The organism is Acidovorax sp. BoFeN1 (genome assembly GCF_003345135.1).
GTDB classification, from domain to species: Bacteria; Pseudomonadota; Gammaproteobacteria; order Burkholderiales; family Burkholderiaceae_C; genus Acidovorax; species Acidovorax defluvii.
This window is the reverse complement of record NZ_QOZT01000003.1, coordinates 1-99,877: the sequence shown is the minus strand read 5'-3', so window position 1 is coordinate 99,877 and position 99,877 is coordinate 1. Positions and strand designations below refer to the sequence as shown.

The 99,877-nt window shown below is 63.8% G+C and carries 90 protein-coding genes and 2 pseudogenes; 56 read left to right on the top strand and 36 right to left on the bottom strand.

Going from position 1 to position 99,877, the window contains the following annotated elements; all coding sequences use genetic code 11:
• Window positions 1-615: PAS domain-containing protein (locus DTW89_RS01400; RefSeq protein ID WP_114654607.1), on the bottom strand; the 615-nt coding region annotated here is incomplete at its 3' end.
• Window positions 616-872: 257 nt separating this feature from the next.
• On the opposite strand from DTW89_RS01400, the gene DTW89_RS01395 reads away from it, so the two are divergent.
• From DTW89_RS01395 to DTW89_RS01350, 10 genes are all read left to right on the top strand, one after another.
• Window positions 873-4,052, top strand: a complete 3,180-nt coding sequence (locus tag DTW89_RS01395; protein WP_114654606.1) for a bifunctional diguanylate cyclase/phosphodiesterase — start codon at window positions 873-875, stop codon at window positions 4,050-4,052.
• Window positions 4,053-4,369: 317 nt separating this feature from the next.
• Window positions 4,370-7,894: a chromosome segregation protein SMC gene (smc, locus tag DTW89_RS01390; RefSeq protein ID WP_114654605.1), complete on the top strand. Its 3,525-nt coding sequence runs from the start codon at window positions 4,370-4,372 to the stop codon at window positions 7,892-7,894.
• A gap of 148 nt (window positions 7,895-8,042) precedes the next feature.
• On the top strand, window positions 8,043-9,158 hold the full coding sequence (locus DTW89_RS01385) for a cell division protein FtsZ (RefSeq protein ID WP_024815180.1): 1,116 nt from the start codon (window positions 8,043-8,045) through the stop codon (window positions 9,156-9,158).
• Window positions 9,159-9,172: 14 nt separating this feature from the next.
• On the top strand, window positions 9,173-11,332 hold the full coding sequence (gene ligA, locus DTW89_RS01380; protein WP_114654604.1) for an NAD-dependent DNA ligase LigA: 2,160 nt from the start codon (window positions 9,173-9,175) through the stop codon (window positions 11,330-11,332).
• Complete coding sequence (locus tag DTW89_RS01375) at window positions 11,332-12,264, top strand: patatin-like phospholipase family protein (protein WP_111867367.1); 933 nt, start codon at window positions 11,332-11,334, stop codon at window positions 12,262-12,264. Before ligA ends, DTW89_RS01375 begins: the two co-directional genes overlap by 1 nt.
• A gap of 66 nt (window positions 12,265-12,330) precedes the next feature.
• A complete protein-coding gene (locus DTW89_RS01370) occupies window positions 12,331-14,673 on the top strand; it encodes a penicillin-binding protein 1A (RefSeq protein WP_114654603.1) in 2,343 nt (780 codons plus the stop codon).
• A gap of 265 nt (window positions 14,674-14,938) precedes the next feature.
• Window positions 14,939-15,493 (top strand): sigma-70 family RNA polymerase sigma factor, encoded by a 555-nt coding sequence (locus DTW89_RS01365; protein ID WP_114654602.1) that lies wholly within the window; start codon window positions 14,939-14,941, stop codon window positions 15,491-15,493.
• Window positions 15,494-15,507: 14 nt separating this feature from the next.
• Window positions 15,508-15,966: an anti-sigma factor family protein gene (locus tag DTW89_RS01360; protein WP_114654601.1), complete on the top strand. Its 459-nt coding sequence runs from the start codon at window positions 15,508-15,510 to the stop codon at window positions 15,964-15,966.
• A complete protein-coding gene (locus DTW89_RS01355; protein WP_066693823.1) occupies window positions 15,963-16,436 on the top strand; it encodes a Spy/CpxP family protein refolding chaperone in 474 nt (157 codons plus the stop codon). The genes DTW89_RS01360 and DTW89_RS01355 overlap by 4 nt, the downstream gene beginning before the upstream one ends.
• Before the next feature lie 139 nt (window positions 16,437-16,575).
• Window positions 16,576-17,058: a hypothetical protein gene (locus DTW89_RS01350; RefSeq protein WP_114654600.1), complete on the top strand. Its 483-nt coding sequence runs from the start codon at window positions 16,576-16,578 to the stop codon at window positions 17,056-17,058.
• Between the two features lie 59 nt (window positions 17,059-17,117).
• On the opposite strand, the gene DTW89_RS01345 is transcribed toward DTW89_RS01350, so the two are convergent.
• Window positions 17,118-17,669 carry an NUDIX hydrolase gene (locus DTW89_RS01345; protein WP_024815172.1) on the bottom strand — a complete coding sequence of 184 codons (552 nt, stop codon included), beginning with the start codon at window positions 17,667-17,669 and terminating at the stop codon, window positions 17,118-17,120.
• A 108-nt stretch (window positions 17,670-17,777) separates the two neighbouring features.
• The gene (locus DTW89_RS01340; protein ID WP_114654599.1) at window positions 17,778-18,473 is read right to left on the bottom strand and encodes a fumarylacetoacetate hydrolase family protein; all 696 of its coding nucleotides are present in this window, start codon (window positions 18,471-18,473) and stop codon (window positions 17,778-17,780) included.
• A 261-nt stretch (window positions 18,474-18,734) separates the two neighbouring features.
• Between DTW89_RS01340 and DTW89_RS01335 the strand changes: the two genes are divergently transcribed.
• The 4 genes from DTW89_RS01335 to pgeF are packed head-to-tail and all read left to right on the top strand — an operon-like array spanning window position 18,735 to window position 20,765.
• Window positions 18,735-19,109 (top strand): MarR family winged helix-turn-helix transcriptional regulator, encoded by a 375-nt coding sequence (locus tag DTW89_RS01335; protein WP_236636990.1) that lies wholly within the window; start codon window positions 18,735-18,737, stop codon window positions 19,107-19,109.
• Window positions 19,093-19,227 carry a hypothetical protein gene (locus DTW89_RS19870; RefSeq protein WP_269089826.1) on the top strand — a complete coding sequence of 45 codons (135 nt, stop codon included), beginning with the start codon at window positions 19,093-19,095 and terminating at the stop codon, window positions 19,225-19,227. The genes DTW89_RS01335 and DTW89_RS19870 overlap by 17 nt, the downstream gene beginning before the upstream one ends.
• A complete protein-coding gene (maiA, locus tag DTW89_RS01330) occupies window positions 19,224-19,892 on the top strand; it encodes a maleylacetoacetate isomerase (RefSeq protein ID WP_114654598.1) in 669 nt (222 codons plus the stop codon). Before DTW89_RS19870 ends, maiA begins: the two co-directional genes overlap by 4 nt.
• Window positions 19,893-19,910: 18 nt before the next feature.
• Window positions 19,911-20,765: a peptidoglycan editing factor PgeF gene (gene pgeF / locus DTW89_RS01325; RefSeq protein WP_114654597.1), complete on the top strand. Its 855-nt coding sequence runs from the start codon at window positions 19,911-19,913 to the stop codon at window positions 20,763-20,765.
• Here pgeF and DTW89_RS01320 read toward each other — a convergent pair.
• Complete coding sequence (locus DTW89_RS01320; protein ID WP_111867408.1) at window positions 20,685-21,068, bottom strand: hypothetical protein; 384 nt, start codon at window positions 21,066-21,068, stop codon at window positions 20,685-20,687. The genes pgeF and DTW89_RS01320 overlap by 81 nt on opposite strands.
• Window positions 21,069-21,179: 111 nt before the next feature.
• Here DTW89_RS01320 and DTW89_RS01315 point away from each other — a divergent pair, with 111 nt between their 5' ends.
• From DTW89_RS01315 to DTW89_RS01290, 6 genes and pseudogenes are all read left to right on the top strand, one after another.
• Window positions 21,180-22,880 carry a PHA/PHB synthase family protein gene (locus DTW89_RS01315; RefSeq protein ID WP_114654596.1) on the top strand — a complete coding sequence of 567 codons (1,701 nt, stop codon included), beginning with the start codon at window positions 21,180-21,182 and terminating at the stop codon, window positions 22,878-22,880.
• Between the two features lie 93 nt (window positions 22,881-22,973).
• Window positions 22,974-24,152, top strand: coding sequence for an acetyl-CoA C-acetyltransferase (locus tag DTW89_RS01310; RefSeq protein ID WP_024815165.1), 1,179 nt, complete (start codon window positions 22,974-22,976; stop codon window positions 24,150-24,152).
• 139 nt (window positions 24,153-24,291) lie between these two features.
• Complete coding sequence (locus DTW89_RS01305; protein ID WP_149917161.1) at window positions 24,292-25,740, top strand: methyl-accepting chemotaxis protein; 1,449 nt, start codon at window positions 24,292-24,294, stop codon at window positions 25,738-25,740.
• A gap of 38 nt (window positions 25,741-25,778) precedes the next feature.
• A pseudogene (locus DTW89_RS20025) lies at window positions 25,779-26,560 on the top strand (EAL domain-containing protein).
• 211 nt (window positions 26,561-26,771) lie between these two features.
• Window positions 26,772-27,509, top strand: coding sequence for an acetoacetyl-CoA reductase (phbB, locus tag DTW89_RS01295; protein WP_114654594.1), 738 nt, complete (start codon window positions 26,772-26,774; stop codon window positions 27,507-27,509).
• 269 nt (window positions 27,510-27,778) lie between these two features.
• A pseudogene (locus DTW89_RS01290) lies at window positions 27,779-28,204 on the top strand (SDR family oxidoreductase); the annotation flags it as partial.
• 377 nt (window positions 28,205-28,581) lie between these two features.
• Here the strand turns inward: DTW89_RS01290 and DTW89_RS01285 are convergent.
• From DTW89_RS01285 to dapC, 6 genes are all read right to left on the bottom strand, one after another.
• Window positions 28,582-30,651 carry an ABC-F family ATP-binding cassette domain-containing protein gene (locus DTW89_RS01285; RefSeq protein ID WP_111867385.1) on the bottom strand — a complete coding sequence of 690 codons (2,070 nt, stop codon included), beginning with the start codon at window positions 30,649-30,651 and terminating at the stop codon, window positions 28,582-28,584.
• Complete coding sequence (prmB, locus tag DTW89_RS01280; RefSeq protein ID WP_114654593.1) at window positions 30,651-31,577, bottom strand: 50S ribosomal protein L3 N(5)-glutamine methyltransferase; 927 nt, start codon at window positions 31,575-31,577, stop codon at window positions 30,651-30,653. Before prmB ends, DTW89_RS01285 begins: the two co-directional genes overlap by 1 nt.
• A complete protein-coding gene (gene dapE, locus DTW89_RS01275; protein ID WP_114654592.1) occupies window positions 31,574-32,794 on the bottom strand; it encodes a succinyl-diaminopimelate desuccinylase in 1,221 nt (406 codons plus the stop codon). The genes prmB and dapE overlap by 4 nt, the downstream gene beginning before the upstream one ends.
• Before the next feature lie 23 nt (window positions 32,795-32,817).
• Window positions 32,818-33,978, bottom strand: coding sequence for a PilT/PilU family type 4a pilus ATPase (locus DTW89_RS01270; RefSeq protein ID WP_114654591.1), 1,161 nt, complete (start codon window positions 33,976-33,978; stop codon window positions 32,818-32,820).
• Window positions 33,979-34,046: 68 nt separating this feature from the next.
• Window positions 34,047-34,871 carry a 2,3,4,5-tetrahydropyridine-2,6-dicarboxylate N-succinyltransferase gene (gene dapD, locus DTW89_RS01265; RefSeq protein ID WP_024815157.1) on the bottom strand — a complete coding sequence of 275 codons (825 nt, stop codon included), beginning with the start codon at window positions 34,869-34,871 and terminating at the stop codon, window positions 34,047-34,049.
• Window positions 34,872-34,875: 4 nt separating this feature from the next.
• Window positions 34,876-36,081, bottom strand: coding sequence for a succinyldiaminopimelate transaminase (dapC, locus tag DTW89_RS01260; protein WP_114654590.1), 1,206 nt, complete (start codon window positions 36,079-36,081; stop codon window positions 34,876-34,878).
• A 160-nt stretch (window positions 36,082-36,241) separates the two neighbouring features.
• Here dapC and DTW89_RS01255 point away from each other — a divergent pair, with 160 nt between their 5' ends.
• A complete protein-coding gene (locus tag DTW89_RS01255; protein WP_114654589.1) occupies window positions 36,242-37,729 on the top strand; it encodes a methyl-accepting chemotaxis protein in 1,488 nt (495 codons plus the stop codon).
• Window positions 37,730-37,783: 54 nt separating this feature from the next.
• Here the strand turns inward: DTW89_RS01255 and rsxB are convergent, their stop codons facing one another.
• The 3 genes from rsxB to DTW89_RS01240 all read right to left on the bottom strand — a co-directional run bounded on the left by rsxB (window position 37,784) and on the right by DTW89_RS01240 (window position 41,575).
• On the bottom strand, window positions 37,784-38,470 hold the full coding sequence (gene rsxB, locus DTW89_RS01250) for an electron transport complex subunit RsxB (protein WP_114654588.1): 687 nt from the start codon (window positions 38,468-38,470) through the stop codon (window positions 37,784-37,786).
• The gene (locus DTW89_RS01245) at window positions 38,470-40,182 is read right to left on the bottom strand and encodes a polyhydroxyalkanoate depolymerase (RefSeq protein WP_114654587.1); all 1,713 of its coding nucleotides are present in this window, start codon (window positions 40,180-40,182) and stop codon (window positions 38,470-38,472) included. The genes rsxB and DTW89_RS01245 overlap by 1 nt, the downstream gene beginning before the upstream one ends.
• Before the next feature lie 322 nt (window positions 40,183-40,504).
• Complete coding sequence (locus DTW89_RS01240; protein WP_114654586.1) at window positions 40,505-41,575, bottom strand: GTP pyrophosphokinase; 1,071 nt, start codon at window positions 41,573-41,575, stop codon at window positions 40,505-40,507.
• A gap of 207 nt (window positions 41,576-41,782) precedes the next feature.
• Between DTW89_RS01240 and DTW89_RS01235 the strand changes: the two genes are divergently transcribed.
• Entirely contained in the window at window positions 41,783-44,548 is a 2,766-nt protein-coding gene (locus DTW89_RS01235; RefSeq protein WP_114654585.1) for a bifunctional diguanylate cyclase/phosphodiesterase, read from the top strand.
• Between the two features lie 166 nt (window positions 44,549-44,714).
• Here DTW89_RS01235 and dusA read toward each other — a convergent pair whose 3' ends face one another.
• Window positions 44,715-45,704 carry a tRNA dihydrouridine(20/20a) synthase DusA gene (gene dusA / locus DTW89_RS01230; RefSeq protein ID WP_269089825.1) on the bottom strand — a complete coding sequence of 330 codons (990 nt, stop codon included), beginning with the start codon at window positions 45,702-45,704 and terminating at the stop codon, window positions 44,715-44,717.
• Between the two features lie 422 nt (window positions 45,705-46,126).
• Here dusA and DTW89_RS01225 point away from each other — a divergent pair, with 422 nt between their 5' ends.
• Window positions 46,127-46,714, top strand: coding sequence for a lysophospholipid acyltransferase family protein (locus tag DTW89_RS01225; RefSeq protein ID WP_114654583.1), 588 nt, complete (start codon window positions 46,127-46,129; stop codon window positions 46,712-46,714).
• A 92-nt stretch (window positions 46,715-46,806) separates the two neighbouring features.
• Here the strand turns inward: DTW89_RS01225 and DTW89_RS01220 are convergent, their stop codons facing one another.
• Window positions 46,807-48,663: an AMP-dependent synthetase/ligase gene (locus DTW89_RS01220; protein ID WP_114654582.1), complete on the bottom strand. Its 1,857-nt coding sequence runs from the start codon at window positions 48,661-48,663 to the stop codon at window positions 46,807-46,809.
• Window positions 48,664-48,915: 252 nt separating this feature from the next.
• On the opposite strand from DTW89_RS01220, the gene DTW89_RS01215 reads away from it, so the two are divergent.
• The gene (locus DTW89_RS01215) at window positions 48,916-50,250 is read left to right on the top strand and encodes a ferredoxin reductase family protein (RefSeq protein WP_114654581.1); all 1,335 of its coding nucleotides are present in this window, start codon (window positions 48,916-48,918) and stop codon (window positions 50,248-50,250) included.
• A gap of 56 nt (window positions 50,251-50,306) precedes the next feature.
• On the opposite strand, the gene DTW89_RS01210 is transcribed toward DTW89_RS01215, so the two are convergent.
• Window positions 50,307-50,942 carry a GntR family transcriptional regulator gene (locus DTW89_RS01210; protein ID WP_114654580.1) on the bottom strand — a complete coding sequence of 212 codons (636 nt, stop codon included), beginning with the start codon at window positions 50,940-50,942 and terminating at the stop codon, window positions 50,307-50,309.
• 128 nt (window positions 50,943-51,070) lie between these two features.
• On the opposite strand from DTW89_RS01210, the gene scpA reads away from it, so the two are divergent.
• The 8 genes from scpA to bioB all read left to right on the top strand — a co-directional run bounded on the left by scpA (window position 51,071) and on the right by bioB (window position 60,406).
• Entirely contained in the window at window positions 51,071-53,239 is a 2,169-nt protein-coding gene (scpA, locus tag DTW89_RS01205; protein WP_114654579.1) for a methylmalonyl-CoA mutase, read from the top strand.
• Complete coding sequence (gene meaB / locus DTW89_RS01200; protein WP_024815143.1) at window positions 53,236-54,264, top strand: methylmalonyl Co-A mutase-associated GTPase MeaB; 1,029 nt, start codon at window positions 53,236-53,238, stop codon at window positions 54,262-54,264. The genes scpA and meaB overlap by 4 nt, the downstream gene beginning before the upstream one ends.
• Window positions 54,265-54,301: 37 nt before the next feature.
• Window positions 54,302-55,834: an acyl-CoA carboxylase subunit beta gene (locus DTW89_RS01195; protein ID WP_024815142.1), complete on the top strand. Its 1,533-nt coding sequence runs from the start codon at window positions 54,302-54,304 to the stop codon at window positions 55,832-55,834.
• Window positions 55,835-55,842: 8 nt separating this feature from the next.
• Entirely contained in the window at window positions 55,843-56,133 is a 291-nt protein-coding gene (locus DTW89_RS19225) for a hypothetical protein (RefSeq protein WP_147277613.1), read from the top strand.
• An 8-nt stretch (window positions 56,134-56,141) separates the two neighbouring features.
• Window positions 56,142-58,196 carry an acetyl-CoA carboxylase biotin carboxylase subunit gene (locus DTW89_RS01190; RefSeq protein WP_114654578.1) on the top strand — a complete coding sequence of 685 codons (2,055 nt, stop codon included), beginning with the start codon at window positions 56,142-56,144 and terminating at the stop codon, window positions 58,194-58,196.
• 132 nt (window positions 58,197-58,328) lie between these two features.
• Entirely contained in the window at window positions 58,329-58,805 is a 477-nt protein-coding gene (locus tag DTW89_RS01185) for a VOC family protein (RefSeq protein WP_024815139.1), read from the top strand.
• Window positions 58,806-58,928: 123 nt separating this feature from the next.
• Window positions 58,929-59,123 (top strand): hypothetical protein, encoded by a 195-nt coding sequence (locus tag DTW89_RS01180; RefSeq protein WP_114654577.1) that lies wholly within the window; start codon window positions 58,929-58,931, stop codon window positions 59,121-59,123.
• 257 nt (window positions 59,124-59,380) lie between these two features.
• A complete protein-coding gene (bioB, locus tag DTW89_RS01175) occupies window positions 59,381-60,406 on the top strand; it encodes a biotin synthase BioB (RefSeq protein WP_442858081.1) in 1,026 nt (341 codons plus the stop codon).
• Window positions 60,407-60,564: 158 nt separating this feature from the next.
• On the opposite strand, the gene DTW89_RS01170 is transcribed toward bioB, so the two are convergent.
• The 9 genes from DTW89_RS01170 to DTW89_RS01130 form a co-directional block, all read right to left on the bottom strand.
• On the bottom strand, window positions 60,565-60,921 hold the full coding sequence (locus DTW89_RS01170) for a carboxymuconolactone decarboxylase family protein (RefSeq protein WP_024815137.1): 357 nt from the start codon (window positions 60,919-60,921) through the stop codon (window positions 60,565-60,567).
• Window positions 60,922-61,035: 114 nt separating this feature from the next.
• Window positions 61,036-61,227, bottom strand: coding sequence for a YgaP family membrane protein (locus DTW89_RS01165; protein ID WP_024815136.1), 192 nt, complete (start codon window positions 61,225-61,227; stop codon window positions 61,036-61,038).
• A gap of 86 nt (window positions 61,228-61,313) precedes the next feature.
• Window positions 61,314-61,694: a rhodanese-like domain-containing protein gene (locus DTW89_RS01160; RefSeq protein ID WP_114654575.1), complete on the bottom strand. Its 381-nt coding sequence runs from the start codon at window positions 61,692-61,694 to the stop codon at window positions 61,314-61,316.
• A gap of 64 nt (window positions 61,695-61,758) precedes the next feature.
• Window positions 61,759-62,058, bottom strand: a complete 300-nt coding sequence (locus DTW89_RS01155) for a rhodanese-like domain-containing protein (RefSeq protein WP_114654574.1) — start codon at window positions 62,056-62,058, stop codon at window positions 61,759-61,761.
• Between the two features lie 27 nt (window positions 62,059-62,085).
• Window positions 62,086-63,459 carry a TolC family protein gene (locus tag DTW89_RS01150; protein ID WP_236636988.1) on the bottom strand — a complete coding sequence of 458 codons (1,374 nt, stop codon included), beginning with the start codon at window positions 63,457-63,459 and terminating at the stop codon, window positions 62,086-62,088.
• Between the two features lie 14 nt (window positions 63,460-63,473).
• A complete protein-coding gene (locus tag DTW89_RS01145; RefSeq protein ID WP_114654573.1) occupies window positions 63,474-63,683 on the bottom strand; it encodes a YgaP family membrane protein in 210 nt (69 codons plus the stop codon).
• A 48-nt stretch (window positions 63,684-63,731) separates the two neighbouring features.
• The gene (locus DTW89_RS01140; RefSeq protein WP_114654572.1) at window positions 63,732-65,021 is read right to left on the bottom strand and encodes an NAD(P)/FAD-dependent oxidoreductase; all 1,290 of its coding nucleotides are present in this window, start codon (window positions 65,019-65,021) and stop codon (window positions 63,732-63,734) included.
• A 48-nt stretch (window positions 65,022-65,069) separates the two neighbouring features.
• Window positions 65,070-68,390, bottom strand: coding sequence for an efflux RND transporter permease subunit (locus DTW89_RS01135; protein WP_114654571.1), 3,321 nt, complete (start codon window positions 68,388-68,390; stop codon window positions 65,070-65,072).
• Between the two features lies 1 nt (window position 68,391).
• A complete protein-coding gene (locus DTW89_RS01130; RefSeq protein ID WP_236636987.1) occupies window positions 68,392-69,441 on the bottom strand; it encodes an efflux RND transporter periplasmic adaptor subunit in 1,050 nt (349 codons plus the stop codon).
• Between the two features lie 146 nt (window positions 69,442-69,587).
• Between DTW89_RS01130 and DTW89_RS01125 the strand changes: the two genes are divergently transcribed.
• Window positions 69,588-69,935, top strand: a complete 348-nt coding sequence (locus DTW89_RS01125; RefSeq protein WP_114654570.1) for an ArsR/SmtB family transcription factor — start codon at window positions 69,588-69,590, stop codon at window positions 69,933-69,935.
• A 125-nt stretch (window positions 69,936-70,060) separates the two neighbouring features.
• Entirely contained in the window at window positions 70,061-71,206 is a 1,146-nt protein-coding gene (locus DTW89_RS01120; RefSeq protein WP_114654569.1) for an NAD(P)/FAD-dependent oxidoreductase, read from the top strand.
• A gap of 71 nt (window positions 71,207-71,277) precedes the next feature.
• On the opposite strand, the gene DTW89_RS01115 is transcribed toward DTW89_RS01120, so the two are convergent.
• Entirely contained in the window at window positions 71,278-71,991 is a 714-nt protein-coding gene (locus DTW89_RS01115) for a Crp/Fnr family transcriptional regulator (protein WP_114654568.1), read from the bottom strand.
• A 62-nt stretch (window positions 71,992-72,053) separates the two neighbouring features.
• Between DTW89_RS01115 and DTW89_RS01110 the strand changes: the two genes are divergently transcribed.
• The 5 genes from DTW89_RS01110 (at window position 72,054) to DTW89_RS01090 (ending at window position 78,359) form a co-directional block, all read left to right on the top strand.
• Window positions 72,054-74,192: a TonB-dependent receptor family protein gene (locus DTW89_RS01110; protein ID WP_201740916.1), complete on the top strand. Its 2,139-nt coding sequence runs from the start codon at window positions 72,054-72,056 to the stop codon at window positions 74,190-74,192.
• 234 nt (window positions 74,193-74,426) lie between these two features.
• Window positions 74,427-75,479, top strand: coding sequence for an ABC transporter substrate-binding protein (locus DTW89_RS01105; RefSeq protein ID WP_236636986.1), 1,053 nt, complete (start codon window positions 74,427-74,429; stop codon window positions 75,477-75,479).
• Window positions 75,479-76,273, top strand: coding sequence for an ABC transporter permease (locus DTW89_RS01100; protein WP_114654566.1), 795 nt, complete (start codon window positions 75,479-75,481; stop codon window positions 76,271-76,273). Before DTW89_RS01105 ends, DTW89_RS01100 begins: the two co-directional genes overlap by 1 nt.
• On the top strand, window positions 76,270-77,130 hold the full coding sequence (locus DTW89_RS01095) for an ABC transporter ATP-binding protein (protein ID WP_111868247.1): 861 nt from the start codon (window positions 76,270-76,272) through the stop codon (window positions 77,128-77,130). The genes DTW89_RS01100 and DTW89_RS01095 overlap by 4 nt, the downstream gene beginning before the upstream one ends.
• Window positions 77,121-78,359, top strand: coding sequence for an NnrS family protein (locus tag DTW89_RS01090; RefSeq protein WP_330861771.1), 1,239 nt, complete (start codon window positions 77,121-77,123; stop codon window positions 78,357-78,359). The genes DTW89_RS01095 and DTW89_RS01090 overlap by 10 nt, the downstream gene beginning before the upstream one ends.
• A 268-nt stretch (window positions 78,360-78,627) precedes the next feature.
• Here the strand turns inward: DTW89_RS01090 and DTW89_RS20020 are convergent, their stop codons facing one another.
• The gene (locus DTW89_RS20020) at window positions 78,628-78,972 is read right to left on the bottom strand and encodes a YdaS family helix-turn-helix protein (RefSeq protein WP_161555616.1); all 345 of its coding nucleotides are present in this window, start codon (window positions 78,970-78,972) and stop codon (window positions 78,628-78,630) included.
• 419 nt (window positions 78,973-79,391) lie between these two features.
• On the opposite strand from DTW89_RS20020, the gene DTW89_RS01080 reads away from it, so the two are divergent.
• From DTW89_RS01080 to DTW89_RS01040, 10 genes are all read left to right on the top strand, one after another.
• The gene (locus DTW89_RS01080) at window positions 79,392-79,589 is read left to right on the top strand and encodes a hypothetical protein (RefSeq protein WP_147277612.1); all 198 of its coding nucleotides are present in this window, start codon (window positions 79,392-79,394) and stop codon (window positions 79,587-79,589) included.
• Complete coding sequence (locus tag DTW89_RS01075) at window positions 79,586-80,776, top strand: replication initiation factor domain-containing protein (RefSeq protein ID WP_114654562.1); 1,191 nt, start codon at window positions 79,586-79,588, stop codon at window positions 80,774-80,776. The genes DTW89_RS01080 and DTW89_RS01075 overlap by 4 nt, the downstream gene beginning before the upstream one ends.
• 20 nt (window positions 80,777-80,796) lie before the next feature.
• Complete coding sequence (locus DTW89_RS01070; RefSeq protein ID WP_114654561.1) at window positions 80,797-81,117, top strand: hypothetical protein; 321 nt, start codon at window positions 80,797-80,799, stop codon at window positions 81,115-81,117.
• On the top strand, window positions 81,118-81,339 hold the full coding sequence (locus DTW89_RS01065) for a hypothetical protein (RefSeq protein ID WP_114654560.1): 222 nt from the start codon (window positions 81,118-81,120) through the stop codon (window positions 81,337-81,339).
• A 73-nt stretch (window positions 81,340-81,412) separates the two neighbouring features.
• Complete coding sequence (locus DTW89_RS01060) at window positions 81,413-81,607, top strand: major capsid protein (protein ID WP_114654559.1); 195 nt, start codon at window positions 81,413-81,415, stop codon at window positions 81,605-81,607.
• A gap of 3 nt (window positions 81,608-81,610) precedes the next feature.
• Window positions 81,611-81,931: a hypothetical protein gene (locus DTW89_RS19220; RefSeq protein ID WP_147277611.1), complete on the top strand. Its 321-nt coding sequence runs from the start codon at window positions 81,611-81,613 to the stop codon at window positions 81,929-81,931.
• A gap of 43 nt (window positions 81,932-81,974) precedes the next feature.
• Complete coding sequence (locus DTW89_RS19925) at window positions 81,975-83,327, top strand: virulence factor TspB C-terminal domain-related protein (protein WP_114654558.1); 1,353 nt, start codon at window positions 81,975-81,977, stop codon at window positions 83,325-83,327.
• Entirely contained in the window at window positions 83,324-83,605 is a 282-nt protein-coding gene (locus DTW89_RS01050; RefSeq protein ID WP_114654557.1) for a DUF2523 family protein, read from the top strand. The genes DTW89_RS19925 and DTW89_RS01050 overlap by 4 nt, the downstream gene beginning before the upstream one ends.
• A gap of 43 nt (window positions 83,606-83,648) precedes the next feature.
• On the top strand, window positions 83,649-84,731 hold the full coding sequence (locus DTW89_RS01045; RefSeq protein ID WP_114654556.1) for a zonular occludens toxin domain-containing protein: 1,083 nt from the start codon (window positions 83,649-83,651) through the stop codon (window positions 84,729-84,731).
• 404 nt (window positions 84,732-85,135) lie between these two features.
• Window positions 85,136-85,933 carry an SDR family NAD(P)-dependent oxidoreductase gene (locus tag DTW89_RS01040; protein ID WP_442858080.1) on the top strand — a complete coding sequence of 266 codons (798 nt, stop codon included), beginning with the start codon at window positions 85,136-85,138 and terminating at the stop codon, window positions 85,931-85,933.
• A 75-nt stretch (window positions 85,934-86,008) separates the two neighbouring features.
• Here the strand turns inward: DTW89_RS01040 and DTW89_RS01035 are convergent, their stop codons facing one another.
• The gene (locus DTW89_RS01035; RefSeq protein WP_114654555.1) at window positions 86,009-87,415 is read right to left on the bottom strand and encodes an MATE family efflux transporter; all 1,407 of its coding nucleotides are present in this window, start codon (window positions 87,413-87,415) and stop codon (window positions 86,009-86,011) included.
• Between the two features lie 77 nt (window positions 87,416-87,492).
• Window positions 87,493-87,981, bottom strand: coding sequence for a MarR family winged helix-turn-helix transcriptional regulator (locus DTW89_RS01030; RefSeq protein WP_114654610.1), 489 nt, complete (start codon window positions 87,979-87,981; stop codon window positions 87,493-87,495).
• A 94-nt stretch (window positions 87,982-88,075) separates the two neighbouring features.
• Here DTW89_RS01030 and DTW89_RS01025 point away from each other — a divergent pair, with 94 nt between their 5' ends.
• Together DTW89_RS01025 and gloA are read left to right on the top strand one after the other, a co-directional pair.
• On the top strand, window positions 88,076-88,627 hold the full coding sequence (locus DTW89_RS01025) for a PaaI family thioesterase (RefSeq protein ID WP_114654554.1): 552 nt from the start codon (window positions 88,076-88,078) through the stop codon (window positions 88,625-88,627).
• Window positions 88,624-89,037, top strand: coding sequence for a lactoylglutathione lyase (gloA, locus tag DTW89_RS01020; RefSeq protein WP_024815113.1), 414 nt, complete (start codon window positions 88,624-88,626; stop codon window positions 89,035-89,037). The genes DTW89_RS01025 and gloA overlap by 4 nt, the downstream gene beginning before the upstream one ends.
• A gap of 262 nt (window positions 89,038-89,299) precedes the next feature.
• Here gloA and DTW89_RS01015 read toward each other — a convergent pair whose 3' ends face one another.
• Window positions 89,300-89,842: an OmpA family protein gene (locus tag DTW89_RS01015; protein ID WP_114654553.1), complete on the bottom strand. Its 543-nt coding sequence runs from the start codon at window positions 89,840-89,842 to the stop codon at window positions 89,300-89,302.
• A 57-nt stretch (window positions 89,843-89,899) separates the two neighbouring features.
• Here DTW89_RS01015 and DTW89_RS01010 point away from each other — a divergent pair, with 57 nt between their 5' ends.
• The 4 genes from DTW89_RS01010 to DTW89_RS00995 all read left to right on the top strand — a co-directional run bounded on the left by DTW89_RS01010 (window position 89,900) and on the right by DTW89_RS00995 (window position 93,283).
• Window positions 89,900-90,493, top strand: a complete 594-nt coding sequence (locus tag DTW89_RS01010) for a gamma-glutamylcyclotransferase (RefSeq protein ID WP_114654552.1) — start codon at window positions 89,900-89,902, stop codon at window positions 90,491-90,493.
• Between the two features lie 66 nt (window positions 90,494-90,559).
• Complete coding sequence (locus DTW89_RS01005; protein ID WP_201740915.1) at window positions 90,560-91,552, top strand: calcium/sodium antiporter; 993 nt, start codon at window positions 90,560-90,562, stop codon at window positions 91,550-91,552.
• Window positions 91,553-91,689: 137 nt separating this feature from the next.
• On the top strand, window positions 91,690-92,574 hold the full coding sequence (locus DTW89_RS01000) for a universal stress protein (protein ID WP_114654551.1): 885 nt from the start codon (window positions 91,690-91,692) through the stop codon (window positions 92,572-92,574).
• A 187-nt stretch (window positions 92,575-92,761) separates the two neighbouring features.
• Window positions 92,762-93,283 (top strand): superoxide dismutase family protein, encoded by a 522-nt coding sequence (locus DTW89_RS00995; RefSeq protein ID WP_114654550.1) that lies wholly within the window; start codon window positions 92,762-92,764, stop codon window positions 93,281-93,283.
• A 47-nt stretch (window positions 93,284-93,330) separates the two neighbouring features.
• On the opposite strand, the gene DTW89_RS00990 is transcribed toward DTW89_RS00995, so the two are convergent.
• The 4 genes from DTW89_RS00990 to DTW89_RS00975 form a co-directional block, all read right to left on the bottom strand.
• Window positions 93,331-93,903, bottom strand: coding sequence for a nucleotidyltransferase family protein (locus DTW89_RS00990; protein ID WP_114654549.1), 573 nt, complete (start codon window positions 93,901-93,903; stop codon window positions 93,331-93,333).
• Window positions 93,903-96,188 carry a xanthine dehydrogenase family protein molybdopterin-binding subunit gene (locus DTW89_RS00985; protein ID WP_114654608.1) on the bottom strand — a complete coding sequence of 762 codons (2,286 nt, stop codon included), beginning with the start codon at window positions 96,186-96,188 and terminating at the stop codon, window positions 93,903-93,905. The genes DTW89_RS00990 and DTW89_RS00985 overlap by 1 nt, the downstream gene beginning before the upstream one ends.
• Window positions 96,189-96,199: 11 nt before the next feature.
• A complete protein-coding gene (locus DTW89_RS00980) occupies window positions 96,200-96,658 on the bottom strand; it encodes a (2Fe-2S)-binding protein (RefSeq protein ID WP_114654548.1) in 459 nt (152 codons plus the stop codon).
• 175 nt (window positions 96,659-96,833) lie between these two features.
• A complete protein-coding gene (locus DTW89_RS00975) occupies window positions 96,834-97,406 on the bottom strand; it encodes a TetR/AcrR family transcriptional regulator (protein WP_024815104.1) in 573 nt (190 codons plus the stop codon).
• Window positions 97,407-97,511: 105 nt separating this feature from the next.
• On the opposite strand from DTW89_RS00975, the gene pdxH reads away from it, so the two are divergent.
• Window positions 97,512-98,150: a pyridoxamine 5'-phosphate oxidase gene (gene pdxH, locus DTW89_RS00970; RefSeq protein WP_114654547.1), complete on the top strand. Its 639-nt coding sequence runs from the start codon at window positions 97,512-97,514 to the stop codon at window positions 98,148-98,150.
• Between the two features lie 97 nt (window positions 98,151-98,247).
• On the opposite strand, the gene DTW89_RS00965 is transcribed toward pdxH, so the two are convergent.
• Window positions 98,248-99,204, bottom strand: a complete 957-nt coding sequence (locus tag DTW89_RS00965) for an AEC family transporter (RefSeq protein WP_024815102.1) — start codon at window positions 99,202-99,204, stop codon at window positions 98,248-98,250.
• A 126-nt stretch (window positions 99,205-99,330) separates the two neighbouring features.
• Window positions 99,331-99,877, bottom strand: a 547-nt coding sequence (locus tag DTW89_RS00960) for a chromate transporter (RefSeq protein WP_201740914.1), incomplete at its 5' end; no start/stop codon positions are given.

Here is a 99,877-nt window from a genome sequence, read left to right as displayed (position 1 = left end):
GAGCAGCAGCGTCTGCCCGTTGCGGATGACGTGCGAGCACAGGGCATCTGCATCCAGTGGGCGGGTTGCGGGGGGCGGATGGCGCTCGTTCACGTGGTACGGAAAGCTGACCGTGTCGGTCAGGTGGTCGTGCAGCGCCACAGAGAAATTGGAGGCAGGCAGCAGCGTGCCGATGGTTTGGTGGATGTGCGCAAACAGCGAAACCAGGTCTTCTGCCGCCTGCGCGGCCTCCGAGATGGAATAGATGGCCGCCTGCAGCGATTCGGTGTGCTTGCGTTCGGTGATGTCGTGTGCCACCGCCAGGCGCACCTGCTGGTCGTCTACCCAGCGTGCCGTCCAGCGGATATGGACGATCTGCCCATCCTTGCGCACATAGCGGTTCTCGAAATGCAGCTGGAGCTGGCCTTCGGTCACGCGTTCTGCCTGGCTCTGGGTGGCGGCGAGATCTTCCGGGTGCACCATGTCCAGCATGCGCCTGCCAATGACCTCTTCGGGGGCATAGCCAAAGATTCGCTCGAATGCCGGACTGACATACACGATGGAACTGTCGGCCTTGACGATGCACACGGCGTCGAGGAGCAGGTCCACGACGTTCGGGGGGGCAAGGGTCTTCATCGCAGAGAAAGAAAATTCCGGCAGACCGGATGAAAAGCAGGCATGGGGCGCTGTGGGATGCGAGTGACGGCCCCATTGTGCCTGCGCACGAATGGGCGTGGGGTTGCCATATGGGGTGTGCAGGCAATGCCTTGTGCGTTGCTTTGTGCCACTGCAGCAAGGGCGGGCCAGAAATTGCCGCTATTCTCGGGGCCGGTTTCCTTGGTTTTTTTGGCGCTCCATCACCTGGCTGTCACACTGCAACGCTTCAAATTTTGATGGTATTCACCGGTAACCCGCTCCGCCACCGGCATTGGTTGCTCGGTTTTGCCGTTGCCATTGCGGGGCTTTTGACAACATTGTGGCTGGCACAGCAGCAGGCGCGGTCGGTGGCAACGATCTCCGAGGCCCGTTTTCTGCAGGAAGCGCGGGCATTTTCGGACGCCTTGGCCCAGCGCATGGCCACACACACCGAAATCGTCAATGGCCTGCGCAGCCTGTTCATGGTCAACCCCGTGCTCAGCCGCGCCGAGTTTGAGCGTGCCGCCCGCGAACTGGATGTGCGCCAGCGCTACCCCGGGGTGCGCAACCTTGCGTTTACCCGCTATGTGACGGCCGAACAGCGCGCGGCGTTCGAGGCGCGCGTGCGGGCCGACACGTCGGTCAACCCGCAGGGGCTGCCTGACTTTGCCATTCACCCCGCGGGCGCGCGCCCCGAGTATTTTGTGGTTGAGTACCTCTGGCCTGAAGAGGGAAGTAGGGGCCTGCTGGGCCTGGACATCAGTGTCCAGCCCGCCAATCTAGAGGCCATGCACTACAGCCGCGACACCGGTAAAACCGTGGTGTCCGCGCCGTTCGAATTGCTGCAAGAAAAAGACCATCGCACGGCCTTTGTGCTGCGGGCGCCCGTATTTGGCGCGGCCCAGCCGGGCGGGACACCGCCTTTTGTGGGCGCGGTGGCCTCCACCATCCGGGTGCATGACCTGATGGGAAGCCTGCGCACGCTCGGTTATATGGATGGCATCGCCGTGTCGATCGCCGACCGTGGCGCGGTGCATGCTCCGGCCGATGGCGAGGCCGGTGCCCTGGACGGTGGTGGCGACAACGACCAAAAGGGGCTTCCCCTGCTGGCGCTGACAGGTGTGCCACTGGCCTCGGCAACGCTGCACGAGGTGGATATCCAGGTGCACGACCGCCGCTGGCGCCTGAGCTTCTTTCCCGCCAAGGACTACCTCTCGCCCTCCGAGCGGCGCCTGCCGGCGCTGGTCGCCCTGACGGGGACGCTTTTTTCAGCGCTGCTGGCGGCACTGGTGGTGTTGCTGGGGCGCCAGCGTGCGCTGGCCCTGGCGCAAGCGCAATCGTCCGACGATGCGCGCCGCCAGAGCGAAGAGCGTCTCAGCGCCGTGTTCCGGCAGGCGGCCGTGGGAATGGCGCAAATCGACACGCAGACCGGGCGGTTTGTCCGCGTCAACCAAAAATATGCGGACATCGTCGGTTACTCGGTGGCGCAGATGTGCCAGACCGATTTTCAGAGCATCAGCCACCCCGCAGACCTGCCAGAGGACCTGGCCCGCCTGGAGCGCCTGAAAGCCGGCGACATATTTGAATACCACATGGAAAAGCGCTATTTCCACCAGGATGGCCACATCCTGTGGGTGGACCTCACCGTGTCTTCGATGTGGGCACCGGGCGAGCCGCCCGACTTTCACATCGCCGTGGTGCAGGACATCACCGAACGCAAGCAGATGGAAGACAGCCTGCGCGGCAGCGAGCTGCGCCTGCGCGGCATTCTGCAGCGCCTGCCGGTGGGCGTGTGCCTGGTGCAGGCAGACGGGCTCATGAAGTTTCGCAACGACCAGTTTGTGCAGATCTGCGGCTATACCGAAGACGACATTCCCAGGGGCGAAGACTGGTGGCCCACGGTGTACCCCGACGTGCAATACCGCGAGCAAGCCCGCACTACCTGGATGGCAGCGCGCGCCAAGGCCATCGAAGGCGACGGCACCATTGCCTCGGGTGAATACACCATCCACTGCAAGGACGGCCAGCAGCGCACCGTGGAAATTGCCGGTGTCATCGTGGACGGCGGCCACCTTTTCACCCTGGTGGATCTCAGCCAGCGCAAGGCCGACGAAGAGGAAATCCGCTATCTGGCCTTCTACGACCCGCTCACCCACCTGCCCAATCGCCGCCTGCTGCGGGACCGGCTGCAGCAGGCGCTGGCCACCAGCGCCCGGCGCCAGCGCAGTGGCGCCTTGCTGCTGCTGGACCTCGACAACTTCAAGACCCTCAACGAAACCCGGGGCCACGAGCGGGGCGATGCGCTGCTGCTGCAGGTAGCCCAGCGGCTGCGCGACTGCGTGCATGAGGACGACACGGTGGCCCGCCAGGGCGGCGATGAATTTGTGGTGGTGCTGGAAGACCTGGGCGACAACCCCGAAGAGGCGGCCGCGCGCAGCGAGGAAACCGGCCAGAAGATCCTGTCGGCCTTGCGCGCGCCCTACGAGGTGGATGGCGAGGCCCACCACAGCTCGCTGAGCATGGGCATCACCGTATTCAGCGGCCTGCGCGAAACCGTGGACGAGCTGCTCCAGCGCACCGACCTGGCCCTGTACCAGGCCAAGTCGGCGGGGCGCGACACCTTGCGTTTTTACGACCCGCAGATGCAGGCCGCCGTGAGCGCGCGGGCCGCCATGGAGCTGGACATGCGCGCGGGGCTGGCCCAGAGCCAGTTCGAGCTGTATTACCAGCCGCAGATCGAGCATGGCCGCATCACCGGCGCCGAGGCGCTGCTGCGCTGGCGCCACCCAAGCAACGGCTTTATCTCGCCGGCCCAGTTCATTCCGCTGGCCGAAGAGTCGGGCCTGATCCTGCCGCTGGGTGAATGGGTGCTCAAGTCGGCCTGCCAGCGCCTGGCGCTGTGGGCGCAGCAGCCCGGCCTGGCCGCGCTGAGCCTGGCCGTCAATGTGAGCCCGCGCCAGTTTCACCAGGCCGGTTTCGTGCCCCAGGTGCTGGCGGCGCTGGCGGGCGCGGGTGCCGACGGGCACCGCCTCAAGCTCGAATTGACCGAAGGGCTGTTGCTGGAGGATGTAGAGGACACCATCGAGAAGATGGGCCAGCTGCGCGCTTACGGGCTGGGGTTTTCGCTGGACGACTTTGGCACGGGGTATTCATCGCTGGCCTACCTCAAGCGCCTGCCGCTTGACCAGCTCAAGATCGACCAGAGCTTTGTGCGCGACGTGCTTACCGACCCCAACGACGCGGCCATTGCCCGCACCGTGGTGGCGCTGGCCACCAGCCTGGGCCTGCGCGTGATCGCCGAGGGGGTGGAAACCGAGGCGCAGCGCGAGTTTCTGGCCCGCAACCATTGCCACGCCTGGCAGGGTTATCTGCTGAGCCCGCCCGTGCCCGTGGCCGAGTTTGAAGCGCTGGTGCAGCGCACCAACACTGCCCACTGATGGCGAGGAGGCCGCTGGGCCTGCGCCCGCCGCAGCCCGAGCGCAGGCAAATCAGCGCCGGGGGCTGCGCGATGCAGCATCTGTTTATCAATTTTGATAGCTGCTAGCGCTTGCTGAATAAGCGCTAGAGGCCATTTTTACCCAATATTCCACAGAGGGGCTGCGCCGGTACCCGGCAGGTGGCCCACGGGCCAGGGAGCGGCCGGTCGGCGCGGTATCATTCCGGTCCGGTTCCAGCCTGCGGGTTTTCCCCGTGGATGCGTGCGGCCCCGGTTATTCCCTGGCTACTTCCTCTTATTTGCCTTCACCTCTGACCCGTGCGTCTTACCTCGATCAAGCTTTCCGGCTTCAAGTCGTTCGCTGAGCCCACCAATTTCATGCTGCCCGGGCAACTGGTCGGCGTGGTGGGCCCGAACGGCTGCGGCAAGTCCAACATCATGGACGCCGTGCGCTGGGTGCTGGGCGAGAGCAAGGCCAGCGAGCTGCGCGGCGAGTCGATGCAGGACGTGATCTTCAGCGGCACCACCACCCGCAAGCAGGCCAGCCGCGCCAGCGTGGAGCTGGTTTTCGACAACTCCGACCACCGAGCGGGTGGCCAGTGGGGCCAGTATGGCGAGGTGGCGGTGCGCCGCGTGCTCACGCGCGACGGCACCAGCAGCTATTACCTGAACAACCAGCCCGTGCGCCGCCGCGACGTGCAGGACGTGTTTCTGGGCACGGGCCTGGGCCCACGCGCCTACGCCATCATTGGACAGGGCACCATCAGCCGCATCATTGAAAGCCGCCCCGAAGAACTGCGCCTGTTCCTCGAAGAAGCCGCCGGTGTCTCCAAATACAAAGAGCGCCGCCGCGAGACTGAAAACCGCCTGTCAGACACGCGCGAGAACCTCACCCGCGTAGAAGACATCCTGCGCGAGCTCAACGCCAACCTCGAAAAGCTCGAAAAACAGGCCGAGGTGGCCGCCAGATACAACACGCTGCAGGCCGACGCCACGCTCAAGCAGCACCAGCAGTGGTTTCTGAAGCGCGCCGACGCTGAGGAGCAGCAGGCCAAGGTGCGCCTCGATGGCCTGCAGGCCGTGAACGACCTCGAATCGCGCATGGCCGACCTGCGCGCGGTGGAATCCGACCTCGAAACCATCCGCCAGGCCCATTACGCCGCTGGCGACCAGGTCAACCAGGCCCAGGGCAAGCTCTACGAAGCCACGGCCGAGGTCGGCAAGCTCGAAGCCGAGATCCGCTACGTGGTGGAAGGCCGCCAGCGCGTGGAGCAGCGCCTGGTCACGCTGGCCGAGCAGATCACCCAGTGGCAGACCCGCAAGGAAGAGGCCGATATCGAGCTGGAAAACCTGGCCGGTGCCGGGGTGGATGCCGAAGAGCGCGCCGAGATGCTGGCCGCCCAGGTCGAAGAGCAGGCCATGCAAATGCCTGATCTGGAAGAAGCCCTGCGCCAGGCCCAAAGCCGCACGGCAGAGCAGCGCAGCAGCGTGGTGCAGGTGCAGCAACAAATTGGCGTGCTGGCCGCCGAGCAGCGCAGTTTTGACGAGCAAAGCCGCCAGCTCGATGCCCGCTTCGAGCGCCTGCGCACCGACCGCAACGCGCTGGCCGCACCCGATGAAGCCCGCCTGAACAACCTGCGCGAGCAGCTTGAAGAAGCGCAAGAAATTGCCGAAACCACCGAGGCCCGCCTGCACGAGCTGCAGGAATCGGTGCCCCAGCTCGACGACGACCGCCGCGCCCGCCAGCAGGCCGTCAACAGCGAGAGCGCGCGCCAGGCCGACCTGTCGGCCCGCATGGAGGCGCTCAAGGCGCTGCAGGAAAAGGTCAAGACCGACGGCAAGCTGCGTCCCTGGCTCGCCAAGCATGGCCTCGATGGCCTGCAAGGCCTGTGGAGCCGCATCCACATCGAGCCCGGCTGGGAAAACGCCCTGGAAGCCGCACTGCGCGAGCGCCTGGGCGCGCTCGAAGTAGGGCGCCTGGAGATGGTGCGCGGCTTCCTGGGCTCTGGCGGCAACGACGCACCGCCCGCGCGCCTGGCCTTCTACAGCGCCCCCGCTGCGGGACACCCTGAAACATCGTCACCCCACGCCCGCCTGTCGGACCTGCTGCGCCTTCAGGATGCCGGCCTGCGCGCCGTGTTGATTGACTGGTTGCAGGGCTGCTATACCGCGCCCACGCTCGATGACGCGCTCGCCCGCCGCAGCACGCTGCAGCCTGGCGAAGTGGTGTTTGTGCCCACAGGCCACGCCGTCAGCGCCCACAGCGTGAGTTTTTACGCACAAGACTCCGAACAATCCGGCCTGCTCGCTCGCGCGCAGGAGATCGAGCACCTCGAAAAAGAGCTGCGCGCCCAGGCCCTGATCGCCGACGAATCGCGCACCGCCCTGGTCCGTGCAGAGTCTGCCTACGCCGACGCCTCGCAGCGCCTGGTGGCAGCACGACGCGAAGCGACCGAAACGCAAAGCCGCGCCCATGAGCTGCAGGTGGAAACCCTGCGCCTCACCCAACTGGCCGAGCAGACCCGCGCGCGCAGCGAGCAAATCGACGCCGACCTGGCCGAGGTGGAGGCGCAGCTGGCCGACCTGCAGGAGCGCCGCGTGGCCGCTGAGGCACGCTTTGAAGAACTCGACATGCAGCTGGCCGACAGCCAGGAGCGCGAGGCCCAACTGGGCGACCGCGTGATCGAAGCCGAGCGCAAGCTCACCGCCTGCCGCGAGCAGCAGCGCACGCTGGAGCGCCAGGCGCAAGAGGCCACGTTCTCGCAGCGCAGTCTGGAGGCACGCCGGGGCGAGCTGTCTCGCTCCATCGAAACCGCCACCCAGCAGGCCACCGCACTGGCTGACGAACAACAGCGTGCTCGCGACGAGCTGGCCCGCCTGTCCGACGCTGCGGCGCAGGGCGGCCTGCAGCAGGCGCTGGAGGCGAAGATGGAGCGCGAGAAGGCCCTGGGTGCCCAGCGCAGCGAATACGACGACCTCACCGCCAAGCTGCGCGCCAGCGACGAGCGCCGCATGCAGCTCGAACGCGCGCTCGACCCGCTGCGCGCCCGCATCACCGAGTTCCAGCTCAAGGAACAGGCAGCGCGCCTGGGCCTGGAGCAATACACCACGCTGCTCACCGACGCCCAGGCCGACCTCGAAGCCGTGGCCCAGTCGATCGCCGACGGCAATGTGCGCGTGGGTGGCCTGCAGGCCGAAATCGACCGCCTGCACCGCGAGATTGCCGCCCTGGGCGCCGTCAACCTGGCCGCACTGGATGAACTCAAGCTCGCCAGCGAGCGCAAGGTGTTCCTCGATGCGCAAACCGCCGACCTGACCGAGGCCATGAACACGCTCGAAGACGCGATCCGCAAGATCGACGGCGAGACGCGCCAGCTGCTCTCGGGCACCTTCGATACCGTCAACGCGCACTTTGGCCGCATGTTCCCCGAGCTGTTCGGCGGCGGGCAGGCCAAGCTCATCATCACCGGCGATGAAATCCTCGATTCCGGCGTGCAGGTGATGGCGCAGCCGCCGGGCAAGAAGAACCAGACCATTCACCTGCTGTCGGGCGGCGAGAAGGCGCTCACGGCGATTGCGCTGGTGTTTGCCATCTTCCAGCTCAACCCCGCGCCGTTCTGCCTGCTGGACGAAGTGGACGCACCGCTGGACGACGCAAACACCGAGCGCTATGCCAAGCTGGTCTCCAGCATGAGCAAGAGCACGCAGTTTTTGTTCATCAGCCACAACAAGATCGCGATGGAAATGGCCGAGCAACTGATCGGCGTGACCATGCAGGAGCAGGGCGTCTCGCGCATCGTGGCGGTCGATATGGAGTCTGCCTTGTCGATGGCGGAACTATGAGCACCCCTGAGTCGCTTCGCGCCTTCCCCTCAAGGGGACGACGCCCTCGCTGCGGGGCGGCCCTTGTTCGGCGTCCCTGGCATGGGCCGCGCCAGTTTCAAGCGCGGCTGGGCGTGTGCAACGCAACGGATAGCCAAGAATATTTTTTATGAGCACATTGCAACTGAGTCTGGCCATCATCGGCGGCCTGGTGCTGGCCCTGATCGTGGCCTACAACACCTGGACCTCGCGCCGCAACGCGCCCAAGCGCGCCGTGCCGCAAGAGCCCGAGCGCACTGCCGAGCCCGCGCTGCGCCAGGAGCCGGCGTTCGATACCGATGTAGCCGAGCCCGTGGATGGCGGAGCCTTTCACGGCCTGGACCGCGGCCCCGAGCCCGCCAGCCACACGGTGGATGCCGACGATGCCATGGAGCTGCCCGTGCCGCCCTTGCTGCACGAGCGCCGTCTGGGGCTGGACCCGCTGATCGACATCATCGCCACGCTGCAGCCCGAGCAATCGGTGTCGGGCGACGCCGCACTGGCGGCGCTGCCGCCCACGCGCCGCGCGGGCAGCAAGCCCTTTGCCATCGAGGGTTTCAACGAGGTGACGCAGCAGTGGGAGACCCCCGCGCCCGGCCAGCGCTACCAAAGCTTTCAGGCCGGCGTGCAGTTGGCCAACCGCACGGGCGCGCTCAACGAGATCGAGTTTTCGGAGTTTGTGGTCAAGGCCCAGGCGTTTGCCGACGCCATCAATGCGGCGCCCGATTTTCCCGACATGCTGCAGGAAGTGGCCCGCGCCCGCGAACTCGATCAGTTCGCCAGCGACCACGATGCGCAACTGTCTTTCATGCTGCGCGCCCGCCATGCGGCCTGGAGCCCCGGCTACGTGCAGCAAAATGCCGCGCGCGTGGGCTTTGTGGTGGGCGCCATGCCCGGCAGGCTGGTGCTGCCCGCCAGTGCCCCGGGCCTGCCGCCCGTGTTGACGCTGGGCTACGACACGCAGGCCGCGTTGGCCGAAGACCCCGACCAGTCCGCCATCCGCGACATCACCCTGAGCCTGGATGTCGCCCAGGTGCACCGCAGCGAGCAACCCTTTGCCCGCCTGCGCGAGGTGGCCGCCGCCCTGTGCGAGGCCATGGACGGCGTGCTGTGCGACCAAAACGGCACCCCGCTGCCCGCCATGGCCATGGACCCGATTGCCGCCGACCTGGAACTGCTCTATGACCAGCTCGACCAGCGCGAACTGTCGGCTGGTTCGGTGCTGGCGCGGCGTCTCTTTAGCTGAGCCGTTGTGCGGTCATGACCGAGAATTTTGACCTGTTTTCGGCCCCGGAGCCCGTGGATAAAGCGCAGGCAGCTATCAAAATAAAAGCACTGCGCGACCAGATCAACCACTGGGCACACCAGTATTACGTGCAGGACGCGCCCACCGTGCCCGACGCCGAGTACGACCGCGCCTACCGCGAACTGCAGGCGCTGGAGGCCGCGCACCCCGGGCTCATCACCCCCGACTCGCCCACGCAGCGCGTGATTGGTGCGGTGATGGACGGCCTGGCGCCCGTGCGCCATGCGGTGCCCATGCTCAGCATCCACACCGAAACCGACACCGAGGCCAGCGGCGCGCAGGCATTTGACGCCCGCGTGCGCCGCGAGTTGGGTCTGTCGGATGCCGACCCCGCCATCGAATACGTGGCCGAGCCCAAGTTTGATGGCCTGGCCATGAGCCTGCGCTTTGAAAAAGGACGCTTGGTGCAGGCCGCCACGCGCGGTGATGGCGAGGTGGGTGAGGACGTGACGCACAACGTCCGAACCATCCGGCAAATCCCTTTGACCTTGCCAGAAGGCGTACCCCCGTTGCTCGAAGTGCGCGGCGAGGTCTACATGCGCCGCGCCGACTTCGACGCGCTCAACGAGCGCCAGCGCGAGCAGGGCGGCAAGACCTTTGTGAACCCGCGCAACGCCGCTGCGGGGGCCGTGCGCCAACTCGACTCGGGCATTACCGCCCAGCGCCCCCTGAGCTTTTTCGCCTACGGCCTGGGCGCCATCACCCCGCCTGCCGAGGGCGGGCCGGTGTTTCGCACCCATTACGAGATGCTGCAGACGCTGAAATCTTGGGGTTTTCCGGTCGCAGCCCAGGTGCAGATTGCGGTGGGTGCTTCTGAATTGGTAGCGTTTCACCAGCAGGTGGGTGCCAGCCGCGATGCGCTGCCCTACGACATTGATGGTGTGGTCTACAAGGTCAATTCGCTGCAGCTGCAGCGCGATCTGGGCTTCAAGACCCGCGAGCCGCGCTGGGCCGTGGCGCACAAATACCCTGCGCAAGAGATGGCCACGCGCATCGAGGGCATCGACGTGCAGGTGGGCCGCACCGGCAAGCTCACGCCGGTGGCGCGGCTGGCGCCGGTGTTTGTGGGCGGCGTCACCGTCACCAACGCCACGCTGCACAACCTGTTCGAGATCCGCAAGAAGGGCGTGCGCGTGGGCGACCAGGTGATCGTGCGCCGCGCGGGCGACGTGATTCCGGAGGTGGTGGGCGTGATGCCCCCCGAGGGGGCTGGACTCGCCTTGGGGCGGCCCGGCGGAATTGCCGTGCCCGGCCACCGCACCGTTTACGTGCCCAACTTCAAAATGCCCAAAACCTGCCCCGTGTGCGGCAGCGATGTGGTGCGCGAGAAGGGCGAAGCCAACCACCGCTGCACCGGCGGCCTGTTCTGCCCGGCGCAGCGCAAGGAGGCCATCCTGCACTTTGCCGCGCGCCGTGCCATGGACATCGAGGGCCTGGGCGACAAGCTGGTGGACCAGCTCGTGGATGCCAACGTGATCCGCACGCTGCCCGACCTGTATCGGCTGGGCCTCACATCCCTCATCGCGCTGGATCGCATGGCCGAAAAGTCGGCGCAAAACGTGCTGGCCGCGCTCGAAAAATCCAAGCAGACCACCTTGCCGCGTTTTCTGTTCGGCCTGGGGCTGCGCCATGTGGGCGAGGCCACGGCCAAAGACCTGGCAAGGCACTTTGGCACGCTGGACGCCATCATGGATGCGAGCGTCGAGCAGCTGCTGCAGGTGCCCGATGTGGGCCCCGTGGTGGCGCAAAGCCTGCACACGTTCTTTCAGCAACCGCACAACCGTGAGGTGGTGGAGCAGCTGCGCGCCTGTGGCGTGACCTGGCCCGAAGGCGCCCCGGCAGAGCGCGCGCCCCAGGTGCTGGCGGGCAAAACCGTGGTGCTGACCGGCACCTTGCCCACCCTGAGCCGCGACGCTGCCAAAGACATGCTCGAAGCCGCCGGTGCCAAGGTGGCCGGCTCGGTCAGCAAAAAAACCAGCTATGTGGTGGCTGGCGAAGACGCGGGCAGCAAGCTGGCCAGAGCGCAGGAACTGGGCGTGCCCGTGCTGGACGAGGCGGGCATGCTGGCCCTGCTGCAGCACGCGGGCGGAACCCCCGCCGCAGAAGGGGCCTGATGGCGTTGTCGCGGCGCGCACCCCGGCTGGGGCTGGCACTGGGCAGCGGCTCGGCGCGTGGCTGGGCGCATATCGGCGTGCTGCAGGTGCTCGACGAGGAGGGCGTGCGCCCCGACATCGTTTGCGGCTCATCGATTGGCGCGCTGGTGGGGGCCGCCTACGCGGCGGGCGAGCTGGCGCGTTTTGCCGACTGGGTGCAGGGCCTGGGCATGCGCGATGTATTCGGCTTCATGGACTTCAACCTCACGGGCGGCATGCTCAAGGGCGAAAAACTGATTGCCTTCTGGCGCCGCAATTTCGCGGACTTTGATATCGAATCGTCGCCCATGCTTTTTGGGGCTGTGGCCACCGATCTGCATTCGGGCGCAGAAGTGTGGCTGCGCCATGGCTCCATCGCCGACGCGGTGCGTGCCTCGATTGCGCTGCCGGGCCTGTTCACGCCCGTGGCGCGGGCAGACGGGAGGCTGCTGGTGGATGGCGGCATCGTCAACCCCGTGCCCACGTCGCTGGCGCGCGCCATGGGGGCGGACATCGTGATTGGTGTAGACCTGAACTCCGACATCCTGCACCGCCACATGCAGCCGCTGGCCGTGGTGCAGACGCCTGCACCAGATTCCGACGCGGTGCCCGAGCCCGAGCCACCCAAGAGCAGCGGCTGGATGCAGCGCCTCACACCCTGGCGCGCCGACGAGCCCGCAGCGGCTGATGTGCAGCGGGTGCCGTCAATGCTGGACGTGGTGATGACCAGCGTTGCCATCATGCAGATGCGCATCACCCGCAGCCGCATGGCCGGCGATCCGCCCGAGGTGGTGGTGGCGCCTGCGCTGGCCAACCTGGGGCTGCTGGATTTTCATCGCGCCAGCGAGGCCATCGAAGAAGGCCGCCGCGCCGCCAAGGCCAGCATGCCGCAACTGCGGCGCTTCATGGGTTAATGCTCCTATATTAATAGCGTGTACCGCTTGATACATAAGCGCTAGCGGCGCTTTTATACTGTTCTCATGTCGCTTTTTGAATCCCTTTCAGTGCGCTGGGTTGCGCTGCGCTCCGCGCTGGCCCGCCTGGTGCGCCGGCCCGAACGGCTGCTGTCGCTGCACAGCCTGGTGTGGCTGCTCGCCGCCTTGCCGCTGGCACTGCTGCTGTATGCGGTGGCGCTGGTTCCCTTCACCCCGGGCATTGGCGATATCCGCAAGGCCAAGACCGAGCAGCCCGCGCAGCTCATGTCGGCCGATGGCAAGCTGCTGGCCGAATACCGCTGGGCCAACCGCGAGTGGGTGGCGCTTGACCAGATTTCACCGAACGTGGTGAACGCGCTCATCGCCACCGAAGACCACCGTTTCTACAGCCACTGGGGGCTGGACTGGCGGCGCACGGCGTCGTCGGTGGTGCTCACGCTGCGCGGCGACCCGCAGGGCGGCTCGACCATCACGCAGCAGCTGGCGCGCAATCTGTTTCCCGAGGAAATCGGCCGCTCGCGCACCCTCACGCGCAAGCTCAAGGAGGCGATCACGGCGCTGAAGATCGAGGCGACGTACTCCAAGGATGAGATTCTGGAGACCTACCTCAACACCGTGCCGTTTCTCTACAACGCGTTCGGCATCGAGATGGCCGCGCGCACGTATTTCGACAAATCCGCCGACAAGCTCAATGTGCTGGAGAGCGCCACGCTGATCGGCATGCTCAAGGGCACGGCCTACTACAACCCGGTGCTTAACCCCGAGCGCGCCCTGGCGCGGCGCAACACGGTGCTGTCGCAGATGCTCAAGCGCGGCAAGCTGGAGCAAAAGCAGTTCGAAGCCCTGCAAAAGCGCCCGCTGCGCGTCAACTTCGAGCGCCAGACCGAGGTCATGGGCCCCGCGCCGCACTTCGCGATGCAGTTGCGCAAGCAGCTGATCGACTGGGCCGATGCCAATGGCTACAACCTGTATGCCGACGGGCTGGTGATTCGCTCCACCATTGATTCGCGCCTGCAAAACTATGCCAACCAGGCGGTGGCACGCCAGGGGCGCCAGCTGCAGGACGTGGCCGACAAGGCGTGGGCCCGCCGCGATGGCTGGGGCCCTGGCAACGAGCTGGTGCAGGCGCTGGTGCGCGAAAGCACCGAATACCGCGCCGCGCAGGAGAAGGGCACGCCGCCCGATGAAGCGCTGCACGCCCTGCTGGCCGATGACCGGTTCATGCAAAAGCTGCGCCTTGAAAAAACGCGCGTGCAGGCGGGTTTTCTGGCGCAGGACCCGGTTACCGGCCATGTGCTGGCGTGGGTGGGCAGCCGTGACTTTGGCATTGACCCGTACGACCATGTGGCGGCCGCGCGCCGCCAGCCAGGCTCCACGTTCAAGCCCTTTGTGTACGGGGCCGCTTTTGCCCAGGGGGCGTCGCCCACCGATGCGCTCATGGACTCGGCCGTTGAAATCCCGCTGGGGGGTGGCCGCGTGTGGCGGCCCACCGACGGCCGCGCGCCCAGCGAGGAACCCATGACACTGGCCGATGGCCTTGCTTACTCAAAAAACACCATCACCGCGCAGCTGATGCAGCAGGTGGGCCCCGCCCGCGTGGCCGAGGTGGCGCGCGCCCTGGGCGTGCGGCAGTCCCCGCTCGAAGAAGTGCCCTCGCTGGCGCTGGGCACGAGCCCTGTCACCTTGAAGGAAATGGTCACCGCCTACAGCAGCATCGTGAACCTGGGCCGCTACGTCGAGCCTGTGCTCATCACCCGCATCGAAGACAAAAACGGCAAGGTGCTGGAGACGTTTGCCCCATCCACGCCCGAGCCCGTTTTTGACGCCCGTGCCGCCCAGACCCTGCGCAACACCATGCGCGGCGGGGTCGACCGGGGCACGGCCACGGCGATCCGATCACGCTACGGCATCCAGGCCGATGTGGCAGGCAAAACCGGCACTACCCAGGACAACACCGATGGCTGGTTCATCCTGATGAGCGCCCGCGTGGTGGCGGGCGCGTGGGCGGGCTTCAACGACGGCCGCATCACGCTGCGCAGCGACTACTGGGGGCAGGGTGCACGCAGCGCATTGCCGATAGTGGGCGAGTTCGTGCAACAGGGGCTGCGCGCCAAGGTGATCAATGGCAACGAACGGTTTGTGGATGAGTTTGCGCCGATTGAGCCACCGCCACCGCAAGATGCACCGCTGGACACCATGCGCGACTGGATTCGCGGGCTGTTTGGCGGCGGTGAGCCTGCGTCTGCGCCACCAGCGCTCCCACCGGGCGCCTTGCCCCGGGTGACCACCGACGATGCGCCCGCCTTGCCCGCCAAGCCGATGCCCACGCCCAAGCCACGCGTTCCGTCCACGCCGGTCATGCCTTCACAGGAGTGGACAGGAGCGTGAGCTGCGGCGCGGTGTGCAAACACTGCGGGGCATGCAATGTCGATGCCACCCATGGAGCCCATGACCCGCACCTCGCTTTCGATGAAAGGCGGGCTCTCGTGGTCTTACCGCCCGGGCGTGACTGGCCGTTCCGAGCCCCTGGCACAGAGCGGCATTCGGGCGCCCGGGTACGTGCCAACATATGGGCGTGCGCAGCACCGGTGCCCGGAATCACATAAATACATGGAACATTCCGGCGGGCCGCGCGTTAAGCCAATGTTCAACCATGGGAATCTTCAGCCACCTCGATGACGAAGCATGCGCCGCGCACGCACAGCGGGGCGACCGCGCGGCGTTTTCCGAGCTGGTGGTGCGGTTTCAGGACCGTATCTACCGCTTTCTGGTGCGGCTTACCCGGTCGCCGGACGACGCACTGGAGCTGACGCAGGAAACGTTCCTGAATGCCTACCAGGCACTGCCGCGCTGGACACCCGACGCCCGGCTGAGCACCTGGCTGTTTCGCATTGCCCGCAACCTGGCTTTTGACTGGCTGCGGCGGGGCAAGCGTGTGGACTTTGTTCCCTGGGACGAAGACGAAGCCGCCAGCCACCCCGACCCCGCGCCGGCACCCGATGCCGTGCTGGAGACGGCGCAGCGCTACCAGGGCCTGGAAAAAGCCCTGGCGCGCCTGCCCCCCGAACACCGCGAGATCCTGCTGCTGCGGGAGATCGAAGAAATGTCCTATGACGACATTGCCGCCGTGCTCAACCTGAACACCGGCACCGTCAAGTCGCGCATTGCACGGGCGCGCGCCGGGTTGCTGGAAAAAATGCCGCACTGAATGGAGACCTTGCCATGACCTGCCCACGACACGCCGACCTGTCCGCCTATGCGGACGACATGGTGCAACCCGCCGAACGCGCCCGCTTCAGCCAGCACATGGCGGGCTGTCCGGTGTGCCAGCACCGGCTTGATGAAATTACCGCGCTGGGCCAGAGCCTGCGCGCCATGCCGTCGCCCCAACTGGGCTTTGATCTGGCTGCGCAACTGAACGATCGGCTGAACGAGCGCCAGCGTGACCGCCAGCGCGCCTCGCACCCGGCGCCCCCCTGGTCCGGCTGGCTGGGCTGGATGCCGGCAGGGCTGGCCGGCGGACTGGCACTGGCGTCGGGCATCTGGCTGGGCGGCCTGCTGCTGGGCGGCGGTGCTGCCATGGCACCGGGTGCCGGTCTGGTGCGGGTGTTTGATCCGGTGCCACCGGGCGGCCTGTGCGCCGCCGCAGAACTTTGCCGTCTTTCGAAAGGAATGCCATGAACCGTCGCAGCGTACCCGCATGGCTTTTGGCCGTGTCGCTGGCCCTGAATGCGGGCATCCTGGTGGCCGCAGCCATGCACCTGTTGCAACCGCAGCCGGGTGTGGATGCCGTGCGCACAAGCCCCGTGAACCTGCCGGATTACCTGGAACTGAGTGCCGAGCAGCGCCAGCGCTGGCAACAGCTCGAACCCGCCTTTCTGCGTGAGGTGGCCGCGAACTGGGCCGAGATCCGGCGCCACCGCGAGGCGCTGGTGCGGCACATTTTTGCCGACCCGCCGCAGCGCGCCGCCATCGACGCAGAGCAGGCCCGCATTGCCGCCTTGCAGGACGTGCAGCAGCAACGCGTGATTGCGCAGTTGCTGGCGGAGCGCGCGCTGCTTGACGAGGGGCAGCGTGCCCGCCTGATGGCCCTGCTGCTCAGCCGCTATGCCCAGGAATCCACGGAAGAGGAACTGCTGCACCGCGATTGAGCGCAGCCGGAGCGGGGCCGCTGGAGGGGTTGCATTAAAAAAGATGCAAAACAGATGGAACATTTGTGGTCGTCCTTCGTTTGAAGCAACAAGGTCCGGCAATTGCCGGCCCTTTTGTTCAACCTACCGGAGTCTTCTCATGAAATCCCCTCTGTACCTTGTGCTCGCCGCCGCCTTGACCCTGCCGTTTGCCACGCTGGCCGCCAGCCCGGCTGGCCATGACCACGATGCGGCCGCACCCCAGAAAATCGAACTCAATGCCGGCAAGAAATGGCACATCGATGCCCCGCTGCGCCAGGGCATGAGCGCCATGCACAAGGCCGTCAACCGCACGCTGCCGCTGGCCCACGCGGGCAAGGCCCAGGCAGCCGACTACGACGCCTTTGGCGCGGAAGTCTCCAAACAGGTCGCGTACATCGTGGAAAACTGCAAGCTTGATCCGAAGGCCGATGCCCAGTTGCACATCGTGATCGGCGAGATCCTGGGCGGCGTGGATGCCGCACAAGGCAAGGAAGGCGACAAGGCGCGCGCTGCCGGGGTGGTGAAGATTGCCCAGGCGCTCAACACCTACGGCCGCCATTTCGATCACTCCGGCTGGAAATCCATCCCGATGCCCCATTGATCGACCATCGAATGAGCGCCTGAGCGCCTCGTTGCCCTGGCGGGGTCCGGGGCAAGCGGCTATTCCACGTCGATGCAGTGCAGCCCGAAGCTGCCACGGCGCCGGTCCGCAAAGTAGGCTTCCAGCGTTTCTTTGACGGTGCGAAACGCCAGCTCGTCCCATGGCACCTCGGCTTCGGTGAACAGCCGCGCCTCGATGGTTTCATAGCCGGGGTTGAACTGGTCGCTGAGCAGCCGGGCGCGGTAAAACAGGTGCACCTGGCCTACGCGGCGCACGTTCAGCAGGCTGAACAGCGGGCCCATCTCGATCTGGGCGCCGGCTTCCTCGTCGGTTTCGCGGGCTGCGCCCTGGGCCGTGGTTTCATCGAGCTCCATGAACCCGGCGGGCAGCGTCCACTTGCCCCAGCGCGGCTCGATGTTGCGCTTGCACAGCAGCACCCGGCCGTCGGTGAACTCGGGCACGGTGCCCACCACGTTCAGCGGGTTTTCGTAGTGAACGGTGTGGCAGGCGGGGCACACGGCGCGCTGCTTGGTGTCGCCGTCGTCGGGCAGGCGGTAGGCAACGGCCGTGCCGCAGTCGCGGCAGTGTTTGATCGGGCTGCGAAAGGTCATGCCAAAAATATAAGTCAAATAGGCCGCTAGCGCTTATGGTTAAAGCGCAGGCAGCTATTAAAAGTGAAGTGAAGTGAGTTGAAGTGAATGCAGGCGCTGCCTGGGCGGCTACACCACGCTCAGGCGCAGCGGGGTGAGGCCGTCCACGCCGCCTTCCAGTGTGTCGCCGCGCACCACGGCGCCCACGCCTTCGGGGGTGCCGGTGTAGATCAGGTCGCCGGGGGCCAGCTCCCAGGCGGCCGACAGGTGCTCGATGGTTTCGGCAATGTTCCATATGAGCTGGGCCACGGTGCTGCGCTGGCGGTCGGCGCCATTGACCTGCAGCCAGATGGCGGCCTTGGCGATGTCACCCGCCTGATCGATGGGAGTGATGGGGCCAATGGGGGCGCTGGCGTCAAAGCCCTTGCCAATGCACCAGGGGCGGCCCTGTTTCTTCATGTCGTTTTGCAGGTCGCGGCGCGTCATGTCCAGGCCCACGGCATAGCCGTAGATGTGCTGCAGCGCATCGGCCGCCTTGATGTTTTTGCCGCCCTTGCCAATGGCCACCACCAGTTCAATCTCGTGGTGCAGGTTGGCCGTGAGGCTGGGGTAGGGCAGCAGGCCGGTTTCGCCGGCATTGACCACCACGATGGCGTCGGCCGGTTTCATGAAAAAGAACGGCGGCTCGCGGCCGGTGAAGCCCATTTCCTTGGCGTGCTCTTCGTAGTTGCGGCCCACGCAGTAGATGCGGTGCACCGGAAAACGGTCGCCAGAGCCCACAACGGGCACGCTGGTCACGGGCGCGGGAGAAAAAACATAGCTCATGTCAGTCTTTCTGCTTCAAGATGGGTCTTGGTGGTTTGCAATCCACGCGGTCACGGTGTTGCTGCGCCTTGCCGTGCAAATGCAGTCTCTGCGGCTCTGTGCTTGATAGCTTGATACTCACGTTTCTTGCAACACCTTATCAATGGTGCGGGGGCGTTGGCGCGGTGGGCTGTGGTGATACCGTCGCGCTGCGCGCCCTCGCTCTGCTGCAGTGTGCCACGGGGCCGGTGTGTCTGCTGGGGGGAGGCTACACTCGCGCCCATGGCACAGAGCTTCGATTTCTATCAGGCGCCAGGCCACCTTGTCCGGCGCGCACACCAGCGCGCCGTGGCACTTTTCATGGAAGAAACGGCCGGTTTTGACGTGACGCCGGTGCAGTTCGCCATCCTCAATGAATTGATCGACCGGCCCGGCGAAGACCAGGTCACCCTGGCGGCCCGGGTGGCATTTGATGCCGCCACATCGGGATCGGTGATTGGCCGCCTGGAGGCGCGCGGCTGGGTCCGGCGTGTGCCCGACATGCGTGACCGGCGGCGCAAGCTGTTGTGGGTCACCCCCCGCGGGCGAGGCCGCTGCACTGCAGATGCGCGGCGCGGCCCAGCGGGTCCAGGAGCGCCTCATGGCGCCGTTGTCTGACGCTGAAGCGGTGCAGCTCAAGGCCTTGCTGGCCAAGCTGGTGTTCAGCCCGGCAGCAGCTGCCGATGCCCATCTGTCCCGCCAGACCTCTATTGCGCCCCCGCTCTCCAGCCCATGAAGCTTTTCAACTACTTTCGCTCGTCGGCGTCGTTTCGCGTGCGCATCGCGCTGCAGCTCAAGGGGCTTGGCTACGACTACATCCCGGTGCACCTGGTGCGCGGCGAGCACCATGACCCGGCCTACACGGGCCGGGTAGGCGATGCGCTGGTCCCCACCTTGCTGACCGACGACGGCGTGGCGCTGTCGCAGTCCATGGCCATCATCGAATATCTCGATGAAACCCATCCCGCGCCGCCCTTGCTGCCCGCCGAGCCGCTGGCCCGGGCCCAGGTGCGGGCTTTGGCCCAGATGGTGGCGTGCGAAATGCACCCCCCCAACAACCTGCGGGTGCTGAACTATCTGGTGCAAACGCTGAAGGTGGACGAAGCCGGCAAGAACGCCTGGTACAGCCACTGGGCCCGCAGCGGGCTGGAGGCCTTCGAGCGCCAGTTGGTGCTGCTGGCGCAGCAGCGCGCAGCGCAGGGCCTGGCACCGTCCGTGTATTGCTGGGGCGCTGCCCCCACGCTGGCCGACTGCTGCCTGGTGCCGCATGTGTTCAATTGCCAGCGTTTCAATGTCCCTTTGCAAGGCCTGCCGCTGACCATGGCCGCCTTTGCTGCCTGCATGGCGCTGCCCGCATTCCAGCAGGCGCAGCCCTCGGCCTGCCCTGACTACCAGCCATGAACAAGGCATGACCAAGCCATGACCCAGCCCCCCCGCATTCCCCACGACTGGCTGCAGCCGCAATGGCCGGCGCCTGCCGGTGTGCGCGCCCTGTGCACCACGCGGGCGGGCGGTGTCAGCACCGGCCCCTGTGCCAGCCTGAACCTGGGCAGCCATGTGGGCGATGATCCGTCGGCAGTGCAGGCCAATCGGCAGCGGCTGCAGGCGGTGGTGCAGGGCGCCACCCCGGGCGCCCGGGCCGTGTTTCTGAACCAGGTGCACGGCACGGCGGTGGCCACCATCAACCCCGCCACGCCCGACGGCACCGAGGCCGATGCCTGCGTGGCCACGCAGCCGGGCGCGGTCTGCACCATCATGGTGGCCGATTGCCTGCCCGTGCTGCTGGCCCATGGCTCGGGCGCGGTGGTGGGCGCGGCCCACGCGGGCTGGCGCGGGCTGGCCGGAAAAGGCGGGGTGGGTGTTCTGGAGGCGGGTTTTGAGCGTTTTAAGGCTCTAGCCCTTTCTGATAAAGCGCTAGCAGCTATCAAAAATGAAGCAAATGGAATGCTGGCAGCGCACACGATGGCATGGCTGGGGCCCTGCATCGGCCCCACCGCCTTTGAGGTGGGCGCAGAAGTGCGCGAGGCTTTTTGCAGCCATCACCCGGCCGCCTTGGCGTGCTTTGTGCCACTGGGCCAAGGCAAGTTTCTGGCCGATCTGGCGGGGCTGGCGCGTCTGCGGCTGCGCGCGCTGGGCGTTAAGCAGATCTATGGCAACGACAGCACAGCACCCTGGTGCACCGTGGGCAATGCCTCACGGTTCTTTTCGTACCGGCGCGACCAGCTGGCTCTCGGCGGCAGCGGCCGCATGGCCGCCTGCATCTGGCGCGACTGAATCGGCTGTCTCTGCACCTGGCGTTGTTCCCGCAACCGGTGGCTGGGGCGTTTGCCCGTGCGATTGGCTGTGCGTTTGCGCCGCCAGCTTCTCGTCATAAGCGGCCTGCTCGGCCTGATCGCGTGCCCGCAGGGCCCGCTTGCGCGACGGCGTGCCCAGGATATACGCCACGATGCCCATCGGCAGCAGCCCATACAGCACAAACGTGAAGAAAGCGCCCAGCACGCTGCCGGTGCTGCTGGTGGCTTCGGCCACCGCCATCATGAGGGTGACATACAGCCAGGTGATGATTACAAGGTACATGAGCAAAGGAGCAAAAGAGCGAAAAACGCTGGTGAAAGTTGCCTTGCGGCAGCAGGTGGGCAACAATGGTGCCGAGACCCCGTGCGATCGACCAACCATTGAGGAAGCAGCATGAATTCTGAAGCACTCTGGGCTCAAGGCGCCCAGCAATTCCAGCAGATTTTCGGGGATAGCTGGACAAAGGCATTGCAGTCCTTCCAGTCCGCCGACGTGGCGGGCGGCATGCCAGGGGCCGCGCCCCTGCAGTTTTCGTCGACCAAGCTGCAGGCGCTGCAACAGCAATATCTTCACGATGCCAAGGAATTGTGGGCCCAGGGCCTGCAGGCCGCCCCCGAAATCAAAGACCGCCGTTTCACGGGCGAAGGCTGGGCTGCCAACCCGGTGGCCACTTTCTCTGCCGCCGCCTACCTGCTCAACGCCCGCACCCTGATGGGCCTGGCCGACGCGGTGGAGGCCGACGCAAAGACCCGTGCCCGCATCCGCTTTGGCGTAGAGCAATGGATGGCCGCCATGGCGCCCAGCAATTTTTTGGCCTTCAATGCCGAGGCACAGAAGAAAGCCATTGAGACCAAGGGCGAGAGCATTGCCAAAGGCATGCAGAACCTGTTGCACGACATCACCCAGGGCCATGTGTCGATGACCGATGAAAGCCTGTTCGAGGTGGGCCGCAACGTGGCCACCACCGAGGGCGCCGTGGTGTTTGAAAACGAGCTGTTCCAGCTGCTCGAATACAAGCCGCTCACCACCAAGGTGTTCGAGCGCCCGTTTTTGCTGGTGCCGCCGTGCATCAACAAGTTCTACATCCTCGATCTGCAGCCCGAAAACTCGCTGATCCGCTATGCCGTGGAACAGGGCCACCGCACCTTTGTGGTGAGCTGGCGCAATCCCGACGATTCCCTGGCCCACAAAACCTGGGACGACTACGTGGAAGACGGCGTGATGGCCGCCATCGACGTGGTGCAAAACATCACCGGCGCAGAGCAGATCAATGCCCTGGGCTTTTGCGTGGGGGGCACCATCCTGAGCAATGCACTGGCCGTGCTGGCAGCGCGCGGCGATGAGCCCGTGGCCAGTGCCACCTTTTTGACCACGCTGATCGACTTCACCGACACCGGCATCCTGGATGTGTTCATCGACGAAGGGATGGTGAAGTACCGCGAGATGCAGCTGGGCAAAGGCGGCCTCATGAAAGGGCAGGACCTGGCCTCGACCTTCAGCTTCTTGCGCCCCAATGATCTGGTGTGGAACTACGTGGTGGGCAACTACCTCAAGGGCGAAACGCCGCCCCCGTTCGACCTGCTTTACTGGAACAGCGACAGCACCAACCTGCCGGGCCCGTTTTACGCCTGGTACCTGCGCAACTTCTACCTCGAAAACAACCTCGTCAAGCCCGGCCAGCTCACCGTGTGCGGCGAGAAGATGGACCTCGCCAATCTCACGCTGCCGGTTTATATCTATGGCTCGCGCGAAGACCACATCGTGCCCATCAACGCCGCCTACGCGTCCACCCAGGTGCTACCCGGCAAAAAACGCTTTGTGATGGGCGCCTCGGGCCATATCGCCGGGGTCATCAACCCGCCCGCCAAAGGCAAGCGCAGCCACTGGATTCGCGCCGACGGCAAGCTGCCCGCCACCCTCGACCAATGGCTGGAAGGCGCCACGGAGCACTCCGGCAGCTGGTGGACCGACTGGTCCGGCTGGCTCAAGAGCCAGGCCGGCAAGCAGATTGCGGCGCCCAAGGGCTATGGCAAGGGCACCCGGTTCAAGGCCATCGAGCCGGCACCCGGGCGCTATGTCAAGCAAAAGGCATGACTTCAAAGCGCTGAAAATGGCTGCGAGAATCTGAAAGCACCCGCCGGGGCACGAACGCCCCCCCCGCACCGATCCACCTCGAAAGGACTATCCATGGAAGACATCGTCATTGTTTCAGCCGCCCGCACCGCCGTGGGCAAATTTGGTGGCGCACTGGCCAAGACCCCCGCCACCGAACTGGGCTCCATCGTGATCCGCGAGGCCATCGCGCGCGCCGGGCTCTCATCCGACCAGATCGGTGAAGTCATCATGGGCCAGGTGCTGGCGGCAGGCGTGGGTCAAAACCCCGCGCGCCAGGCCTCCATGAAGGCGGGCGTGGCCAAGGAAACGCCCGCCCTCACCATCAACGCAGTGTGTGGCTCGGGACTCAAATCGGTCATGCTGGCCGCCCAGGCCGTGGCCTGGGGCGACAGCGAGATCGTGGTGGCCGGCGGCCAGGAAAACATGAGCCTCTCGCCCCACGTGCTCAACGGCTCGCGTGATGGCCAGCGCATGGGCGACTGGAAGATGGTCGACTCGATGATCGTCGATGGCCTGTGGGATGTGTACAACCAGTACCACATGGGCATCACGGCCGAAAACGTGGCCAAGGCCTATGGCATTACCCGTGATATGCAGGACGCGCTGGCCCTGGGTAGCCAGCAAAAGGCTGCTGCCGCGCAAGACGCAGGCAAATTTGCCGACGAAATCGTGGGTGTGAGCCTGGCCCAGAAAAAGGGCGACCCCATCCTCTTCAATGCCGACGAATACCTGAACCGCAAAACCAATGCCGAAGTGCTGGCCGGTCTGCGCCCGGCTTTCGACAAGGCGGGCACCGTGACGGCAGGCAACGCCTCGGGCATCAACGACGGCGCCGCTGCCGTGGTGGTGATGACCGCCAAGAAAGCAGCAGCCCTGGGCCTCAAGCCGCTGGCGCGCATTGCCGCCTTTGGCACCAGCGGTCTCGACCCGGCCACCATGGGCATGGGCCCGGTGCCTGCTTCTCGCAAGGCCTTGCAACGCGCCGGCTGGAACGCCGCCGACGTGGACCTGTTCGAGTTGAATGAAGCTTTTGCTGCCCAGGCCTGTGCGGTCAACAAAGAACTGGGCATTGACCCTGCCAAGGTCAACGTGAACGGGGGTGCCATTGCCATTGGTCACCCCATTGGCGCGTCCGGTTGCCGCATTCTGGTGACGCTGCTGCATGAAATGCAGCGCCGCGATGCCAAGAAGGGCTTGGCTGCGCTGTGCATTGGCGGTGGCATGGGCGTGTCCCTGGCGCTGGAGCGCTGAGCACTCCTGCGCTTCCAGGCACCAGAAGAAGCCGCGGTGACACGCGGCTTTTTTTTGTCCCTATGGGATGGATGAATGCGAAGGATGGAGTTATACCAATAAGTTACAATAAAAACATATTGGTGCAGATTGCGAATTTATGTCCTCGTCATCCTTCTCCCCAGCTTCCGAAAAATCTGTATCCACCCCTGTAGACAGCGCCTTGCTGGGTGACCGCGTGATGCTGGCCGCGATTGCACTGAGTGCCATCGCGGCGGTGGTCCTGGGGCTGCGATTTGTGGATTCGGTGCTGGCTCTGGTGGCTTCGGGCGCCTTGGTTTTGATTGCGGGTGTGGCCTACGGCACGGCACGGGGCACTCTGGCTTCGCGCTTGGTGCTGGCTTTTGTGCAGGTGGGTCTGGTGGCGCTGCATATCCAGCTGGCGCAGGGCATGCTGGAGTTTCACTTTGGCGTGTTCGTCACGCTGGCCTTGCTGCTGGTGTACCTCGACTGGCGCCCCATTGTGTGGGCCGCACTGCTGTTTGCCGTGCACCATGTGCTGTTTGACCGTCTCCAGGCGGCTGGCTTCGGTGTGTATTGCATGACCAGCCCCGATTTTGGACGGGTGGTGCTGCATGCGGTATATGTGGTGATCCAGACCGTGCTGGAGGTAATTTTGGCCGTGAACATGGGACGCACCGCCCGCGAGTCGCTGGAGCTGCAGCGCCTGTCTGCTGCCCTGGTGCGGGGCGACCAGATTGCCCTGGATGTCTCTCACATGGTGATCGAAACACCGGGTGGAAGGGCGCTCAAGCAGGCGCTGGAGCGCATGCATGAAACCGTTGCAACGGTTCAGGAAGCCGCCACCAGCATGGCGCTGGCGTGCCAGGAGATTGCCATGGGCGCACAAGACCTGTCGGTGCGCACCGACGACACCGCGGGCAACCTGCAGGCAACGTCTGCCAGCATGGAGCAACTTACCGGCACCGTGCGCCAGTCTGCCAACGCTTCGGAGCAGGCCAATGCCCTGGCGGTGTCGGCTGCCGGCGTGGCACGGCACGGGGGCGAAGTGGTGGGGCGGGTGATCCACACCATGCGCGAGATCAATGAGGGCTCGGCCCGCATTGCGGATATCACGGGGGTCATCGATTCCATCGCCTTTCAGACCAACATCCTGGCGCTCAATGCCGCCGTGGAAGCCGCCCGTGCGGGCGAACAGGGGCGCGGGTTTGCTGTGGTGGCCACCGAGGTGCGCAGCCTGGCGCAGCGCTCTGCGCAGGCAGCCCGCGAGATCAAGGTGCTCATTGACAGCTCGGTGGAAAAAGCGTCGGCGGGGGGGCAACTGGCCGACGAAGCGGGCCGCACCATGTCGGAGATCGTAGGCTCGGTGCAGCAGGTCAGTGCCATGATGGGCGAGATCCATGCGGCTGCGCGCGACCAATCGGCCGGCATTGCCCAGATCAACCAGTCGGTAGGGCAGCTCGACCAAATGACGCAGCAGAACGCCGCGCTGGTGGAGGAATCTGCCGCCGCCGCAGGCACCGTGACCGAGCAGGCCCAGCGGCTGGCCAAGGTGGTTGCGGTATTTGCCCTGTCGCGGGGTGCGTGAACCCGCCATCACCGCCTCTGGCTGGATATCATGACCCCATGATTTCTACTGTTTTTGCCCAACCGTTTGAGCCCTTGGGCTGTGCTGCCTGCCGCGACAAGACCCAGCTTCCCTTTGATTTCACGATGGCGTTCCAGCCCATCATGGATTTGCATTCCGGGCGCCCATTTGCCTACGAAGCGCTGGTGCGCGGTGTGGACGGACAGTCTGCGGCCACGGTGCTGTCGTGGGTGGATGACGCCCACCGCTATCGGTTTGACCAGGCATGCCGGGTGAAAGCCATCGAATTGGCCTCGCGCCTGGGCCTGGCCGCATTGCCCCAGTGCCGCCTCAGCATCAATTTCTTGCCCAACGCGGTGTACCGTGCAGAAACCTGTATTCGCGCCACCATGGAGGCGGCCAAGGAATTCCATTTTCCGCACGACCGCATCATGTTTGAAGTGACCAGGGCTAGCAGTTGACCAACGGCGCCCACCTCAAGGCCATCTTCAATGAATACCGCCGCCAGGGGCTGATCACCGCGATTGACGATTTTGGTGCGGGTTATGCGGGGCTGAACATGCTGGTTCAGTTCCAGCCCCATGTGCTGAAGATAGACATGGAGCTGATCCGCAATATCGACCAGGATCCCGTGCGCCAGGCCATCGTGTCGGGCATTGCGCTGGTGTGCGATCGCCTGGGCATCGACATCGTGGCCGAAGGCATCGAGACGGCACAAGAATCCGAGCACCTGCTGGCGGCGGGCATCCACTACCAGCAGGGCTATCTGTTTGCCAAACCGGGCTGGGAAACCTTGCCGCTGGCCGTTGGTGGCATTTGATGCAGCCAGTGCACGCTCAAGGCCTTTCAACGACAGATGTATGACCCTGCGGCCTCCCTCTCGGAGGCCGCACGCAGGGCTGAACACACGGGTTTTGGCTGTGCCAGATGCGTCGCTGCGGAAAAACAGCAGATTCAGTGTTTTCCTTCACCACAGTGCATCAATTGTTGGGTAGAGTGGCATTGAGCACATTACAACCAGGAGAAATCACATGAGCAAAAAAGTAGCGTATGTCACGGGTGGCATGGGCGGTATCGGCACCGCGATTTGCCAGCGTCTGCACAAAGAGGGGTTCACCGTCATCGCCGGTTGCGGCCCCACACGTGATTTCACGAAATGGCTGGACGAGCAAAAGGCGCTGGGCTACTCCTTTCACGCCTCAGTGGGCAATGTGGGCGACTGGGATTCCACCGTCGAGGCCTTCACCAAGACCAAGGCGGAGCACGGTTCGATCGATGTGCTGGTCAACAACGCCGGCATCACGCGCGACCGCATGTTCCTCAAAATGACCCGCGAGGACTGGGACCAGGTGATCGAGACCAACCTCAACAGCATGTTCAACGTCACCAAGCAGGTGGTGGCCGACATGGTGGAAAAAGGCTGGGGCCGCATCATCAACATCAGCTCGGTCAACGGCGAAAAAGGCCAGGCAGGGCAAACCAACTACTCGGCCGCCAAGGCCGGCATGCACGGCTTCAGCATGGCCCTGGCGCAAGAGCTGGCCACCAAGGGCGTGACGGTGAACACCGTGAGCCCAGGCTACATCGGCACCGACATGGTCAAGGCCATTCGCCCCGATGTGCTGGAAAAGATCGTGGCCACCGTGCCCGTCAAGCGGCTGGGTGAGCCCAGCGAGATCGCCTCCATCATTGCCTGGCTGGCCTCGGAAGAGGGCGGCTACGCCACGGGAGCTGACTTCTCGGTCAATGGCGGCCTGCACATGGGCTGACGCAGCGGCCGGTGCAGACAACAAAAAACCCCGCAATGCGGGGTTTTTTGTTGAGAGGAACATGAATGAAGGGGCTGCCGCCGCCATTGTGATGGGCGGCTGCCACGCCCTCAAAGGCGGGCCGGTGCGCGCTTGCGGTCGCGTTCGTCTTCGGGCCAAGCGGACAAGATTGCGGTGGTATTCATACTGGAAAACTCCTGTGATGTACCAACAACGCGCTCACTTGGCGCTTGGTTGACCGGCAAACGCAAAAAAATGCAACCGGATGAGCGTTAGTCTCAACAAAAAACCTCAACAGCATGTTCAACGTTACCAAGCAGGTGGTGGCCGACATGGTGGAAAAGGGCTGGGGCCGCATCATCAACATCAGCTCGGTCAACGGCGAAAAAGGCCAGGCAGGGCAAACCAACTACTCGGCCGCCAAGGCCGGCATGCACGGCTTCAGCATGGCCCTGGCGCAAGAGCTGGCCACCAAGGGCGTGACGGTGAACACCGTGAGCCCAGGCTACATCGGCACCGACATGGTCAAGGCCATTCGCCCCGATGTGCTGGAAAAGATCGTGGCCACCGTGCCCGTCAAGCGGCTGGGTGAGCCCAGCGAGATCGCCTCCATCATTGCCTGGCTGGCCTCGGAAGAGGGCGGCTACGCCACGGGAGCTGACTTCTCGGTCAATGGCGGCCTGCACATGGGCTGACGCAGCGGCCGGTGCAGACAACAAAAAACCCCGCAATGCGGGGTTTTTTGTTGAGAGGAACATGAATGAAGGGGCTGCCGCCGCCATTGTGATGGGCGGCTGCCACGCCCTCAAAAGCGGGCCGGTGCGCGCTTGCGGTCGCGTTCGTCTTCGGGCCAAGCGGACAAGATTGCGGTGGTATTCATACTGGAAAACTCCTGTGATGTACCAACAACGCGCTCACTTGGCGCTTGGTTGACCGGCAAACGCAAAAAAATGCAACCGGATGAGCCTTAGCCTCAACAAAAATCGTTGCTTCAAGATTAATAGCATTCACCGCAGGTCTTTATTGGTGAAAAGCCAGAAAACTATCGCACTCGATTACAAGGTTTTACGTTTCAAGCGCTGGTGCCCACGCCCAGTTCTTCCAGCCCGGCGGAAATTTCCAGCCAGCGTTCTTCCAGCTGGGCGGTCTCGTCGTGACCGGCTTTCAGGCGTCGGCCAAGGTCTGCGATTTCGGCGGGCGGCAGTGGCTGGGTGAGCCGCTGCTCCAGGTCGGCCCGCTCTGCAACCAGGGCAGACAGGCGTTGGTCGATCTGTTCGAGCTCGCGTTTCAGGGGGCGTGTTTTTTCTGCCAGCTGCTGTCGTGCCTGGGCATCCTGCTTGCGCTGCTCTTTCGCGTCGACTGCGGGTTTGGCATCATTTTGGCCTCTAGCGCTTATCTGGTCTGCGCTAGCAGCTATTGAAACGGGAGCAATAGCCACGGGTTTGGCGGCGGCCACGGCAGGCGCCGGTGCTGCGGCCTTGAGCGCCGCGCTTTCGGCTGCGGCCTCCAGCTTGGCCAGCTCACGCTGGCGCTTGGCTTCATCGAGCAGGTAGCGCTGGTAATCATCGAGGTCGCCGTCAAACGGCCCCACGGCGCCCCGACCCACCATCCAGAACTCGTCGCACACGGCGCGCAACAGGGCGCGGTCGTGGCTGACCAGCATGACGGTGCCTTCAAACTCGTTGAGCGCCATCGACAGCGCCTCCCGCGTGGCCAGGTCCAGGTGATTGGTGGGCTCGTCCAGCAGCAGCAAGTTGGGCCGCTGCCAGACGATCATGGCCAGCACCAGGCGGGCTTTTTCGCCGCCGCTCATGCTGCCTACGCTTTGCTTGACCATGTCGCCGGTGAAGTTGAATGTGCCCAGATAGCTGCGCAGGTCTTGTTCGCGGCTCGATTCGCGGCTGTTGGGCCCCAGCTCGCGCGCCAGGCGGATCATGTGCTCCAGCGGGTTCTCATGCGGGCGCAGCACGTCCAGCTCCTGCTGGGCAAAGTAGCCGATCGACAGGCCCTTGCCTTCGGTCACGGTGCCGGCCAGCGGCGCCATGGTGCGGGCAATGGTCTTGACCAGCGTGGACTTGCCCTGGCCGTTGGCACCCAGAATGCCGATGCGCTGGCCTGCCAGCACGCTGCGGCTGACGTTTTGCAGGATGGTGGTTTCGGCACCGTCTTCGCTGCGGTAGCCAAACGATGCGTCGCTGATGGCCAGCATCGGGTTGGGCAGGTTTTGTGGCTCCTTGAATTCGAAGGTGAATTCGGCGTCGGCCAGCACGGGCGCGATCTTTTCCATGCGGTCAAGCGCCTTGACGCGGCTTTGCGCCTGCTTGGCCTTGCTGGCCTTGGCCTTGAAGCGGTCAATGAACTTCTTGAGGTGGGCGATTTTTTCCTGTTGTTTGGAAAAGCTGGCCTGCTGCAATTCGAGCTGCTGGGCGCGCAGATCTTCAAACTTGCTGTAGTTGCCGCCGTAACGCGTGATCTGCGCGTTGTCGATGTGCATGGTGACATTGGTCACGGCATCGAGGAACTCGCGGTCGTGGCTGATGACGATCATCGTGCCTTCGTAGCGCTTGAGCCAGGCTTCCAGCCAGACCAGGGCATCGAGGTCCAGGTGGTTGGTGGGCTCGTCGAGCAGCAGCAGATCGGAGGGGCACATCAGCGCGCGGGCCAGCTGCAGGCGCATGCGCCAGCCACCCGAGAAGCTGTTGACGGGCTTGTCCAGCTCGGACACCTTGAAACCCAGACCCAGGATGAGTGCCTGCGCGCGGGGTTCGGCATCGTGTGCGCCGGCATCGGCCAGGTCGGTGTAGGCGTGGGCAATGGCCATGCCGTCGTCTGCGGCCTCGGCTTTGGCCAGCTCGGCCTGCAGATCGGTCAGGCGCGTGTCGCCTGCCACCACGAAGGCGGTCGCGGGCTCGTCGGTTTCGGGCATGTTCTGCGCCACCTGCGCCATGCGCCACTGCGTGGGGATGTAGAAATCGCCGCCGTCTTCGTGCAGAGAGCCGTTGAGCAGGGCAAACAGGCTGGATTTTCCGGCACCGTTGCGGCCCACCAGGCCGGCTTTTTCACCGGGGTTGATGGTGGCGTTGACGCCATTGAGCAGCACCTTGGCGCCGCGGCGCAAGGTGACATTTTTAAGAGTGATCATCAGGAAGAGAAAAATGCAACCAGGGCTTGGCGTGTTGCCAAAAGCACCTGATCTTCGCCCGCGCTGGTATCTATCCAGTACACAGGCAGCTGCCCGAAGGCGGCTTCAAAGTGGGAACGCTCGTTGCCGATTTCGAGAACGAGCACCGCATTTTCGCTCATGCGGGCGGGAGCGTCCTGGAGCAGCTGGCGAATGAAGTCCATGCCATCGGCACCGCCCGCCAGCGCGAGGGTGGGTTCCGCCCGGTATTCGGCGGGCAATTGCGCCATGCTGGCCGCGTTCACATAGGGTGGATTGCAAAGAATCAGGTCCCACGGGCCGGGTAGCTGGGCCAGGCCATCCGACAACTGCAGCGAGATGCGGTCTTGAAGGCCATGCTGGTCCACATTGATGCGGGCCACGGCCAGTGCGTCGGGCGAGATGTCGGCGCCCGTGACTTCGACGTCAGGCCAGGCCATGGCCGCCAGAACGGCCAGGCTGCCGTTGCCGGTACACAAATCGAGCACGCGGCGCGTGTGCTCGCCCAGAAAATCATCGATGCTGCCATCGGCCAGCAACTCAGCAATGAAGCTGCGTGGCACGATGGCGCGCTCGTCCACGTAAAACGGCACGCCTTGCAGCCATGCCTCGCGGGTGAGGTAGGCGGCGGGTTTGCGGGTGCGAATGCGCTCATCAAAAAGTGTAGCTACCAGCGCAAGCTCAGCGGGCGCTACAGCCTTCTTTGCCACGGAATCGGGGCCATTGCTCAGATCGCTGTCCAGCGGCAGGCCCAGGCGCCACAGCACGAGCCAGGCGGCCTCGTCGTGGGCGTTGGTGGTGCCATGCCCGAAGGAAACGCCAGCGGCGGTGAGCAGATCGGCGCCGGACTGCACGAGCGCGGCCACGGTGCCGCCTTGCAGGGCGGGCAGGGCGGAGTTGCCGGTCATTCTGTGGCCGCCTGTGCGGTGGCCGCCTGTGTGGCCGCTGGTGTCGTGCTGGCTTGGCGGTTCAGGTTCTCGAGGGTGCGGCGGTAGATGTTTTTGAGGGGCTCGATGTCGGCCACCACCACATGCTCGTCTATCTTGTGGATGCTGGCGTTGGGCGGGCCCAGTTCAATCACCTGCGGGCAGATCTGTGCAATGAAACGGCCGTCGCTGGTGCCACCGGTGGTGGACAGCTCGGTGGTGATGCCGGTTTCGGCCAGGATGGCCTGCTGCACTGCCGTGACGAGGTCGCCCGGCGTGGTCAGAAAGGGCTGGCCGCCCAGCGTCCACTGCAGGTCGTATTCGAGGCTGTGGCGGTCCAGCAGGCTGTATATGCGCTGCTTGAGACCCTCGGCCGTGGATTCGGTGGAGAAGCGGAAATTGAAATCCATCACCACCTCGCCCGGGATCACATTGCTGGCGCCGGTGCCGCCGTGCATGTTGCTGATCTGCCAGCTGGTGGGCGGAAAGAAGGCGTTGCCCCTGTCCCACTCGGTGGCAGCCATTTCGGCCAGCGCCGGCAGGGCCTGGTGGATGGGGTTGCGCGCCAGTTGCGGGTAGGCGATGTGGCCCTGGATGCCGCGCACGGTGAGCTTGCCGCTGAGCGTGCCGCGACGGCCGTTCTTGATCATGTCGCCCGTTTGTTTGACCGATGTGGGTTCGCCCACGATGCAGTAGTCCAGCGTTTCGCCACGGGCTTTGAGTTGCTCCACCACCACTTTGGTGCCGTCAATCGAAGGGCCTTCCTCGTCGCTGGTTAGCAGGAAGGCGATGGAAATCTGCGGGTCGGGGTGAGCGGCCAAAAATTCTTCCACCGCCACGACGAACGCGGCGATGGAGGTTTTCATGTCACTGGCGCCGCGGCCAAAGAGCTTGCCGTCCTTGTGCGTGGGCGTGAAAGGGTGACTGCCCCACTGCGCCAGCGGGCCGGTGGGTACCACGTCGGTGTGCCCGGCAAATACTATTGTTTTAATAGCTGCTTGCGCTTGCTGTGTATGGGCTGTAGGCCTTTTTGACCACAAGTTGCTGACGCGAAAGCTGTCGGGCCCGCTGTCCAGGCGTTCGCAGACAAACCCCAGCGGTGCCAGGCGTGCCGCGAGCACGTCGAGGCAGCCTGCATCCTCGGGCGTGATGGAGGGAAGGGAGATGAGCTGTTCGGCCAGGTGCAGGGTGCGGGACATCAGAAAAAGAAGGGGAAACCGGGTCAGGCGGATTTGACGTCCAGCACGATTTCGGTGAAAGAAGGTTGGTCGTCGGGAGTGTCCCGCGCCTCTTTTTGGGCCTTGGCTGCGTTGGCAGCCAGTGCGAAGTCGTTTTGCAGACGCCACATCAGGTTGGTGGGCGAGTCGGCGTGGGCCAGGCCTTCCTTGCGGTCGATCTTGCCCTCGATGATGTGGTGGGCCAGAGCTTCCTCGAAGGTCTGCGAGCCTTCGGCCATGGATTTTTCCATGGCCTCCTTCACGCCCGAGAAGTCGCCCTTTTCCACCAGTTCGGAAACCAGTTTGGTGTTGAGCATGATTTCCACGGCGGGCACGCGGCCGCCTTCCACCGTGCGCACCAGGCGCTGGGACACCACCGCCTTGAGCGCCGATGCCAGGTCGCCCAGCATGGTGGGGCGCACCTCGACGGGGTAGAAGCTCAGGATACGGTTGAGCGCGTGGTAGCTGTTGTTGCCGTGCAGCGTGGCCAGGCACAGGTGGCCCGACTGTGCATAGGCAATGGCGGCCGACATGGTTTCACGGTCGCGGATTTCACTGATCAGGATCACATCGGGGGCCTGGCGCAGTGCGTTCTTGAGTGCGGTTTGCAGCGACTGCGTGTCACCGCCGATCTCGCGCTGGTTCACGATCGATTTCTTGTTCTTGAACTGGTATTCAACCGGGTCTTCGATCGTGAGGATGTGCCCTGTGAGCTGCTCGTTGCGGCTGTCGATCATCGACGCCAGCGTGGTGCTCTTGCCCGAGCCCGTGGCGCCCACCACCAGGATGAGCCCGCGCTTTTCCATGATCAATTCGCGCAGAATGGACGGCAGTCCCAGCGAGGCGAGCTCGGGGATCTGCTGCGCGATGAAGCGGATCACCACCGCATAGCTGCCGCGCTGGCGCATGGCGCTGACGCGAAATCGGCCCACACCGCTCAAGGGCACGCCCATGTTGAGCTCGCCGGTTTCTTCCAGCTCTTCAATGCGGTCCGGGGGCACCACCTCGGACAGCAGGTTGCGCGGGGCATCGGGCGGCAGGATCTGGTTGTTGATCGGCACGCATTCGCCGTTGATCTTGATCAACGCCGGCGCGTTGGCCGACAGATAGACGTCGGAGGCCTTTTTCTCTGCCATCAGGCGAAGAATTCTTTCCATCGTGCTCATGGTTTCTCCCTCTCGTTGTTCGTGTCGGTCGTGGCGTGGATTGCGCTGGCGTTGTCGATCAACCGCGCTCAGTCGCGCAGCAGATCGTTCAGGCTCGTCGTCGAGCGGGTCTTGGCATCCACCTTCTTGACGATGATGGCGGCATACATGCTGTATTTGCCGCCTTCCTTGGGCAGGCTGCCGCTGATGACGACTGAGCCCGCAGGCACGCGGCCATAGCTGATCTCGCCCGTGGCGCGGTCATAGATCGGGGTGCTTTGGCCCAGGTACACGCCCATGGAAATCACCGAGTTTTCTTCCACGATCACGCCTTCGACCACTTCGGAGCGCGCACCGATGAAGCAGTTGTCCTCGATGATGGTGGGGTTGGCCTGCAGGGGTTCGAGCACGCCGCCCAGGCCCACGCCGCCCGACAGGTGCACGTTCTTGCCCACCTGCGCGCAGCTGCCCACGGTGGCCCAGGTGTCCACCATGGTGCCTTCATCGACATAGGCGCCAATGTTCACATAGGACGGCATCAGGATGGCGCCCTTGGCGATGAAGCTGCCACGGCGGGCCACGGCCGGGGGGACCACGCGCACGCCAGTGGCGGACATTTCGTCAGCGCTGAGTCCGCCGAACTTGGTGGGCACCTTGTCGTAGAAACCCAGGTCACCCGCCTCGATGAGTTCGTTGTCTTTAAGGCGGAACGACAGCAGCACGGCCTTTTTGATCCATTGGTGCACCGTCCACTGGCCCACGGCTTCGCGCGTGGCCACGCGCAGCGTGCCGTTGTTCAGCTCGGAAATCACATGGTCGACGGCGTCAACGATTTCTTTGGGTGCGGCGGCGGGCGAGAGGCTGGCGCGGTTGTCCCAGGCGTTGTCGATAAGGGTTTGGAGTTGTTGGGTCATGGAATCAGGCAGTACGGGATTGGATGAATTGGACGATGCGCAGCGCGGCTTCCACGCATTCTTGAGTGTCGGCCACAAGGGCCATGCGCACACGCTGCGCGCCGGGATTGCTGCCCTGGGCCTCGCGGGCCAGGTAGCTTCCGGGCAGCACGGTGACATTGTATTGAGCCAGCAAGGCGCGGGCGAACTCGGTGTCGGTCATGCCCAGGGCCTCAGGGACCTTGGCCCAGAGATAAAAACCGGCGTCGGGCAAGGAGACATCCATCACCCCGGCGAGCAGGGGCGTGACCTGCGCGAATTTCTTGCGGTAGAGCATGCGGTTTTCTTCCACATGGTGCTCATCGCCCCAGGCTGCAATGCTGGCCGCCTGCACCACCGGGCTCATGGCACTGCCGTGGTAGGTGCGGTACAGCAAAAACGCCTTCATCAACGCGGCATCGCCGGCCACAAAGCCGCTGCGCAGCCCCGGCACGTTGCTGCGCTTGGACAGGCTGGTGAAGGACACCAGGTTCTTGAAATCATTGCGCCCCAGGCGGGCTGCCGCCTGCAGGCCGCCCAGCGGGGGCTCATCGCGGAAGTAGATTTCGCTGTAGCACTCGTCCGAGGCGATCACGAAGCCATGGCGATCGCTCAGTTCAAACAACTTTTGCCATTCGGACAGCGGCATCACGGCGCCCGTGGGATTGCCGGGCGAACAGACAAACAGCAGCTGCGTGCGTTGCCACACCGCATCGGGCACGGTGTCCCAGTTCACCGCGAAGTTGCGGGCCGGGTCGCTGGGGGCGTAATGGGGCGTTGCCCCGGCCAGCACGGCCGCGCCTTCGTAGATTTGATAGAACGGGTTGGGGCACACCACCACAGGATGGCCCCGGGATGGGTCGATCACGGTCTGGGCAAAGGCAAACAGTGCTTCGCGTGATCCGTTCACGGGCAATACCTGTGTAGCGGCATCCACGGCCAGGTCGTAGCGCCTGGAAAGCCAGGCCGAGAAGGCCTCGCGCAGGCGCAAATCGCCGGCCGTGGCGGGATAGCTGGCCAGACCATTCAGGTTGGCACTGATGGCATCCTTGATGAACTGGGGCGTAGGGTGGCGGGGCTCGCCCATGCCAAGGCTGACCGGGCTGAAAGCCGCCGGAGGCGTGACCCCCGCAAAAAGCTGTCGCAGCCGCTCGAAAGGGTAAGGCTGCAGGTGGGAAAGCAGGGGATTCATGGGGCTGCATTATGGGCGATGCCGATGCTGGCATCGGCTGGCCGGCGGCACTGCAAAGACGCGCGCCCGGTGTAAACCCTTGCATGCCGTGTTTGTCAATCCGGTGTAAGAGGCGGCTTCTAGCATGTTTGTAACTATTTAAAACGTGATCGGGGACAAAATGGCTGGATTCTCTTTGCTGCGACCGGGCCGGCGCCTGATGCGCTGGTTTCGCCTGCCGGGCAAGCTGGTGGCGCCGGGTTCCGTGCTGTTGGCCACGGTGGTTGCCGCCAGTCTCTCGGCGCCGTGGTGGGTATTGCTTGCGGGCGCAGCGCTCGGGTTGTATCTGATGCTGGCGCTGTATGCCAGCCTGTCGGCCGATCTGGCGGGTTTGGCGCATGCCATGCAGCGCACCACCGGAGGGGATCTGTGCGCCCGTGCGGGCGTTTATGGCCAGGACGAAGTGGGAGGGATGGCCAAGTCGCTCGACCAGATGGTGCTGACGCTGTCGTCCATGGTGGCCGACATACGCAGCAATGCCGCGCTGGTGGCCCACGCCGGGCAGACCCTGGCCCACGGTAACCGCGCGCTGGCAGACCGCACTGAGCAGCAGGCGGCCAACCTGGAAGAAACCGCTGCCAGCGTGGAGCAGCTGTCCGCGGCTGTGCAGAGCAATGCGCAAACGGCGCTGGGGGCCGACCAACGCGCCGCCCAGGTGCGGGAGGCAGCCGATGCCGGCGCCCAGGCCATGGCCAGTGCCGTGCAATCGGTGCAGGCCATCCAGCAAGGTGCGCGCCGCATGACCGAAATCATCGGCGTGATTGACAGCATTGCCTTTCAAACCAACATCCTGGCGCTGAACGCGGCAGTGGAAGCGGCCCGCGCGGGCGAACAGGGGCGTGGATTTGCCGTGGTGGCCGGAGAGGTGCGCACCCTGGCCAAGCGTTCTGCCGACGCAGCCCAGGAAATCCGGCAGCTGATCAGCGCGTCGGTGAACCAGGTGGAGGCCAGCGCTGGCCTGATCCGCACGGCCGGAGATGGGATCGCCGAGATGGCGGGCGGCATACGCAGCGTGGCCGCCAGCATGTCGGAGATTTCGGGCTCCAGTGCCGAGCAGAGCACCGGGCTGCGTGAAGTCAGCGCCGCAGTGCAACAGCTCGACCAGATCACGCAGCACAACGCCCAGATGGTGGGCTATGCCGTGCAGCAGGCCGAAGCCCTGCAAAGCCGGGCCTCCACCCTGTCACGCGCAGTGTCGGCCTTCCGATTGCAGCAGGGCACGGCTGAAGAGGCTGTGGCGCTGGTGAGCAAGGCGGCAGCGCTGCACAAAACAAGCCCGCGCGACGCTTTTCTGAGAACCATCACCGACAAGAACCAGGCGTTTCATGACCGCGACATGTATGTGTTTGCGCTCAATCCGCAAGGAACCTATCTGGCGTTTGGTGGCAACCAGGCCAAGGTGGGGACGCGCGTACAGGACATTCCGGGCATTGCCGGGGATCGGCTGGTCAGCGACATTGTTGCGCAGGGCGACCGTGCACCCGGTTGGGTGGAATACGACATCACCAACCCGGCTACCGGCGCGGTGCAGACCAAGATGTCGTTCGTGGCGCGTCTGGGTGATTTGTACGTGGGGTGTGGCGTTTACAAGAGCCTTGCAGCCCGCTGAAACGATGCGCACCTACCCACGCCGCAGGAGGGCGTGCGGTCCGCGCCGCAATCCTCAGTGCGACGGTGGGTTGCGCCGTTGCCGGGCGCGGGCCGTGGCTGCAGCAATCGCTGCCTGTCGGGAGGCGTGTGCCGTTGAGGCCTGTGAGTTAACCACCGCATGCACAGGGCTTTGCGCAGGCAGCGTGTCGGCATCGGGCTCGGGTGCTGGCGACTCGGCGCTGTGCTGCGCCAGCCGTTGCTGGTGCATGGCGTAGCGCTGGCGTGCGTTGTCGGCCTGGGTGGGGGTCCAGGCGGCCCAGCCCGTGGCGGTGCCACTGGCGTTTTCCAGCTGGATACAGTCCACCGGGCACACCGGGATGCACAGTTCGCAACCCGTGCAATGGGCTGCAATCACGGTGTGCATGAGCTTGTTGGCACCCACAATGGCGTCTGTGGGGCAGGCCTTGATGCACAGGGTGCAGCCAATGCACCAGTCCTCATCGATCACGGCCACGGTGCGGGGGGCCGGCAGCCCATGCACAGGATTCAACGGCACCACGGCGTGGCCCGTGATGGCAGCCAACCGGGCCACCCCTTCCAACCCGCCCGGAGGGCACTGGTTGATGGGGGCCAGCCCCTCGGCCACCGCTTGCGCATAGCTGGCGCAGTCGGGGTAGCCGCAGCGGGTGCACTGCGTCTGGGGCAGGGCCGCGTTGATGCGCGCTGCCAGCTCCGCCACCGTTTGCGGCAAGCCAGGCATCAGGCCTTGCGTGCTGCTGGGCGCTTGGTGCTTTTTGCTGCGGGTGCAGAAGCGCGCGCCCGCGCGGTGTCGGAGGTCTTGGCGACAGCCGCGTTGGTGGCCGTTGGGCCGGTGCTTGCGGTTTCGGTGCCTGGCGTGTTCACCCAGCGTGTTGCCACACCGGCGGGCGATGCGTTCGCGCGGATGGCGGCCTGAACTGCCTTGGGCTTTGCCACGGCAGCAGGAGTGGAAGGCGCCACCTTGGGCGTAGCAGCAGCGGCCTTGACGGTACGTTTGACGGGGCTTGCGCTTACCGTCTGTGCGGAGGCTGGTGCCGCAGCGCTGGCTGACACCGGGGCGGCAACCACGGGCGCGGGCGTGCTCGGTGCGGGGGCTGCGCTGGCAGCTACAACCGGCTCGCTGGCCACGTTGGCAACAGCCGTGGAGGCCGCAGACTTGGCGGCCAAAGCCGCATCGTGCTTCTGGATGAATGCGTGCACCCTGGGATAAACGACATCGCGCCAGCGGCGGCCACTGAAAATGCCATAGTGGCCTGCGCCCTTGGCTTCAAGGTGGTGCTGCTCTTTGCGCACGATGCCGGTGCACAGGTCGTGTGCGGCCTCGGTCTGGCCTGAGCCGGAGATGTCGTCAAGTTCACCTTCCACCGTGAACAGCGCGGTGGTGGTGATGTCCTGCGGGCGCACGCGCTCAATCTCGCCGGTGGGGGAGCGCACATCCCAGGTGCCATGCACAAGGTTGTAGTCCTGGAACACGGTCTTGATGGTTTCCAGGTAGTAATCTGCGTCCATGTCCAGCACGGCGTTGTATTCGTCGTAGAACTTGCGGTGGGCCTCGGCGCTAGCGTCGTCGCCCTTGATCAGGTCCTTGAAATAGTCGTAGTGGCTGGTGGCATGACGGTCGGGGTTCATGGCCACAAAGCCGGTGTACTGCAGGAAACCGGGGTACACGCGGCGTCCGGCACCCGGAAAGTTGTCGGGCACCCGAAAGATCACATTGTTCTCGAACCACTCGTAGCTGCGGTTCGTGGCCAGGTTGTTCACCGTGGTGGGCGATCTGCGTGCATCGATGGGGCCACCCATCATGGTCATGGTGATGGGCGTGGTCTCGCCGCGGCTGGCCATCAGCGACACCGCAGCCAGCACCGGCACGGTCGGCTGGCAGACGCTGATCACATGGCAATTGCCATAGATGCCCTGCAGGTGGCGAATGAACTCCTGCACGTAGTTGACGTAGTCGTCAAGGTGAAACTCGCCCTCGGACAGCGGCACCAGGCGGGCGCTGCGCCAGTCGGTGATGTAGACCTTGTGGTCCTTGAGCATGGTGCGCACCGTGTCGCGCAGCAAGGTGGCGTAATGGCCGGACAGCGGGGCTACGATCAGCACCACGGGCTGGGTTTTGAGCTTGGTCAGCGTGGCCGGGTCGTCCGAAAAACGCTTGAAACGGCGCAGTTCGCAAAAAGGCTTGTTGAGTTCGACGCGCTCATGAATGGCCACGCCAACACCATCGACGTCCACCGTGTGGATGTCGAAAGCTGGTTTTTCGTAACCCTTGCCCAGGCGATACAGCAGGTCGTAGCCGGCAGAAACACGTTGCGCGAGCGGGATTTGGCTGAGGAGCGAAGAGGAGTGGCTGTACAGCTTCGAGGCGGCCTGGGCAAATTCGGCAAAAGGCTCCATCAGGGAGCGTTGGGTTTCGTATATCTGGTAGAGCATGGGGTGAAACTCCGTTATGTTGCAGTGCAATATAACAGCAACTGGTTACGGATGTCTGGAGTGGAACCACCAATGTGAGGTCGCCTTGGTGACAGTTTGGTGACGAGAGTTCGGATGCGTCTTGGAACTCAAAATGCTATAGATAACATAGCTTATTGCGCAATACCATAAAGGGCTACAGATGGTTTTGGCGCTTAATTTTCATTCGCGAGGCCTGCTGGCAATGGGGCGCAGTGCCTGGAAAGTGTTCATGGTCTCTCGGCCTCCGGGAGATCGTCAACACGTTCTTGGAGCGGTCCCGTGCTTATGACCCACCCGTGGCTCAACTGTTGCCGTTTTCCTGCAGCCACGCCTCAAACGCTTCCCGTGCCACGTTGCGCAGGGCCGGGCGGAACGCGGCATTGTTATGGAGATACAGGCAATGGCGTATCACGGTGTAGGGGTTGAAACTGCCCTGGGGGTTTTGCTCCTCAAAATGCAGTTTGTAGCGCTTGACCACGCCAATGGTTTCGCGCAGCAGCGCATTGAAGCGGGCGCGTGTCATGCCGGGCGACCAGCCCTGGATGTCGTCCACAAAGCTGTCCACCTTGGAGGGCTCGAATTCAAAATCCTTGAAGAAGTGGGTGGCAATCTTGAGGAATGTGAAGGCGTTGAGCTCGCTACTCGGGGTGGACGCTTTGTCCGCCACCTGTGCGTCGGCTTCCGGCACGGTCTCTGCGGTTTCGTCGGGGGCCTGCAGCAACTCGGCCGCGGTGGCGTCCCGGATCTGGCGAAACTCGCGGTCGGCCAGTTCGAACAGTGCCGACAACACATTGATACGGCGCTTGAGCTGGCCGGGAATCGACTTTTTGTACTTGATCTTGTGGTCCAGCACGCTCCACGAATCCTGGATGATGGTGCGCACCTGCAGCTCAAAAGAATGGCCCGCGCACGCAGCATGCTCGGGCAATGCCCGCTGCGTGGCATTGAGCCTCAAGTCCAGGTGCAGACCTTTGTAGCCAAATGAGGCCTCGGTTCCCTCGACGGCGGCCACCTTGTCGGTGACTTCCATCACATCAAAATGCGTTCGCACCAGTTGGGCCACCTTTTCGAGCTCGTCTTCATACAGGCAGACCACGCGCACACCGATCAGGTCGCTGATGTAAGGGGCAATTTCATAGGGCTGGTTGGACTCTTCCAGCGCCGGCCTGTACTTGCGGGTGAATTTTTGGATGCACTCGCTCTCGTCCTTCACGCGGCCTTCCACCTTGGCTACATCCACCTGCCCAGAAGCGGAGAGCAACGCAGTGATCAGCGTGACGAAGGAGGCGCAGGCCTCCTGCAGGCGCTGCAGGTTTTGCTCGTGGAAGGCATGGAAACGGGCTTCCTCCCGTTCAAAATCAAGCGATGGCATAGGGGTTGTCTTGAAAATGCACCTGTTGGCTGGATCGTAAGGCCTGCGATGCCCCGTACTGCCTGCGTGGGTCTGCGAATACGCACAAATACCGGGGCAGGGTCTGGGAACTTGCCCATAATGGCAACAGACTGTGTCTGCGCTCACGCACTGCACGTTGTTGCAGACACCACTTCACCTACGACAACCATCCAACCCACTTGATCCATGAGCCAAGCCCGCCAGCACGAAGCGCTGACCGCCAAGGAAAACCGTTGGGGCCTGCTTGTGCTGACGGGGCCTGTGCTGACGCTTTTCTTGCTGGGACTGACGTTCATGTACTGGCAGGCTGCGCAGCGCGAAGCGGGCGCCAAAAGGCACCAGGCCTTTGCCGTCTCGGTGGACCGCATTGTCTCCAGCCTCAAAGACCGGATGGCCGCCTACGAACTGGTGCTGCGCGGTGTTAAGGGCTTTTACGACGGCTCCGGCAGCATTGAGCGCGAGGAGTTTCAGGCCTATGTGGGGGCGTTGCGCCTGCCCGAAACCCTGCCCGGGCTGCAGGGCGTGGCCTATGTGCTGAATTTGCCGGCAGACGAGTTGGACGCCCATGTGGAGCAGATGCGCAACAAAGGCTTCCTGTCTTACAACGTGCACCCGCAGGTCGCGCAATCGCACCACACCCCTATCACCCACATCGAGCCCCAGTCCAGCGACAACCTCAAGGCGCTGGGGTTCGATGCTTCCACCATTACCACCGCCCGCGAGGCGCTGGACCGCGCGCGCGACACCGGCAAACTGGCCCTGACCTCCAGGCTCAGGCTGCAGCAGGACGTGGGGCGTGATGCCGTGACCGGGCTGGTCATGTACCTGCCGCTTTATCGCAAGGATGCCGACCTCGGCTCGGTGGAGGGCCGCCAGCGTGGCATTGTGGGCTGGGTTTCGGCACCCTTTCGCATGAACGATCTGCTGCAGGGAATGGCCCGGCAACTTTATTCCGACATCGACTTGGTCGTTTATGACGGCGACCCGCAATCCGCCGAGAGCCTGCTGTATGGCGACGCAAACCTTGCTGCAGCCGCGCAAGGCGCAGCACCGGGTTTGCGCGCCACGCAGCAAATAGCGCTGGGCGGGCGCACCTGGACGCTGGTGATGCAGCCGCTCCCGACTTTCGAGCAGCGCTTCAATGACCGCGACCCCGTCCTGCTGGCTGCGATGGGCGTGGCCCTGAGCCTGATGGCCGGTCTGCTGACATGGGTGATGGCCACGGGCCGTGAGCGCGCCATGGGGTTGGCCCACCGCATGACGCGGGCGCTGCGCAGCACCCGGGACGACCTGGAAAGCACCCTCAACGCCATTCCCGACCTGTTGTTCGAGGTGGATCTGGAAGGGCGCATCCACCATTACCGCTCGGCACGTTCTGCGCTGCTGGCCGCGCCACCCGAGATGTTTCTGGGCCGGCTGATGGACGAGTTCGTGCCGCCCGAGGCCTCTGCGGGCTGGCATGCCGCGCTGCAAACCGCCCACGACACAGGCTATTCCATGGGCCACCAATACCGGCTGGAACTGGCCCAACAGACGCATTGGTTCGAGTTGTCTATCGCCCGCAAGGAAAGCACAACGCCCGGGCAGGTTCCCCGTTTCATTGCCTTGTCGCGGGACATCACCGAGCGCAAGCAGGCGGAGGCCCGCACGCACCAGCTGGCCTACTTTGACGGGTTGACCGGGCTGCCCAACCGCCGCATGCTGCTGGACCGGCTGGATCATGCCCTGGCCTCGGCGCGCAAGTCGGGGCAGGTGGGGGCGCTGCTTTTCATTGATCTGGACAATTTCAAGCAGATCAACGACGCCCGCGGCCATCCGCTGGGCGATGTGTTGCTCAAACAGGTGGCGCAGCGCCTCGCGCAGCTGCAGCGCCCCGGCGACACCGTCGCGCGCATCGGGGGGGACGAGTTTGTGATGCTGATCAACGACATTGCCACCGACATGGAATCGGGCGGGCGCAGCGCGCTGCTGGCGGCCGAGGCCGTGCGGGCGACCCTGGAGGCGCCCTACACCATCGACACCCATCTTTACAGCAGCACGGGCAGCATCGGCATCACCCTTTTCCCCAAGCGCAGCGAAGAGGTCGAAGACCTGCTGCGCGAGGCCGACACCGCCATGTACCGCGCCAAAGACCTGGGACGCAACCGCATCCGTTTTTACGAAGCCGACATGCAGGCCGACGTGCAGGAGCGCCTGGCGCTGGAACAAGACCTCAAAAAAGCCAGCGCAGAGGGCCAGCTGACTGCGTTCGTGCAGTCGCAGGTGGATGCCTCCGGCACCGTGATCGGTGGCGAGCTGCTCATGCGCTGGAACCACCCGGTGCGCGGCAACGTGCCCCCCAGCCGCTTCATTCCGGTGGCTGAATCCTCAGGTCTGATCCTGCGCATGGGCGACTGGATGATCCTGCAGGCCTGCGAGACGCTGGCCCGATTGCACGCGGCAGGGCAGGAGCTTTTGATATCCGTGAACGTGAGCGAGCGCCAGTTTCGCCAGGACGATTTTGTCGAACGCGTGCTCGGCATGCTTGCCCAGACCGGCGCCCCGGCAGCGCTGCTCATCCTGGAGGTCACCGAAAGCCTGCTGATCGAACACCTCGACGACACCATTGCCCGCATGAGCGACCTTGTGCGTCACGGTGTGCGTTTCTCGATTGACGACTTTGGCACGGGTTATTCCAGCCTGGCCTACCTCAAGCGACTGCCCCTGTACGAGTTGAAGATCGACAAGAACTTTGTGCAGGACACGCCCGACGACCCGAACGACACCGCCATCGTGCAGTCCATCATTTCGGTGGCCAGGCACCTCAAGCTTCGCGTGGTGGCCGAGGGCGTCGAAACCCGCGCCCAGGCCGATTTTCTGGCGGCCAGCCAGTGCGACTGCCTGCAGGGCTATCTGTTTTCCAGGCCCGAGCCGCTGCAAGGGTGGCTCATGCGCCAGCTGGGCGGGGGCTGAAAGGGCTGAAGGCGCGGCAAGGTTGCGCCATGCGCGGGGGGCCTCAACGTTGCGCCTGGGCGGCCCTGCGACGCTGAAAACTGTCGTTCAGGCGCGTGCAGGGCAAGTCACCCAACGGCAAAGCGCAGCGATCGGCTGGATGGCGAAGCTCAAGCGCAGACCTGCTTCAGGCCTCGCCCGGGCTGGCGTGCGCCAGGGCCATCACTTCGTGCGGCGGCAGGCCTTTGAGGCGATGGTCGCTCCACACCTGGCGCCAGCGGCGTGAGCCTGCCAGTCCATGGCGCAAGCCCAGCATGTGCCGCGCGATGCTGGCCCAGGGCGTGCCGTGTGCTGCGGCCTCGCGCGCCATGTAGTCCACCATGGCGGCTTCCACATCCTCGCGGGTGAGCGTGCTTTCAGGGGCGCCGTAATACAGGGCGTCCCAGCGCGCCAGCCACCAGGGGTTGTGATAGGCCTCGCGGCCCACCATCACGCCATCCACCTGGGACAGCTGCTGTTGCACGGCGGCATCGGTGTTCAGGCCGCCGTTGATAGCAAAGGTCAGGTGCGGAAAATCGGCCTTGAGCTGGCGCACCACGTCGTAGCGCAGCGGGGGCACTTCGCGGTTTTCCTTGGGCGACAGGCCCTTGAGCCAGGCATTGCGCGCATGCACGATGAACACCGTGCAACCCGCAGCGGCCACGGTGCCCACAAAGTCGCGCACAAAGGCGTAGCTCTCGTCCTTGTCGATGCCAATGCGGTGCTTGACCGTCACGGGCACCTGCACCACGTCCACCATGGCTTTGACGCAGTCGGCCACCAGCTGGGGCTCGTTCATGAGGCAGGCGCCAAAGGCACCGCGCTGCACCCGCTCGCTGGGGCAACCGCAGTTGAGATTGATCTCGTCATAGCCCCACTGCTCACCCAGGCGCGCGCAGTGCGCCAGATCGGCCGGCTCGCTGCCGCCCAGCTGCAGGGCCACGGGGTGCTCTTCGGCATTGAAGCGCAGATGGCGCTGCACATCGCCATGCACCAGCGCACCCGTGGTCACCATCTCGGTGTACAGCAGGGTGTGGCGGCTCAGCAGCCGGTGCAGGTAGCGGCAATGGCGATCGGTCCAGTCCATCATCGGGGCGACAGACATGCGCCAGGGGCTCAGGGTGGGTTCCACAGACAATTGAGAAGGCAGGAAAAGACGGGTGGGGGCTGCCGCTGCTGCTCAGAAGGCAAGGCGCCTTTGCACAGCGACCGACGAAAAGCGGCGATTATCCCACCAGCGCCGCCCGGACACTTGCAAGTGGTTATACGTAAAAAGTGCCTCTGGCGCTTGTCTGTAAAGCGCTGAAAGCTATCAAAAACAAAGCATTCTGGGTTTTCCGGGATAACGCCGTGCAGCACCGTGGATCGCCAGCGAATGCCACTCGATGGGCCGCCACGCCCCGGCGCGCTTGCGATTTCCGCTATCTAGTTCCGCTTCCAAGTCCTGCGCAAGAGGCGCCCGCCAAGGGAAACTTCTTGCCGCAGCACAAGAAGCGTTGCCAAATGTTTCGGTGATACTCGCTACGCCGTTTTTGTTCGTGCCCTTGCGTTTGCTTTTTCATGCACCACACCATTTTTGACACGCCGGTGGTCAACACGCTGCTGCGCGTGGTTTCGCAAGCCACCCTTCGCCTGACCGGCTGGACTATCGAAGGCAGCCTGCCAGCCCATGCCGCCAAGAGCGTGCTGATTGCCGCGCCCCACACCAGCAACTGGGATCTGCCCTATACGCTGATGCTGGCTTTCTCGCTGCACCTGCGGGTGTACTGGATGGGCAAGCAAAGTCTGTTCCAGGCGCCTTTTGGCGGGGTGATGCGCTGGCTGGGCGGGATTCCGGTGAACCGGGAGCAGTCGAGCAACCTGGTGGCCAGCTCGGCCCAGGCCATGCGTGCCGCCAAAGGGCCCATGCAATTGATCGTGCCGCCCGAGGGCACGCGCGGCAAGACGCGGCACTGGAAAACCGGCTTTTACTTCATCGCCCAAGAGGCCGGCGTGCCCATCGTGCTGGCGTTTGTGGACTATGGCCGCAAGGTGGGAGGCCTGGGCCCGGTGTTCGAGCCCACGGGCGACCTGGACGCCGACATGGCCACCATCAAGGCGTTTTATGCCCCCATCAAGGGCAAGAATGCGGATCAGTTCGAGACGTGATGCCGGTGCAGCATGTTCCTGATTTTTGCATCAAATTGGCCGCTAGCCTTTTATCCATAAGCGCAAGCAGCTATCAAATTTAAAGAGCCAGATCAGCGTGCTGCAGACTTCTGGTACATCCCCTCGATGGCCTGTGCAAAGTGCAGCATCAGGTTGTTGCGCTTGAGTTTGAGCGTGGGCGTCATGAAGGTGTTTTCTATGGTCCAGGGCTCCAGCGTCAGGTGCACGGCGCGCGGCACGGCGTAGCGGGGGAAACTGGCGGTATTCTTTTCGATGCGCGCCAGCACGGCGCGTTGTACGCTGGGGTGGTGCAGGCTGGTGGCCTCTTGCGGGTTCAGGCCCAGGTCGGCGGCCAGGCGCTGCCATTCTTCCGGCTTGATCACCGCCACGCAGGCAATAAAAGGCCGGTTTTCGCCCACTACAAACGCCTGCTCCAGCGCCGGGTCGGCCAGCACGGCCAGTTCCAGATCACCCGGAGGCACCTTTTCGCCGGTGGAGGTGACGATGATTTCCTTGATGCGGCCCCTGATGTAGATGCGCCCGTTGATGATTTCTGCCTGGTCGCCCGTGCCCAGCCAGCCGTCGGGGCTCAGGATTTTGGCGGTGTCTTCGGGACGATTCCAGTAGCCCTTCATCACGATCGGGCCACGCACCTGCAGCTCGCGGTTGTTGCCAATGCGCACCTCCACACCGGGCAGGGCACGGCCCACGCAGGCGGGGTCGTTGTCTTCTGGGGAATTGGCCGACACCACGGGTGCGGTTTCGGTCATGCCGTAGCCTTGCACCAACTGCAAGCCCAGCCCCAGGAAGCACTTGGCAATAGTGGGTGACAGCGGGGCGCCACCGCTCACGGCCACGCGCACGCGGCCGCCAAACTGCGCCAGCAGTGGCTTGGCCACCAGCGCTTGCAGCAGGGGCCAGGGCAGGGCGGCCATCCAGCCAGCGGCCTTGTTGTCGTCGGCCTGGGGCGCTGGCAGGCCCTGGGCGACACAAAAGCGCGCCCAGCCTTTGTTTTGCGCCGCTTCGTACAGCTGCATCTTCCAGGGCGTGGGCGAGAGCTTTTCGAGCAGCTTGGCGTGGACCCGTTCGTAAATGCGGGGCACCGACACCAGTACCGTGGGGCGCACCGTTTTCAGGTCTTCGGCCAGCAGCGGCACCGAGCGTGCATAGGCCACGCAGCTGCCCGCAGCAATCGGCAGGTAATAGCCACCCGTGCGTTCAAACGTGTGCGACAGCGGCAGGAACGACAGAAACACGTCGTCCACCGTGGGTGCGATGCGCTCAAGCACCGCCTTCACGTCGCTGACCACGTTGCGGTGCGTGAGCATCACGCCCTTGGGCTTGCCGGTGGTGCCCGAGGTATAGACGAGGGCGGCCAGGTCCTCGGGGCCGGGTGGCGTGGGGGCAGGCAGCTCAGCGGCGCGGGGCGCGCTGGCCAGCCATTGCGCCAGCGTGCCAACGGCCGGGCCGTCGGCAGTGGCGGAACAGGTGTGGACCTCGCCATCGTCGTCCATGATGACCACCGCGCGCAATGCCGGAAACGCCGTGCCTACGGCCCGGATGTTCTCCCAGTGCTCGGCCTGGCCCACGATGAGCATGGATGCTTCGCAGTCGGCCAGGATGTAGGCAATGCTGCCTGGGTTGTCGATGGCGTGCAGGGGCACCGGCACGCAGCCTGTGGCCAGCGTGGACTGGTCTGCACACATGGCGTTCAGGCCGTTGGGCAGCAGGATGGCCACGCGGGCGGCAGTGGGCAGCTGCGTGGCAACCATGGCTTGCGCCCATTGCGCCACACGCTGTGCGGCTTGCTTCCAGGTCAGGTGGACCCAGTCATGCGTGGCGGGATCAAATGCACGGTAGGCCTGTGCGTCGGGGGTGTGGGCAACACGGTAGGCGAGGAGCTGGGGCAGCGTTTCGACGCTGGCAAGGTCGGGTGCGAAGGAGGTCATCGAGAGGTGTGCTGAATCGAGAACATGCCGCATGGGGGCCGGTTCTGCGGGAAAACCCGGAGGATCATACCGACACATCTGCGGACACCGCGCAACCATGCATACGCGCATGACGACGGTCAATGACCGATGCTGCAACCGTGCGAGGCACGGCCCCGTTCAGCGCCGGCATTTACGTGACAGACACGTTTGTATCAATACCGCTTCACACGCAGCGCATAAAGTGCAGGGCACATTCAGGGGGGGAGCTTTATGCGCAACATCCAACGATTTTTCTGGTTCTATCTTTTCATTCTGACGGGGTTGTGGCTTGTGGCCGACCTGGCGGTCTGGTCTTCACCCGCCAATTTCTTTGCCTGGCGGGCAGTGCTGATGCAATACAGCGGGGTGCTGGGCATTGGTGTCATGAGCGCAGCCATGGTGCTGGCGGTGCGCCCGGTGGTGTTCGAGCCCTATCTCGGCGGCCTGGACAAGATGTACCGCCTGCACAAATGGCTGGGCATCTCGGGTCTGGTGATCTCCATAGCGCACTGGCTGCTGGCCCAGGGCACCAAGTGGATGGTGGGCTGGGGCTGGCTGCAGCGCCCGGTGCGCGGTCCGCGCCCGGCCTTGCTGGATGCGCCGATACAGCAGTTCTTTTCAAGCCAGCGTGGCCTGGCCGAGAGCATCGGCGAATGGGCCTTTTATGCCGCCGTGTTGCTGATGGTGCTGGCGCTGGTGAAGTCGTTTCCTTACCGGCATTTCTTCAAGACGCATCAGCTGCTGTCGGTGGCCTATCTGGCGCTGGTGTGGCACTCGGTGGTCTTGCTGAAGTTTGATTACTGGACTGGCGTGCTGGGGCCGGTGATGGGTTTGCTGATGGCGGCGGGCACGGTGGCGGCGTTGATGGTGCTTTTTCGGCGCGTGGCCGTGGGCCGGCAGGTGGTGGGCGAGGTGGTGGGTATTCGGCGCCATGAGTCGCTGAACGTGATCGAGGTGGACATCCAGTGCAAGGGCCGTTGGGCCGGGCACCATTCGGGCCAGTTCGCGTTTGTCACCCTGCATGCAGAAGAGGGCCCGCACCCTTACACCATCTCGTCGGCCTGGACGGGCGAAGGGCGCATCACCTTCATCATCAAGGCACTGGGCGACTACACCGGTACGCTGAGCGAGCGCGTGCGCATCGGCGACGTGGTCAAGCTGGAGGGCCCGTACGGACAGTTCAATTTTCAGGGCCCACAAAAGCGCCAGATTTGGGTGGGGGCTGGCATTGGCATCACGCCGTTCATTGCACGCATGAAAGCGCTGGCTGCGGCCTCGGATGGCAAGACCATCGACCTGTTTCACCCCACGGCGGTGTATGACGAGCACGCCATTGGCCTGATGACCCGCGACGCCGAGGCGGCCGGGGTGCGGCTGCATGTGCTCTGGACCCAGCGCGACGGCCTGTTGAATGCGGCACGCCTGACCGGGCAGGTGCCCGACTGGCAAGATGCAGACATCTGGTTTTGCGGGCCTGCACCGTTTGGCCAGTCGCTGAAAAAAGACCTCATCGCCATGGGCTTGCCACAGGGACGCTTCCACCAGGAGTTGTTTCAGATGCGCTGAGCAGGGCCGGCGCGGCGTTCTTCGCGCCTGCTTATGTGGTGTGCCGCGCAGGCGGTTCAGGCCGCCGCTTCGAGCCCCTGCGCAAAGTGCGCTTGCATGGCGCGGGCCGTGGCGCTGGCATCGCGCGCCACCATGGCGGCCAAAATGGCACGGTGCTCGTTCAGTGAATCCTCGATGCGCCCCTGCTTGAGCAGCGAGTTGTGGCGGTTGAGCTTCATCACCTTGCGCAGGTCAGCCACCATCTGGCTGCGCCAGCGGTTGTTGGCCAGCTCCAAAAGCAGCATGTGAAAGCGCTCGTTCACGGCAAAAAAGCGGTCGCGCTCGTCGGCTGCGGCCTCCAGCTCGGCATGCAGATCCTGCAATTCTTTCAGTTGCGCCGGGGTGGCGGTGGTGGCCACCACGCCAGCGGCATCGCTCTCCAGCAGGCTGAGCAGGTGGTACACGTCGCGCAGGTCTTTTTCGCTCATTTCGGTCACGTAGGCGCCACGGCGCACCTTCATCGTGACCAGTCCCTCGGCGGCCAGCACCTTCAGCGCCTCGCGCAGGGGGGTGCGGCTGATGCCAAACTCTTCGGCGATCTTGAGCTCGTCAATCCAGCTGCCGGGCTGCAGCTCGCGGCGGAAGATGCGTTGGCGCAATTGCTCGGCAACTTCTTCGTAAAGCGCGCGGGGAGTGAGGGTGACGGCAGACATGGCCCGGATTGTAAGCTGGCTGGAATATTTTGAATCAATAATTATGAATGATGTAAACTCGCCGCCACATCGGGACCAGCCCTTGCGCCGTTTTACGCACCCACGCCATCTTCGGAGAAGCTTTCGCCATGAGTGACAAACCCCACAACAACGCCCCCGAGTTCGCTGCCGCTTCGCTAGAGGCGTGGACCAAGGCGGCCGCCAAGTCGGCCCCCGGTGGCGATGTGAACGCCCTGAACTGGGTCACGCCCGATGGCATCACCGTCAAGCCGCTGTACACCGCCGAAGACACCGCCAGCCTGCCGTACGCCAACACGCTGCCGGGTTTCGAGCCCTACCTGCGCGGCCCCCAGGCCACCATGTACGCCGTGCGGCCCTGGACGATTCGCCAATACGCGGGTTTTTCGACGGCCGAAGAATCCAATGCTTTTTACCGCAAGGCGCTGGCCGCAGGCGGGCAGGGCGTGAGTGTGGCGTTTGACCTGGCCACGCACCGCGGCTACGACAGCGACCATCCGCGTGTGACCGGCGACGTGGGCAAAGCCGGCGTGGCCATCGACAGCGTGGAGGACATGAAGATCCTGTTCGACCAGATCCCGCTCGACAAGGTGAGCGTGTCGATGACCATGAACGGTGCCGTGCTGCCTGTGCTGGCGGGCTACGTGGTGGCGGCAGAAGAGCAGGGCGTGAGCCAGGACAAGCTCAGCGGAACCATTCAGAACGACATTCTGAAAGAGTTCATGGTGCGCAACACCTACATCTACCCGCCCAAGCCCTCGATGCGCATCATCGGCGACATCATTGGCTACACGGCCAAGAACATGCCCAAGTTCAACTCGATCTCGATCTCGGGTTACCACATGCAGGAAGCCGGGGCCAACCAAGCGCTGGAACTCGCTTTCACGCTGGCCGATGGCAAGGAGTATGTGAAGACCGCCATCGCCTCGGGCCTGGACGTGGACGACTTCGCCGGGCGCCTCTCTTTCTTCTGGGCGATCGGCATGAACTTCTACCTCGAAGTGGCCAAGATGCGCGCTGCGCGCCTGCTGTGGTGCCGCATCATGAAGGAAACCGGCGCCAAGAACCCCAAGAGCCTGATGCTGCGCACCCACTGCCAGACCAGCGGCTGGAGCCTGACCGAGCAAGACCCCTACAACAACATCGTGCGCACCACCATCGAGGCCATGGCGGCGGTGTTTGGCGGCACCCAGAGCCTGCACACCAACGCGCTCGACGAAGCCATTGCGCTGCCCACCGAATTTTCATCGCGCATCGCCCGCAACACGCAGCTCATCATTCAGGAAGAAACCCACATCACCAATGTGGTGGACCCCTGGGCCGGCAGCTACATGATGGAAAAGCTGACGCAAGACATGATGGATGCCGCCTGGAAAATCATCGAAGAAGTCGAAGCCATGGGCGGCATGACGCAGGCCGTGGACAGCGGCTGGGCCAAGCTCAAGATCGAAGCCGCCGCCGCTGAAAAGCAGGCGCGCATCGACAGCGGCAAGGACGTGATCGTGGGCGTGAACAAATACAAACTGGCCAAGGAAGACCCGGTCGACATCCTGCAGATCGATAACGTGATGGTGCGCGACGGTCAGATTGCCCGTCTGGAAAAAATCAAGGCAAATCGGGATGCAGCCAAGGTGCAGCAAGCGCTGGATGCTCTCACTTCTGCAGCGGAAGACGGCAGCGGCAACCTGCTGGAGCTGTCCATCGAGGCCATGCGCCTGCGCGCCACCGTGGGCGAGGTGAGCGATGCGCTGGAAAAGGTTTACGGGCGCCACCGCGCCGATACGCAAAAGGTGACCGGTGTGTACGCTGCTGCTTATGACTCGGCCGAAGGCTGGGACAAACTCAAAGCCGAAATCAACGAATTCGCCGAAACCCAGGGCCGCCGCCCGCGCGTGATGATTGCCAAACTGGGCCAGGACGGCCACGACCGTGGCGCCAAGGTGGTGGCCACCGCGTTTGCCGACTTAGGGTTTGACGTGGACATGGGCCCGCTGTTCCAGACCCCCGAAGAATGCGCGCGCCAGGCGATTGAAAACGACGTGCACGCCGTCGGCGTGAGCACGCTGGCCGCCGGCCACAAGACGCTGGTGCCCGCCATCATCCAGTCGCTCAAGGACCAGGGCGCCGACGACATCATTGTGTTCGTCGGCGGCGTGATCCCCGCGCAGGACTACGAGCACCTGTACGAAGCAGGCGTGAAGGGCATCTACGGCCCCGGCACCCCCATTCCCGCCAGCGCCAAGGACGTGCTGGAGCAGATTCGCAAGGCAGTGGCGTGAACCCAGGCGCGTTGCTGGAGGGCATGTTGCATGGCAATGCTGCCGTGCAGCGCCGTGCCATGTCCAAAGCCATCACGCTGCTCGAATCGACCCGCGCCGATCACCGCGCGCAGGGCGACGAACTGCTCACAGCGCTGTTGCCCCACACCGGCAAATCGTTTCGTCTGGGCATCAGCGGCGTGCCCGGCGTGGGCAAGTCCACCTTTATCGAGGCGCTGGGCCTGTATCTCATCGCTCAGGGCCACCGCGTGGCCGTGCTCACCATCGACCCATCCAGCACGGTTTCGGGTGGCTCCATCCTGGGCGACAAGACGCGCATGGAGCACCTGTCCGTGCACGAAAAAGCCTACATCCGCCCGAGCCCGAGCAGCGGCACGCTGGGCGGCGTGGCAGAGAAAACGCGCGAGGCCATGCTGGTCTGCGAAGCGGCGGGCTACGACGTGGTGATTGTCGAAACCGTGGGTGTGGGCCAGAGCGAAATTGCCGTCAATGGCATGACGGACATGTTCGTGCTGCTGCAGCTTCCCAATGCGGGTGACGACCTGCAGGCCATCAAGAAAGGTGTGATGGAGATCGCCGATCTGGTGGTCATCAACAAGGCCGACCTCGACAAGAACGCCGCCACGCGCGCCGAGGCGCAGATCACATCCAGTCTGCGCATCCTGAGCCAGCACGGCAACCCTGAAAACGCCCACCACAACGAAGCCCTGTGGCACCCCAAGGTGGTGCAGATCAGCGCATTGCTGGGGCAGGGCGTGGACAGCTTCTGGGCCGCGGTCACGCAGTTTCGGCAGTTGCAAACCGCCAACGGCCGCCTGGCCACGCGGCGCGAGAAGCAGGCGCTGGCCTGGATGTGGGAGCGAATCGACGCGGGCCTCAAGCTCGCATTTCGCCAGCACCCCCGGGTCGTACAGCTGCTCCCCCAGATGCAGGCCGATGTGGCGGCGGGGCGCATCGCGGCATCCACTGCGGCAAGAAATCTGCTGCTAGCGCACGCCCATCAAGCGCAAGCAGCTATCAAATAGATAGTAAGCAATAAACCGAATTCACCAAAGGACGACCATGCAAGACATCCTGGATCAACTGGAGAAAAAGCGTGCGCTGGCACGACTGGGCGGCGGGCAAAAGCGCATTGACGCGCAGCACGCCAAGGGCAAGCTCACGGCGCGCGAGCGCATTGAGCTGCTGCTGGACGACGGCACGTTCGAGGAATGGGACATGTTCGTCGAGCACCGCTGCACCGACTTTGGCATGGAAGCCAACAAGATCCCCGGCGATGGTGTGGTTACGGGCTACGGCATGATCAACGGCCGCTTGGTGTTTGTGTTCAGCCAGGACTTCACCGTGTTTGGCGGTGCGCTGTCTGAAACCCATGCCGAGAAAATCTGCAAGGTGATGGACCAAGCCATGAAGGTGGGCGCACCCGTCATCGGCCTCAACGACTCGGGCGGCGCGCGCATCCAGGAGGGCGTGGCCAGCCTGGGTGGCTATGCCGACGTGTTCCAGAAAAACGTGCTGGCCAGCGGCGTGATTCCGCAGATCAGCATGATCATGGGCCCGAGCGCCGGTGGCGCCGTGTATTCGCCCGCCATGACCGACTTCATCTTCATGGTCAAGGATTCGAGCTACATGTTCGTCACCGGCCCCGAAGTGGTCAAAACCGTGACGCATGAAGAGGTGACCGCCGAGGAACTGGGCGGCGCCATCACCCACACCACCAAGAGCGGCGTGGCGGACCTGGCGTTCGAAAACGACGTGGAGGCGCTGATGATGCTGCGCCGCCTGTACAACTACCTGCCGCTGAACAACCGCGAAAAAGCGCCCGTGCGCCCAAGCAACGACCCGGCCGACCGCGCCGACCTGTCGCTCGACACCCTGGTGCCCGACAACGCCAACAAGCCCTACGACATGAAGGAGCTGATCCTCAAGACGGTGGACGATGGCGACTTTTTTGAGCTGCAGCCCGAATACGCCAAGAACATCCTCATCGGCTTTGCCCGCATGGAAGGCCAGACCGTGGGCATCGTCGCCAACCAGCCGCTGGTGCTGGCGGGCTGCCTGGACATCAAGTCGAGCATCAAGGCCGCGCGTTTTGTGCGCTTTTGCGATGCGTTCAACATCCCGGTGGTCACGTTTGTGGACGTGCCCGGCTTCATGCCAGGTACTTCTCAAGAGTACGGCGGCATCATCAAGCACGGCGCCAAGCTGCTCTACGCATACGCCGAGTGCACCGTGCCCAAGATCACCGTCATCACCCGCAAGGCTTACGGCGGCGCGTACGACGTGATGAGCTCCAAGCACCTGCGCGGCGACGTGAACCTGGCCTGGCCCAACGCCGAAATCGCCGTGATGGGCGCCAAGGGCGCGGTGGAAATCATCTTCCGCGAAGACAAGAACGACCCCGTCAAGCTCGCCGCCCGCGAGGCCGAATACAAAGAGCGTTTCGCCAACCCGTTTGTGGCAGGTGCCCGTGGCTTTATCGACGACGTGATCCTGCCGCACGAGACACGCAAGCGGATCTGCCGGTCGCTGGTGATGCTGCGCGACAAGAAGTTGGAAAACCCATGGCGCAAGCACGGGAACATTCCGCTGTGAGTGCATCCATGAATCCAGTACGCGTGGACCTGCAAAAGCTCTTTGATCAGTACGCGGAAATTACTGGGCCAGCTGATCAACAGAAGTATGACGATCTGGAAAATTTCACAGACCGCCTGAAAGACATCTTGCTGGGTAATGCGTTCTTCAAAGACGCTGAATCTCTCGAACTCGCACTAAAGGAAGTGCGCTTGCACGCGGAGATCTGTGTGGCAAACGCACCCAATCAAGCGTCAGGTAACTGTTCTCGGCATGGTGCGCATACCGGGACTCGTTGTATGAAATGCGGAAAGATTTGAGGCTAAAAATGTTCACAAAAATCCTGATCGCCAATCGTGGCGAAATCGCGTGCCGAGTGATTGCAACGGCAAAGAAGATGGGCATCGCCACCGTCGCCGTCTACTCCGACGCCGACAAGGAAGCCCGCCACGTCAAGCTGGCCGATGAGGCCGTGCACATTGGCGCCGCGCCCAGCCGCGAGTCGTACCTGCTGGCCGACAAGATCATTGCCGCCTGCAAGCAGACGGGCGCACAGGCCGTGCACCCAGGCTATGGCTTCCTCTCTGAAAACGAAGCCTTTGCCAAGCGCTGCGAAGACGAAGGCATTGCCTTCATCGGCCCCAAGGCGCATTCGATTGCGGCCATGGGCGACAAGATCGCATCGAAGAAGCTGGCCAACGAGGCCAAGGTCAACACGATTCCTGGCTACAACGACGCGATTGCCGGCCCCGAGCAGGCAGTGGAAATTGCCAAGGGCATTGGCTACCCCGTGATGATCAAGGCCTCGGCCGGCGGTGGTGGCAAGGGCCTGCGCGTGGCCTACAACGACAAGGAAGCGTTTGAAGGCTTTGCCAGTTGCCAAAACGAAGCCCGCAACAGCTTTGGCGATGACCGCATCTTCATCGAAAAATTCGTGCAGGAGCCGCGCCACATCGAGATCCAGGTACTGGGCGACAGCCACGGCAACGTGATCTATCTGAACGAGCGCGAATGCTCTATCCAGCGCCGCCACCAGAAGGTGATCGAAGAGGCGCCATCGCCCTTCATCTCTGATGCCACCCGCAAGGCCATGGGCGAGCAGGCCGTGCAGCTGGCCAAGGCCGTGAAGTATCAGAGCGCTGGCACGGTGGAGTTTGTGGTCGGCAAGGACCAGGACTTTTACTTTCTGGAGATGAACACGCGCCTGCAGGTGGAACACCCGGTGACCGAATGCATCACAGGCCTGGACCTGGTGGAGCTGATGATCCGCGTGGCGGCGGGCGAGGCGCTGCCGCTTACGCAAGCCGATGTGAAGCGCGACGGCTGGGCCATCGAGTGCCGCATCAATGCCGAAGACCCTTTTCGCAACTTTTTGCCGTCCACGGGCCGGTTGGTGCGCTTTCAGCCGCCGGAGGAATCCATGTTCCAGTCGGACACCAGCAAGAAGCTGGGCGTGCGCGTGGACACGGGTGTGTACGAGGGCGGCGAGATCCCCATGTATTACGACTCGATGATCGCCAAGCTCATCGTGCACGGCACCGACCGCAACGACGCCATCACCAAGATGCGTGCCGCGCTCAACGGCTTTGTGATTCGCGGCATCAGCAGCAACATCCCGTTCCAGGCCGCGCTGCTGGCGCACCCCCGTTTTGTGACGGGCGATTTCAATACCGGTTTTATTGCCGAAAACTACAGCAAGGGTTTTGCGGCCGAAGACGTGCCGCACGACGATCCGCTGTTCCTGGTGGCGCTGGCCGCCTACATGAACCGCCGTTACCGCGCCCGCGCCTCGGGCATCAGCGGCCAGCTGGCCGGGCACGAGGTGAAGGTGGGTGAAGAGTTTGTGGTGATCGTCCTTGGCGCCGAAGGCCAGAACCAGCAGCACGAAGTCACGGTGACGGACTTCGAAATAGATGGCAAATCGCTCTCCAGCGCAGTATCGGTGGGCGGCAAAAACTATCAGATCAGTAGCACGGCCACGCTGGGGCAGATTCGCGTGCAGGGCGCTTGCAATGGCCAGGGCTTCACGGCCCAGGTCGAGCGCGGTGTGGGCAAGAACCCGCTGGCGCTGCGCATTGCGCACAACGGCACGCAGATCGACGCGCTGGTGCTGTCGCCGCTGGGCGCACGGCTGCACAAGCTGATGCCGTTCAAGGCACCACCAGACCTTTCCAGGTTTTTGCTGTCGCCCATGCCCGGCCTGCTGGTCGATGTAGCGGTGCAGCCCGGCCAGAAGGTGCAGGCGGGTGAAAAGCTGGCCGTGATCGAGGCCATGAAGATGGAAAACATCCTCTTTGCTGCGCAAGACGGCGTGGTGGGCAAGATCGTGGCGGGCAAGGGCGAATCGCTGGCGGTGGATCAGGTGATCCTGGAATTCCAGTGATCCCTGCCGAAATCCAACCCGAGGGGGCTTGCCCCCTTTTTTATGAGTGTTTTTGGCCTCTAGCGCTTATGCAGTAAGCGCGAGTAGCTATTGAAATAGAAGTAAAAACGCTTCAGCCACTGGAGAATTTCCATGACAAACAACACCGTGCAACGCCCTTTCAGGGTGCTGGGCATCCAGCAGGTGGCCATTGGCGGCACCAACAAACAGCGCATGAAAGCCCTGTGGGTGGACATGCTGGGCCTGGAACAGACCGGCACTTTCAAAAGCGAACGCGAGAACGTCGATGAAGACATCCTGGCCATGGGGCAGGGCGCCTTCAAGGTCGAGGTGGACATCATGCAGCCACTGGACATCGATAAAAAGCCTGCGGTGCACACCACGCCGCTCAACCACATCGGCCTGTGGATCGACGACCTGGCCGCCGCCGTCGAGTGGCTCACCGCGCAGGGCGTGCGCTTTGCGCCCGGTGGCATCCGCAAGGGCGCGGCGGGTTTTGACATCTGCTTTCTGCACCCCAAGAGCAACGACGAGTTCCCGATTGCGGGCGAGGGCGTGCTGATCGAGCTGGTGCAAGCGCCCCCGGATGTGATCGCCGCGCTCGGCTGAGGCGTTGGCCCTGCTGAACACGGCGCCAGGTCGCATTGTGGTGCCCACAAATCACGCGGCTGAAGCAAACCTTTCGGCACATCAATGCTGGCTCTGTGAAATCCCTTTGGACGGACAGGAAAAATGGAACGACGACACGAAACAGACCGGCGCAGCGGTCAAGACAGAAGGCAGCAAGAGCAAGGCCCGCCGACGAGTTTTGAGCAGCGCCGCACCATTGAGGCCCGCCAGCCCGAATTGACGGAGCTGGAATTGAGTGATGAAGAGTTGAAGGCGTTGGGATTCACTCCACCCACCCAACCCATCCAACCCACGTAGCACCGTTTACCCCCGTCAAAATGATGTGGTGGCACTTGTAAGGCGCGATCCGCAGCCTTTTTAACCACCATGAAAACACCGCTCCTGCGCATCGCCTTCGTGCGGTGCGGTCGGGAATTGGTCTGTTTCACCTGATATAAACCGCATCGAATGCTCGCAATGGGGCTTTTTTTTCCCCGTTACGCACTCGCTGCCCCCCACCTCAAAGGCCCTTCATGTCCTCTACCGCCACCCCATCCTCCAGCCAGCCCCTGCAAATGCATCGCCGCGTGGCGCCCTCTGCGGCCCAGGGCCCGTGGACGGTTGATGCCATTCAGGCGCTGCTCGACAAGCCCTTTCTGGACTTGCTGTTCGAGGCGCAGACCGTGCACCGCCAGCACTGGCCCGCGGGCGATATCGAGCTGGCCACGCTGCTGTCGGTCAAAACCGGCGGCTGCCCCGAAAATTGTGGCTACTGCCCGCAGTCTGCCGAGTTCGACACCGGCGTGAAGGCCGAGAAGCTGATGGAAGTGGACGAAGTGGTGCGCGCTGCGCAAGCCGCCAAAGACGCCGGCGCCACCCGCTTTTGCATGGGCGCCGCCTGGCGCGCCCCCAAGGACCGTGACATCGAAAAGGTCAGCGCCCTGATTGGCGCCGTGAAAGGCCTGGGCCTGCAGACCTGCGCCACGTTGGGCATGCTCGAATCGCACCAGGCGCAGGCGCTCAAGGATGCGGGGCTCGACTATTACAACCACAACCTCGATACCGCCCCCGAGTACTACACCGACGTGGTCAGCACCCGCGCCTACCAGGACCGATTGAACACCCTGCAGCATGTGCGCAGCGCAGGCATCAGCGTGTGCTGCGGAGGCATTGTTGGCATGGGCGAGGCGCCCGTGCACCGCGCGGGCCTGATCGCCCAGCTGGCCAACCTGCAGCCCTACCCGGAATCGGTGCCCATCAACAGCCTGGTGCGCGTGCCCGGCACCCCGCTGGCCGACAGCGAACCGGTCGATCCGCTGGACTTTGTGCGCGTGATCGCGGTGGCCCGCATCACCATGCCCAAGGCCCGCGTGCGCCTGTCGGCAGGCCGCCAGCAGTTGGGTGATGCGGTGCAGGCGCTGTGCTTCATGGCCGGGGCCAACTCGATTTTTTATGGCGATAAATTGCTGGTGACCGGCAACCCCGATGTGGAAGCCGATGTGCAACTGCTGGCCAAACTGGGCCTGAGCGGCCACCGCATTACTACCACCGAGGCAGATGACCTGCAGGCGCTGTCGCAACCTCAGGGGGCGTGCGCCTGAGCCCGGTGTACCGCATGCGCACAGAAGGGTGAGTGCGATGGATAGTTGCTATTAAAAAAATAGCTGCTTGCCCTTTATCCATAAGCGCTAGCAGCTATTTTTGTATAAATCCGCAAAAACGTGCCTTTGCCCTTTGAATAGGCAGTTTGGGCTTGAGCTCAGGCGGTGTGGGCTTCGGCCATGGTGTCCCAGGCCTTGAGGGCTTCGGCGGCGTACATCAACGATGGCCCGCCGCCCATGTAGACGCTCACGGCCAGCATCTCTTCGAGTTCGGCGCGTGTGGCGCCCAGTTTCAGCAGTGCCTTGACGTGAAAGCCGATGCACCCCGAGCAGTGCTGGCTTACGCCAATGGCCAGGGCGATCAGCTCTTTGTGCTTGGCGCTGATCGCGCCCTCGGCCATGGAGGCCTGGGCGAGTTGGGCAAACCCGCGCATGGCGTCAGGCTGGGCCTTGCGGAAGGTGGCCAGGCTTTCATTGATGTTGTGTATCAGACCTGCATGGTCAAAGGTACTCATGACTGAAATTCCATGAAATAGGGAGTCAAAACAGGCGGGTCGAAAAAATCACTTTCGGGGCCGCTGGCTGGCGCGGCCCCATCCGCCGCTCTCGCGCGGCCAGGGCTGCGTCAGTTATCGCTTCAGGGGGCAGGTGTTGATGCCCAGCAGCGTGTAGGCGGGGCAAAAGCGGAACAGGCCGGTGGCCAAAGGCACCACGCCCAGCCAGCCCCACCAGCCCACGGTGCCGGTGGCAGCCAGTGCGATCAGTACCAGTCCGGCCACGATGCGCAAGACACGATCAATGGTTCCAACGTTGATTTTCATGATTTTTCCTTTGCTTTGGGACTTTGCAGCCCTTGAGCGGACTGCTTTGCGAAAAGGCAGAGCGGCCCGCAAGCCGCTTCACCTGGTTACTCGAACGAAGGCGTCACGGGTTTGACCACAGGCTTGCCGGCGGCCACCCAGGCATCAAAACCACCGGCAATCGACTGCACCTGCAGATAGCCCATGTCCTGCATGGCACACGCGGCCAGCGCGGCGCGGCCACTGGTTTTGCAATACACAACCACCTTCAGGTCGCGCGACGTCAGTGCCGGTGTACTGCTGAGCTTGAACTCCAGCAGGCCGCGCGACGCATGGATGGCGCCGGGCAGGTGTCCTGCCTGGTATTCGTCGGCCTCGCGCACGTCGATCAGCACGTCGGCTTCGCGGATGGCCTGCTCGGCCTGGTCCACTGGGATTTCCTGGACACGGGTTTTTGCAGCGGTGACCAGGTCGTGGGCGGTTTTCATGCGGTTCCTTGTGGGGGTGTTTGGAAATGGAGGGAAGGGAAAGCGGGCAGGGTGGTGGGGCGCCTCAGCCACGGCGAATGGGTCGCTGCAGCTGCAGCGCCACGCTGCCCACCGAGCCGCCGTTGGCCACCTGCTGGTAGCCCTGCTGCCGCAACCACTGCGCCGCCATGCCCGAGCGTGCACCCGACAGGCAGCACAACACAAGGGGCGTGGCCTTGTCGGGCAAGACCTGCGCGCAATCGGTGCCCAGGCGGTCGAGCGGCAGGTTGATGGCGCCGTCCACATGGCCGGCTTCAAATTCGCCGGGCGAGCGCACATCGACCACCAGGGGCGTGGCAGGCTGTGGGAAGGTGGTGGTTTCCATGGTGTCTTTGGGGAGAGATGGGTGGGGTTACTTTGCGGCCGGGGCATCCACGGTGGCGGCGTGCAACGCGCGCTCGTCCAGCTGCCCCGTCAGGGCCAGCAGGCGCAGGCGCTCGAGCGTGAGGGATGTGCGCAGCTGCGCCATGGCCAGCTCGGCTGCGGCTGCATCGTTTTGCGCGTTGAGCAGGTCCAGCGTGGTGCGGTCGCCTACCTGGCGGCCGAGCTGGGTTGCGTCCAGGCGGGCCTGGCTGGCGCGCAGGGCGGCGTCTTGTGCCTCGGTGCGTGCCGTGCCCGCCTGCAGGCGCAGCCACGCGGCGCGTGTTTGCTGCGCCACCTGCTGGCGTGCGCGGTCGAGTTCTGCTTCGGCCTTGGCTTGCAGGTGCAGCAGCTCTTGCTGGCGCGCGCTGCGCTGGCCACCGGTGTAAAGCGGCACGGTGATCTGCACGCCCACCAGGTGTTGCTGGGCGGTGTTGCTGCCATGGCCGTAGCGGCCCGAGCCGCTCAGGTGCTCGCGGCTTGCCTGTGCGACCAGGTCCACGGTGGTGCCTGCGCCGCGGGCATATTGGGCGACATCCTGGCGCGCCACCTCGACGGCCAGGGTTTGCTGGCGCAGGCCAGGGTTGGCTGCTGCCGCCTGGTCCAGCCACTGGGGCAGGGCAGGCAGGGCGGGGGAGGCCAGCAAAGCCGGTGCCGGCGCCACCTGCAGCGCGTCGACCGACCAGCCGGTGGTGTCCGCCAGGGCGCGCTGGGCGATCTGCAAATCCACCTCGGCTGCAAGCACCTGCGCATCGATGCCACGGGCGCGCGCAGCGGCTTCGTGGGTGTCGGTGACGGGAGCATCTCCTAGTTCAAAGCGGTCTTGCGCCTCCACCAGTGCCTTGTTGACGGCCGTTTGCTGGCGCTGCAGCAGGCGCAGTGCGTCCTGCGCCAGCGCCACGGCAAAGTAGCGCTCGGCGGTTTGCAGCATGAGGGCCTGTTCGGCTGCCTGCCACTGCACATCGGCCAGATCGGCAGACAGCGTGAGCTTGCGGCCCTGCGCCGTGCGTTCGGGGCTGTAGATGGGCATGCGGGCACCAATGCTCCAGCGCGCCCCCGGGCCGTTGTCCACCGACGTGTTGAACGCCACATCTGACGAGGTGCCCATTGCGGGCGCAGAGAACGACGCCCCGGCGGTCGATGTTCTGGAGCCCATGGCACCCCCCGCCGCCGTGGCAGCCACCGTGGGGCGCCACAGCGCGCTGGCCTGATCCCGCCGCGCCTGGCCCGCCTGCAGCGCAGACTGCGCCACGGCCATGTCGGGGTCATGCTGGCGTGCAGCCTGCCAGGCCTGCAGCAGGTCGGCCGCGTGGGCGCCCGTGAGGCCCAGCGCCAGCAAAGCGGCCCACAGCGGCTTCATGCGCATGGTGTGACCTCCGCTCAATTGCCTGCCGCCGCGCCCAGCTTGCGCATGATGGTTTCCATCAAGCACCACCGGGTGAAGCCGCTTTGCAGCAGATTGACGCCCACAAAGGCGGTAAACCACAGCCAGTTGGCGTTGTGAAAGATGGGGCTGCCCGCTACGCCCAGGGCCAGCGACAGCAGGATGAAGAAGCCGCCGATGATGCGAACGAGTTGCCAAGAGGTCATTGTGAATCTCCGAAGTTGAAGGATGGAAAAAACAAAAGGGTTGCAGGTTTACTTGGGGCCGGAGGGCTCTTGCAGGCGCGCGATGCCCAGGATCTTGAGCACATATTTCTCGTAGATCGGGTCGGTATTGCCAGACTTGATCTTGCCGAGGAAATATTTCTCGAATGCGATCTTGCCCAGGTGCACCCATTTGCCCTTCTTGAACCAGTTGACGTTGCGCGGCGGAATCTGCGGCAGCGCAACAAAGGCTGCGCCGGTGTCGCCCATGTCGGCCAGGCAGATCGCATTCCAGGTGGCGGTGGCGGTGGCGGGGTGGCCTTCCAGGTCGGCCGCGATGTTGTGCACGATGGCCGACACCATGGTTTCGATCATGTAGCCGGTCTTGGGTGCGCCGGTGGGCACGGGCGTCACCTCCACGGGCGGAATGGCCACGCACACGCCCGCTGCAAAGATGTTGGGGTAGGCCTTGCTGCGCTGGTGCTCGTCGATCAGCACAAAGCCGCGCGGGTTGCACAGGTTGGGCACGGCGGCCACGGCGGCCACGCCCTTGAAAGCGGGCAGCATCATAGAGAGCTTGAATGGCAACTCGTGCTGCTTGATCAGGTTGCCCTGTTCGTCGAGCTGGTCCACCATCATCTTGCCGTCTTCCACGCGCGTGGTGCGGGCGTTGGTGATCCACTTGATGTCCTGGCCGCGCAATTCGCTCTCGAGCATGCTCTTACTGTCGCCCACGCCACCCAGGCCGAGGTGGCCGATGTAGGGCTCGCTGGTGACATAGGTGAGGGGCACCTTGTGGCGCAGCTTGCGCTTGCGCAGGTCGGCCGAAACGATAAAGGCAAACTCATACGCCGGGCCAAAGCAGCTGGCGCCGGGCATGGCGCCAATCACCATCGGCCCGGGGTTTTCAAGGTACTTCTCGTAGTCTGCCCAGAAGCCCAGGGCATGGTCCACCGTGCAGATGGAGTGCGTGTGGCCGTCGATGGGGCCTGCGCCAGGCACTTCCTCGAATGCAAGGCGCGGGCCGGTGGTGATGACCAGATAGTCGTAAGGCACGGTCTGACCGTTGGCCAGCGTGACGCTGTTACCGGTGGCGTCGATGGTCTGGACAGCGCTGGCAATGAAATCAATGCCCTTGCGCTGCAGCAGCGGGCCGATTTGCAGCACGATATCGTCGCGTTTTCGCCAGCCCACCGCGATCCAGGGATTCGAGGGCACGAACTGGAAGTAGTCCACCGCGCTGATCACGGTGACGCGATGTTGCGTGGACAGCTTGCCGCGCAACTCGTAGGCTGCGGGCATGCCGCCAATGCCTGCTCCGATAACGACGATATGGGCCATGGTTTGTCTCCTGTGGTGCCTTGTTGAAAATCAGTGCATATCAGTGAGTCAGTGCGGCGCAGCCTCTGTCGGGCCACTATTGCCGTCGGGTGAAATGGATTGCCCGGAAACGGACTGGCCGCTGGCAGGGTGCCGGTGCTGCTTGCGGTAGGCCGCGTAATACAGCGTAGGGATGACCACCAGCGTGAGCACGGTGGAGACAAAGATGCCGAAAATCAGCGAAATGGCCAGGCCATTGAAGATCGGGTCATCGAGGATGAAGAACGCACCAATCATGGCCGCCAGCCCCGTCAGCACAATGGGCTGGGCGCGGGTAATGGCCGAGTGCACGATGGCGTCTTTGAGCGGAGTGCCTTCACGCACCTGCAAATTGATGAAGTCGACCAGCAGGATGGAGTTGCGCACGATGATGCCGGCCAGCGCGATCATGCCGATCATGCTGGTGGCCGTGTACTGCGCGCCCAGCAAGGCGTGGCCTGGCATCACGCCAATGATGGTCAGCGGGATAGGCGCCATGATGATCAGCGGCGTGAGGTAGCTGCCGAACTGCGCCACCACCAGCAGGTAGATGAGGATCAGGCCCACGGCGTAGGCGGCGCCCATGTCGCGGAAGGTCTCAAAGGTGATCTGCCACTCGCCGTCCCACTTGATGGCGTAGTCGCGCAGCGCATCCGAGGGCTGGCGCACAAAATATTCCACCAGCGGGCCGCCACCCGGGGTCTCGATCTGCGCGATGGCGCTGCGCATCTGGAACATGCCGTACAGCGGGCTGTCCACCTTGCCGGCCATGTCGGCCACCACAAAGTTCACCGGCAGAAGGTCTTTGTGATAGATGGGCTGCTCGCGCACGGTGTCGCTTACCGTGACCAGCTCACTGATGGGCACCTGCTTGCCCGACGCGCCGCGCACGGTCAGCTGCAGCAGCGCGGCCAGATCGCCATGGCTTTCTTCGGGCAACTGCAGCACCACGGGGGCGGGGTATTTGCTGGCGTCGTGCAGATAGGTGGCGGCTTCGCCGGCCAAGCCAGCACGCAGCGTGCCCACAATGGCCTGCTGGGGTATGCCCAGCAGCGCGGCCTTGCGCCGGTCGATCAGCAAAAGCTTGCGCGGCGCGCTGGCAATGCTGCTGTCATCCACGTCCACCAGACCGGCGGTCTGGCTGAACACTGCACGCACGGCCTTGGCCATCTGGCGCCGACCTTCGGCTTCGGGGCCATAGATTTCGGCCACGATGGGCGACAGCACCGGCGGCCCTGGTGGCACTTCAACCACCTTCACATTGGCACCCATGCGCTGCCCGATCTGCTGCAGGGCAGGGCGCACCCGTGTGGCAATGGCGTGGCTCTGGTCCTTGCGGTGCGATTTGTCCACCAGGTTCACCTGGATGTCGCCCACATCGCCCCCGGCGCGCAGGTAGTACTGGCGCACCAATCCGTTGAAATTGATGGGTGCCGCCGTGCCTGCGTAAGCCTGGTAATCGGTGACCTCAGGCACGGTGGCCAGATAGGAGCCCAGCTCGTGCAGCACCGCAGCCGTTTGTTCTACCGGGGTGCCTGCAGGCATGTCCACCACCACCTGGAACTCGGACTTGTTGTCAAACGGCAGCATCTTGAGCAGCACCAGCCCTGTGGCGGGCAGGGCCACCGACAGCGCAATCAGTACCGCCACGCCCAGTCCCAGCAACCGGCGGTTGCGGGGGCCGCGCTGGTCGTCGAGCAAGGGCGTGAAGATGCGGGTGAAAAGGGGGGTGATGCGGGCCGCCATGCCTGAGGGTGCAGCGGGGGCGTGGCCTGCGCTGCCGCCTTGTGCAGGGTGCGCCTTCATCCACAAACGCGCCAGCCAGGGCGTGACCACGAAGGCGATGGCCAGCGACAGCAGCATGCCCATGCTGGCGTTGATGGGGATCGGGCTCATGTAGGGGCCCATCAGGCCCGACACAAACGCCATGGGCAGCAGCGCGGCAATCACCGTGAACGTGGCCAGGATGGTGGGGCCGCCCACTTCGTCCACCGCGCCCGGAATGATCTGCGCGAGTGTCTTGCCCGGAAAGAGCTGCTGGTGCCGGTGAATGTTTTCAACCACCACGATGGCATCGTCCACCAGGATGCCGATGGAGAAAATCAGCGCGAACAGCGACACCCGGTTGAGAGTGAAACCCCAGGCCCACGAGGCAAACAGCGTCACGGTGAGCGTCAGCACCACGGCCGTGCCCACAATGGCGGCCTCGCGCCGGCCCAGCGCAATGAACACCAGCGCCACCACCGAAGCCGTGGCAAACAACAGTTTCTGGATGAGCTTTTGGGCCTTGTCGTTGGCCGTGGCGCCGTAGTTGCGCGTCTCGGCCACTTCAACGCCATCCGGAATGACGGTGTTGCGCAGCTGCTCCACCCGCTGCATGACGGCGTTGGCCACGTCGATGGCGTTCTCGCCCGGCTTCTTGGTGACCAGTAAGGTGACAGCGGGGTATTCGCCGCCACCGTTGGCCTCGGCCTTGCCGTGCCACACGTAGCGGCTGGGGGGCAAGGGGCCATCGTTGACTTCGGCCACGTCTTTCAGAAACAGGGGTTTGCCGCCACGTACCCCCACCATCAGCTCGGCAACGTCGCTGGCCTGCATGAGAAACGGGCCTGCCTCTACGGCCACCGCCTGGTTGCCGCTGATGAGTTCACCCACGGGCATGCCCATGTTGGCGGACTGCAGCGCGCTGCGCAGATCCTGCACGGTGGTGCCGGTGCTGGCCATGCGCGCCGGGTCCAGGCGCACCATGACGGCCCGGCCCGGGCCGCCCACCGTTTGCACTTCGCGCGTGCCGGCCACCCGCTTGATTTCAGCTTCCATGCTGTGGGCCACGCGCTCCAGCGCAAAAGCGCCGGTGTCTGCGTTTTTGCTGAAAAGTGTGAGGGTGACGATGGGAACATCGTCAATGCCCTTGGGTTTGATGATGGGCTCCAGCACCCCCAGATCGCGCGGTAGCCAGTCGGTGTTGCTCCGCAAGGTGTCATGCAGCCGCACCAGAGCTTCGGTGCGTTCAACGCCCACCTTGAACTGCACCGTAAGAACCGCCACGCCCGGGCGCGAAACCGACATCACATGTTCGGTGCCCGCCATTTGCGAGAGCACCTGCTCGGCCGGGGTGGCCACCATCTGCTCCACATCGGTCACCGAGGCGCCCGGGAATGGAATCAGCACATTGGCCATGGTCACGTTGATCTGCGGCTCTTCCTCGCGCGGCGTCACCATCACGGCAAACACGCCCAGCAAAAACGCCACCAGCGCCAGCAACGGCGTGATCTGCGCGCTCTGGAACAAGGCCGCAATGCGGCCCGAAATGCCCAGGGCCTGCGGTGTGGGGTTGTTCATGTCGTCCATCTCAGCGCACCTTGGCGGCTGCCTGCGGATCGGTGGCTACCTTGTCACCCGGACGCAGGCCACTCAGCACCTCGACCTGTTCGCCGCTGCGACGGCCCAGCCGCACCTGGCGCAACAGGGGCCGGCCTTGCGCATCCAGCACATAGACCCCCGTCATTTCAGCACGGCGCACCACCGCACTGGCAGGAATCTGCACCCGCAGCTCGCCCGCTGCGAGGGCGGCTGCAGGCAACCACAGCCGGGCAAACATGCCAGGTGTTGCGCCCTGGAGGTCGGGGGCCAGTGCGACACGCAACTGCACTGTGTGCGTGGCGGCATCCACCGTGGGTAGCAACTGGATCTGGCCGGGCTGCACGGCAATATTCGACGTTGTCAGCCCGGGTATTTCAGCTTGCAGGTTCTGGCTGCCGACCAGTGCAGTGGCCGCCATCTGCGGGACCATGGCGGTCACGCGCAAGGCCGAGGGGTCATACAGCCGCACCAGTGGGCGCCCCGGCATCGCCATGTCGCCCAGCGCCACCGGAACCTCGCTGATGACACCAGCGTAGGGCGCTTTCAGCACATAAAAGCCCGACTGCGTGGTGGCGGCCCCTGCCTGCGCCTGCAACGCCTGCACCTGGGCCTGGCTGGCCTGCAACTGCGCTTGGGCGCGGTCAAGCGCCGCCTGGCTGATGTATTGTTTTTGAAAAAGCTGCTTTTGGCGCTCGAACTCTTTGCTGGCCACCTGCATGCTGGCGCGGGCTGCATCCACCTGCGCCACGCTGGCGGCGGCACTTTGCGAAGCCACCCGGGCATCAATACGCACCAGCTCCTGCCCGGCCTTGACCGTATCGCCCACTTTCGCGTGGAGTGCAACGATGGCGCCCTGCACCTGGGCTGACAGCGTGGTGTCACGCACGGCCTCCACTACACCATCCACGCTGGCTTGCCGGGTTGCGCCATTGGCCAGCACTTCGTGGGTTTTGAGCGGTGTGGCTTCAACAGCCCACGCAGTTTGCACAACCAACAGGCAGGTCAGCAATGCGGCAGTGGCGAGTCGAGGCATCAGCATCCGGTTCTCCATACCCATCAGTGGGTTCAGTAGCAGTTTGTTCATTATTTAACTAAATAGCTAATTAGTCAATTATTGTATGATAGCGACTGGCCTGATCTTGGGTAGCGCTGGTATCTCCAGCCCTTCAGGCCCAGGAGTGACGAATGAAAAACATGCCTCCAGAAGCGCTGGAAGAGGTTGCCGGGTACTTTCAGGTGCTGGCTGAGCCCACGCGCCTGCGCATCCTCAACATCCTGCGAGACGGAGAGCGCAACGTGGGTGATCTGGCGCAAATGTGTGGCTACACGGCAGCCAACGTGTCGCGCCACCTTTCGTTGATGACCAAGAACGGCCTCGTCAAGCGGGAAGGGCGGGGCACCAGCGTGTATTACCGCTTTGCAGACGAATCCGTGTATGCGTTGTGCGACCTGGTGTGCGACAACATTGCCCGCCAGATCGCGCGCTCGGAAGCCAGCAGGGCCAGTTTTTCAGTGTCCTCTGATTTGGAGTAGCGGCTGCCCGGGGTCGCACTGCCCGATTGCTGCAAGCTTTTTGCAAAACCGGGTCGGGCCGCTGCTGTGGCAAGGCCGGTAAAGTACCGGGGCGGAAGCGACGCACGAACCACTCTGAACGCCCCATGAGCACCACCCCCACCCCCATTCAGACCGATTTCATCATCATCGGTGCCGGAATTGCCGGCGCTTCGGTGGGCTATTGGCTCGCCCCGCATGGCAAGGTGGTCATCCTTGAGCGCGAATCCCAGCCGGGCTACCACTCCACGGGAAGGTCGGCTGCCCTTTACATGGCCAGCTACGGATCGGAGCAAGTGCGCGGCCTCACGCGCGCCAGCCTGGATTTTTTCCGTAACCCGCCCAGCGGGTTCACTGATTACCCGCTACTCAAGCCACGGGGCGCCATGATGGTCGCCACCGCCGGGCAGTTGGATGCGCTCAACGCGCACTGGAAAATGCTCAGCGCGCTCGACCCCCATGCACAGTTCATCACCGGCGAGGAAGCGTGCGCGAGGGTTCCGGTTTTGCGTGCCGACCAGGTGGCGGCGGCGGTTTACGAGCCCCATGCCTACGACATGGACGTGGACGCTATCCACTCCAGTTTTATGAAAGGCATTCGCCGCGCGGGCGGCAAGGTGCAATGCAATGCGCAAGTGACCGCGATGCAGCGACAGGACAACGCATGGGTGGTGACGGCCGGTGAACAAAGCTGGACTGCGCCCGTCGTGATCAACGCAGCCGGCGCCTGGGCCGATGTCATTGGGCAACTGGCGGGGGCCCAGCGAATCGGGTTGGTGCCTTGTCGTCGTTCGGCATTTGTGTTTCCCGCGCCGCCAGGCTGCAGCACAGAGCACTGGCCCATGGTCATTGGCGCCAGCGAAGACTGGTACCTCAAGCCGGACGCCGGGATGCTGCTGGGGTCGCCAGCCAACGCGGATCCTGTTCAGCCGCAAGATATCCAGCCAGAAGAGCTCGACATTGCCATGGGCATTGCTCGCATTGGTGAAATGACCAATCTGGAAATCCGGCGCCCCACCCGTACCTGGGCGGGGTTGCGCTCGTTCGTTGCAGACGGTGGATTGGTGGGTGGACCGGACGCGCAGGCCCCCGGGTTCTTTTGGGTGGCGGGGCAGGGTGGCTACGGCATCCAGACCTGCGCGGCCATGGGCGAGGCATGCGCGGCGCTGGTGCGGGGGCTTCCAGTGCCACAGCACATTCAGCGGCAGGGCGTGACAGAAACGGCTCTGAGTCCGCAGCGGCTATTGGCATAGCAGAAGCTCAAGGCCCCCAAGCGTGGCCTTGGACCTCGCCTCACCGAACTCGTTTCGGGCAAGCGGCCTTGCTAAAAACTGCGGACACACCCGCCGGCCAGGTTTTGCAGCGACGCGGTCTCGATCAGCGCCCAGATGCGCTTTTCGCCACGGATCCAGCAGCGCATGCGCCACTCGGAAAGCAGACGGCTCAGCGTTTCGGCGCGGATGCCGAGGTAGGCGGCCAGTTGGCGCTGGCTAAAAGGCAGTTCCACACGATTGCCCTTGTCGGCGGGCAATTGCAACAGATAAGCGGCCAGCCGCTGGGGCGCGCTGCTGGTCGTCAGCCATTCAACTTCATTGACATAGCGGTATAGGCGCCGGCTGAAATCTTCCAGCAGTCGGAGCGCCAGGGCTGGGTGCGCCTGGCAAGTGTCGCGCAGTGCGTGGCGCGCCATGCGCCACACGGTGGTGGCGCCTGCGGCGCGCGCCATCATGGGGTAGCGCCCGTGGCCCATGAACATTGCCACCTCGGCAACGCTCTGGCCGCTGGGGTAGCTGTGGAATATGCGCTCCTGTCCATTGCTGCTGAACCGAACCAGCTCCACGCTGCCTTGCACGACCAGAAGCCAGTGGTGGGCGGTGGCACCTTCATGAAACACGATGTCACCGCTGCGGTAGTGGCGCAGTTCTGCCTGTTCGACCAGCTTTTGCAAAACAGAGGGTGGCAGCCCCTGCAGCAAGGGGTGAGCGTTCAGCCAGGCACCAGGGCCGCTGGCGGCGTCGCAGTTGTTGATAAATGTCATTGGTGTGAATTTTCAATTCGCGGATCATATTGCAAATGCGAATGACTACCAATAACGTTTACATGTCCACGCCTCCTATGACTCCCCTTTCGTGTTTCTCCTTGCGCACCACTGCGGGCGTACTGCTGGTGGCGGCGCTGGTTACTCAGGCGCAGGCGCAGGAGGCGGTCAGCCTGCCATCCGTGACAGTGCAGTCCAGCCCTTCTGGCGCCGACATGCCCGCGCGCAACGGCGTGGAAAAAGAGCGCAAGCGCCTGCAACAGGTGCCGGGCGGCACCAACCTGGCCGAGCCGCAGAAGGAGGCGCGCATGGCCACCCTGCGCGATGCGCTCGATTACCAGCCCGGCATCGTGCTGCAGGACTTTTTTGGTGGAACCGACCAGCCGCGCCTGGGTATCCGTGGCTCGGGCATTCAGAGCAACCCGGTGAACCGGGGCGTGCTGCTCTTGCAAGACGGCTTGCCGCTCAACGAGGCCGACGGCTCTTTCATCATTGGCCTGATCGAGCCGCGCAACGCGGCTTACGTCAGCGCCCGGCGTGGCGCCAATGCCATCACCCCCGGTGCCACCACGCTGGGCGGAGAGGTGGATTTCGTTTCGCTCTCCGGTGCCGATGAGCGTGGCCGCGTGCGTGCCGAGACCGGCAGTTTTGGCCGCCAGGGCCTGCAGGGCGCTTTGGGCGTGGTGGGCGAGCAGCTCGATGGCCGTGTTTCCGTCAGCAGCGACCGGTATGACGGCTATCGGCATCACTCCGCGTCGCAGCGCGACACTTTTCAGGCCAACGTGGGCTTTCAGGGCGAGGGCGGCTTTCAGAACCGCACCTACCTGAACTGGACCGACCTGGCCTTCCAGATCCCGAGCGTGGTGCCCAAAGACCGCATCAGCTCTGACCCACGCGGCGTCATGGGCGACGGCAAGACGCCGCAAGACCAGTTGCTCAACGTTTACAAGCGCGACCCGCGCCGCGCTGCCACGCAGCTGCGTCTGGCCAACCGCTCCACCTGGGGCAGCGAGGCGCTGCGCCATGAAGTGGGTGTGTATTGGCAGGACACCGACGATCTGTTCAACAACCAGACCAACCACACCGTGACGCACAGCCGCACCACCGGCGCGCAGTGGCAAGCCAGCGGCCGGCCCGACGGCACTGCTGGCGCCGTGGGCTGGCGCACCGCGCTGTCGTGGGCGCAGAGCCAGATGGAGCGCGACCTGTACGCCACCAACCCGGCCAACGGCCAGCAGATGCAGCGCTTTGGCTCCTACGACCTGGACGCCAGCAACCTGCAGGCCCTTGCGTCGGCCGACTGGCGCGTAGCCCCGGGCTGGACGGTGCTGGGCAGCCTGCAGTGGAGCCAGGTCACCCGCGATGCCGCCAGTCGTACCAGCGCGGCCCAGCTCGACCAGGACTGGAACTTCGCCACGCCCAAGATCGGCGTGAACTGGGAGCTTTCGCCTGCCACGCGCCTGTGGGCCAACCTCAGCCGCAGCCACGAGGCGCCCACCTACTGGGAAATCCTTGGCGCCACCGTGGCGCCCAATAACCCGGCCGCTGCCAGCGCCGAGCTGGTGCGCCTGAACATGCAGCGCGCCACCACGCTCGAACTGGGCGGCCAGGGCCGCCTGGGCGAGGGCGCGCAGGCCCTGCAATGGACCGCGGCCGTGTACCGCAGCGTGGTGGCCGACGAACTAATCTCCACCACCGACGCCAACGGCATCAAGGTCGGCACCTACAACTACCGGGGAGGAACGCTGCACCAGGGTGTGGAGTTGGGCCTCTCGGGCAGCCAGCGCATGGGCGTGGGGGCGCTGGACTATCGTGGAAGCTGGACCTACAGCGACTTCCACTTTCGCGCGGGTGAGTACGCGGGCAAGCAGATCGCCGGCGTGCCGCGCCACCTGATCAATGCCGAATTCATGGTTCGCCTGGGTGCCTGGCGATTTGGCCCCAACCTGCGCTGGGTGCCGGTGAGTACGCCCACCGACCACGCCAACACGGCGGGTACACAGCAGGAGTCGTATGCGCTGCTGGGCCTGAAAGTCGAATGGAGCGATGGCCCTTGGGCCCTGTACCTGCAGGCCGACAACGTGACCGACCGCCGCTACGCCAGCAGCTACGTGATCCGCAACCAGGCCACGGCGGCCCAGCCGGGTTACCTGCCGGGTCTGGGGCGCAGCGTGACAGCGGGGCTGACCTACAAATTCTGACCCTCCCTGTGCCGCTTCGCTCCTTCCCCTCTGTCTGCTTCGCTTTGTTGCGCGAAGGGGGGACGCTGCCTGCGCGGCGCGGCGGCCCTTGCGCTGCGGCCACTGGCCTGGGCAGCGCTGGTTGCATGGTGCGCGCGTAATGCACGCGCCATGAAGAACTGAGGAAACCCTTTTTTGAGCCCTTGCGGCCCGTGCCGCAGTAGCAATGGCCCGCTGCGGCCGTGGAGTACGACCATGCACGATGATTTCCTGAACCCACAGACCACGCTCTCGCGCCGCCATGCGCTGGCACTGCTGGCCGCACCCCTGGCCGCCGCACCCGCGCTGGGCGTGGCCGCAGCTCTGCCGCAGATCACGCTGGCCGGGCCGCCCGCCATCGTTTCGGCGCCGCTGATCCACATGGCCGAAACGGGAGCCCTCAAGGACGCAGCGCAGCGCACGGTTTTCACCGCCTGGCGCGACCCCGACCAGCTGCGCATGATGGCCATGGGCGGCAAAGCCGATGTGCTGGCCATGCCCAGCAACGTGGCGGCCAACCTGTTCAACCGTGGGGCAGGGGTCACGCTGCTCAACATATCCACCTGGGGCGCGCTGTGGATCGTCACGCGCGACGCTCAGCGCAAGACGCTGGCAGATTTCAAGGGCGAAGAGATTGCTGTGCCCTTTCGGGGTGACATGCCCGACATCGTGCTGCAATTGCTGCTCACCAAACAGGGGCTGGACCCGCTGCGCGACTTCCGCATCCGCTATGTGCCCACGCCCATGGAGGCCATGCAGCTGCTCATCACGCGCCGCGTCTCGCACGCGCTGCTGTCCGAGCCCGCCGTCTCGCTGGCCCTGCGCAAGACGCGCTCTTTCCCCGTGGGGTTGATTGCGCCGGATCTGCACCGGGGGGCCGACCTGCAGCAGGAATGGGGCCGCCTGCTGCGGCGCGCGCCGCGCGTGCCACAAGCGGGTATTGCCGCTGTGGGTGTGGTGCGCTCACAGCCGCAGGTGCTGGATGCCGTGGCGCAGGCCTATGCGCGCTCGCTTGCCTGGTGCCGCGACAACGCCCTGGAATGCGGCCGCATGATGGCGCGCCACATCGACCTGCTCACCCCCGAGGCCGTGGCCGACACCATTGCCGTGAGCCAGATGGACGCCGTGCCTGCCGCTGCCGCACGCGCCGAACTGGAGTTTTTCTTCGGACAGCTCATGACCCGAACCCCCCAGCTATTGGGGGGCAGGCTGCCAAGTGAAGCGTTCTACCATGCCAGCGCGCAGCGACCACTGAGAGGAGGGCAGTGATGCTGCGTTTGCTCTGGCGCGTGCTCTCGGGTCTGCCCGCCTACCTGTGGAGCGGCTGGGGCGCGGCCGCCAGCCTGTTGCTGCTGCTGGCCACCTGGGAGGCCGTGGCCGCGCTGTACGACCCGCTCATCCTGCCCGACCCGCTCACGGCTTTTGCCGCGCTGTGGGCGCAGGTGGAGCAGGGCGCTGCCTGGCCCGCGCTGTGGGCTACGGCACGCCGCGCGCTCATGGGCCTGGCGCTGGCGCTCGGCGTGGGCAGCGTGCTGGGGTTGCTGGCGGGCTTGTCCGTCACCGCCTCGGTGCTGTCGCGCCCGCTGGTCACGGTGCTGCTGGGCACGCCGCCCATCGCCTGGCTGGTGCTGGCCATGCTGTGGTTTGGCATGAGCGACGGCACGCCGGTGTTCACCGTGTTCATCGCCTGCTTTCCCGTGGTGTTTGCCAGCGCGCTGCAGGGCACGCGCACGCTCGATCTGCAGCTGCGCGACATGGCGCGCGCCTACCGCCTGCCGCTGGGCATGGCGCTGCGCGAGGTGTACGGGCCGCATGTGCTGTCGTACCTGTTCCCGGCCTGGGTCACCGCGCTGGGCAGTGCCTGGAAGGTCGCGGTGATGGCCGAACTGCTCGCCAGCACCGACGGCGTGGGCGCCGCGCTGGCGGCCAGCCGCTCGCAACTGGACACCGCCACCACGCTGGGCTGGATCAGCGCCGTGGTGGGCTGCTTGCTGGTCGTCGAATATGGATTTTTGGAACCACTCAAGCGCGAAGTCGAACGCTGGCGGGAGGCGCCGCGATGAGTTTGCTGCTTCAAAATGTGCGCCACAGCTACGCGCTGACCGAGGTGCTCGGCGGCGTGGGCCTGGCGCTTTCGCCCGGCGGCGTGCTGGCGCTGGTCGGCCCCTCGGGCTGTGGCAAGACCACGCTGCTGCACCTGTGCGCGGGCCTGCTCGATGTGCAGGAGGGCCGACTGGAGAACTCCTTTGCGACCCCCGCGCTGATGTTCCAGCAACCACGCCTGCTGCCCTGGCAAACCACCGCCGACAACATCGCCTTGGGCCTGCGCGCGCAAGGCATGGCGCGTGCCGCCGCACGTGAGCGTGCCCACGCCATGGGTGCCATGCTGGGGCTCGATGCCGAGGCCATGGTGGCCTATCCGCACCAGCTCTCGGGCGGCATGCAAAGCCGCGCCGCGCTGGCGCGCGCGCTGGTGCTCGAACCCGATCTGCTGCTGATGGACGAACCCTTCGCCGCGCTCGACATCGGCCTCAAGGCACAGCTGCACCGCCTGCTGCTGCGCCACCAGCGCGAGAAGGGCACGGCGGTGCTGATGATCACGCACGACCTCATGGAGGCCGTGCGCCTGGCCGACACCGTGCTCGTCATGGCCGCCGGGCCGGGCTGCATCGTGCACCAGCACAGCCCGCAAGCCCCGGCCCTGGCGCGCACCGACGCCATGGTCTACCACGACACCGCCGAGTTGCTGCGCGTACCCGCCGTGCGCGCTGCTTTCGGGCTCGATGTGCTGCAGGACGAGGGCGCCTGCGCCACGGCGCCCGGCTCGGCCGTCAACGTGTTGCCGCTACAGGGCCATCGCCTGCAGGCCTTGCAGCCCGCGCCGGCGCAAGGTGAAAAGAAAGGAATGCGATGCGGATGACAAATACGGCGCCTTTAATCCAGGCGCCGAACTGGTGGGCGCTGGAGCACCCGCTGTGGATGTGCGCGATGCGCCCCTTTTTTGTGTTGACCATGGGCTCGGCCGTGCTGTTGGTGGCCTTGTGGAGCGCTGTGTTGGCCCTGGGTCTGCCGCCGCCCCGGGTGGCGGGCGGCGCGCTGGTGTGGCACGCACACGAACTGCTGCTGGGTTTTGGCCTGGCTGCGGTGGCAGGCTTTGTGCTCACTGCTGTGCCCGAATTCACTGCCACGGCAAGCGCCAGCCCTCGCACCGGGCGTCTTCTGGTGCTTCTTTGGCTACTGGGCCGTCTGGGGGTTTGGCTATCGGGTGCTGCGGGGTTGCCGGCTCTGGCCCTGGCCGCCCTGGCGCACCTGGGGTTGATTGGCGGCCTTCTGATACTGCTGTTGCCCGCGTTGCGCACCGTGGCTGGAAGGCGCCAGCATGCCTTCGGCTGGGCATTGGCGGCGCTGTTCCTGCTGGCAGCAGGTTTTTACGTTGATGCGCTGCGCGGCCAGTACCCCATGCGCTGGCTTTTGGCCGTGCTGGGACTGGTGATGGTTCTGATCATCGTGGCCATGAGCCGAATTTCCATGCGCATCGTTAACCGGTCCATCGATGAGGCGGGCGAGGGCGGTGCTCCCTATCTGGCGCGTCCTCCCAAACGCAACCTGGCCATTCTGTGCATCGTGCTTTTCACGCTGGCCGAGTTTTGGCACCCGGGCGGTCGCGTCAGCGGCTGGTTGGCCTGCGCCGCCGCTGCCGCGCTGTGCAACCTGATGGGCGACTGGCATGTAGGCCGCCCGCTGCTGCGGCGCTGGCCTTTCATGCTTTACGCCGTGTACGTCTGCATGGCGCTGGGTTACGCGCTCATCGGCACAGCCTTGCTCGCGGGCGGGCCAGGCGCTAGCGCGGGTCGCCACCTGCTCACCATGGGGGCACTGGGTCTTTCGATCTATGTGGTCATCAGCATTGCAGGGCGTGCGCACTGCGGCCACCCCTCGGACGAGCGCCCCTGGGTGGTGCAAGGTGCCCTGTTGATCGGTGCTGGGGCCATGCTGCGTGCGGGAACTGCCTTTGCCCCCGAAGCCGCCACGGCACTGCTGGGCACGGCCGGTATGTGCTGGGTGGGCGGCTTTGGCCTGATGGCATTGCGCATGCTGCCGGTGCTGTGGGGCCCCCGGCCCGATGGAGGGCGCAGCTGCGAGGGGTGACGTCCACACAGCTTGGGCGCCACACCCGTCTTCTGTATCGTTGCAATGAATTCACTCGGACTGCAACATCGGTGGCGAAATCGTCGCATAGGCCTGACCAAGGATACGCTGGTAGGTCAGCGCCCAAAACTACCCACAGCAACTCCGAGGTTCGTCAGGCTAATTTTGCCGCTCGCTATTTATGTTGGATCGCTTCCGGACACGCTTCGATGGAAGCGAGGTCATATTCAGGTTGTCGCCCAGATCCGCGTGATTGGCGCAATGTAAGTTAACATAATATACATCGTATCAAGTCCGCCACACTAGCGGCGGCCCCACTTGAACCGATGGCCGCGCCAGTCGCTGCCAAATACTTTCCCAGCGTTCTTAAAAGCACCTCGTGTTTTTTCGTGCCTTCGGCGGCTTCGACCGTGGCACGTGCTAGGGTTTCTATAGCGTTAAATCCAGCAATCCCAGCCATTGCGGCTTGGTCGTCGGGCATGCACTTCCGGCCACCGCTTTTCCATTCGCTCACATGGTGTGGCTTTACTCCTAGCTGTTCTGCTAGTGCTCTTTGGGACCCGCATATTTCTGCGGCCTTGTCAATTAGGGTTTTCAATGTCTCTTTAGTCATGCTGTGCGCTTCCATTTTTGGTATCGTTCTTCCCAGTTTTGGTATTTCCCAAAAACGGTTATTACTTTACACCTCATGGAGCTACCCATGCATGCCTGTCAAGCAGTTTTTACCCATTTCGCACCGCGCAACGCGGCTAATGATTGCGCTTCCCCCGTCCTTGATGTAGCGCCCGCCGTGGTAGCTCACCCGGTCGTTCTGGACGGTGGGGAGTGCACCTCGTTTGCTGGCCCTTGGCTCGGTCCTCGTAACATTTTTGGCGTTCGCGATGATGCCTATCAGTGTGGCCTGAAACCTGATTGGGCGTGCGGCGGCATGGATGCACCGCGTGACCCTCCCAGCGGTTCGCACCGCGCAACGTCTCTCGGCTCTGTCGTCTATGCCGATGGCTTCATCTGCCGCTACTGGGATTGATGGCCATGAATTCCACTTTTTCCCGCAACCACGCCGCATGGCTGTCTGTGGCCGACTTTTTGACCCGGCAAAACATTGAATTGGTTCTGGCTGCGCATGCGTCGGCGCACGAAAAGCGCAGCGCGGGCGCCGACGAAGGCGCGGGCCTTTCAACCCTCCCCGATGGTAATCACGGGGAGATCACTGAGGCCGATCAAGCATGACCCGTCCTTCATCCCTTGTCCTTGATGGAAACGAAGTCAAGCTGAGGCTCCAGGCCGAACGCAACGCAACCGGATCGGCGGTGCATGTCGATTGGCTCCGGTTCACCATGAACCTGCGCCACGCGCCTACACCCAGCATTGATGACCTTTTTCCGCAAAAAAGCGCCTTTGCCGATGACCAACGCAACCGCGCCAAGCTCTACAAAATCCTGTGCGAACTGCCTGATTCGGATTTCGCTGCCAGCGCCCAGGCCAAAACCTTAGCGGAACAGGTTTGTGACTCCCTCGGCGTTGGTTTCACCGTCTATCCGGAACTGCGCAAGGGTCACGACTTTTACCGCTTCCGCTGGTCGATCGTGCGTAACGATGCGGAGGTTGGTTGGGTCGGCTTCTTGAGTTCTGGCGACTCTCCGCGTCAAGCGGCCCAGTCAAAAACCATCCATTGCAACCTGTACGGCGCTGCCTGCACTTTCGCCCGTCCTGGCTGGGCAAAAAGCGTCGCAAACCTCATTGATCAATCGTGCGCAACCATCACCCGCTGTGATCTTGCTTTGGACTTCTTCCAAGGCTTCACCGGTGGCATGGAACGCGTCAAAACCGACTATGAAGCCGGGTCGATGAACGTCAATGGCCGCCAGCCTAAATGCAACCTCCTGGGCGACTGGTGCAATCACAAAAGCCGTTCCTTCTACTTCGGCTCGAAAGAGGCCGGCAAGCAAACTAACGTTTATGAAAAGGGTCATCAGCTTTTCGGAGAAAAAGACCCCACGCAATGGCTCCGCGTCGAACTTCGTTACGGTAACAAGCTCCGTGTTTTGCCCTCGGACATTCTTCGTCGCCCTGCTGATTTCTTCGCTGGCGCGTCCGACTGGCATGCCCTCATGCTCCTGGAAGCTGACGCTGTTGCAGAGCCTGAAAAGGTCACTGTGACCACCAAAAGGGCTCTGGAAACCATCCGGGCTGAAGTCGTCCGCAACGTCCGTTGGTTGCGCGAAACCGCTGCGCCATCCGTTGCCGCTGCCTTCCAGTTCCTCGGCTCTGAGTTCCTCGAAATTGTCTCTCACCAGAAAGTTCCAGGACGCCTGCAACGATTCTCTATCGAAGAAATTCGAGACGCTTACAAAGCCGCTTTCTCTCACGTTTCATCCGGCATCAGCACTGGCCCTGCTGCTTACGCCTTTACCTAATCGGCCACGAAAGACCATCCATGAAAATGCAAAACAAGGCCGTTCTCCACGGCATCAAGACCAGCAAAGGCGACTATGAAGGCCGTCCCTTCGATTCGACTACTTTCCATCTGAGTGTGGACATTGCCGCCAGCCAATCCGGCGAAAGCATCGGCGTCGTGACCCGCCCGTTCAAGTTTGGCGATTCGACCGAGTTCCAAAAATGGGCGCACCTCAAAAACGCATGGCCACTCGGCGGCGTGATGTGCGACTGTGAATTTGATGTGGTTGCAGGTGCTGACAACTCTGTGAAGCTGACCCTGCTTGGCATCAAACCTTCGGCCACCGGCAAGGGTGCCTAAATGCGGCTGCTCGTCCAGTCCAAAGCCTCGGGCCGGTTCCTCTGCCCTGCTCTTTCTGATGGTCAACCCTGCTGGGTTGCATCCCTCAAAGAAGCTGGCGGCGGCGTGGTGTTCGACCTTGAAACCGTCGATCAACTCATCGCGGACTGGTGCGAGCTCGACGACCTGCCCCAGGTCATCGACCTGGATCGTCTCGGTACTGAGGCCGACTACCTTCCGTGATTTCAGCCGGGAGGCTCCAGCCTCTCGGGTGCAATCCCGCGCCATTCAACCCGTTCAAATTGGAGTAAACACCATGAACCAGACCCTTCGTTTCGCTTCCGTTCCTGCTCTGCTGCTGGCTGCTGTTGGCTCTGCCAATGCCGCTGTCCCCACTGAAATCACCACTGCTATCAGCTCGATGCAGGATGATGGCGTCACCGTTGCAACTGCATTTGTGGTGGCTGCCATCGCCGTGGCTGCAATCAAGTTCCTGCGTTCGGCAAAGTAAGCCATGAGCTTTCAGGTCGGCTCTACCTGCTACGGCTCCGCGGTCGATGCCCTGGCGGCGTCTGCATCTGCCCAAGTCGGCGGCGTTGTCGTGCATGGTGGATCGGCCTATGTGGTCGGCGTCGATGCGGTCGCATCTTCGTCGATCACTTATCGGCTCTCGCCAGTTGGCGGCGGTACTGCAATTCAATCGGTCGTGCAACTCACGCCACAACCCTGCGGCCTGTTGGAATGGCAGGATGGTCTGTCTCTCGGCTGGGGTGTTGCAACCGCGTGGATTGTCACTGCTGCTGTCATGCATCTGAGAAAGGCGGCGCTCCAATGACCCCTGAATTCTTCATCATGTTTGTTGCACTCGCGGGGATAGCATGGATCGTTTCTCAAAACTGGTAGCCCTTGCTGTTCTTGCTACCGCTGGCACTGTGCATGCTGGCTATGCCCAGCTCGCACCGCCTGCTGGCTTCGGCGGTTCTCCCGCTGGTTGGACCTTTGCGCCAAGTGCCAATGATGCGACGTTCGGTCGCGTAATACATCAGCCCAACGGGTTGAAGGTGCCCGTTCCTGGCACTATCACGACCATGTCGGCATCCTATCGACTGGCTGCAAACGCTCCTCGAATCGCTGCCGCCGCCATATTCGCAAATCCTTACGTTCGGCTTGGGGTTGGCATCGCCTCATGGCTTTCCACAGGCAAAGTCGTGTGGGATGCTGCTGAGGGGATTTGGCGACAAAAAGCAGACCCGTTTGACCTTAATGGCCTTGAGTGGTCTAACCGTTACGATCAGTGGTTTTCAACTACAACTGCTGCCTGCCAGTCCTACGCCGTTGAACATACCGCCCGGAATAGTCAAGGCGGGGTAGCAACTTACGCTTTTCTGTCGGCAGACCCATCAGGCCTTTGCCGCGTTGAATACAGCGTCTCAGGTCAGCCTGGTTCAAACATCTTTGAGTACAATCTTCAGAGCCGTGATAAACAGGGCAAAGGTTGCCCGTCCGGCTGGACTCAATCCCCGGCAGGTTGCCTATCCCCGGCGCTGACTCAACCTCAATTGGTCGAGCTTCTGAACCCAGCCAACAGCCCCGGCTGGCCGATGCCTGACCTCGTGCCCCTTGAGCTCCCTCCCGGCACACCCCTGCCTGTTGAGCCGCCAGTCATAAACCCTGCGCCCGGTCCCAATCCCCAGCCGCGCCCGCTGTTCATACCTACGGGAAACCCTGTACCCAATCCAAATTACGACCCACAGCAGCCGCCAGGCCCTGCGAACCAGCCTTACTTCCAGCCCGGTGTGCGTGTCGTTCCCAGCCCGTCAGCTAACGAGCCTTGGCGCGTTGATCTTCAACCGGTAAATCGTCCAGTTTCCGGCCCGGAACCAATGACCCAACCCGATTCCGAAACGCCTCCAGACGCTGACAAACCCAGTCAAGAACAGTTAGATTTTTGCGTTAAAAACCCTGACGTTCTCGCATGTCAAAAGCTTGATGAACCCGAAGCTCAAGAACTTCCTGAATCAGAAAAGGACATTTCAATAAGTCCTGATGGCGGCTGGGGTGCCGACAACGCGGCCTGCCCTGCGCCCAAGCTTATAACGGTTCAAGGTCGCGCCATACCTATTCCTTTTGATCTCTTTTGTACCTGGGCCAGCGGCATGCGTCCCATCATTATTGCTATGGCGTGGCTGTCTGCGGCCTTCATACTCCTTGGCGCGAGGAACGAATCATGACCGGGTTGGGAACCTTCCTTGCTGCCCTTGCTGGCCCTCTCGTCAAGCGGGCCATGATTGCTCTTGGCTTTGGCGTTGTGAGTTATGCGGCCATGACAGCCGCTCTCAATTCTGCGCTTAGTGCTGCCAAAGCTGCCTGGGGCGGTCTGTCCGGATTCCCGGAAGCCCTGGCCCTTATCTCCATGGCGGGTATCAACACCTATTGCAGCATTATTGCGGGTGCCCTTATTGCTCGGGTCGCTCTCCAGAGCCTCAAAAAGCTTGAGCTGGTCAAATAATCGAATGTGACAACGTAATATTACATAATGTAAAGCTGTCATAATGATTAGTCTATTCACCGGGATGCCTGGCGCGGGAAAAACCGCTGCAATGATTGACCTCGTTCGCGAACTTTCTAAAGATCGCCCGGTTTTTGTTCACTATGACCCTGCCGAACGGCTGAGGCCAGAACAAAAGCTTCTGCATGAAACCCTCAAGATTCCGCATACTCCAGTGAATGCCGCTACATGGCATCAGCAAGTGCCAGACGGCGGTATTTTGATTATCGACGAGGCCCAAGGCTGCTGGCGTCCTCGTGGTCCTTCGGCCAAGGTTCCCGAAGCAATCGCAGCATTGGAAACCCATCGGCATGCCGGGGTGGATATTTTCATCACCACCCAGGCTCCCAGGCTCATTGATGCCAACGTGCGCGGCTTGGTGGGTCGGCATGTCCATATTCGTGATACTGGATGGCTCGGCCGTTGGTGGTATGAATGGCCGGAAACTAATGAGGGTCTGACCTGGAAAACCTGTCCAGTTAAGAAAAAATATAAGCTGCCAAAGGAGGTATTCGATCTTTACGGTTCTGCGAACGTCCACACAACACCAGTGCGCATGACGCCAAAAATGCTGTTTGTTGTCGCCTTTTTGCTTGTTCTGTTGGCGGTGCTTATATTTATGGTCGTTCGCTCCATCAATAAGCACACCTCACCGGCAGAGAAAGAGCCTGTTCCTGCTGTTGCACCTGCTCCAGCGTCAATGCGTGCTGACCTCCGCGCCCAGGCTCAAACCTCGCCACCTGATGAACGGGTGGATTTTTCTCCGCGTCTTTCGGATCGCCCTTGGACAGCACCGGCTTACGACGAATTGCGCAAAGTCGTTCGTTTGCCTGTCATCACTGGCGCTATCTGTCTCAATGATTCGTGCGAGTGCTTCAATGGAAAGGAACGTCTCATGGATGTGTCAACCGACCAATGCCGATATTGGATGCGGTATAAGCCGTTCAATCCCTATGTTCAACCCGATTCGAGCGGCGATAGGGTCGCGGCGAATACGTCGCCTTCATCGGGTCAAAATTCGCCTGCTCCTTCCGGCTCCTCAAGCGGAGGCCTTTCAATCGGCGGCGTTTTGACATCCCCACTTTGAAACGCACCACGATAAAAAGTAGGATTGCTCCGGCGAGAAAAAGCCACGCGGTTTTGGTCATCCCCCTAGCTTACAACGCATCACTGAAAAACAATGGGGACCCAGGCCCGAAGCCTCGTGCGTAGGGTTTGGGGCGGGGGTATGGGGCTGCAGGGCACCATGGCAAACCTTTGTTCAACCTGTACCCCATGAAAAAGGCCCCTAGTTCGGGGCCTTTTTTGATAGTATTCGAGTATCTAAGTGCGGCATTCGATTTAACTTTAATATACATCGTATCTAATCAAGGCTAGACGCACACGCATAGCACGCAGCTTCCCAATTGGCCTGTCGGACACACTCCTGCATCTGCACACCGCTGCTTGTTCCATAGCTTTTCCGACCCGCTACCATCCATGTCCATGTCCATGACCCTTTCGCCCCCCGCACCTTCGAGTTCGTCCATCCATTTCGGCCACCAAGGTCGGGTTTGCATCGTCACCGGCGGCGCGCAAGGGATTGGCGAGGCCTGTGTTCGCCGCTTTGCTGCCGATGGCGCCAGGCCGGTGATTGTGGATGTGGACGATGCGCGTGGCCAGGCGCTGGCACTGGAACTGGATGCGCTTTACATACGTTGTGACGTGGGCGACAAGGCGCAGGTGGATGCGCTGGTGGCCCAGACACTCGCAACGCTGGGGCGCATCGACGTGTTGGTGAACAACGCCGGCATCTTCCGCGCGGCCGACTTTCTGGACGTGACCGAGGCCGACTTTGACGCTGTGCTGCGCGTCAACCTCAAGGGCTCATTCCTGGTCGGCCAGGCCGTGGCGCGGGCCATGGTCGCTTCGGGCGGTGGGTCTATCGTCAACATGAGTTCGGTCAACGGTGTGCTGGCCATTCCCAATATCTCCAGCTACAACGTGAGCAAAGGCGGCGTGAACCAGCTCACGCGCGTGATGGCCTTGGCGCTGGCAGACAAGAACATCCGCGTGAACGCCGTGGCACCTGGCACCATCGCTACCGAACTGGCTGCCAAGGCCGTGCTGACCAGTGATGACGCCCGTAAGAAAATCATGAGCCGCACCCCCATGAAGCGGCTCGGCGAGCCGTCGGAGATTGCCGATGTGGTGGCCTGGCTGGCCAGCGATGCCGCCAGCTATGTGACCGGCGAGATCGTGACGGTAGATGGCGGGCGCATGACGCTGAACTACACCGTTCCAGTTTGATTCAACAGGAACTACTGAATTGATAGCTGCTAACGCTTGATGGATAAGCGCTAGCGGCCATTTTTACCATATTTTCTAAGCCTGAGGCATGCGCCGCAGCAAGCCCGCCATACTGCGCGGCCAACCCACCGGGCCGAACCAGGCACCACCCGCGATCGCCCAGGCGTTGACCACGCCGTACAGCACCAGCGCCACGCACTGCGCGGCAAACACCGCCGCCAAGCCACCGCCCCAGCGCAGCGCCAGCCAGCCTCCCGTTACCGCGACGGTGAGGCGCACGATGTTGCCAATCACCGGCCAGCGCAAGCGCCCTGCCCCTTGCGAGGCAAAGTACAGCACCAGGCCCAGGCCAAAAAAGCCGTACCCCGGCCCGACGGTGCGCAGATACCGCGCGCCCGCCTCCAGCATGGCGGGGTCGCTGTTGAACAGAGACAGCCACGCGCCCGGAAACGCAGCTGCCCACAACCCGATCGCTTCGGCCATCACAAACGCCATGGCCGCGCCGATCCAGGTGGCGCGCAGCGCTCGTTCGCGCTGGCCTGCACCAATACAGGTGCCCACCATGGCCACCAGCGGTGCGCCCAGGCCGAACACCAGTGGCACCAGCAGATATTCAAGCCGAGACGCAGTTCCATAGCCCGCGATGGCCGCCGTGCCAAAGCCGCCCACCAACGCGGTGGTGACGCCAATCGACAGATTGGTGGCGACGGTAGAGACGGTGCCCACCAGCCCGACCCGCAGGATGTCCTTGAACAAGATCCAACGAAACCGGATGTGCTTGAACGAGGGCTGGAGCAAGCTGCGCGGGGACCACAGATATGCCGCCAGCACCACACTGCCGATCAGGTAATACGACATCAGCGCGATCGCACCCCCGGCAATGCCCAGGCCGGGCATGGGGCCCCAGCCAAAGATGAAAAGCGGCGACAGCGGCACCAGCACTACCGCACCTAGCACCGTGACATACGCGGGCACCGCCATGTTGCCCGTGCCCCGGATCACGGCCGACAGCGTGTTGAACAGCCACACCAGAAAAGCGCCCGCAAACACCCAGTTGGAATAGACCAGTGCCGCATCCAGCGCGCCTCCGATGCCGCCCATGCGGGTGTAAAGCCAGCGCCCTCCTCCCACAATGCCCACCGTAAAGACCAGCGAGAACACCGCCGCAATGGCCAGCGCATGCAGCACCAGCGCATCGGCATCGTCCCGCCGCCGCGCGCCCAAAGCGCGGGCAATGGCCGACGCGATGCCGCCGCCCATGGCACCGGCCGAGGTCATCTGCATCAGCATGACCACCGGAAAGACGAGCGCCATGCCCGCCAGCGCATCGGTGCCCAGCTTGCCGACAAAGTAGGTCTCGATAAGCCCAACGCCCGCCTGCGCCAGCATCACCAGCACATTGGGCGCAGCCAGTCGCAGCAGCGTGGGCGCAATGGGCGCCTCCAGCAGCATGCGGGTGCGCGGGTTCAGGGTGTCGGTCATGTCGTCACTGCTGCTGCAGCACCGGGTTTGCGCGGCCCCACGATGCGCACGGTAAACAGTTGCAGCACACCGGGGACTCATTCGTCATGGCCAGCCTCGTGCATGGGCAGCGCCGCCAGCAGATCCATGGATTCATCCACGAGTGCATGCAGCGCCATCACGCGTTCGGCGCCCAGCGTTTCGTTCAGCGCCAGTTGGGCTGCCTTCCAGTGGCGCTGCGCTTCGGCGCGTTTGTCGCGGCCGGTGTCGGTGATGTGCGCCAGGCGGCTACGCGCATCGGCGCCCGCCTCCAGCGTGACCCAACCGGCATCTACCAGAGGGCGCAGGTTTCGGGTGAGCGTGGAGGCATCCATCTTCATGGCCACCGCCAAGTCGCCTGGGCGGATTGGCCCCAGCTTGAGCACATGCGACAGCAACGAATACTGCGTGGTCTTGAGCCCGCACTGCGCCATTTCGGCGTCGTAGTGGGTTGCCACGCGGCGCATCAGCTGGCGCAGCTTGAAGTTGGTACAGCCTTGCGGCAGAGCCTGGGCCGCTTGGGAAGCGGGCGCTGCGGAAGAGTCCATGGGGGTTGTGTCGGCTTGCATGAATTTAATTGTATCTGCAATAATTGCATATGCAATATTTACATTCAAACTCCACCACCGACCCCGACACCCCATGACCCAACACAACCACCTTGAACACTGGCTTGCGCAAGAACGCGAGATCCTGGAGCGGCTGGAAGTCGGCCCCGGCCCGGGCGTGGCGCAGCGTGAACAGATTTCCCACCTGAACGGGCTGGAACAGATGCAGGCCATGCTGCGCGGCGAGCTGCCCTACGCCGCCATCGCCAAGACGCTGGATTTTCTGATTGTGGAAGTGGGAGAAGGCACGGCCATCTTCCAGGGCACTCCGCGCGCCGAGCACCTCAACCCCATGGGCACCGTGCACGGCGGCTGGTTTGCCACCCTGCTCGACTCGGCGCTGGGCTGCGCCGTGCACACGCGCATGGAGCCCGGGCGCGGCTACACCACGGCCGAACTGGGCATCAACCTGGTCAAGGCCATCACGCCCAAGGTGCAACGCGTGCGCGCTGAAGGCCGCGTGATCCACAGCGGGCGCCAGTTGGCCACGGCCGAGGCGCGCCTGGTGGGCCCGGACGGCACGCTGTATGCCCACGCCACCACCACCTGCCTGGTTTTTGACTTGCCTGCACAATCGAGGGCATGAAATTCCTCCACACGATGCTGCGCGTTGGCAACCTTCAACGCTCGATTGATTTCTATACCCAGGTGCTGGGCATGCAACTGCTGCGCCAGTCTGAAAACCCCGAGTACAAATACTCGCTGGCGTTTCTGGGATTTGATGGCGGCAACCCCGGTCAGGCCGAAATTGAGTTGACCTACAACTGGGGCACCGAGAGCTACGACCACGGCAACGCCTATGGCCACATTGCGCTGGGCGTTCCAGACGCCTACGCAGCATGCGAAAAAATCAAGGCCGCTGGCGGCAATGTGACGCGTGAAGCAGGCCCCGTCAAAGGCGGCAGCACCGTCATCGCGTTTGTCACCGACCCCGATGGCTACAAGATTGAGTTGATCCAGCGCACAGAGGGCGCGGGCGGTACGGGTTTGCGTTGAATCGTGCGTTCAAGCGGTTGACGGGCAGCAGACCCGATTTGCTATTAATATAGTAGCTATTGGCGCTTTATTGATAAGGGCTAGAGGCATTTTTTATACGGATAATTGGTGCTTCTGACGCCACCGCTTGCTGGTGGGCACCCCATCTCCAGCGTGGGAAATCCGCAGTACACCCGCAAAAAAGCCCGGCAACGCCGGGCTTTTGCATGGGGGCAGGCAGGGGTGGCATCCACGGCTCCCCTGCCCCCACTTGGGCTTGGGCTTACATGCCGCCCAGGACCACTTCCACACGGCGGGCTTCGGCGTTGCTGCCGGTGGCGGTGGTTTCTTCGGGCTTCTTCAGCTCAATCTTGTCTTCGGCCACGCCCAGGCCCTTGAGCGCGTCGCGCACGGCAAGGGCGCGTTGCTTGGCCAACTCGGCGTTCAGAGCGGCGTCGCCCGTGGCGTCATGAAAACCAGACACCACGGCCATTTTTCCTTCGGCCACACCCTTGACGACATCGGCCAGAGCTTCGTTGGCGCCTGCAGCCAGATCGGCCTTGCCGCTGGCAAAGTAGAACTTCACCACGCCGTTTTCCACGCGCACGCTGGCGCCGTCGGCTGCCATTGCATCAGCGTCTGCGGCCGCCGCTGCTGGCGCGGTGCCTGCAACAGCCGTTTCCGCAGGCTGGGATTGGGCCGATCCGCCCAACTGCTTGACCACCACGGTGCCCACCACCACAGAGATCAACAGCGCAATCAGCGCAATCAGGAAACCGAGGGCAAAACGCTGCTGGCTGTCGTCGTCAGAACTGTTGAATGACATGGGAAAACTCCGTAAATAATGACCTGTTGGACCAACCGACAATTGTAAAGTGTTGCCATGACGATGCTCTCCGCGCCCACCCGTGACCCGGCACCCATGCTGGAGCGTGCCTTGCAGCAATGGGGCGGCCGCAGCGATCTGTGGGTGTTTGGCTATGCCTCGCTGATCTGGCGGCCCGACTTCGACTTTGCCGAGCGCAGAAGCGCGCGGGTGCACGGCTGGCATCGGGCGCTCAAGATGTGGAGCCGCATCAACCGGGGCACGCCCGAATGCCCTGGCCTGGTGTTTGGCATGCTCTCGGGCGGTAGTTGCCGGGGGATGGTGTTTCGGGTGGAGCGCGCCCATGCGCACGATGTCATGGTCAACCTCTGGCAGCGAGAAATGCCTCTGGCGGTCTACGACCCGCGCTGGCTCACCTGCCACACCATGCAAGGCCCGGTGCAGGCGCTGGCCTTTACCTTGTCGCGCCAAAGCCCCAGCCATACGGGGGAATTGCACGAGGACGAATACCGGCGCATTTTTCTGCAGGCCAGCGGGCGCTATGGCACCACACGCGACTACGCGCAGGCCACCTTTGACGAGTTGCGCCGCCAGGGCATTCACGACCGGGCGCTGGCGCGGTTGCTTGCGTTGTCCTTCCCCAAAAGCTGAGCCACTTGCCATATGCCGATGGCGCGTGGTGCATGGTCTCGCGGACGGCCCGTACCGCCTCCCATAATGGAACGCATGCACCTGGTTGCCATCACCTCTTTTATCGCCGGACTCATTGTTGTCATCGTGGGGGCGGAGCTCATCGTTCGTGGCGGATCGCGGGTGGGGGCCTTGTTGGGGGTGTCGCCAATGATTCTTGGGCTGACGGTGGTGGCGCTTGGCACCAGCACACCCGAGCTGGCCGTGGGTTTGACGGCGGCGGCGGAAGGCAATGGAGGGCTTGCGGTGGGCAACATTGCCGGCACCAACATCGTCAACATCCTGCTGATTCTGGGTTTGAGTGCATGGATCCTGCCGCTCAAGGTACAGCTGCTCAGTCTGAAACTGGATTTGCCCGTGATGGTGGGCTCGGCCCTGGCGCTGCTGTGGATGGCGTGGGACGGCCTGCTCAGCCGCCAAGAGGGCGCCTGGATGGTGGGCGCATCCGTGCTCTACACCATCGCCATGGTTCGCCTGAGCCGGCGAGAAAGCCTGCCCATGCAGCAAGAGTTTTCGCGCGAGTACAGCGCCAAAAATATCCTGCCCCGAGTTGCCACGCTGCAGGGCACGGTAAGTGTGCTGATGCTCGCTGCCGGTATCGTGGTAGCGGTGGTGGGGGCTGAGCTCCTGGTATCGGGCGCAGTAGACATTGCCAAATCACTGGGTGTTTCGGATGCCGTGGTGGGCCTCACCATCGTGGCCATTGGCACCTCGGCGCCCGAGCTGGCCACCACCATCATGGGAACGCTGAAAAACGAGCGGGACATTGCCATTGGCAACCTCATCGGCAGCAGCACCTATAACATCCTGTTCATTCTTGGAGCCACCTGTCTGGCGAGTCCCGCCGGAGTGCCGGTAGACGCATCGCTGCGCTACATTGACCTTCCGCTGGCTGCATTGGTGGCGCTGGTGTGTGTGCCGGTGTTCGCGACCGACCGCCTCATTTCACGCAGGGAGGGTGCCTTCTTTGTGGCCGCCTATGCGGTTTATCTGGGCACCCTGGTTTTCTTGCGCGCATGAATAACCCATGATCAGCCCATCAGCAGAAAAGAAACCTGCGCCTCGGGCGCTGCAGGCTCCTTTGCGGTGCCGGGCTGTACCTGCCCGTCCAAGAGAATGAAACGCCCCAGCCCTCGTTTGCCCGTTGGAGAATCACCATGGCCACCTTGAACCGGCTTGTCGCCGCCACCGATCTTTCTGCCCCCGCGCGCCACGCGGTCGAGCGTGCCGCCAGCGTGTCACAGGCAACCGGGGCGCAGCTCGATCTGGTGCACGTTGCCACGCCCGCGCCCATAGAAAGGCTGCGGCGCCTGGCCGGGCAGATTCCGTCGGATCTGGAAAAACGCATGCTGGATGCCCCGCACAACGCCATGCAAGAGCTGGCCAAGGCAGTGGCGCGGCGCCATGGCGTTACGGCGCAGGTGCATGTGGCCAGTGGCTCGTTGCTTGCTGAGTTGCGCCAGCACACCGAAACGACCAACGCCGACCTGGTGGTGCTGGGCGCGCGGGGCGCCAGTTTCATGCGGCACATGCTGCTGGGCTCCACGGCCGACCGCATGGTGAGCCGGGCTACGCGCCCCATGCTGGTGGTCAAGCAGGCGCCCCACGAGCCCTACAAGACGGTGCTGGTGCCCGTGGATTTTTCAGAGCGATCCCTGCGCTCCATCCGCCTGGCACAGGCGGTTGCGCCGGGGGCGGCGCTCATCTTGCTGCATGCCTTTGATGTGCCTTTTGAGGGAATGATGGAATACGCCGGTGTGCAGACTGAGCAAATCCAGCAGTACCGCGCCAACGCGCGCCAGGAAGCCGTGCAGAACATGGAGGCGCTGTGCCTGCAGGCAGGGCTCAACCCGGCATTCACGCCCACACTGGTCGTGCACGGTGACCCGTCGCTCGTGCTGGTTCAGCAAGAGCAAGAGCTCGACTGCGACCTGATCGTCATGGGCAAGCAAGGGGAAAGCTCCGTGGAAGACATGCTTTTGGGCAGCGTCACGCGCTATGCCCTGGCCCAGTCGCAGTGCGACGTGCTGATTTCGGTGTGAACGCCGCGCACAGCCACCGCACGACATTCGGCTGACTGCGCACTGTGGCTGAGAGCAGTTGTGGTTATGGGTTGCCGGATGGAGAATGTGCCCCAGACACCAAGGCGCCCACCGGCAGCGCCTGGGGCAAGCCCCCCTCCCTGTGAATGCCGGTGGTTTCCCTCAACCCACTTCAGGAGTCTTCGCCATGTCCTTTCACACCGTTTTCGTGTCGGCCGCCGTGGTGGCCTCGCTGGCCGGCTGCGCCGGGTATTCGTCAGGCCCCAGCGCCACGGCCAAACTGGAGCCCACGCGCGGCAACACCGCAGCGGGCACGGTGACCTTTGTGCAGTGGGGCGAGGTGGTGAAGGTGTCGGGCTCCATCAGTGGCCTCAAACCGGGCACCGAGCATGGTTTTCATGTGCATGAAAAAGGCGATTGCTCCAGCGGCGACGGCCTGAGTGCCGGCGGCCACTTCAACCCGGGTGGCAAGCCGCATGGTCACCATGGCATGGGCGAGCACCACACGGGCGACCTGCCCAGCCTCAAGGCCGACGCCAGTGGCGTGGCTGCAATCCACTTTGAATCGCGCACGATCCGCGTGGGCGGCAGCGCCAACGACATCGTGGGCAAGGGCCTGATCGTGCACCGCGACCCCGACGACTACAAGACCCAACCCACCGGCAACGCAGGCCCGCGCCTGGCCTGCGCCGTCATCACGGCCAAGTAACGGGCGGCGACGGGTTGCAACGTTTTGCGTTAGCCACGTCACCCACGTTACCCGCGCGCCGCCAGCCTCTGCGCGGCGCGCTCCAGGTCCTGCACGGTGTCCACATCGGTCACCGTGCCTGCATCGTCCACCTCCACCCACCGCACCCTGCCCTGCTGCGCCTGCTGGCGCACCACGCTGGCGGCGCCCTGCTCGCCGCTCAGGGCCAGTAGCCCTGGTTGGCATTCGGCTGCAAACCCCACGGGGTGGCCGCGCTCGCCTTGGTACAAAGGCACGGCCACGGCACAGTCCGCCAGGGCGGCAGCGATGGAGCGCAGGGTTTCGGGCAACACCAGCGGCAGGTCGCCCGGCAGCACCAGCCAGCCAGGCGCGCCCGCCGTGGCGCGCACCGCCGCCGCTATCGAATCGCCCATGCCCGGGTGCCCTGCATCCTCCAGATGCCAGGGCAAGCCACTGGCGCGCACGGCGGCCAGCGTGTGCTCCAGCACTGTTTTGTCGCCCAAGGCGGCGCGCAGCTTGTGCACCATGCCGCCCGATGCCGCAAAGCGCTCACCCCGGCCTGAGGCCAGCACCAGCACAACGGGCTGTGCGGACGCTTGGGCGCGGTCTTTTGTTGCCATCACGCCAGCTTGAACGGCAGCTCGCGCGGCGTTTTGCCCGTGATCTGGGCAATGGCGTTGGCAAACGCAGGTGCCAGTGGCGGCAGCCCTGGCTCGCCCATGCCCTTGGGTGGGTCGGCGCTGGGCACGATGTGCACGGTCACCTGGGGCATGTCGGTAATGCGTGGCACGGCAAAGTCGCCAAAGTTGCTTTGCTCCACCACGCCGTCTTTGAGCGTGATGGCCGCCCCCGGCAGGCACATCGACAAGCCCATCAGTGCCGAGCCCTCCACCTGGGCCTCCACGCTTTTCGGGTTGATGGCCAGGTTGCAGTGCACGCCCGCCGTCACGCGGTGCAGCTTGGGCATGCCGTCTTTTACCGATGCCTCGACCACATAGGCCACCACCGATTCAAACGACTCATGCACCGCCACGCCCCAGGCGCGGCCGGGTGCCAGCTCCTTTTTGCCGTAGCCCGACTGCGCCACGGCCAGCTGCAGCGCGGCCTTGTGGCGCGGGTGCTTGTCGCCCATCAGGGCCATGCGGTAGGCCACGGGGTCTTGCTGGGTGGCGCGGGCCACCTCGTCGATGAGGGTTTCCATGACGTAGGCCGTGTGCGTGGACCCCACGCTGCGCCACCACAACACGGGCACGTTGACCTCGGGGTGGTGCACCGAGAGTTTCATGGGCACGTCATAGGGCTCTTTCATGCCCTCGATGGCCGTGGCGTCGATGCCGTTCTTGACCATGAAAGCCTCGAACGGCGAGCCTTTGATGATGGACTGGCCCACGATGGTATGGTCCCACGCCAGGATGCGGCCCTTTGCGTCAAACCCGATCTCGGCGCGGTGTACATGCATGGGGCGGTAGTAGCCGCCCTTGATGTCGTCCTCGCGGCTCCAGAGCGTGCGCACCAGCGCGCTGATGCCCGCCGTGCGCACGGCCTTGGCCACGCCGCAGGCCTCGACCACGTAGTCGCTGCTGGGGATGGCGCGGCGGCCAAAACCGCCACCGGCCATCTGCGTGTGCACTTTGATGTTCTGCGGCGGCAGGCCCAGTGTTTTGGCGGCGGCCATCGCATCCAGGCCCGGCATCTGCGTGCCCATCCACAGCTCCGCCTTGTCGCCATCGAGCTGGATGGTGCAGTTGAGCGGCTCCATGGGCGCATGCGCCAGGTACGGAAAAAAGAATTCGGCGCTGATCTTGTGGGAAGCGCCCGCCAGTGGCGCCATGTCGGCATGCATGGCCACCAGGCCCGGCTTGGTGGCCAGTTCGCGGTACTGGGCCAGCAGCGCCGTGCTGTCGGGCTTGCCCACGGCGCTGGTGTCCCATTCCACCTTGAGCGCATCGCGCCCCAGTTTGGCGGGCCAGTAGCCGTCGGCTACCACCGCCACGCCCTCCCCGCCCCGGTCGGTGGGCACGCGCAGCACGGCTTTCACGCCCTTGATGGCTTTGGCGGCGCTGTCGTCCAGCGACTTCACCTTGCCGCCAAACACCGGCGGGCGTGCCACTACGGCCGTCAGCATGCCGGGCAGGCGCACGTCAATGCCGTAATCCTGTTGGCCGCTCGATTTGGCCTGGGCATCCAGCCGCCCGGTGGGCTTGCCGATCAGGCGGAACTGCTTGGGGTCCTTCAGGGCAACCTTTTCGGGGACGGCCTGCTTCATGGCGGCTTCGGCCAGCGCGCCGTAGCCCAGCTTTTTTCCGCCGGGGCCCACCACAAAACCATTGCTGGTGCGCAGTGCCGAGGCAGCCACGCCCCACTGCGCCGCAGCGGCCGCCACCAGCATGGCGCGGGTGCGCGCGCCCAGTTCGCGGTATTGGGTGTACGAGTTCTTGATGGAGTTGGAGCCGCCCGTGAGGTGCATGCCCATCAGCGGGTCGGCATAGGCCGCGCTGGCATCGCCGTGCACGCTGCGTACCTTGCTCCAGTCGGCGTCCAGCTCTTCGGCCAGGATCATGGGCAGGCCGGTCTGCACGCCCTGGCCAAATTCCAGCCGGTTGATGGTGACAGTGACGGTGCCGTCGGCGTCAATGCGCACAAAGGCCGAGGGCTGCTCAAACGGTTTGAGGCCTGCGGGCGCCGTGGCCGACCCCGCGCGCTGCGCAGCGGCCACCAGCGGAAACGCGCCCAGCGCAAAGCCCGAAGCCGCCGATACCTTGAGGAAGGTGCGGCGCGCCACGCCTTCCATTGGATCATCAACTCCTGAATTGATAGCTGCTTGCGCTTTACCCATAAGCGCTTGAAGGTGTTTTGGCATAAAACGGTGTGCCTGGCCCTGCAGGGCGTCGGTGTCGAAGTGCATGGTGATCTCCTTCAAGCCAGAGTTTTGGCCGCGTCATGAATGGCGGCACGAATGCGCACATAGGTGCCGCAGCGGCACACGTTGCCCGCCATGGCAGCGTCAATGTCGGCGTCGCTGGGCTTTTTTGTGCCCTTCAGCAAGGCGGTGGCGCTCATGATCTGGCCGCTTTGGCAGTAGCCGCATTGCGCTACGTCGTGCTTGACCCAGGCGGCCTGCACGGCCCGGCCCACCTTGTCCTGGCCCACGGCCTCGATGGTGGTGATTTTTTGCCCGGCCGCTGCCGAAATGGGCGTGGTGCACGAGCGCACGGGCACGCCATCCAGAAGCACCGTGCACGCCCCGCACAAGGCCTGGCCGCAGCCAAACTTGGTGCCGCTCATGCCCAGCGTGTCGCGCAGGGCCCAGAGGATGGGGGTGGATTCATCGGCATCCACAGCCGTTTCTTTGCCATTGATGTGGAGGGTGGGCATCGTGGGTTCTCCGTGAGAAAGGGATTGTTGTATGGCGGATAGGCAAACAGATGGGTGCAGCGTCAGCAACGCCATCGGTCACGAAAGGGTTGAAGTGAGATGGGCGACATTTTTTAAAAGAATATAAATTCGGTTAACAAATGTATTTGTGGCAGATAAGCGCACCGTTGTCTTCTCAGGCCTTCAAAGCATCCCAGCACAGCCCAAAAGCCATTTGGTGCACGGCCTCTTCGTCGGGCAGCACCTTGGTGCGGATCAGGTTGCCCGTCTCGCGCACCGAGCCCACCAGGCTGGCCGTGAGCAGCGGTATCGGCACGGCCTTCAAAATCTCCTGCTGCTGGCCCTCTTCCATCAAGGCAAAAAACCCCGCCATCAGACGGGTCGAGAATTCGCGGTTGCCCTCGGTAAACCAGGGCGAGTTGTAGTACTGCTCCTGGAAAACCACCTCGGCATACTGGTCCAGCCGGTGCCGTAGCAGGTTGCCCCAGGCACGGCGCACCCGCGCCCGGTAAGGCAGGCCGGGCACCACGCCCTCCATGATGCGGGCGGCAGTCACCGTCTTGGCGTCCTGATAGAGCTGGCTGATGAGCTCGTCCTTGGATGGGTAATACACATACAGCGTGCTGGTGGCAATGCCCGCAGCGCGGGCAATGTCGGCCATGGTCAGGCCGCTCAGGCCCGTCTGGGCCACCAGCTCGAAGGTGGCCTGGGCGATGGCGCGCTGCTTTTCGTCGTCTTTGGGTTTCATTGCCGCGCCAATATAAGCGAATATTAATTCGACCACAACAGGGGCGACCCGGGATATCAAAAAGCGGTAGCCGGCTCAGGAGTCGCGGCGTGCACAATCGTGCCCATGACCTCCTCCATCGCCGACCTTCGCAAGAGCTACGAGCGCGCCGAACTCAACGAAGACGCCTCGCACGCAGCCCCCCTGCAGCAGTTTGACCAGTGGCTGAAAGAAGCCATTGCCTCGGAAGTGCCCGAGCCCAACGCCATGACCGTGGCCACCGTGGGCAGCGACCTGCGCCCCAGCACGCGCGTGGTGCTGATCAAGGGATTTGACGAGCGCGGCATCGTCTGGTTTACCAACTACGACAGCCGCAAGGGCCGCCAGATTGCCGGCAACCCCTATGTGGCACTGCAGTTCCACTGGGTAGAGCTGGAACGCGTGGTGCGCATCGAGGGCATTGTGGAAAAGGTCAGTGACGAAGAAAGCGACGAATACTTTGCCAGCCGCCCGCTCGATTCGCGCATCGGCGCTTGGGCCAGCCCGCAAAGCCAGGTGATCTCGGGCCGCGGCGTACTGGTGGCCAATGCCGCCAAGTTTGGCGCGCAGTTCATGCTGATGCCGCCGCGCCCGCCGCACTGGGGCGGCTACCGCCTCAAGCCCGATCAGTGGGAGTTCTGGCAGGGCCGCAAGAGCCGCTTGCACGACCGCCTGCGCTATCGCCAGGAAGGCGACGCCTGGGTGCGCGAGCGCTTGGCGCCATGAGCGCCTGGCACCGGCCCCGAACCCCGGCGCCGCACCCCGGCGCCGCATTGCGCGCCGGGCTGGCCCGGCGGCCGACGGCCGCCAGCGCCATGCGCCCTTACAAACCTGCCACGGCCAGAATCACCGCCGGCACCGTGACCAGCGCCAGCGCCGTGGAAACCGCAATGCTGGCGGTGACTTCTTCTTGTGCCACCTCGTAGCGCTGGGTAAACAAAAACACATTGGCGCCCACCGGCAGCGCCGCCGCCACAATCATCACGGCCAGCGGCATGCCCGACAGCCCGAGCGACCACCCCAGCGCGGCCAGCACGAGGGGGTGCACCACACATTTGACCAGCGCGATGCGCAGCGCCGCCCCAAACTGGTGGCCCACCTTGGTGAAGGCCAGCGTCACCCCCACCAGCAGCAGGGCAATGGGCCCCAGCGCCTGGCCCAGCAACTGCAGCGGCTTGCCCACCACTTCGGGCAGCACCAGCCCGGTTTGCGCAAACAACAGGCCCGCAATGATGGGAAGCGGCACCGGGTGCACGATGCCGTTGCGCACGGCCTGCAACACGGTGCGCCACATGGGCTGCTGCGTGCCGCCGCCGTCGCCGTCTTTGGCCGCGTGTTCGCGCGCGGCGGCCAGCTCAAAAACTACTGTGGCGCCGGTCAGCAAGATAAGGGCGTGCACCGAGATCAGCGTGAACAGCGTGACCAGCCCGGCCTCGCCAAACGCCAGGCCCACCAGCGGCACGCCGATCATGATGGTGTTGCTGAAGGTGTTGGCCAGGCCGCGCGCGGCCGCCAGGGTGCTAAAGCCCTGCACCCCCAGCGTGGCGGCAAAAATCAGCCCGGCGGCAGCGAAATAGATGGCCACGGGGCCAAAGTCGAGGTCTTGCACATGCACCGTGCTCATGGTGCGAAACAGCAGCGCGGGCGTGAGTACCATGAACACCAGGTTGGACAGGTCCTTGACCGACGTGGCGCGAATCCAGCCGCGCCGCCCCGCAAAAAAACCCAGCGCAATGAACAAAATGACCGGAATCAGGGACGCAAAGACGGGAGAGTTCACGGTGTGGCGGGCGCGGTGCGCTGAAAACGACGGGATCAGCCCGGCACCTTGCATGTGCCGTAACTACTGTTTTGATAGCTGGTAGCGCTTATCCATTAAGCGCTAGAGGCCATTTTGACTCAAAACTCACAACCATGCGGCCAACGCGGCGCCGCCCACACCGCAGGCCAGCACCACCGCCCAGGGCGGCGCACGCCAGAACACCAGCGCCACAAAGGCGGTCAGCGCCAGGCCAAAATCGGCGCCACCGTGGATGGCGCTGGTCCACACCGGGTTGTAAAGTGCCGCCAGCAGCAGCCCCACCACCGCCGCATTCACGCCCGCCAGCGCCGCCTGGGCGTGCGGGTTGCGCCGCAGTGGCTCCCAAAACGGCAAGGCACCGGCCACCAGCAAAAATGACGGCACAAAAATCGCCACCAGGCACACCACCGCCCCCAGCCAGCCGCCCGGCCAGACCTGCATGGACGCGCCCAGAAACGCCGCAAACGTGAACAGCGGCCCCGGCACCGCCTGCGTGGCGCCATAGCCCGCCAAAAACGCATCGGCCGACACCCAGCCCGGCCCCACCACCTCGGCCTGCAGCAGCGGCAGCACCACATGGCCGCCGCCAAACACCAGTGCGCCCACGCGGTAAAACGCATCCACCATGGCCAGCAGCGAGCCGGGCCACAGG

Excerpts from the sequence above, each read along its gene's own strand:
- DTW89_RS01395 (WP_114654606.1), top strand. The coding sequence starts at position 873 with ATGGTATTCACCGGTAACCCGCTCCGCCACCGGCATTGGTTGCTCGGT.
- DTW89_RS01385 (WP_024815180.1), top strand. The coding sequence starts at position 8,043 with ATGAGCACATTGCAACTGAGTCTGGCCATCATCGGCGGCCTGGTGCTG.
- ligA (WP_114654604.1), top strand. The coding sequence starts at position 9,173 with ATGACCGAGAATTTTGACCTGTTTTCGGCCCCGGAGCCCGTGGATAAA.
- DTW89_RS01375 (WP_111867367.1), top strand. The coding sequence starts at position 11,332 with ATGGCGTTGTCGCGGCGCGCACCCCGGCTGGGGCTGGCACTGGGCAGC.
- DTW89_RS01370 (WP_114654603.1), top strand. The coding sequence starts at position 12,331 with ATGTCGCTTTTTGAATCCCTTTCAGTGCGCTGGGTTGCGCTGCGCTCC.
- DTW89_RS01365 (WP_114654602.1), top strand. The coding sequence starts at position 14,939 with ATGGGAATCTTCAGCCACCTCGATGACGAAGCATGCGCCGCGCACGCA.
- DTW89_RS01360 (WP_114654601.1), top strand. The coding sequence starts at position 15,508 with ATGACCTGCCCACGACACGCCGACCTGTCCGCCTATGCGGACGACATG.
- DTW89_RS01355 (WP_066693823.1), top strand. The coding sequence starts at position 15,963 with ATGAACCGTCGCAGCGTACCCGCATGGCTTTTGGCCGTGTCGCTGGCC.
- DTW89_RS01350 (WP_114654600.1), top strand. The coding sequence starts at position 16,576 with ATGAAATCCCCTCTGTACCTTGTGCTCGCCGCCGCCTTGACCCTGCCG.
- DTW89_RS01345 (WP_024815172.1), bottom strand. The coding sequence starts at position 17,669 with ATGACCTTTCGCAGCCCGATCAAACACTGCCGCGACTGCGGCACGGCC.
- DTW89_RS01340 (WP_114654599.1), bottom strand. The coding sequence starts at position 18,473 with ATGAGCTATGTTTTTTCTCCCGCGCCCGTGACCAGCGTGCCCGTTGTG.
- DTW89_RS01335 (WP_236636990.1), top strand. The coding sequence starts at position 18,735 with ATGGCACAGAGCTTCGATTTCTATCAGGCGCCAGGCCACCTTGTCCGG.
- DTW89_RS19870 (WP_269089826.1), top strand. The coding sequence starts at position 19,093 with ATGGCGCCGTTGTCTGACGCTGAAGCGGTGCAGCTCAAGGCCTTGCTG.
- maiA (WP_114654598.1), top strand. The coding sequence starts at position 19,224 with ATGAAGCTTTTCAACTACTTTCGCTCGTCGGCGTCGTTTCGCGTGCGC.
- pgeF (WP_114654597.1), top strand. The coding sequence starts at position 19,911 with ATGACCCAGCCCCCCCGCATTCCCCACGACTGGCTGCAGCCGCAATGG.
- DTW89_RS01320 (WP_111867408.1), bottom strand. The coding sequence starts at position 21,068 with ATGTACCTTGTAATCATCACCTGGCTGTATGTCACCCTCATGATGGCG.
- DTW89_RS01315 (WP_114654596.1), top strand. The coding sequence starts at position 21,180 with ATGAATTCTGAAGCACTCTGGGCTCAAGGCGCCCAGCAATTCCAGCAG.
- DTW89_RS01310 (WP_024815165.1), top strand. The coding sequence starts at position 22,974 with ATGGAAGACATCGTCATTGTTTCAGCCGCCCGCACCGCCGTGGGCAAA.
- DTW89_RS01305 (WP_149917161.1), top strand. The coding sequence starts at position 24,292 with ATGTCCTCGTCATCCTTCTCCCCAGCTTCCGAAAAATCTGTATCCACC.
- phbB (WP_114654594.1), top strand. The coding sequence starts at position 26,772 with ATGAGCAAAAAAGTAGCGTATGTCACGGGTGGCATGGGCGGTATCGGC.
- DTW89_RS01285 (WP_111867385.1), bottom strand. The coding sequence starts at position 30,651 with ATGATCACTCTTAAAAATGTCACCTTGCGCCGCGGCGCCAAGGTGCTG.
- prmB (WP_114654593.1), bottom strand. The coding sequence starts at position 31,577 with ATGACCGGCAACTCCGCCCTGCCCGCCCTGCAAGGCGGCACCGTGGCC.
- dapE (WP_114654592.1), bottom strand. The coding sequence starts at position 32,794 with ATGTCCCGCACCCTGCACCTGGCCGAACAGCTCATCTCCCTTCCCTCC.
- DTW89_RS01270 (WP_114654591.1), bottom strand. The coding sequence starts at position 33,978 with ATGAGCACGATGGAAAGAATTCTTCGCCTGATGGCAGAGAAAAAGGCC.
- dapD (WP_024815157.1), bottom strand. The coding sequence starts at position 34,871 with ATGACCCAACAACTCCAAACCCTTATCGACAACGCCTGGGACAACCGC.
- dapC (WP_114654590.1), bottom strand. The coding sequence starts at position 36,081 with ATGAATCCCCTGCTTTCCCACCTGCAGCCTTACCCTTTCGAGCGGCTG.
- DTW89_RS01255 (WP_114654589.1), top strand. The coding sequence starts at position 36,242 with ATGGCTGGATTCTCTTTGCTGCGACCGGGCCGGCGCCTGATGCGCTGG.
- rsxB (WP_114654588.1), bottom strand. The coding sequence starts at position 38,470 with ATGCCTGGCTTGCCGCAAACGGTGGCGGAGCTGGCAGCGCGCATCAAC.
- DTW89_RS01245 (WP_114654587.1), bottom strand. The coding sequence starts at position 40,182 with ATGCTCTACCAGATATACGAAACCCAACGCTCCCTGATGGAGCCTTTT.
- DTW89_RS01240 (WP_114654586.1), bottom strand. The coding sequence starts at position 41,575 with ATGCCATCGCTTGATTTTGAACGGGAGGAAGCCCGTTTCCATGCCTTC.
- DTW89_RS01235 (WP_114654585.1), top strand. The coding sequence starts at position 41,783 with ATGAGCCAAGCCCGCCAGCACGAAGCGCTGACCGCCAAGGAAAACCGT.
- DTW89_RS01225 (WP_114654583.1), top strand. The coding sequence starts at position 46,127 with ATGCACCACACCATTTTTGACACGCCGGTGGTCAACACGCTGCTGCGC.
- DTW89_RS01220 (WP_114654582.1), bottom strand. The coding sequence starts at position 48,663 with ATGACCTCCTTCGCACCCGACCTTGCCAGCGTCGAAACGCTGCCCCAG.
- DTW89_RS01215 (WP_114654581.1), top strand. The coding sequence starts at position 48,916 with ATGCGCAACATCCAACGATTTTTCTGGTTCTATCTTTTCATTCTGACG.
- DTW89_RS01210 (WP_114654580.1), bottom strand. The coding sequence starts at position 50,942 with ATGTCTGCCGTCACCCTCACTCCCCGCGCGCTTTACGAAGAAGTTGCC.
- scpA (WP_114654579.1), top strand. The coding sequence starts at position 51,071 with ATGAGTGACAAACCCCACAACAACGCCCCCGAGTTCGCTGCCGCTTCG.
- DTW89_RS01195 (WP_024815142.1), top strand. The coding sequence starts at position 54,302 with ATGCAAGACATCCTGGATCAACTGGAGAAAAAGCGTGCGCTGGCACGA.
- DTW89_RS19225 (WP_147277613.1), top strand. The coding sequence starts at position 55,843 with ATGAATCCAGTACGCGTGGACCTGCAAAAGCTCTTTGATCAGTACGCG.
- DTW89_RS01190 (WP_114654578.1), top strand. The coding sequence starts at position 56,142 with ATGTTCACAAAAATCCTGATCGCCAATCGTGGCGAAATCGCGTGCCGA.
- DTW89_RS01185 (WP_024815139.1), top strand. The coding sequence starts at position 58,329 with ATGACAAACAACACCGTGCAACGCCCTTTCAGGGTGCTGGGCATCCAG.
- DTW89_RS01180 (WP_114654577.1), top strand. The coding sequence starts at position 58,929 with ATGGAACGACGACACGAAACAGACCGGCGCAGCGGTCAAGACAGAAGG.
- bioB (WP_442858081.1), top strand. The coding sequence starts at position 59,381 with ATGCATCGCCGCGTGGCGCCCTCTGCGGCCCAGGGCCCGTGGACGGTT.
- DTW89_RS01170 (WP_024815137.1), bottom strand. The coding sequence starts at position 60,921 with ATGAGTACCTTTGACCATGCAGGTCTGATACACAACATCAATGAAAGC.
- DTW89_RS01165 (WP_024815136.1), bottom strand. The coding sequence starts at position 61,227 with ATGAAAATCAACGTTGGAACCATTGATCGTGTCTTGCGCATCGTGGCC.
- DTW89_RS01160 (WP_114654575.1), bottom strand. The coding sequence starts at position 61,694 with ATGAAAACCGCCCACGACCTGGTCACCGCTGCAAAAACCCGTGTCCAG.
- DTW89_RS01155 (WP_114654574.1), bottom strand. The coding sequence starts at position 62,058 with ATGGAAACCACCACCTTCCCACAGCCTGCCACGCCCCTGGTGGTCGAT.
- DTW89_RS01150 (WP_236636988.1), bottom strand. The coding sequence starts at position 63,459 with ATGCGCATGAAGCCGCTGTGGGCCGCTTTGCTGGCGCTGGGCCTCACG.
- DTW89_RS01145 (WP_114654573.1), bottom strand. The coding sequence starts at position 63,683 with ATGACCTCTTGGCAACTCGTTCGCATCATCGGCGGCTTCTTCATCCTG.
- DTW89_RS01140 (WP_114654572.1), bottom strand. The coding sequence starts at position 65,021 with ATGGCCCATATCGTCGTTATCGGAGCAGGCATTGGCGGCATGCCCGCA.
- DTW89_RS01135 (WP_114654571.1), bottom strand. The coding sequence starts at position 68,390 with ATGGACGACATGAACAACCCCACACCGCAGGCCCTGGGCATTTCGGGC.
- DTW89_RS01130 (WP_236636987.1), bottom strand. The coding sequence starts at position 69,441 with ATGCTGATGCCTCGACTCGCCACTGCCGCATTGCTGACCTGCCTGTTG.
- DTW89_RS01125 (WP_114654570.1), top strand. The coding sequence starts at position 69,588 with ATGAAAAACATGCCTCCAGAAGCGCTGGAAGAGGTTGCCGGGTACTTT.
- DTW89_RS01120 (WP_114654569.1), top strand. The coding sequence starts at position 70,061 with ATGAGCACCACCCCCACCCCCATTCAGACCGATTTCATCATCATCGGT.
- DTW89_RS01115 (WP_114654568.1), bottom strand. The coding sequence starts at position 71,991 with ATGACATTTATCAACAACTGCGACGCCGCCAGCGGCCCTGGTGCCTGG.
- DTW89_RS01110 (WP_201740916.1), top strand. The coding sequence starts at position 72,054 with ATGTCCACGCCTCCTATGACTCCCCTTTCGTGTTTCTCCTTGCGCACC.
- DTW89_RS01105 (WP_236636986.1), top strand. The coding sequence starts at position 74,427 with ATGCACGATGATTTCCTGAACCCACAGACCACGCTCTCGCGCCGCCAT.
- DTW89_RS01100 (WP_114654566.1), top strand. The coding sequence starts at position 75,479 with ATGCTGCGTTTGCTCTGGCGCGTGCTCTCGGGTCTGCCCGCCTACCTG.
- DTW89_RS01095 (WP_111868247.1), top strand. The coding sequence starts at position 76,270 with ATGAGTTTGCTGCTTCAAAATGTGCGCCACAGCTACGCGCTGACCGAG.
- DTW89_RS01090 (WP_330861771.1), top strand. The coding sequence starts at position 77,121 with ATGCGGATGACAAATACGGCGCCTTTAATCCAGGCGCCGAACTGGTGG.
- DTW89_RS20020 (WP_161555616.1), bottom strand. The coding sequence starts at position 78,972 with ATGACTAAAGAGACATTGAAAACCCTAATTGACAAGGCCGCAGAAATA.
- DTW89_RS01080 (WP_147277612.1), top strand. The coding sequence starts at position 79,392 with ATGAATTCCACTTTTTCCCGCAACCACGCCGCATGGCTGTCTGTGGCC.
- DTW89_RS01075 (WP_114654562.1), top strand. The coding sequence starts at position 79,586 with ATGACCCGTCCTTCATCCCTTGTCCTTGATGGAAACGAAGTCAAGCTG.
- DTW89_RS01070 (WP_114654561.1), top strand. The coding sequence starts at position 80,797 with ATGAAAATGCAAAACAAGGCCGTTCTCCACGGCATCAAGACCAGCAAA.
- DTW89_RS01065 (WP_114654560.1), top strand. The coding sequence starts at position 81,118 with ATGCGGCTGCTCGTCCAGTCCAAAGCCTCGGGCCGGTTCCTCTGCCCT.
- DTW89_RS01060 (WP_114654559.1), top strand. The coding sequence starts at position 81,413 with ATGAACCAGACCCTTCGTTTCGCTTCCGTTCCTGCTCTGCTGCTGGCT.
- DTW89_RS19220 (WP_147277611.1), top strand. The coding sequence starts at position 81,611 with ATGAGCTTTCAGGTCGGCTCTACCTGCTACGGCTCCGCGGTCGATGCC.
- DTW89_RS19925 (WP_114654558.1), top strand. The coding sequence starts at position 81,975 with ATGGATCGTTTCTCAAAACTGGTAGCCCTTGCTGTTCTTGCTACCGCT.
- DTW89_RS01050 (WP_114654557.1), top strand. The coding sequence starts at position 83,324 with ATGACCGGGTTGGGAACCTTCCTTGCTGCCCTTGCTGGCCCTCTCGTC.
- DTW89_RS01045 (WP_114654556.1), top strand. The coding sequence starts at position 83,649 with ATGATTAGTCTATTCACCGGGATGCCTGGCGCGGGAAAAACCGCTGCA.
- DTW89_RS01040 (WP_442858080.1), top strand. The coding sequence starts at position 85,136 with ATGACCCTTTCGCCCCCCGCACCTTCGAGTTCGTCCATCCATTTCGGC.
- DTW89_RS01035 (WP_114654555.1), bottom strand. The coding sequence starts at position 87,415 with ATGACCGACACCCTGAACCCGCGCACCCGCATGCTGCTGGAGGCGCCC.
- DTW89_RS01030 (WP_114654610.1), bottom strand. The coding sequence starts at position 87,981 with ATGGACTCTTCCGCAGCGCCCGCTTCCCAAGCGGCCCAGGCTCTGCCG.
- DTW89_RS01025 (WP_114654554.1), top strand. The coding sequence starts at position 88,076 with ATGACCCAACACAACCACCTTGAACACTGGCTTGCGCAAGAACGCGAG.
- gloA (WP_024815113.1), top strand. The coding sequence starts at position 88,624 with ATGAAATTCCTCCACACGATGCTGCGCGTTGGCAACCTTCAACGCTCG.
- DTW89_RS01015 (WP_114654553.1), bottom strand. The coding sequence starts at position 89,842 with ATGTCATTCAACAGTTCTGACGACGACAGCCAGCAGCGTTTTGCCCTC.
- DTW89_RS01010 (WP_114654552.1), top strand. The coding sequence starts at position 89,900 with ATGACGATGCTCTCCGCGCCCACCCGTGACCCGGCACCCATGCTGGAG.
- DTW89_RS01005 (WP_201740915.1), top strand. The coding sequence starts at position 90,560 with ATGGAACGCATGCACCTGGTTGCCATCACCTCTTTTATCGCCGGACTC.
- DTW89_RS01000 (WP_114654551.1), top strand. The coding sequence starts at position 91,690 with ATGGCCACCTTGAACCGGCTTGTCGCCGCCACCGATCTTTCTGCCCCC.
- DTW89_RS00995 (WP_114654550.1), top strand. The coding sequence starts at position 92,762 with ATGTCCTTTCACACCGTTTTCGTGTCGGCCGCCGTGGTGGCCTCGCTG.
- DTW89_RS00990 (WP_114654549.1), bottom strand. The coding sequence starts at position 93,903 with ATGGCAACAAAAGACCGCGCCCAAGCGTCCGCACAGCCCGTTGTGCTG.
- DTW89_RS00985 (WP_114654608.1), bottom strand. The coding sequence starts at position 96,188 with ATGCACTTCGACACCGACGCCCTGCAGGGCCAGGCACACCGTTTTATG.
- DTW89_RS00980 (WP_114654548.1), bottom strand. The coding sequence starts at position 96,658 with ATGCCCACCCTCCACATCAATGGCAAAGAAACGGCTGTGGATGCCGAT.
- DTW89_RS00975 (WP_024815104.1), bottom strand. The coding sequence starts at position 97,406 with ATGAAACCCAAAGACGACGAAAAGCAGCGCGCCATCGCCCAGGCCACC.
- pdxH (WP_114654547.1), top strand. The coding sequence starts at position 97,512 with ATGACCTCCTCCATCGCCGACCTTCGCAAGAGCTACGAGCGCGCCGAA.